The organism is Candidatus Paceibacter sp. (genome assembly GCA_013360865.1).
Taxonomy (GTDB): Bacteria; Patescibacteriota; Minisyncoccia; order UBA9983; family UBA9983; genus SURF-57.
The window spans coordinates 1-97,209 of record JABWAS010000002.1; the positions used below are offsets into that span (position 1 = coordinate 1).

A 97,209-nucleotide genomic window follows, 5' to 3' on the forward strand; every position below is an offset into this window, starting at 1 on the left:
GGCTAACAAAGCCCCCTCGGACAGCTTTTTTCTTAAAACACCGTCTTCCATCAATCTGGCCATGGCTTCCTCCAGTTCGATTTTGCCGCCGACAGGAACAACCAATCCGCTTTTTTCGTTTTCTATAAATTCTCCGGCACAGCCGACATCGGTCATTATAATCGGCAAACCGAAACTGGCCGCTTCCACTACCGCCATCCCCCAGCCCTCGTAATTGGAGGTGAGCAAAAAAGCGTCGGCCTGATTATAAAACTCTTCCGGATTTTTTTGCCAGCCAAACAATTTTATATTATTTTCCAATTTACCATTCGCTATTTGCCATTCGCAACTTGCTCTTTCGGGTCCGTCGCCGACAATCCACAATTCCGCGTTCGGATATTTTTTCACCACTTCCGCCATCGCGCCGATTTGCAAACCGATATTCTTTACTGGCACTAATCTGCCCACCGTCAGAAATATAAATTTGTCATTTTCCGTTTTGATTTCAACAGATTTTATATTTGAGACCTGCCTGCCGGTAGGCAAGGTTTGAGATCTGAGATTTACATTTATCGGCGCCACCGTTATTTTTTCCTCCCCTACTCCAAACTCGCTTATCAGTTGTCTTTTTAGCCTTTGACTCACGCACCTGACGGCGTCGGCTCTCGGTATTACAAATCCGGCAATCATTTTTCTCAAGCCGGAGTATTTTTCAAACCCGTGTATTTGCAACTCCAACCCCGTTTTGAACTTCCGCGCCAGAAATAATCCAAGCAAAGCCAGATAATACTGATCCTGGACGGTAATCACGTCAATTTTTTCTTCCTTCAGCAATTTTCTTGCCGCGCGACAGACGTTTGCCAATTTAAAAACCCGGCTTCGCTCTCCGGCGCCATAAACAAAAACTTTTTCCGAAATCTTTGCCTCTTTTTTGTCTTTACCTGGCGCGACGACAAAATAACCGTCAACCAAATTGCCGTATTCGGCGATTCTTTTCGCCGTTTTTGATTCCGGGTCCAAAACGGAATTATCCAGGCTTAAATTTAATATTTTCATTTTGAAATCATCGCGTTTAAAACGCGCTCCGTTTCTTCCAGCATTCTTTCCCTGGTAAATTCTTTTATTTTCATTTTGGCGTTTTGCGCCAGCTGCCACCGGGCAGCGCTGTCGCCGCAAAGCCTTATCATGTTTTCCTTTAGCGCTTCATTGTCCCCGACCGCAATAAGCGCTCCGTTTTCCCCGTTCTCAACCAGTTCGACGTTCCCGCCGGCGTCAGTGGTAAGAACAGGTATCTCCATAGCCATCGCCTCCATCAGCAGATGAGAAAATCCCTCGTAGCCCGTGTTTAAAACAAACAAATCCCCTGCTTCAAGGTAATCCAGCAGCAATTTCCGTTCTACCCTGCCGGTCAAAACAACCCGATTTTCCAATCCGAGTTTTTTTATCTGCTCCTCGATTTTTTGTTTCTCCGGACCATCTCCGATTATTACAAGCCGGATGTCGGGAATTTTTTTGGCAACCTCCGGCACGACGCCGACAAGCTCTTTGAAACCCTTCCACGGCACCAGCCGCCCGGCGGAGACGACGACTATTCCGGACATATCCATTTTTTTCCTCAGCTTGCCTTTGCTTGCCTGACGTTCCGGAAACTCAAATGAGTTGTAGACCACTGTTATCTTTTTTTCTTTCACCCCCCACTTCATCACTATACCTTTTAAATACTTGCTCGGAACTATCACCTCCTTCGCTCTTTTGGCCGCCATGGACTGAATTTTTTTCAGCAGACTCACGCGGAAGGAATATTTTTTTACCACGAATTCATCCAGCGGATCATTGACTCCGAATCTTTGGCAGGATTGCTCCCAGGCGTAATCGCCCACGACCTTCAAAATATATTTTTTACCCCGCAACAGGCAGGCCAGCATCGTCGGCAAACCTTCGCTGACCGGCCCCTGCGCGTAGACGACATCTGCCCATTTGGCAAGCCTGTAAACAGCAAAAAAATATTTCAGATATCTAAATACGAGATTCTGCTCTTTGCCGACAATATGAACACCTTCATTCTTTTCCGATTTTTTATTTTTTAGTTTTGAGTCCCCGTAAGTGACAATCTTTACTTCCCATCCAGACTTAGGCAATTCTTCCAGCAGCAGCTTGGCGTACGTGGCCGGGCCGCCGATCTCGGGCGGAAATATCCCACTACAAATCAATATTTTCTTTTTTACTTCCATAATTTCAAAAATATATCCTTCATTCTCGCGGCGACGCTTTCCCAAGGATACTTTTCCACGACCAGCCGCCTGCCGTTCTCCGCTATTTTAGCGGCCAGTTCCTTGTTTTCCAAAAGCGTTTTTATTTTATCGGCCAAATCGTCCGGGTTGTCAATCGCCGCCAATAACCCTGTTTCTCCATCCTTTAAAAAATCAACGATGCCACCTGCCGGCGTACCAATAACAGGCAACCCGGCCCCCATCGCCTCCAAAAAAGAGCTGCCCAAGCCTTCCGTCCTGGAAGCTCGTACGAACATATCGGCTTGGTTTAAATATTCCGGAATTTTTTCCGGATCCACATGACCTAAAAATTTTACAATATCTTCAACCCCTAATTCCTTCGCCAAATCTTTCAACTTTTTTTCCTCCGGCCCCGCGCCAAGGATTTGAATTACGAATGAAGAATCAGGAATTAAGGCTTTTAACCTTGCCGCCGCTTTAATGAGAATGTCCACTCCGTTTTTATGCACTAGCCTGGAGGTAGTAATTATAATTTTTTTACTCTCTACATCAAGGACCGACCTTGATGCCGGCATCAAGGTCGGTCCTTGATGTTTCTCCAAGCTTACTCCATTCGGCACCACTTCAATTTTATCCGTTTTTATCCCAATCTCCTTCGCCCAGTCGGCCAAAAAATTGCTTATCGCCTGGACATGATCGGCGCGCTTGAAAATACCCCTGAAAAACGGATTAAGGATAAATTTTAAAATCCCCATTCTTTTTTCCGGATAATCCAAATTATCCCCCTCCTGCAATGTCAGCAAAAATTTAACTTTGGGATTAAAAAATTTAAAAAAGAGAGCGGCAAATCCGGCGCGGTTGGCCATAATAGACCAAACGACGTCGTGTTTGTTTTTCCTGTTCAGTCTTAACCCTTTACAGAAAGCCAGAAACGGAAACAATAATTTTCCGCCGCCGATTCTGTAAACATTCACATTGCCTATTTTTTCAAATTTTGGTCGGTTTTTATCAAAACGGAGCGTGACTAAGTCCCAGCCAAAATCTTCTATTCTGTCCGTAATTTCTTTAACCGCCAATTCCGCCCCGCCCACAAACGGAACATAAGCCATAGAAAAAATCAGTGCCCGTTTTTTGCCCAATTTAGGGCTGTCTTTATAAAAATCCATAAATATGCTATATTGTCAATGATACACCAAAATAACCCAAAAATCAATGAAAAAAGTCCTGTTTATTATCACCAAATCCGTATGGGGCGGCGCGCAAAAATACGTGCATGACATAGCCGTAAATCTGCCCAAAGATAAATTTCAAGCGGCGGTGGCTGGCGGCGGAAGCGGCCCGATGGCCGATAAAATAAAGGCGGAAGGTTTGCCATATTTTGAAATTAAAAACTTCCAGCGTAATGTAAATATTTTGAAGGAATTTCTAGCCTTTTTTGAAATTATTAAAATCCTATTCAGAGAGAAACCGGACATTGTCCACGTTTCCAGCTCCAAAGCCGGCGGCGTGGCGGGGCTGGCGGTCGTTGTTTACTCCGCTTTGAGGCGGGCAAGTTCATTTTTCCATCAAGGACATAACGGGAATGATTCCAAAACGAACTTGCCCGCCTCTTCGCCTTCAAAACCATTGGCTGTTTTTACCGTTCACGGCTGGGCTTTTTTGGAAGACCGACCAGATTGGCAAATACGACTCATCAAATTTGCCAGTAAAATTACTTGCCTGTTCTACGACAAAATAATCTGCGTTTCCCGAAACGATTACAACGAAGCGCTAAAAAATAAAATCGCGCCGGGAAAAAAACTTTTTGTCATTCACAACGGAGTTAAACCGGAAGACTATAATTTTGAAGAAAGAACGGAAAAAGAATTCGTCGTCGGCACCATCGGCGAAGCGGCTAAAAACAAAGGCCACGCCTATCTGACGGAGGCGGCTAAAATTGTTCCCGGAATTAAATTAAATATAATCAGCAACATTCCAAACGCCGCGCGTTATCTCAAAAACTTCGACATCTTTGTTCTGCCGTCCATAAAAGAAGGTTTGCCTTATGTGATTTTGGAAGCGGGCTTGGCCGGTTTGCCGGTCGTAGCCTCAAACATCGGCGGTATTCTGGAAATAATAGAGGACGACAAAAACGGCCTACTCGTCCCGCCGGCTGATCCGGAAGCGCTGGCCCGCGCCATAAAAAAATTGGTTGAAGACAAAACCCTGCGCGAAAATCTGGCCAAAAATCTTCACGAAAAGATAACCAAAGAATTTTCGTTGGAGAAAATGCTAAGCGCCACCGTCGCGGCGTACAAGAAACAGTCCTCCTCCGCCGAAAATCCCCAGTCCAAGGCTTAAATAAAGCCATTTCTTCCAGCCGGAACCCGGATTTCCTCTTTCTCCGGCGGCGTAAATAATGTTAGCGGCTTGATTTTCTGGCGGCGATGTTGATGCTCCAAAGCCGACAACCGTTGCCGGCTTTTGGTTTTTGTTGACAAAATTTACTGATGAAATATTTTTCGCCGGAGAAATTGAACTTATATTGACGTTCGATGTCGATATAGGCACGCCCTGCGGAATAGCATGAAGATTAGATTGAGATTGCGAGGGTGTTTCGCGAAGCGAGAAAGAAAATGCGATCGAACCGCTAGGGTATAACAGCTCCGCCGTTTGTCCGGCGCCAATTTTTATTTTTGAAACGTCGGAAGATAAAGTCAGGGTTGCTCCGGCGCCAATAAAAGAATTGGCCGGAAATGTAAAAATATTTTGCCCTGATTTTACAAACCAGCCGGAAACGTCCACTTCCGCGTCAGAACCGTTTTTAAATTTTATAAATTCACCGCCGGCTTCAATTATCTCAAGTTTACTCGGAACGATTTTTACGTTTACCCTGTCGGAAGCGGAATACTGGCCGGAAGCGACGTCCAGCACGGCTATGTATTCCCCGGGATATTTGTAAAAATGTCTTACGTTTTTTCCTTCGGCGAAAGAGCCGTCGCCGAAGTTCCATAAATACCTGGCGTTTTCCAAAGGTTCTTCCTTAAACCCCAGCGCCGCGCCTTCAAACAACACTCCGGCGCCGGCGACTCCGCTTTTATTCCCGCCGGCGTTGGCGTAAATTCGCGGTTCAACCGGCCAGGCTACAGCGACTGAACCGGATTGGCTTGTCTGGCCGGAAAAAAAACTTGAGGCTTGAGCCACTCCTGAGGCCGCCGAAGAAGCTTGAACCGAGGACTGGCCGCCGGAAGCGTTGGCAGCTTTTGGAGTGGCGGCGGCCGTAATCCAGCCGCCGTCCGCTTTCTGCATAGTTAATTTGGCGGCGTTGTCGCCCGCCGGCCACTTGCTTCCGGCGTCAACGCGGTCAACTTCCGTCCCTTCTTTGTCTTTTAAAATCAAAACTTCACCATCGTTGGAAAGGGCGCCGGTGTAGATGGCATCCGCCTTTACTTCCGGAACCGACGAGTCGTCTGTTCTTTCCAGCAAATAAAATCCACTAGCGGGAATAGTCTTAACAGCCGCGCTGGAAAAATCAATTTCCGGCGAGCCGTCGGCCGCTTTCAGTGTCCAACCGTTTAAATCAACTTCGGAGTTGCCGTTGTTGTACAACTCCAGCCACTCGTTGTTCGCGGAAACGGCCGTCCCCATCCAGGCAACCTCGTTTATCACAACCGCCGCTTTCGCGAAACAAGGCGCCGCTAACAAAACCGCCATTAGAATAAGCGTTACAAAAGAGAAAGATGACTTTTTCATTGGACTAGCCGAATTTAATTTTATCGCCGGGCTTTAAAATTTTTTCCCCGTTTTTTCCTTTATTTTCCGACTCGTTGTTTCCTTTTGTCCCGATATTGACCGCCGCCTCGTTTTTCTTTCCATGTTCTTCGTCCGCGCGTTCCTCTGACGGTCCGGCAACCTCTTCGTTGTCTTCCTCGTAATATCCTTCTTCGTAATCGTCCTGGTGGCTGCTACCGCCGCCTCCCAAACCAGCGAGAGAAATTCCGGGGTCTTTTTCTTCCGGCTCGTCTTCTTTTTTATCGCCTATGGCCTCGTCAATTATTTTTTTCAACTCGTCCAGTTTCGGCTCGGCTTTTTTCCTCTTTTCCAGATCGTTTAGCGACATAGCCGCTTCAACATCCTGTCTTTTTTTAAATCCGGAGCCGAGCGTCCTTATTTCGCCTCCGCCGCCGAAAGCCGGAAACCTTTCTTTTGCCCGCGGAGCCTGCTGCGACTGCGGCGCGGGTCGGTGGGTTTTGCAATAAATCGCCCGCTTGCCATCCGGTTGGAAAGGGACATACGTTTTTTTGCCGCAAACGGAGCAGTGCGCTTCGTAAACCTGAGGTTTGGCTTCCCGTCCGGCGGACGGATGAGGTATGGAACGCCGCACCTGCGGGGCAGTTTTTTCCGCCTTCAACTCTTCGGCCAGCTGGGCGTGCCACTCGGCTATCTTTTCCTCCACTTCCTGGCGCGAGGAGGCGTATTTGGCCCTGGAGGATTCAATTATTTCTTCTTCGCGCGGTTCGACTTTGACCTGGATGGGCGGCAAAGTCGCGGCGGAAAACGGCCTTGAGGCCATTCCGTCTATCATCAGCTTCAGATAAATGCTGCCAAAGCCGAGGCTGACTATGTCCTGCACGTCAAACTCCGGCGCGAATTCTTTTTCCAGCACTTCGGCGTCGTAAGCGCCGACGCGGAAAGTTATCAGAGTTCCCACGTTGCCGACGACGGCGTCTCTGACGCTGTCGTCCATCTGCGCTATGTATTGATGGGCCAAAATGAGGTTAAGGCGGTATTTCCTGGCTTCCGACAAAATATCTTTGAAGGATTCGTTGGCGAAGTTCTGGAACTCGTCCACGAAGAGATTGAAGTCCTGCCTGTCTTTCTCCGGCACGTCCACGCGGCTCATCGCCGCCAGATAAATTTTGGTAATCAGCATGGCGCCGATAAGCCTGGAGTTTTCTTCGCCGATACGGCCCTTGGACAAATTCATCAGAAGTATTTTCTTCTGGTCCATTATTTCCCTCAAGTCAAACGAAGATTTGGGCTGGCCGACGATGTTTCTGATTATCGGGTTGGAGATGAACTGACCGACTTTGTTCTGAATGGCGGCGCCCGCTTCCGTCATAAACCTCTCCGAATATTTTGAAAACTCGTCAATCCAAAAAGCTTTGACGACCGGGTCGGTTATTTTGGAAATGACTTCGTCTCTGTATTTTTTATCCGAGAGCATCCGGTTAATGCCTAGGAGCGTGGAGTCCGGATATTCCAGCAAGGCCAGGATACAGTTGTTTAAAATATATTCCATTCTGGGCGACCAGACGTCCGGCCAGATTTTTTTAAACACGCCGAGCAAACCGTTGGCCACCAGGTGCCGCTGTGTCGGGTCAACGTTTTCCATCACGTTAAAAGCGATGGGCCAGTCCAGGTCGTGCGGGGCGAAATACAAAACGTCTTCCACGCGCTCCTTCGGGATGAATTTGAGCATTTTTTCGGCGAAATCTCCGTGCGGGTCAACAATACCCACGCCTTCTCCCGCCACGATGTCCTGGATGGCCATGTTTTCCAGCAAGGTCGTTTTCCCCACGCCGGTCTTGCCGATGATGTACATATGGCGCGATCTGTCCCTGCGCTTAATGCCGAATTTCTTGCGCTCGTTGCGGAAGTTCGTCTCGCCGAAATAGGTTATGTTGTTGTTAACGGTTTCAGCCATAAATTGGCTTAATTATAACCGAAAAATATTATTTATCCAACGCGCCAGTGGTGTATTTATTAGACGGGCTCCATAGGACCCAGGAATCCAGGCCTGAGTCATAGACGGCCTGCTTTTGTTTGCGAATCATAGCCGCGTCGTAGGTCGCCCCCAGGTTAAAGTCCTGCAGCCACGGCCTTAATTTGCTTGGCGTGGAAGAAGCGGCAACCAATCTTTCGGCGGCTCTGCTCATTCCCAGTTTTATAATCTCGTAAGGATGGGCGGCCGGGTTCTGGTAGCCGTTGTACCCCTTCGGGTAATGGGACGGGTAAACCATCGGCATAATGTAGTCAAAATACGGTTCGGCTTTTTCCAAAACCTGTCCAATGTTGAGGTCGTCGGTGTTGACGGTGACCATCCCGAACAAATCCGCTGACTTCGGAATATTAACATCGGCCAGTTCCTCATCCAAATAAATGAAAAATTCTTCCAGCAAATCAGATTTAGCGATACTGGGGTTGCAAAGATTGTATTTGATGTCCTTCATATTGCCGTCGGAAGGAAATCTTATGTAATCAAAATTAAGTTCGTCAAATCCGGCGGCTTCCGCTTCCCGGCCGATGGCGGCCACGTACTTCCACGCTTCGCGCGAGCACGGGTCAAGCCAGACGGCGCCTTTGTAGTCTTTCCAGACGGTTTTACCGTCGTTTTTTTTGACGGCTAAATCGGGCCGCAAACCGACCATATACGGGTCCTGGAAGGCGGCGATCCTGGCGACGGCGTAAATATTTTTGCCGTGAAGGCGGTCTATCAGCTCTTTGACATCTGTTATTCTTTTTTCCGCCGCTCCTATTTTTTGCAGATACGGATCGGATACCTCAAAGGCTATTTTGCCGGTGTAATCTTTGACGTCTATGACCACTGTGTTCAGCTCCGTTTCCTCAATCAGTTTAATCAGTCCTTCTCTTAAATCTTTTCTGGAGGCGATCCAGCTGGTCATATAAATTCCTTTTACGGCCTCCGGCGTTTTTACATGAAGCGGCTTTTTAACCTCCTTTTCCAGATCCTGGGTGACGGACTCTCCGGAATAAGCCAGGTATTCATAATGGCCGGGACCTTCCGGCCAGAAAAATTTATGGCCGGAAAAAGAAAAAACGCCGACGGCGGCCGCAAGAATAAAAAAAATCTTAAATTCCCTCAAAACCATTCTTCCGGCGTTTCCAAAAGGCATTTTTATTTTTTATGTTTAATTTAATTTTGGATTATCTCCGTTCCCGAAGTTTTGTTTTCCGCGTAAATATTTTCTGAAATTTTTTTGCTAATTTTTCTCCGCGCTATTTCCCTCAGCGAAACAAAACAGATTGTGAGTCCCATCACGACAATCGTCCAGGTCTTTATTTCCGCCGTCGGGCCGATAAGGCTCGTGAAGATTATGGCGGCGGACAAAATTGATATTACCCAATGCTTCATCATTGCAGTATTCTACATCACAATTATTTCTTCTTCCAGTTCATAACCGAATTTTTCTTTCACTTTTCCTTTGCATAGCCTTATCAGTTCCTTCACGTCACCGGATGTGGCGCCACCCATGTTGACGATGTAGTTGCCGTGCTGTACCGGAATTTCCGCCCCGCCGACTCTGGTGCCCTTGATACCGCACTGGTCCACCAGCTTGCCGATGGAGGCCACCAAATCGCCGTTCTCTTTCTTGATGTTCTTGAACACGCAACCGGCCGAGGGGCGCGGCGGCACCTTGCCCGTTCTGGCCATAAGGATATTTTTTATTTCCTGCCTGGTCTTTTCCTTGTCCGATTTATCAAACTTCAAAACGACTTTCGTGATTATTTCCCTGTTGCCTATATGTTTGAATTTGCTCCGGCGATATTTGAAGCGGCACTCTTCTTTGGAATAATTTTTCACATTCCATTCGCCGGGTTTTTCCTCGGACAACACCTCCACGCTTTCCACCGCTTCCGAAACGGAACGGCCGTAAGCTCCGGCGTTTCCGTTGACGGCCCCGCCGATGGTGCCGGGAATTCCCACCGACCACTCCAGCCCGCTCAAGCCGTTGTCGGCGGAAAAGTTCATAACTTGGCTAAGCAGAACGCCGGCTCCGGCAACGACCCTTTCCCCATCAAGACTTATTCCGCCGATGTTTACTTTGATAATCACGCCGCCAAAGCCTTTGTCGTTGAAAAGTATATTGCTGCCGCCGCCCAGAATAAAAAAAGGCAGCTTCTTGTCCTCGGCCAATTTTACCGCTTCTAGAATTTCTTCACTGCTTTTGGCGACGGCAAAATATCCGGCCGGTCCGCCGATTCTGAAGGTGCAGTGCTTGGACAACGATTCGTTTTGTTTTATTTCCAACATAAATTTTGCGGATACGGGGAATCGAACCCCGATCTGTTGCTTGGGAAGCAACCATTCTGCCACTAAACTATATCCGCGTTATTTTGTCTGCTTGGGAAATTCACCCCGTACAATTCTTATTGTATGGGGCAAGCGTTCCCCGCCCGCAACGCCAGCAAGACAACTTGCTTGGCTTGCGTGGCGGGCGGGTGCCACTAAACTAATTCCGCTGTTCGTCAAAACCAGCTTTTTACGCTCCGCCATATTTTCCCAAAAAAACCCACATCTTCTCCGCCGGATATTTTAACATTTTCCTCTTTTTTATCCAGGATTACCACCAGTTTTTCGTCCCGTTTTCCGATGTTGAATTTTTTCCGCAATTCTTCTTCCGCGCCGTCCGCGTTTTGCAGCCGCGCGATTTCACGCTCCAGTTCTTCTTTTTCTTGTTCCAAAGAGGAAAGATTGCCCCGGACCCGCGCCGCGTTTTCTCCCACCGCCCTGCCCTTCAGGTAAATTTTTACCGTGGAGTAGACAAGAAAAACAAACAGCGCCGCCAGCAGCGCGAAAGCCCAGTTGGAGTAAATCCGTTTTTTGATTTTTTTCTTTTCTTGATATTCGCGCATCGTTGAATTAAGATAATGTTATGTTCAACAAAACTCACAGCCAAAAAAGAAGGCATCGAATAATCTGGATGATTATCAGCATTATCGCGGCCTTGGGCATGGTAGTTTCTCTTATTCTGCCGATGTTCGCGTAGTCTTATTTCCCCTGCATCATCTTTATAAACACATCCTGCGGGATGTCCACGCTGCCTCGGCCCAGCTTCTTCAGCTTTTCCTTGCCTCGTTTCTGTTTCTGCCACAATTTCATTTTTCTCGTCCTGTCGCCGCCGTACAGATAGCCGGTGACGTCTTTCTTCAACGGGGCGATGGAGCGCGCCGCCAGTATTCTGCCCAGCGCCTTGGCCTGTATTTTTATCGTAAACAACGCGCGCGGAATCAGCTCTCTTAATTTTTCCACCGCGTCTTCGGCGTCCTTCTGCACTTTGTTACGGCTGACGATTCGGGAAAAGGCCGGCACGATTTCCTCGGCTATCCAGATGTCCAGCTTCACGATACTCCCTTTGGGTACCTCCCGCAACCCGGTTATTTTATAACTTAACGAACCGTAGCCGGCGGTGGCGCTTTTAAGCTCGTCAAAAAAATTTCTCATCAGTTCTCTAAGCGACATCTTCACCCCTACCACCGTTCTTCTTTGGCCGAACTGTTCCATCTCTCCCACTTCCGCCTCGTGTTCATGGAGAATTTGCATCAGCGGGCCGATTTTGTCGGGCGGCACCATTATCTGCATCTCCACCCACGGCTCGTAAAGCTTAACGATAAGATGTTCCTCCGGAAAAAACACTGGCGAGTAAATGTCTTTTTCTTTGCCGTCGGTAAACAATATCCGGTAAGTGGTGGTCGGGACGGCCACTATCAATTTAAGATTAAATTCCCGTTTCAGCCTTTCCGCTATTATTTCCATGTGCAGCATACCCAGAAATCCGCAGCGAAAGCCCCGCCCCAGCGCCCCGCTGGATTCTTCTTCAAAAGAGATGGAGCTGTCGGTCAGCTTCAGCCTCTCCAGCGCCTGCCTTAAATTATCCAGCTCGTCCTGCGATTCGGGGTAAACGCTGGCCCACACCACCGGCTTCGGCTGCATGTATCCGGCCAAAGGCGGCAGAGGATTGGCGGCGGAAACGATGGAATCTCCCACCGCGCCGACGCTGGCTTTTTTGATGTTGGTGATGATATAGCCTATCTCTCCGGCGGACAGCTCTTTGGCCGCTTTTCTCTGCGGCGAAAAAGTGCCCACTTCGGAGGCGACGAACCTTTCCCCGGCCTGGGAAAACAAAAGTTCGTCGCCCTTTTTTATCGTCCCGTCCGTCACCCGCACGTACACTATTATCCCCTGGTGCTCCGAGTACTCAAAATCAAAAACCAGCGCCCGCGGACTGTCTTTAAATTCGTATTTCGGCGGAGGCACCCGTTTGACTATTTCCTCCAACAAAGCGTCAACGCCCAGTCCGGTTTTGCCGGAGATTTGCAGTATTTCGCTTTCCTCACAGCCCAAAAATTCAACGATTTCTTTTTTTGATTCCTCAATTCTGGCCGTGGGCAAATCTATTTTGTTCAAAACGGGAATAATTTTAAGGCCAAGCGATTTGGCCATCTCCACGTTGGTGATGGTCTGCGCCTGCACGCCCTGCGTGGCGTCCACGAGCAAAACGGCGCCTTCCACCGCCTTCAGCGCCCGCGAAACTTCGTAATTGAAGTCAATATGGCCGGGAGTATCTATCAGATTCAAAATAAATTTTGAATCTGAAGAATTATGAATCATGAATTTAGAATCAAGGTTTTTTGATTCGTTATTCTTAATTCGTAATTCGTAATTCATCCGGACCGGTTGCATTTTTATAGTTATTCCCCTTTCCCGTTCCAGCTCCATGCTGTCCAGAACTTGCTCCTGCATTTTCCTTTTTTCTATGGTATTGGTCACCTCCAAAAGCCGGTCAGCCAGCGTGGACTTGCCGTGGTCAATGTGGGCGATAATGGAAAAGTTTCTGATTCGTCCGACATTTGCCCCGTTAGATGTCTGTGGTGATTCTTGCATGGTAATTATTTGCTCCCAATAGAAACGCTTCTTACTTGGATTAAACAAGCAAGAAACATCTAATGGGGTCAGCTCCAGCTTAGCAAAAATCCGCGCAAATTCCAGCTATTATAGTAATTCAAGAAATTCTTCCTTTGACATCTTCGCGTCTTCAATGATTGCTTTTAACAAAGGCTTTTTGATTGTTTTACCAAAATGAACGGGCACAACCGTTCTTACCTTTCTTTCGGGGTGAACCAAGATTAAATGACTGCCTTTTTGGCGGTCTTCAACAAACCCCGCTTTCTTTAAAGCCTTAACGACTTTTTTGGAATTAAGAGCGGGGAGATATTTCATATTTTAAAGGCTCCTTGCCAGAACTTTAACTTCGCCCGAAAAGGTTTTTTCTTCTATGGGGAAATTTTCTCCGTGTTCGGCCAAACTTTCCAGATACAATTCAATCGCTTCCTTGATGTTCATTTCGGCTTCTTCCAAAGTGTCTCCTTGCGAGTGGCAGCCAGGCAGAAATGGCGCGAAAGCCACATAGCCGCCCTCCGGGTCGGTTTGGTAAAAAACCGTGTAAGACAATGTTTTTTTATTCGCGTTTTTCATAACCAAACTAATCTTAGCAATATTTGGCAAGAGAGGCAAGAATCTAAATCAAAACGCAAATATCAAAAATAAAAATGACAATTTAAAATGGAAAAAACTTTCTTAAATTATTTTTTAAATTTTTCTTTGTCGTTTTGCATTTTGCATTTTAAAATTATTGGATGACTGACTCCGAACCCGCCTCCACTGAACTGGATTCGGAGCTTGCCGCCGATGACGCTTCCGGTAATGAGGATGACGAGATAGCCGCTTCCGACGATAATGACTCCGCCGCCGATGAGGAGCTTAATGACTCGGAACTGGACGAGGAACCGGCGGAACTCTCGGATGAACTCTGGTTATAATTTGAACTTTGGCTTGATGAAGACGATACCGCGGAACTTGAGCTTGATGATGACGCCGAAGAAGCGACATCCGATGTCGCTTCTGGCGAATTGAAGACTTTTTTGAACTGTTCCTCCGTCACGCACACGCCGCCGACGCACAACTTTTCCGTCCTTATTTCTTTGGTTATGAGCAGACCGTTTTCGTCTATGCTCCAATTGGCAGAGCCGATGATGGCGCGGACATTCTCAATGTTTTTGCCGCCCATATCAAGAATGTAGTTTGATTTTATCCCGCCCGTTTGGCCGTCTATCGTCCAGCCGTCAAACAAACCCGCCTCCCCTTTCGCCAGCTTCTGAATTTGAGGGTCAAGTTTAGCCTGGCCGAATTTTACGAAAGCCATTATCTTGCCGGTGGTGGAAGCGTTTCCGTCAAACGGCTCCAGGGCCACGGCCACCGAAACGTCTCCGTCGTTTGCCTTCATGCCCACGCCCGCCGCAGAAGAAACGGTAACCCTGTCGCCCGGCTCTATGGCGCCGTTTTCCGCGTTTACCTTCAGCGGAACCCTTCCGGAAAGCGCCACCGGCTTGAAGGCGGATTCCAAATTAAGGCCGGTGATGTCGCCCAGAAGAACGCCCGGCTTGGTGGAAATAATGCCTATAGCCGCGGCGGCATTGCCTTTGGCAGCCTTGACCACCGAACCGGCGAGCATGCCTTTCATCGCCTCCGCTTCGTCTTTGTACATTCCTTCCAGTTTGTTTTTGTCAGCGTCTTTTCTTTCTTTATTCGCGCCGGAAATAGACGACGCCACGGCGACGATGTCGCCCGCCTCAATGGAAGAGTCGGCGACCGGATAATTTTCCGCCACGTCGGAAGCGGTAAAGGTGGAAGAATCGCCGTAAACCGTGCCGGCGGTGAGCGCCGCCTGGCATTTGGCGGAGCCGTTGTTATCGGCGCAAATGGCGCCGTTGTAAACCTTGAGATCGCTTTGCGTCGCGCCGTTCCAAATGGTGGCGTTGCCGGAAACGGACAAGAAGCTCATCGGCGAAGTGGTGCCGATACCAACATTTCCATTTGCGTTGACTCTAAATAGTGAGCTGGTGGCATAAGCGGCAGAGGTGGAGGAGGCAATATCAAAAAGAGGAGTTTGAGATCCATAGGTGTTCAGGATGGATAGTTTTGCCCAAGGAGAGGTGGTGCCGATGACCACATTCACCGCGTCAGAGCCTGTGCCTCCCAAGACAATACTATTACTAGCGCCCACTCGGGCATTCTTGCCTATTGCCGTGATGTTCGTAAGGGCGGAAGTGCTTGCGACAGCTTCGCTTCTTGACGCTTGATAGCCGATAAAAGTGGCGTAGTTGTCAATGACGGAGCGTTGGTCTACTGTTGAACCATCTCCGTAGCCTGAATAATAGCCGAGACCAATATTGCCTGCGCCTGTGGTGTTAGAGAAAAAAGACCGATCTCCAACACCAACATTATAGTTCCCTGTGGTGTTGGAGTAGAGAGAATTCATACCATTGGCAGTGTTGGTTCTACCTGTAGTGTTGTTGTAGAGGGATTGATAACCATTAGCGGTGTTGTCATAACCTTCAGTGTTGGAGTAGAGGGAACGATAACCATTGGCGGTGTTGGAGTAGCCTGTGGTATTTAATTGCATAGTCTGATACCCAATAGCGACATTATTTTCCCCCGTTGAGTTTTGTTCTAAGGTTTGTTGACCTAAGGCTACATTATAGTTTCCTGTAGTATTATTTCTCATAGAATAAGAACCGAGGACAGTGTTGCTGACACCAGTGGTATTCCCTGTGAGAGCCAAATATCCTACGGCAGTATTTCTTCCCGTATTTGAAATCGTAGCGCTTCCTTTGAGAGCCTGGTAACCCAAAGCGGTGTTGTAAGAAGTGGAGGTGGCATTCCCCAGCGCCTGATAACCCACTCCCGTGTTGTAAAGACCTCCGCTCGCGTCAATGCTTGTCGGAGTTTGATACCCTATCGTCAAGTTGCCCGCTGATGTAGTTGATGAAGTGAGAAATCTTTGGTTGTTTTGATAGAAGAGAGTGTTAGAACCGAAGTTAAGCCCTGTTCCCGTGCCAGTAATAGACACCCCTCCCGCGAAAGTAGAAGTGGCGGTTGTGGAGGTGGCGTGGAAGTATTCGGCGACGACGGGACCCACTACCGACAATTTGGCGTAAGGAGAAGTGGTGCCGATGCCGACGAGGCCGCCGTTTACGGTAGAAATGTTTAAGTAAGGGATGGAAGAAGCGCTACCGGCTATGCTCCAGGCGTTGATGGCGCTGCCGGCAATAGTGGTGGTGGCTTTGTTGTTGAATACCAGCGCGCCGGCGTTGAAGGTTACCGTGTCGCCGATGGCGTCGCCCAGGGTGGCGGCGTTTTCAACGCTTAGGGTGGATATGGTGGTGTTGGACTGGTTGACGGTGCCGGTGGCCGTGAGGTTTCTCACGAAAACATCTCCTTCGGCGTCAACCAAAAATTTGACATTGTTGTTAACAGCGATGCCAAAGAGGTTGGAGTCGGCAACGGCGGAAGCGGGATTGATGACAAGCGGAGCGTCAAGGAAGCTGGAGTTGGCAGTGCCGGTATCCCAGACGGAGAAGGTGTGAGGAAGAGTCGGGGCTTTCGTAGCGAGAAGGCGGCCGGAGAAAGTGGAAGTGGCGGTGGTGGAAGTGGCGTGGAAAAAGGAAGAAACAATCTCGCCGACAACAGAAAGCGCCGCGTACGGCGACGACGTCCCCATGCCCAGATTGCCCGTCAGATTTCCTCCCGCTAAAGGCAGATAATTGGAAGCGGTGACGCCGTCCGGAATGTCGGCGTCGGTCAGGCCGCTGACGCCGGAAACAGTGGCGTTGGATATAGTAATTCCGGAGAGGTTGTCTATTTTGTTTGAGAGAGATATGGTCTGATAAGCGCCGGTGAACTGTCGGGAGGTCTGGGCGGCGAGATTGGAAATCTGATTGCTCAACCTCGTTTCCAAATCCGATATTTTGGCGTTGGTGAGCAAGGCCAAACCTTCCACGGATTTTGCCTGGCCGTTGCCGTTTTGAATTTCCGAAAGTTGATTGTTGAGTTTTACTATCTCTCCGGCGAAAAAGGCGGAGTTGGCGTTGAGGCGGGCGATGTCTTGCCTGTATTGGCCTTCGTTATTCTCCGCCGAAGTTAAAGCAGGCTTTTGATTGTTCTTTATTGTTGTGGTTGCCGCTACCGCCACGGAATTTTTTGGCGATGATAACGAAGAAACCGGTTTTGAGGCTGGGCTTGCCTGTTGGGCCAAAGCGGGAGAAGCGGCGATTTTGTCTTTAGGCAAATTTTCCGGCGCGTCTTTTTGATTTCGCGCTTCATCATCTGATGATTTTTGTTTTTCTTTGAATTTAAAAATGGAAACAACGGAGTCGGTAAAACCTTGGAAGAAAAAGCTCGCCGCCGAAACCAAAACATTGCCGCCGAAAGAATTATCGCGGATATTGTTTTTCTTTCCGGCGCTTTGATCCGGAGTTTCTTTTTCTTTAATTTTAATTTCGGCGTAGCCGTTTTGGATTTTGGAAAATTGTTCTTTAACGGAAATGGCGGCGGCGGCGAAATATCCGGAAACTTGTTCTTTATTTGCATTTACCCCCCCCCCGCGAACATTTCACCGTAGGCCAAAACCTCTCCTCTGCCGATGATTAAAAAGAAAGAAAAAACAACCAAAATAATCCCAACAGCGATTGGGTTTCTTTTAAAAACAAAACCGCGGATTTTATGTTTAAAAAATTCCATTTTTGCTCGTGGCAAATTATATTATCCGCTGGTTATATTTTACCTTATCGGCAGGCAAAAAAAATAAAAAGGTGTGGATAGCAAATTATTATTTCTCCAAACTTTCCGGTTCCGGGGCCACCACTTTCGTCTTCCAGAATTTATTGGCAAAGGAAGCAATAACTTCCTCCAGCTCTTTATTGCCCGCCAGACGCAGACAATAAAACCAAACCGCCAGGCCGGAGGCGGCGGCGAGCGCCCCTTGCGCCGATATGCCGGCTAAAGTGTTGATATCAAAAACATCGTCCAGAACGCCCAGTGAAAAATAAGAGACGGCCGCCATTAAAGCGGAAGCGGCCAGAACCTGATAAAGAGTTTTTTTCGCCGCGCTCCAGACGCCACCGAAGTTTTTCTCAAACATCGCGAAAAGCATCACGGAGTTGGCAATCATGCCCACAGAAAATGCCAGCGGCAAAGCCAATACCCTCGTGCCCCCCACAGACGAAACCCTTAACGCTCCTTCAAAAGAGGAACGGGAATAATCAGAGCCGGAAAAAATCTTCAAAAAAATTGGTATAAGCCCGATTATTAGGAAAGCGGAAACAAGATTGGCCATTATCGGCTTCCAGGTTTTGCCCGAGGCGTAAAACGCCCGGATAAACAACACAGCCAGCGACTGCGAGGTGATGGAGACGGCAAAGAGCGCCAGAGCGGCGGCGGTAAGCCGCGTGTCCTGCCAGCCGAAACTGCCGGCGCCGTAAATAACCCTCACTATCTGCGCCCGCAAAACTATCACCAAAGCCGATATCGGTATGGACCAGAAAATAATCTGACGGACGGCGGCGGAAGAATATTTTAAAAATTCGTCTTTCCGGTTGCCCACAAAAAGTTTGGCCAATGTCGGAAAAGCGGCTACGCTGTAACTCATCCCGATTACCGCCAACGGAACGGACTGCAGGTTATAGGAAAGGTTGAACACGGCGATGCTCCCCGCTCCCAGAAGCGAAGCGGCGGCGGTTATGACAAGCAGAATTATCTGGTTAAGCCCTAGCCCCAGCGTCCGCGGCAAAGAAAGTTTCGCCAAGTTAAAAATTTCTTTTAAATTTACTCCGGCTAACTTTGGCATAAAACCAAGCTTTATAATCGTCGGCAACTGGACGGCTAAATGGGCAAAGGCGCCAAGAGCAACCCCGGCGGCCACCCCGTAAATATCCCAGCGCGGGGCGAGAAAAATTATCCCCAAAACTATCCCGATGTTGTAAAAAATCGGGCTTAAAGCGTAAATGAAAAATTTGTTGTACGATTGGACGACCCCCGACAGCAAGTTGGAAAGTCCGAGCAGTATCGGCGAGAGCAGGAGGATCCTGGTTATGATCGTCAGCCGCGCTGAAGCTTCGGGGGAAAATCCGGGCGCGACAAAACCGGAAAGATAAGGCGCTGCCAGATAAGCCGTTCCGGCCATTATCAGCACCGCCAAAGAAAAGAAAGTGAAGACGCCGTTTAAAAACTTTTTCGCCTCTTCGCCGGAAGCGGATTTTTTCTCCAGAAAAAGAGGAATAAGAGCGTTTACGGAAACAAGGGAAAGAGAGGCGATGTAAATGAAGTCCGGTATCTTGAAGGCGGCATAATAAACGTCCAGCGATTGGCCGGCGCCGAAAGTTGAGGCCAGCAGTCTGTCCCTCAGCAAGCCGAAGGCCGCCGACACGACCGAAGAAACCGCCAACACCAAGGCGGCCTTGTGCAGGCCGCCGAATTCGCGATTGAAGATTTTAAAAATTTTTCTTACCACTCCGGTTAGTACAAATTATGATTGCTTTCTTTTTTTGGTTAAGCAACTTGCTTGCCAAAAAACAACCAATCACTTTTTAATATTATTTTTAATTTTAAATACCCAGCAAAAAACATCATAATTTGTCCTACCGGGCATTGTTTTTTACTGGGATTCCTCACCCTCTTCCTCAACCGGCGGCTCCGCCCTTTTTTCCGGAGATTTGCCCGGCGGAGAAATTTCGTTTAAAGCGCTTCTGTCTGATTTAAGATTTCCAATAATTTTCTTAACTTCCTCGTTGTCTGGATTGGTCTGGGCGACGCTCTCAAACTGCGCCAGAGCCTGCTCCTTCATACCCTGTTTATCGTAAATAATTCCGAGGAAATATCTGGCGTTGGCGTAATTTCCGTCAAGCAACACTGCCCTTTCAAAAGCTAGCCGCGCTAGATTGATTTCTTTAGCTTGATAATAAAGCAGACCAAGCTGGAAAAATATGGATGGGTCGTTTTGCGAAGACGAAGCCGCCTGTTCCGTAGCCGCTATCGCTTCATTGAGATTGCCGGACTGCGCCTCAATCTGGGCGAGCATAAACAGGGCGGAGACGAAATTCGGTTTCAAAGACAGCGACGACTGCAGATACTTTTTTGCCTCTTCCAGCTTGTCTCTATTGATAGCGACTCTGGCCGCCGCCAGAAACGGCGACGGGTCGGAAGGCGATTGGCTGATGGCCGCCGCGTAAGCGTTGATCGCCGAAGCTTCGGCTTCTTGCGATTTCTGCGGATCAATCAAAGGCATCACCGCTTCGTAAATTTTGCCCAGCTGCATCCAGTTGGCTGGCTCGGCCGGATTAAGCTTCAACGCTGCCTCTGAAGCGTATTTTATGGCCGAGGCGAGACTGGCCTCGGCGACGGAGGCCTTTGACGCGTCCTTGCCAGAGCCGGAAACGGCCTGCCCGAGCCGGACGAGATTGATTTCGGAAAGAAGCCGGTAATATTCGTCCTGTTTGTCCATTTTGGCCGCTTTCTCAAGAAGGGCGGACGCTTTTTCCGCGTCCCCCGTCCGACTGAAGACGGAGACGGCTTTGTTGTAAGCGTAAACGGCGGAAATTTTCTGGAAATAAAAATATCCCAGAGAAACGGCGCCGAGCAGGAGAATTATTGAGACGGCGGAGTGGGCGAAGCCTGACTTGGTTTTCCGCTCGAAAGTTTTTTCCGCGGATCGCGTTATTTTTTCTTTTATCATCAGCGCTACGACAAATCCGGTAAAAATAAAGGCCAAAAAAAGCACGGCCAGCCCGCCGGAATAAAACACCTCAAAAGACCACAGATACGCCGCGCCCAAAAAAGATGATTTTAAAAGATTGTCTGCCGAAGGGGCGGACCCGCCGGAACGGTTTTCGCTTTTTCTGGAAAATATTTTTGCGCCGCAGACGAGAAACGCCGCCAGAAAGATAGCCGCCGCCAGTCCTCCTACTATTCCGGCGGTGGCGACAACCGACGGGAAGTAGCCGACGCCGGAGGAAAATCTGGCGTTCCAGAACATGGTCGCGTTCACCGCCAACGGCTTGAATTTTATCCAGTCGTAGGAAAAAGTGTTCGGCCCGCTGCCCAGGACGGAATCGGTTTTAAACACCTCGCCGATAACGTGTTTGGTGGCCGACCAGTCCGGACGCACTTCCACGAAAGAAGTTCCGGCCAGACCGCTAAGCTTGGACGCGAACAGGCTGTTGTTCAGAGAGCCATCGCCGACGAAAAAGGCGGAGATAAGGAAAATAAAAAACGGGAAAGATAAAACCGTTTTGTAAGAAAATCCTTTCCTCTCCAATTTTCTTTCGGCGATATTTTCCAGAAAAAAATAAAGAAAAACTACGAAAGAAACGGCGCAAAAAATCGTCCAGACCAGAAAACTGGCCGAGAAAGCGAGTGTGGCAATAAAAAGCGCCGCCAAAATATATAAAATTTTTTTCTTTTTTCCCGCGTTTTCTCCCCGTGACGCCGCGCCGGAAAAAGTCGCCAAAATCGCCGCGAAACCCAGAAATATTGAGAAATCGGTCCACCCTCCCACTAGATTTGAGTTTTTAAGCGGAAACATTCCGGGAATTATCGCACCCGCGCCAAAAAACAGATGGGCGATCTGGAACAGCGCCGCCGCCAGCGCCGAAGCGAATATTATTTTGTAGGCGTTGGGGACTCTGTTTTCTTTCTGGAAATAAACGGAGGCCAGAAACATCATAAACAACGCCAGAGCCAGGAAGGCGAAGGTGTCCGTTTCGTAGATTTTGCCCGTCAAAGACAAGGCCGGATTGTCGGCGAAAAATGACGCGGCCAACCACGCCAGCGCCATCAGCCAGGACGCGTAAAGGAGAAAACTTTTCGGGAAAGAAATTTTTCTTTTCTGGAATCCGGCCATAAGCCAGAGAAAAAGCAAGGACACTCCCGCGCCGTAGAACAAAACGCTCTTGCCCGCCGAAACCGGCGAAGCCGAAAGCGGCAAAACAAACAATGGCATCAGCAGGATAAGCGCGTAAAAAATTTTCACCAGTATTTTTTCCCAGATAGTTTTCTTTTCTTTAACAGTCTGAACATCGGGCGCGGCCGGTTGTTCCGCCCGCGCGACTTCCGCCATGCTTTCATCTTCAAATTTTTCAGCCGCTTCTGTTTCCGCGGGCGCGGAAACGTCTATGAAGTCTGTTTTATTGCTTATGTCTATTTTTATTTCGTTGTCCGACTTTTTCCTTTTTTTTATGACGTCCATATGAAGTTTTTTATAAGTAACTAAATAATTAAAAAGGTTTCTTTTTTACATTATAAAATCAATAAGCAAATATACAAACTTTGCTGTGGAAATAAAAGAAAAGCGACCCGCCGTAACGGATCGCTTTTCATTATCATGGTTCAGCGCCTGTAAGCCGAATTCTGTCCCAGCTCCGCTTTAGCGAGGCTGGGCGCAGCCATTTATCTTGTTCCGCGATTGCTCGCGGAATCACATCAATCGCCTCGCGGCGAAAGAATATAGCGGCACTTCGCGCGCTCCGCGCGCAAGCCACAAAAAGTTTATAAAGCTGAAAGTTTATAAAGTTATAAAGAAAATTAAAAACAATGATTCTTTAAAACTTTATTAACTTTATGAACTTTTTACTTAATTGTGAACTGCGTGCGAAGCACGCAACACGGCCTTGCACCCGGGTAAGGATTTAGCCGTTGCACTTCCGGCGTTACCGCCGGAACTCGCCCCACGTCGCTAAAGCTACACGGGGCATCCCGAAACTTTCGCATCGGGACGTCTCTGTTCGCACCTCTATCCCGCTGTAAGCGGGACGACGGGCGTTACCCGCTACCCTGATTCCCCTGTTAAAAACAGGGTGAGTGTTCGGACTTTCCTCATTCCGCTATCCGCCAACTGGCGGAGCGGAACGCGGCTGCGCGTCGCCAAACCAACACAATTATACCACGATATTTAAAACACCACAAGCCGCCGCTCATGGTGTTTTAAATATTTTCTTCTCTATTCGTGATTCTTAATTCTTGATTCTTAGACTTAGTATTCCATTCCCCCACCCATTCCGCCCATGCCGGCTCCGCCGCCAGCCGGTTTTTCCTTCGGAATCTCGGCCACCGCCGCTTCGGTGGTCAGCAATATCGCCGCCGCGGAAGCCGCGTTCTGCAAAGCCGTGCGAGTGACCTTGACTGGATCAATTATTCCCGCTTTGAGCATATCCGGAATGATGAGGCTGGCGGCCGCGTTGTAGCCGATGTTGGAAGACGGCTCTTTGGCTATTTCTTTTTTAAGATCGGAAGCGATGACCGCGCCTTCGTGCCTGCCGCCGTTGTTGACTATCTGTCTTAACGGCTCCTCAACCGCCCTTAGCAAAATTTCCACCCCGACGTTGAATTCCTTCTCCCATTCTTTGGAAGGAGCTCTGAGTTTGCCGGCCGAAAAATCTTTGGAAACAAGCGCGTTGGCTTTAAGCAAAGCCACGCCGCCGCCGGGCACGATTCCTTCCGCCACGGCCGCTTTGGTGGCTTCAACCGCGTCTTCTATCTTCATTTTCTTGTACTTCATTTCCGTTTCGGTGGCGGCGCCGACTTTGATTATCGCCACACCTCCCGCCAGTTTGGCCAGCCGCTCCCGCAGTTTTTCTTTGTCGTAGTCGGAGTCGGATTTGGCGATCTCTTTCCTGATGCCTTCCACCCGCGCGTCAATGTCATTCTTCTTGCCCTTGCCGCCGACAACGGTGGTGTTGTCTTTGGTGGCGATGACTTTCCTCGCCCGTCCGAGCATATTCAGTTCCACGTTGGCCAGCTTGATGCCCACTTCTTCGGAAACAACCTTGCCACCCGTCACAACAGCGATATCCTGAAGCATTTCTTTTCTCCTGTCGCCGAATCCCGGCGCCTTTATAGCCAAAGTGTTAAACGTTCCCCGCAATTTGTTAACCACCAAAGTGGTCAGAGCGTCTCCGTCCAGATCTTCGGCGATTATCACCAAATCTTTTTTGCCGGAAGATGCCACTTTTTCCAACAGCGGCAATATTTCGTTTATGGACGAAATTTTCTTGTCAACAATGAGAATAAACGGGTCCTCGTAGGCGGCTTCCATTCTGTCCGCGTTGGTTATCATATACGGAGAGACATAGCCTTTATCAAACTGCATGCCTTCCACGAACTCGCTTTCCACCCCCAGCGACTGCGACTCTTCCACCGTCACCACGCCGTCCTTGCCCACTTTGTCTATGGCGTAGGCGATCATCTTGCCGAACTCCGCCGATTCCGCCGACACGGTGGCGACTTGCTCCGTTTCTTCCTTGCTCTTTATGGGTTTGGCCATTTTCTTCAAAGCGTTCACGACCGCTTCGGCGGCCGACTCTATGCCATGCCGTATTCCGAGCGGATTAACGCCGAGCGTGGTTACCCTCATTCCTTCGCCGACGATGGCCTGCGTCAAAACGACGGCCGTAGTCGTGCCGTCTCCGGCGGAATCGTTGGTCTTGCTCGCCACTTCTTTGATTATCTCCGCGCCCATGTTCTCCAGCCTGTCTTCCAGCTCAATTTCTTTGGCGATACTGACGCCGTCGTTGGTAATAGTGGGAGCGCCGTAGCCTTTTTCCAGCACCACGTTGCTGCCTTTGGGGCCGAGGGTGATCTTGACTGCGTCGGCCACCGCGTCAACTCCGTTCTTCAAACCCTCTTTGGCCTTTTCCCTGAAAATAATTTTTTTTGCCATAAATTTTAAAATTCCAAATTCCAAAACCCAAATTCCAAACAAATCCTAAATTCAAATTATCAAAATTCTAAAAATTTAGTTATTTTGATTTTGGTCATTAGAAATTGTTTTTGATTTGGTACTTGTAATTTGGTGCTTCTTGCCGTTATTCTATAACGGCAAGAATATTGTCTTCGCTTATAATAAAGTACTTTTTGTCGCCGACCTTTATTTCGTGCGGGCTGTAAGTGGCAAACATCACCTTCTGTCCTTTTTTCACGGACATGGGAATAATTTTGCCGTCCTTGTCTCTGGAGCCCGGGCCGACCTCAACCACCTTGCCCTGATCCGGTTTTTCCTTATCCACCGTCTCCGGAATGAATATTCCCGACTTTGTTTTTGAGCCTTTTTCCTCATCGGACAACGGCTCAACCAAAACATTGTTATGCAATGGCTTTATGTTTTTCATAGGTTTTTACATTAACTGATAATGTTTTTTGTACGGCTATTATATGTAAAAACAGGCTTTAATGTCAACGGGTTAGTTCAACCCTGTCACCGGTGTGGCAGGGCTTCGCTTCGGTTCACGGGTAAAAAGTCCCCCTCTTCAACCCACTTCCACTATTTGCCCACTCGCCAAAATGCTCAGTGGGCTTGAAATTAAAAAAATAACGAGTCATACTATAATTGCAATAAACAATTATATGGATTGTATTTTTTGTAAAATTGTAAAAGGCGAAGCTCATGCCCATAAAATTTGGGAGGACAAAAGACATCTTGCCTTTCTTTCTATTTTCCCAAACACAGAAGGTTTCTCCGTTGTTATCACGAAGGAGCACTATCCGTCGTACCCCTTTGATTTGCCCGAAGAATTTTTGATGGGTCTCGTCAATGCAGCAAAACAAACTGCCAAACTACTTGATGCTAAACTTGAAGACGTTGGTAGAACCGGAATGATTTTTGAAGGTTTTGGCGTTGATCACGTTCATGCAAAACTTTTCCCGATGCATGGGACTAAAATGGCCGAATGGAAACCGATCAAGTCAAACGTGGATAAATATTTTGAGAAATATGAGGGTTACATTTCTTCGCACGACTACAAACGGGCGAACGATGAAAAATTAGCTGAACTCGCAAATAAAATAACAGGACAATAAAACCCTCCGATAAAAAAGAAGCCCTGGCTGTACGATGACAGTCAGGGCTTTGTGATTTCCGACTCTCTCCTTACTTTACACTCTTTGAGACTATCTCAAGGAATACACCACCTTAGCACTTATTGATGCTTTTGTAAACCCAATGCCGCAGGGGATTGCCCCGTTAGAAGTTTATCAGCATGCGTTAATCAACCACGAACCACGAACAAAGCCGAAGGTGAATTCACTGAATAACTTTAAAATTAAGCGGGAGTATCGCTAAACTTCTAGTGGGGTTGATTTTTTTGCCATTATCAAATATAATAATGCCGATGAACATAAGCTCCGCTATTTCCATATTCCAGATATTCGTCAGCGCAATACTCGTCGTTTCCGTGCTTTTCCAGCAAAGAGGCAGCTCTTTGGGCTCGTCTTTCGGCAACGCCGGGTCTTCCTATCACACGAAAAGAGGATTTGAGAAAATATTATTTTCTTCAACAATCATTTTCGGCGTCCTGTTCGTAATGTCAACGCTCGCTTCCCTTATAATAAAATAAGCGACTTCCCCTTGATTATTTCCGGCTTTCTCCGGAGAACTAAAAGACTGTGGATTATCTAAAACAACTTCCCAAAAAACGTTCCAAAATTCCAACTCTGGCGGAGGCGGTTTACGTTTTGAGAAAAATGGCTGTCTGGCAGAAAATCGCCTTTCTCCTGTTTTCGGCGGCGTTCGTATTTTCCGCGCTGGTGATTATCTCCAAGACCAGCGACTATTTTATGATTGATGTCCCCGCCTACGGAGGCTCGCTGACCGAGGGTATTATCGGCACTCCGCGATTCATCAATCCGGTGCTGGCCATCTCCGACGCCGACAGGGACGTCACCGCCCTCGTCTACTCCGGCCTGATGAGAAGAGACGACGACGGCAAGCTGATAAAAGACCTGGCCGAGAGCGTAACCATTTCCAACGAAGGGCTCGTTTACACTTTCACCCTTAAGCCTGATCTCCGGTGGCACGACGGCCAGCCGGTAACCGCCGACGACATCGTCTTTACAATAGACAGACTTACCAATTCCGCCACCAAGAGTCCCAAACGTGCGGCATGGGAAGGAATAGACGTGCAGAAAACAGATGAAAGAACCGTCAAATTCACCCTGAAGAAACCGTTCGCTCCGTTTTTGGAAAACGCTACCATCGGCATACTGCCCGCCCACATCTGGTCGCCTGTCTCTCCGGAACAGATGACCTTCAGCGAACTCAACATTAAGCCGATCGGCTCCGGCCCGTACAAAATAAAAGAAATAAAGAGAAATTCATCGGAGGTCGTTTCTTCCTACGAGTTCGCGGCCAACAAAAATTTTTCCCTGGGCAAACCGCGCCTTAAAAAAATAATCCTGAAATTTTACTCTTCGGAAAAAGACATCATCGCCGCTTATCAGAAAGGAGAAATAGAAAGCGCCAACGCTTTGACCCCGCAAGCTCTGACCAAAGTCCAAAGCGGCAGAAACGCCATCATCCCGCTTTACCTCTCCCGAATATTCGGAGCGTTCCTCAACCAAAACAACGTCAAAGCCTTCACCAAAAAAGAAGTCCGCCAGGCTCTGGACATCTCCGTTGACCGGAAGAAAATAATTGAGCAGGTGCTGAAAGGCTACGGCACGGAACTTTACGGCCCCCTCCCTTCGGGAACGTTCGGGGCGATAGAAAACAGCGCCGCGGCCACATCCTCCTCAATTGAAAAAGCGAAGGAAATTTTAAGCCGCAACGGCTGGAAGCTGAATGAAGAGACGGGTATCTTGGAAAAGAAATCAGGAAAAGAAGCGCTAGCCTTGTCATTTGTCATTTCCACCGCCGACGCTCCGGAACTGAAGGAAACGGCGGAAATGCTAAGGACAGCCTGGAAACAGCTGGGCGCCAAAGTGGAAGTGAAAGTTTTTGAAGTCGGCGACCTCAACCAGAACGTCATAAGGCCGAGGAAATACGACGTCCTCCTTTTCGGCGAGATAGTCGGCCGCGACCCGGACCCGTTCGCATTCTGGCATTCCTCGCAAAGAAACGACCCGGGCCTGAACGTGGCGCTCTACGCCAACATCAAAGCGGACGGGCTCCTGGAAGAAGCCCGCGCCACGTTCAACGAAACCGTCCGCAAAGAAAAGTACGAGGAGTTCCAGAAAGAAATATTCAACGACACGCCGGCCGTCTTCGTTTATTCGCCGAAACTCATCTACGTCGCGCCGAAGGATTTGAAAGGGGTTGAGAATATGGCGAGCGTCGCCGTGCCGTCGGAAAGATTTTTATCCGTTTACAAATGGCACAGAGGCACGGACAGGGCGTGGAAAATTTTCGCGGATAAACCCCCACACCTGTTTTGATATGGCAAAATGTGAGCTGACGGTTTTGCAATTTCAGCCGTAGAATATTAAACACGGCGAAAGTCTAATTGCATAGACAAAAATTTTGCAAAAGCGAACAATGTCAAAACAGGTGTGGGGGTAAATAAAAACGTGCGTTAAAAAGCTGAAGTGGTGGAACCCCAAACCATCCGCCCAAGGCGGAGGTTCGGGGCAAGTTGGCAGAAAATTTAAAATAAAAGCCGCGGTGGCGGAATTGGCACCCGCCCGCCATCGCAAGCATGAGCTTGCTCAGGCGTTGCGGGCGGGGACGCGCACATTAAATAATTAATGCCCTCATGGCGGAATTGGTAGACGCGCTAGCTTCAGGAGCTAGTGGCCGCAAGGCCATAGAGGTTCAAATCCTCTTGGGGGCACACGGGTTTAAACACCTAATTATCAGTTTAATTATTATTAACATAATCAGAACTTGGGCATCCGGTGTCCATTGGACATCGGATGCCCAAGTTCAACTGGTTTAAACAAAAATGGAAAAAAAAGAAAAGAAACATCCGATAAGGATAATACCCATCGGCGGCGTGGAAGAAATCGGCCGCAACATGACGGTCATAGAGTGCGGCAACGATATCGTGGTCATTGACGCCGGCATCCAATTCCCCGAAGAAGAAACTCCAGGGATAGACTTTATCATTCCCAACACGGAATACCTGGAGAAAAACCGCGATAAAATAAGGGGACTCATCATCAGCCACGGGCATACCGACCACGTCGGCGCTATTCCTTACGTCATTGAGAAACTTGGCTTTCCGACTATTTACACCACCAGGTTCGCCAAAGCCATGGCTCTTAAAAGACAGGAAGAATTTCCTCATATGTCCAACATTAAGATTGAAGAGGTCACTTCGCAAAGCTATGTCCGCATGGGCCAACTGCGCGCCAGGTTTTTTGAGATAACTCACACTATCCCCGACGCCATCGGCGTAATCATAGAAACGCCGTACGGCAACATCATTTACCCGGGCGACTTCAGGATAGAACTGGACATCAAAGGCAAACCGGTCCACACGGAACAGTATCAGCAGCTGGGCAAAGAAAACAATCTGCTTTTGCTTATGGAGAGCACCAACGCGGAAACGCCGGGCTTTTCCATTCCGGAAAAGGTGGTCTATCAGACTTTGGAAAAATACATCAAGGAGGCCAAAGGAAGGATAATCACCGGCCTATTCTCTTCCCACATAGAACGGGTAATAGAGATTGTAAAAATCGCCGAGAAATACGACAAGAAAGTGATCATAGACGGCCACAGCCTCAAGGTCAGCTTTGAGATAGTCAAGAATCTCGGCTACTTCAAGCCCAAAAAAGACGTCATTGTTCCGGTGGAAAGAATAGACGACTTCCCGCCCTCCCGAGTCATCGCTATCTGCACCGGCTCTCAAGGGGAAGAAAACGCCTCGCTGATGAGAATCGCCAACCGCAAGCACCGGCACATCAGGATCCAGAAAGAGGACACCATTATTCTGTCTTCCTCCATCATTCCGGGCAACGAAAGGAGTATTCAGAACCTCAAAGACAACCTCGCCAGGCAGGGCGCCAGAATAATCCACTACAAGATAGCGGAGGTGCACGCCAGCGGCCACGCCTGCCAGGAAGACCTGAAACTGATGTTAAAAATGCTCAAACCGAAATATCTTGTTCCGGTGCACGGCACTTATTTCATGCTTAAAACCAACGCCGACGTGGCCGAGTCAATCGGCATGCCCAAAGAAAATATCGCCGTGCCGTTAAACAACGGCATAGTAATAGAAGCCGACGACGAGAAAATAAGAATGCTCAAGGAAAGCGTTCCTGCCAACTACGTGATGGTGGACGGCCTGGGCGTAGGCGACGTCAAAGAAGTGGTCATTCGCGACCGGCAGATGCTTTCCCAGGACGGCATCTTCGTGATAATAACCGTGGTGGATTCCCAGACCGGCAAAGTCCGCAATTCGCCCGACATCATCTCCCGAGGCTTCATCTACCTGCGCGAATCGCAGGAACTGCTCAAGCAGACAAGGTACCTCATCAGGAAAACCGTGGAAGAAACCGCCGGCAAAACTCATCCCGTCAATTTTGATTTCGTCAAAGAAAACTTGAGGGAGCGTGTCGGCAAATTCCTGTTCCAAAAAACGAAGAGAAGACCGATGGTATTACCCGTCATCATCGAGGTTTAATAGTTGGAGGGTTAATTTTGCAATATGGATATATTGAAACCGAGTCTTACCCCGTACTTCCGCCAAAGGCGGATAGTGCTGGGGTGGTGTTGCCGGTCATAGTATAGGCGTAATTTCAAAGCAATGCTTTGTGAGACTTTGCCTAGCGTGAGTTTATGGTTGATTTACCGTAAGTTACAAAATTCCACTCGGACGGGAAATATTTAGCAACATAATTAATGGCATCTATTTGACTCATGGTCGGAGGATTACTTTTTTTACTTAAAAGGATATAGGCCATCTTAAAATCTTTCTGTGATGTTTGATACGAAGGGATTCTTGTTCCATATCTTGAAACAATATCACTGATCGAAATTGTTTTAGGCTCACCTCGGACATGGACATTAAAAGGAGATTGATCCTGAGGATTTTCCGGAACCACAATTCGTAAATCAGGTACTTCTGTTTGAGAAGCCAGCCCCATAAGATATAGAGATAATTTTGAGAATCCTTGTTTATTTGTAATAATCTCACTCACTGTTCCATCACCATTGTCTTTCCATGGAGACCCTCCCATTACATCACTCCACTGCTGGCCATCCCTAATAAAACCGGTGTCAGTCCAGTTTGTGTAATGAGTGGCAGTTGAAAAACCTTCTTCTTTCCCGATGTACGCAAGCCACTGATGACCGGTTTCGTGGACTAGATAATGAAGATTGTTCTTAACATCATCTTCTGTTTTTATGCGAGGGGAAGTAAAGCCGAAACCTAAAAAATTAACCCCAATTAGTTTATTTGAGTCAGATAAATAAGAAGAAGTAATTTGTGGTCCGCCGATACCTTTAACATCGTTTTTGACAATGCTATGAAACGCACCTTGAAAACCAGGCTCAAAACTCGGAAACACACTTAAAAAGTCGTAGTAAGTCTTTTGAGGATGTAGCGTGTAAAATTTTTCGACTATTTTTTTATCAATAAGTTTATTGTCCGAATCGATAAGAGTTCCGTCATCATCCATTAAAAAGACATCCTCCATAAGTTCAGCAGAAAATATTGAGGACGAACTGCTGCTCCTACTTGAAGGTGCTTTAGAGCTTGCGGCGCTAGATAAACTATTAGAAAGTTTAGAATTATTTGTTTTTGAAGAAACCAAAGATGACTTACTTGAACTTTTTTGCGAAACCGAAGAGGAAATAATTTTAGAACTATGAGATCCGCTTTGTTGCTGCGAATTTACGACATTTTCTTTTTTTGCAAAATTAGCCGTTATTGTTACGTTTTTATTCATCTCAATTTTGCACTTTTCGTTAGGGGTGTAATCGCAACCGGACCAGCTTTTGAAAATATAATTATCGTTTGGTTTGGCAGTTAATTCTACCAATGATTTTTCGGGGAATATTTTTCGGCATTCATTGCCACAATTTATTTTCCCCTCATTAACATTAATTATCACCGTTCCGGAGCCGACACTGGAAACACCAAGGCGATAATATTTGGGAAGAACAATTTCTTCTTTTTTAACGTTTGCTTCATTCTTCCCAAAGAATCGGAAAAACCAGTCAAAAAAACCGGCTTCGGCCGAATGAAAGACAAAAAACAAAGAGAAAATGATTAAAAAGCCCGAGAAGAAATTTTGAATTTTTTTCATTTTTCTACTTATTGCGCTGTTTTTTTAGCTCACCATTCCATTAACAATATTTTACACCACAACAAGAATTAATTAACACATTTTAGCGACGGCTTCCAGCGCAGAAATTCTTTGCTCCAGTTCTAAAATTTTTCTATGGTCGTTATCGCTACCGCCGGTTTTCTTTAATCTCTTGAGTTCGTCCTTTATCTCTTCTATATCTTTGCTGTGCGTCGCCAAGATGCTTTTTATTTCTCTGATGCCTTTGCCGTGTTCCGTCAAAATATCCTCAGTGGAAAAAATTCTTCTTTCAATGGATTCAACTCTGTTTTCCAAACGGTCAAATCTTTCGTCCATGTGGTCTAATCTGTTATCAATACTGTTTAACCTTCCATCCATTCCATTTAACCTGTCATGAACTTCGTTAAAACCCTTAGCCACCATCAAAGCCAGTTTATCAATCGTCACTTGTCCGGTTTTTCGATTTTAGTTTTCTTGTTCGCCTTTTTCACAATTTTATTATATTCTTCAAAATTCGGTTGTCTAATGTTAATATTAACTCATGGCAAATAAAGTTATCTTTAGCGGGGTGGCGCCTTCCGGCAATATTCATATCGGAAATTATCTGGGAGCCATCAAACAATGGGTCATGTCCCAGGATGAACCCGCCAATAAAAACATTTTCTGCGTGGTTGACCAGCATGCCATCACCGTGCCGCAGGAACCGGAAAAATTAAGAAACAAAACACTGGAAGTGGCCACACTTTATCTGGCCGCCGGAATAGACCCGGAAAAATCAATCATTTTCATTCAGTCCCATATTCTCCAACACTCGGAGCTCAATTGGATACTTTCCACCATTACTCCCGTGGGCGAGCTGGAAAGAATGACCCAGTTCAAAGATAAATCGCGCAAACAAAAAAGCGTTTTGGCCGGACTGCTCAACTACCCGGTGCTTATGGCCGCCGACATTCTTCTTTATCAAACTAATCTGGTGCCGGTCGGAGAAGACCAGGTCCAGCACATAGAACTGGCTCGAACTATCGCCAGAAAATTCAACAACACTTACGGCGAAACTTTCACCATACCCGAGCCGATAATCAACAAAGAGGGAAAAAGAATTATGGGTCTGGACGACCCTTCCAAAAAAATGTCCAAATCGGCCGAAAACCCCCATAGCTACATCGCTCTTTTAGACTCTCCGGAAACAATAAGAGAAAAAATAAAAGTCGCTGTCACTGATTCCGGCAGCGAGATAAAATACGACGAGGAAAATAAACCGGCGATTTCAAACCTGTTGACGATTTACAGCTTGTTTTCTAAAAAACCTATTGCCGAGCTGGAAAAAGAATACGCCGGAAAAAATTATTCCGTTTTTAAAAAAGATTTGGCCGATGTTGTGATAACCGGTCTGTCTCCTCTTCAGGAAAAATACAAAAAACTGGAAAACGACCCGGAACAAGTGAAAAACATCTTAAAATCTGGCGCGCAGAAAGCCCGCGAAATCGCGGGCCGAACAATGAAAGAAGTGAGAGAGAAAGTCGGTTTTTTGGAGGTTTAAGCGGCTGATATTCTCAGATGCCGTTCAATTTCAAGCTTTTTCAGAAAATCAATGTCGGCTTTTTTGTTCAGAGACGTCTTTAGTACCTCCAAAGTAGTTCTTATAAATTTAACTTCATCTTCAACGTTAGTCAGGCGGAAATTCATTTCCTCTAATTCTACCCTTATTCTGCCCACCTCCTCAAAAGTCGCGTCGCCCTTTTTCCGCACGAAATCAAGCGATTCTCCGAATGCTTTAAAATCAGACCTCATTTCTTCCAAAACGGCGGCAAGATAATCTTTTTCTTTCTCCGGTATTTTCTTAAGAGAAGCGGAAGAAATTCTTGTTTTTTTAACATTATTTTTTGACATAAACTTAATTCCACTCTTTCTCATTAAAAGCCAGATCCGGCACTTGGGCGAATTTTTCGGCCATTTCCTTTTGCTCGCTTTCGGAAAGCGCCTCGTCGGCCATAGGATATAAAATATTGTCCTCTTTGAAGATGTGCTCCCGCAGAAGTTCGCCATAACCCCGGGCGTTTTCGCATAGAGATTTTTTGTCATTTTTCCCCAGAGCTTCTTCCATCCCCTTCACGAAGCCGCGGCCGATCTCATGTTCGTGAAGCATCTGCTTGGTCGGGTCGCAGTGCATCCGCGAATGCCCGCTGATTTTTACGAACAGCACGTCTTCTTCTTTGGCGTGGTGGAACTTATCGGCGTACTTCCTGATAAATTCAATCGCCCGACGGAAAAAGTCATCGTTTATTTCCTCGCCGCCTTCCAGGCCGTCGCACTTCCTTAAAAGAGAATCAATGACGGTAAGAATATTTTTGTGTTCATCCGATAATATTTGGGTTGGTTTTTTCATATTTTGTTATTTTATTACTTCGCAAGTAAAAGCGCAAACTTGAGTACATGTCTGGGCATTAAGGTCGCAAGTGTTGCCGCACATATTGAATCTTCCTTTCCTCAAGCGGCAATCGTTTTCAAACCTGGCAGTCGCCTGATTGGTATTGGTAGTATAGACGACTTTCAGGTAGCTTAATTTACCCCGGTATTTGGCCATTACTGGAACCCTGTCCGGTTCCTTAAAAAAAACAAACGGATTTTCGCTTTCGCCGAAAACGAACCACACGTAAACGATAGCGAAGATTATGGCTATAAAAACAAACAAAACTTGTTTCGGTCCCATCCCGGTTAGTACAAATTATGATTGCCTATGTTTTTGGTTAAATGATAACCCAACAATTAAACAACCAGCTTACTTTTTAATATTAATGACTTTTATATACCCGGCAAAAACCATCATAATTTGTCCTACCGGGCATGATTAAATTATAATCTTTCTCCTCTCTAAAACAAGAACAGTTCCGCTTTAGCGGAACTGTTCTTGTTTTAATCTACAAACATTATTACCAGTTGACGGCGTTGTAAGCGTTGACCATTACGCCCAGGTCGGAGGCGGTATCTTCCAGTTTCTGGTAAACTTCCGCCGGATCCCAGGCGCCGTTGCCGTTGAAGTCGTAAAAACCGACCGGAGAATTAAGCAACAAAGCCGCCGCGCCGGCCACGTGAGGAGCGGCCATTGAAGTGCCGGACATCGTAGCGTACCAGGAGCCTTTGTAAGTGGAGAAAATACTCACCCCCGGAGCTACTAAATCAACTTCCGGCCCGCGGCTGGAAAAAGAAGCGATGTTGTTGCCATAATCGGTGGCGCCCACGGCCAGAACTTCCGGATAAGCTCCCGGATAATCCACCGCCGCGCCGTCGTTGCCCGCCGCAGCCGTTATCACTATTCCGGAGTTGTAAGCGGCTATGACCGCGTCGCGCAAAGAAGCGATATCGTAGTTGGAACCGAGGCTCATGTTTATAACGTCCATGTCGTTGGCAATAGCCCATTGTATACCCTCTATGACGTCAGAAACGTAACCGGAACCTCTTCTATTGAGAACTTTGACCGCGTAGAGGTCGGCGGCCGGAGCGGCGCCGATAACTCCAATGGAGTTGTCCACCGCGGCAACAATACCCGCCACGTGAGAACCGTGCCCGTTGTCGTCATTATAGCTCCTGCTCGGATCAATGGCGTTGTATCCGCCCTTGATGTTGCCGAACAAGTCCTGATGAGAAGTGGAAATACCGGTATCTATAACGGCGACTTTTATCGGATCGGCGGTATTGCCGGTCGGCCAGATCAAATCGGCCTGTATTCTGCCAACTCCCCAAGGCAACCCTTCGGAAGGCTGACTTCCGCCCCTTACCTTTAAATTTTCAGTAACAGCCAGTGTCTGGACAACGACGTCGTCTTCAACTCTTTTGACTCCTTCTTCTTTACTTAAAGCGGACGCCGATTCCTCATCGTCAACCGCAACGGCCAAGCCGTTAACCAGGTCTAATTTTTTGGTCCTGGCGTTTTTGTGCTTAATTTTGATGGTCTGCTCCGTTTTCTCCAAATCAACGCCCGGCTCCAAAACGACTATTTTGCGGACTTCTTTTTTTTGCGCGTCATTGTCGCCATCGTTATCTTTGGCGTAAGCGGCTGGAAACGCTCCGTTTGCCAAAAAAAGGCTTAAAACAACACTTAAAGCTATGATATTTTTGTTTTTCATAGTTGGATTTATAAAAAATAAACCGTTATTCCGACTAAACTTAATTATACCACCGTAAAAAGAAAAACACCAGTCAATCAAGACTGGTGTTTTTATAGGACTTTTTAGAGCTTGTAGTCAACCGGTTCGGAAGCGTCGTCTCTTATCTTGAACTTTACCACCACGGTGTTACCGTTCTTGTCTTTGGCCGGCTGGTCGTCGGCGGTGTTATAAACCCCGTCGCCGTTGTCCCAATGGAGCATGGCGTACATATTTTCCCCGGCAACGCTTCTTCGGCTTAAAGTAACAGACGTGTCCCGGCTGGTTCCAACGTTAAGCAAGCTGCTGTTGCCAATGGTGGATCCCGGACCTCCTGCTTGCTCCTCATGTATGGCTATAAATCCCTTCTTGCTCAACTTCGCCTCCCTAACGTTGACGAACCGTCCCGGCTTCTGATCCATCATTGTTAGGGAATCTTCCATCATCTGTTCTTCTCCTCCGTTTTCAACCTCCGGAGCGGGCGCTCGCCTACCCGCAAAAAGCCAAACTATAACACCGATAACCGCCAGCGCGATGATAATTCCTATTATCATCGGCGCGCTTGATTTTTTCTCGTCCATAAATTTAAAAAAATAATTAAGCTAATAATAAGATAATTCAATTATACTTCCCGCTCTCCCAAAGGCAAGGGCGGGGAAAATCAAGTTTTGCACAGGCTATTTTCAATAATTGGAGCCGAAGCGCACGTTTTTGTTGATATAATCAAGAATTTCCATCACGTCTTCTTCGCGGGATTCGCTTTTCAGCAGCGTAATGCCTATGTTCCTGCCTCCGCCGAACGATACCGGCATATAAAAGGCCGCGGCGATTGTTTCTCTGGCTTGGCTGGTGTGGCCGGTTTTGCCGCCCAGATAATTTCTCATGTCGGCGATTAAATTTTTATTAAGCCAAGCGTTAGAGTCGGAAGAATATCCCTCCTGACGGGTGATGTCCAAAATTTCTTTTTTGTATTTATAAATGTAGGAGAGAAATTCAAACACTTCCTGGGCGCTGGACACGTTGGCCGGGGAAACGCCGCTCGGGTCGGCAAACGAAGTTTTGCGCAAGCCAAGTTCAGCCGCCTTTTTGTTCATCATTTTGATGAATTTTCCCCGCCCGTAGTCGCTGGCAATAGTCTCCGCCGCCGCGTTGCTGGATTCCAGAAGCAGCGGATAAATCAGGTCCCCTGTTTTTATCAGCTGGCCGGCTTTGAGGCCGCCCACCTTGTAATAAGGAATGCTGGAAATGGCCATCGGCACCGCCGCCACCCCTGTTTGATCCATTTCTTCCAAAGAAACAAGGGCGGTCATAAGCTTGTTTTTCTCCAAGATGATCGCGCCGGAATCCAGGTCGGCCACCAGATAAGCTTTGGCGGAAAGTTGCGGTTTGGGCATATTCTTGTCTATGGCGTAATAATTGTCTGGGCCGGAATCGCCGGAAATCCCTTTCCCGCCGTCGTTTAAGGCATAAAAAATTTTGGGCGCGCCCGCGGCGGCGGAAACCTTCAGGGGGAAATTTTGGGCCTCGTAAACCAGCGGCTCAAACATTCGCGAAAATGATTCGTAAGCGTAACGGACGCCCTTTGTGGCGGAGTAAAACAAAAACACGCCGGAAAAAACGGCCACCCCCGTCCAAAAAAGATAAGAAATGATTCCGTGTCTTTTGCCGTAATGCGCCATTTTTATTTTTCTTTAAAAATTTTACCCCCACACCTGCTTAGGTGTTGCGAAGCATATTTTTGTACTTTATCCCCGTGTAATTTTACTTTAAATGTTAATTATCTCAGGACATCCAGGAGCAAAAAACATCTAAACAGGGTGGGGGTTTACTTGCTTTCGTAATCGCTTTCCGCCACCGAAGCCCGCCGCAAAATAGTCCCGTCTTTATCCGTGCGGTAAACGTATTTTTTGCCCCCGACGGTCATAATAACCTCAAATCCCGGAGTAATAACCTGGGCGCAAAACTCATCCACCGCCGCCACACCCAAACAGGAATCGGGCCAATCCTGGTCTTTTACCTCAAGAATCAGGATGTCTTTTTCGTCAACGGATAAAAAGTCCGCCAGATTTTTGCGCGCGACTTTGGCTGCCGGCTCAATCGGCAGGTCATGAACCAGACTGCCGGAAGAAACGCTGTCTCCGGAAGTGGCCGGGGTTTGCGTCTGTTCCTCTTTTCGCGGCTCTTCTTTTTTGTTTTGTTTAAACAAGATGGCTCCGCCGGTTATCGCGGCAAGCGCCACTAACGCTATAATTATTTTAAGCATAAGATAATTATACCACCACACCGCTGTTAGTAAAACAACTCCACAAACTTCACCGGGTCCACGGATACGCCGTTTATTTTAACGCTTAAATGCAGGTGCGGAAACTCGGCATAGCCGGTCCGGCCGCTTAGCCCGAGCAGTTGCCCTCTTTGGACCAGTTCGCCCTCATTAACCTTGATTTCAGAAAGGTGCATGTAAAGAGTCATCAGGCCGAGCCCGTGGTCAACCACCACGGTTTTGCCGTAATTGCGGTATTCCCGGGCGGCGCGGACGACGCCGCGGTTCATGGCCATAACCGGCGTGCCTTCTTGGGCGCGAAAGTCCGTCCCCTTGTGAGCGATGGTATAGGCGCCGGTTTTGCGGGAATAGCCGTAATCGTCGGTGATAATGTTTTCTTGCAACGGGAAACGAAACGACCCCGTCCAGAAAGATTTTTTACCGGTGCGCATTTCGGCCAGATTTTTATTTTCCAGCGCCAGCGTCGCCGCCAGTTTGTTCTGGCTTTGGACAGTGTTGCCTCCCAGCTTTTGCGGGATTCCCAAAGGCGCTTCAACTTTTTTCCGTTCGGCAATCGCGACTTTTTTTCTTAAAACAAACCCATCGGAAAACTCGGCAGCAATCTCGTACTCGCCGGGCTTTTTGTTCAAATCCAGGCCGACCAAAGCGGCCGGTTTGCTTTTGTAATAAAAAACGGGAAAAGCCTCCCCGCCAAAACTTATTTTTTTGACGGAATTATTTTCCAGCCGCCCTTTTACCGTTATCATCAACGGCTCGCCCTGTTTGACCGCTTCCGGCAGGAAAACAAGCTCCGGTTCGGCCAAGCTGCTCGCCGGAAAAACAAGAAACGCCGGCACGGAAAAAGAAACGGCCAATATTGATAAAATTAACCTCATTTACCAATATTATAACTTTTTTTACCTTATGCCGGTGTCAATGGAAAAATCAAATTCTTTCGTTTCTCCTTCAGCGAGCGTGAAAGCGTAAGGCAGGTCTTTGCTGGCGTAGCCGATGCCCTTGCGCGCCGTGTCCAAAATATAAGAGCCCGGTTTAAGATTAAACAAATATGTCCCGTCCGTGTTTATAGCGGAGCGCTTCACCTCCGTTTTGCCGTCGGATTTATAGACGACAATTTCCCGCGAAGTGTAAGCTTCCGGCGGCACGGAACACGGCTCGCCTTCCTTTTCCACCGGGCAAATCGGCCCGATGGAAACTTTGCCTTTAATGGCGGCAGTCTCGCCGCCGCCATTTTCAACGGTTGAATTTTGTTTGGAAACATAAGCAAAAATCCCGTAAACAGCGGCCGCTATGGCGATAATTGAAATTAAAATTTTTGTTTTCATGGTTTTATTATACCACCAACTCTTTTATTTTTGCAAAGTAGGGTTTAAAATAAAAACAGTGCAGTAAACCCGCTACGGGGTTCGTAGAAACAAGAAAGTTCTTTTTACAAAGGAGAAAGAATGGAAAGCGCTCGGGTGATTCACATAAACCGCGGAAGAGGTTATGGTTTTGCCAAAGTTGTAGTATTTAAAAGCCGTGAAATAACAATTGATAAGTATGAGGAAATAATCTTCCACTTTGGCGGTGGATACAAGATGAGGCCTGGAAGAAGAAAACCGAGATTTAATTATAAAATTAGAATCAAAAAATTTCCTGTGCCTGGAGAATACATAGTCTTTGTCAGGAAAAAGATAGAAAATGGAAATCTTAGGGATAAGGCCGCCGTATGGGGGCTTAGAAAGCAATACAAGGAGGTATGGAAGTTTTTAGACAGAAGAAATAAGCAGGAAAAGAAACTGCTGAAAATAGACCAGTTATTCCGAAAAATAGAAACAGAAAGAAGCTCAGAAACAAGAAAAGCGCTTTAATTCACTTTCATAAATTTTTTAAGGAGAATGTTATGGCTAGAAATGTTCCGCCGCCTCGCTTCACAAGGCGGGTTACATTAAAAAACATCCTTAGAAACAAAATATCATCAGCCAGGAAGAAGTAATTTTCCTGGCGCAATGCCCTCCTCCCTGCAATCCCTCTTGCTTGGAGGAGGCTTTTTTCTCATCGAAGCTCATCGAAGTCCGGTGTCGATGAGCCTCGATGAGATGAGCTTCTAAAAAGTCTCTTCAACAAAAGTCACCAGGAGTTCTCTTTCCCGCGGGCCGTCCAGCTCCACTAAAACAAGTTTTTGCCACTGGCCGAGCAGGAATTTGCCGCCGCTGACCGGCAAGCTGACGGACTGGCCGACGACGGAAGCCATGATGTGGTCTTTTACATGAGACGGGTCGTGCAAATGCCGGTATTGCAGCTTCGGCACCATTTGTTCAAAAGCGTCCAGCATGTCCGAATCAGTGCCCGGATCAAGGTCGGCCACGGCCAAAGCCGCCGTGGTGTGCTTCACGAAAATATTGCACAAGCCGATGTCCACCGGCAAAATAATTTCCACTTCCTTGGTAATATCCACGATTTCTTTCTTCCTTTTGGTTTTTATTTTAAGAGTTTGCATGAGTGTATTACCCGCTCAAAATAATCTTTCCAATTTTTTTGCGAATTATTGCCATAGTTATCTTACCTCATCATCCTTGATGTAGCGGACTTCGTTTGAGCTTACTCTCCCCTCTCTAAAATCATCTCCCAGTTTTGGAGGTAATATCTTTACATTATCTTCGGGACTTACCCAATAAATTCCGGAAAGCTCATGGGCATGAGAACGGACTATTTTGTCGCTATCGATATAATCTTTTCCGTTTAACACCTCAAAGAAAAATTCTAATGGTTGAATATTTTCCGAACTGACAAAAGTGTTTACATATAATAATCTTCCGATAACGGGCTTAACGCCAAGTTCCTCTGTTATTTCCCTGCTAAGGCAACTCTTAACATCTTCTCCCCATTCCAAATGGCCGCCAGGCAAGGCGACATAACCTGAATCAGATGAATGTCGCACTAAAAGCAATTTCCCATCATGGAAGATTATTGCTCTGCACCGTATTACAAATTTTTTAGTATTGTCCGCGTTCATTTTTCTATCTAACTTGGACATCGGATGTCCAAGTGGTTTATTCAGTTTTGTTGACCAACCAAGTTTTTCCAAAGGTTAATCATATTCCTATCCTTTGCCCAATACTCCAGAATATTATCCCGAAGCTCTTTGTGTTGCGGATAGCCGCCATCAACGATTCCCTCAGGCATCAGGTCCTTGCACTCAATATTAAGCAAAACTGTAATAGCCTCTTTTAGATCATTATACTTCTGTTTACCAATCTTTTCTTCCCAATCGGCCCCGAAAGCATGCCAAGTATAGAAATGCCACAATTCATGCATGGATGTTTTTCTGGCGGAAAGCGACTGCGCGGAAACGTAAAAGAAATTATTTTCAATACTGTACGGACAGCGGCTATTTATAGTAAGGTAGGCCACAATATCGCCAGGAAGAGAAACTCCGAAAATAGTTTCTGCTCTTTTTTGGTATTCACCTGAAATACTATCCCAATCTTTTTGAAATTTTTCCACGCATTCGCCAATATTAATTTTATTATCCTTAAGATATTTTCCTATAAAATCGTCCGTCATTTCAGGATTAGGATACTCTCCGTGCATGGCTACAAGTTGCTCATATTGTTTTGTCGGGATTTGAGAATTGCTTGAACTTTTCCCTCTGCTCAACAAGCACCAGATGTCCTTTTCTTTATTGTATGTAAAACTGACTTTCATTCTATATATACTAATGACAAATCATGATCTTGGCGAAGGATGACTGCCGGACTTGGATTCGAACCAAGATTAGCGGATTCAGAGTCCGCGGGCCTACCATTAGCCGATCCGGCAATGTTTACTTTCCTCAAATAATCTAGCAATAAAAACGCCAAAAATCCAGCTCGCCAAAAATTAAAGGGGAGTTAATTAACTCCCCTTTTTGTTTAGACGCTAGCAAAATATTATTATGTGCTCCGGGCAAGGCGCGAGTTGATAAGTTTATTGTAAAAACTTCTGATTCTTTTTTCTATCAACTCTTTTTTACTCTTGTCGGCAATTACGGTTTTTATATATTTGTTAAGTTTATAAAAACCGAATATCTCCGCTTTGCCGCCCTCCATAAAACAATAAATTGACATTGGGTTTATGTCTTCGTGATGCTCGACGCTTATGTGACAGTTTATATCTGCATCACAGCTTATAACTGAAACGATTATTTTAACTCCGCCGTTGATATTATCGGATGGAATATCCGCGATATAACTGTCTCTAATCTTCTTATTATCATCAGAACGCCACTTAAATTGACCATTTTCCAGAAAACCAATCAGGTCAAGAAAGAAATTAAACCAATCATCTTTTTCCGCTTTCTCGTCAAAAATTGCAAAAAAATCCATAACTATTCCCTCCGGTATTTGTTTTGGTTCAAAAATAAAAATACTGTCAGCTTAACCCAAAACTAACAGATTAAAACCCAGAAGCAAAGGCATGGCCTTTACTATAAGCCATACGCCGTTTGCCATTTGCTATCTATATCTTCAAATACCTCCTGATGGCGATGAGGCTGGAGAGGGCGCAGGTGAGGATGCCGATGCCCAGAAGCAGAATAAATATCTGGCCGAAGTTGGCGATGTAATATTCGCGCAGGCTGACGCCGGAGAAAAAGTTGACGATTTTCGGGTCAAGCCAAAGCGCGAACGGATAAAACAAAATCATGGCGATGATAGCCGAGAAAAATCCGTACATCATCCCCTCCACCACAAACGGCCCGCTGGCGAAGCGGTTGCTGGCGCCGACCAACTTCATAACCTCCACTTCTTCGCGCGATGAATAAATGGCCAGCCGGATGGTGTTGAAAGTTATGAGCATGGAGATAAAAACCAGAATAAGGCTGACGGCCAGGCCGATGTTTTTGGCCGAGTCCATTATCGTAATCAGCCGGTCTATGACTTTCTTGTTTTGGTAGTAGTTCACTTTGTCTATGGAAGAATCGCCCAACGGCCCGCTTTTGCCCTCCAGAAACTTCGCCACCGAGCCGTATTGGGAAACTTCTTTGGTTTTGATGTTGAGCGCCGCTCCGAGCGGATTGCCGTCCAACTCATCCAGCGACTGCATTATGGTGGCGTTGTCTTTATGCCTTGTTTTGAATTCCTCCAGCGCCTGCGCGGCGGAAATGTATTCCACGCTTTTCACCTCGTCCAGTTTGGAAACGGCGTCTTTGACGGCCGTTATTTCCGCTTCGTCAGCGTCCGTTTTGAAGTAAACAGTTATGTCAACCTTATCCTGAACGTGGGCCAGCATTGAGCCCATTATTGCCCGGGAAAAAACGATGGAGCCGATAGTAAAAAGAGTTATCACAACGATAAGTATGGCGGCCAAAGAAACCCAGCCGTTGCGCCAGAAGTTTATAAACCCGCCCTTTATCACCCTTTTTGCTTTAGTAATGATCATTTTCCCCAAGATTTTAGATTTTATTTTTTAGATTTTAGATTACACATGGTATTTCCCCTTCTTATCATCCCTTATCACCTTTCCCTTTTCAAGCGTTATGACCCTTTTCCCCAGCGAATCTATAATGGACTTGTTGTGCGTCGCCAGCAACACGGTAGTGCCAAGTTTGTTTATCTTCTCCAGAATACTTACAACCTCCGCGGCGTTGCGCGGGTCAAGGTTGCCCGTCGGCTCGTCGGCAATTATAACATCGGGGCGATTGACGATGGCCCGGGCGATGGCCACGCGCTGACACTCCCCGCCGGAAAGCTCGTTGGGAAACCGCGAGGCTTTGTCCACCAGATCCACCAACTCCAGCACGTATGGCACGCTGTCTTCTATTTCCGCCGGAGTCTTGCCGGCCGCCTCCATGGCGAAAGCCGCGTTTTCGTAAACGGTTTTATTGGAAAGCAGGCGGAAGTCCTGGAAAACCGTGCCGATTTTTCTCCGCAGCAAAGGCATCTTTTTCCGAGACAGAGAATGAACATTGACCGACTCAAAATACACCGTTCCGGAAGACGGGCATTCCTCGGCCAGAAGCAGTTTCAATAAAGTGGTCTTGCCAGCGCCGGACTGGCCGACCAAAGAAGCAAACTCACCCTGCTCCACCGATAAACTCACCTCGTCTAAAGCGACGGAGTTGGGTGAATAAATTTTGGAAACTTTATCAAAAAAAATCATCCCGGTTAGTACAAATTATGATTGCTTATAAATTTGGTTACATTACGCACACCCTTTATCTAACCCGCAGTGAGCAAATTATGATTAAGCTTTATTTTCGCGAAAAATTTAATCATAATTTGTCCTACCGGGTCATATACCCTTCTCCGCTTCTATAAATTCATCCAGCTCCCCTTCCAGCACCGCGTCCACGTTACCCGTCTCGACATTCGTCCGGTGGTCCTTCACCATCTTATACGGATGCACAACATAAGACCGTATCTGATGCCCCCACTCGGCTTCCACCGTCTTGTTTATCCGTAAAGCGTTTTTCTCTTTCTCCTGTTCTTTTATCATTATACTATACAACTTGGCTTTGAGAATCTGCATTGCCCGTTCTTTGTTTTGCGCCTGCGACCTTTCAGCGTCCGCGTGGATGGCGACGTTGGTGGGCAAGTGGACTATTCTCACGGCCGTTTCTCTTTTGTTCACGTTTTGGCCGCCCGCTCCGCCTGATCTCATTAAATCAACCCTGATATCCTTCTCGTCTATCCTTACTTCTTCCGGCGCCACGAATTTGGGCACCACCTCCAGCAAGGCAAAGGAAGTGTGGCGCAACTTTTTGGCGGAAAAGGGCGAAACGCGGACAAGCCGGTGCACGCCCGCTTCTTTTTTAAGCGTTCCGTAGGCTGATTTGCCGTCAATTTCAAAAGTGATGTTTTTATACCCTCCGTGCTCGCTTTTGTGCTCATGCAAGACAAAAACTTCCCAGCTTTTTTTCCGGGCGAACTTCAGATACATTTCAAAAAGCATTCTCACCCAGTCTTCCGCGTCGTCGCCGCCCGCTCCGGCAAACAAGGTCAAAACCGCGTCGCCCTTGTCGTACTTGCCGACACCGGCCGCTTTTTCTTTAAGTTCGTTAAGTTCTTTCACCGCTTCCTGCGCTTTTATCTTATCCTGCCAAAAATCGGGTTTTTGCATTTCCGCTTCCAGCACGGCTATTTTATTCTTAATTTCTTCTTTTTCCATCCGTTAAATTATATCTTTTTAAGATAATTGGGCAACGCTTAAACTTGGAAGCCAAACTTCCAATTGGAAGTTTGGCTTCCAAGTTTTGACATCGGATGTCGGTTTTGATTTTTGTCCATCGGTTGTTGTTGTGCTAGCATAAAAACAATGGAAACACCGGAGAAAAATAGAGGAAATTTATCCTTGGAAAAAGGCATTTTCGCCTTTTTGCTGATTCTGGCCATGGCGGCGCCGGCTCTTTACTCGGTGAAAAATTTCGGGCAAAAACTCTCGGCGGCTTCGCTTTTAGCCAAAACAAACAAACAGGAAACATCAAATTCATGGCTGCCAGTTAAAAAAGAAAACGCCGGCGCGCCGGAATTGTCCTCTTTGTCTTATCTTTCCGCTTTCATAGGCAACGTCGGAGAAGTAAAAATATTGGCGGAAAAAAACGCCTACGACCAACTGCCCATAGCCAGCGTCACCAAGCTGATGACGGCCATGGTCGCCGCGGATTCTCTTGATATGGAGCAAATAATAACCATGGACAGCAGAAATATTTTGAAAGAAGAGGGCTCCAAAAGATTTAACGCCGGAACGAAATTCAAAGCCAAAGAACTGCTTCACGCCATGCTGGTAGAATCCAACAACGACGCGGCGGCGGCTTTCATGGAAGAAGTCGGCAAAACCAAATTTATTGAACAGATGAACCTGAAAGCTAAACAATTAAACTTATTATCAACGTATTTTAACAACCCCGTTGGACTTGATCCAAAAGACATCCGCGACGAGCTTAACTACTCCACCGCGGCCGACCTCTTGGCGATAGCAAAAGAGGTAAAAGAAAATTACCCGCAAATTTTGGAGATTACTTCCCTGCCGGAATACAATGTCCACAACAGCGACGGCTGGTTCAATCACGTAGCCGTAAGCACCGACAAACTGCTTGCTTCCAACGAGCTGGCTTGCGACGGCGCGCCGCTGAAAATTTTGGGCGGCAAAACCGGCTCCACTGATTTAGCAAAAAAGAATCTGGTTTTAATTACGGGATCGCCAAATCCCGAAGGTTATCTCATAAACATCGTCTTAAGTTCGGACGATAATTTTGAAGACACCAAGAAACTGGCGCGGTGGATGTGCGAATCTTATCAATGGCGGTAATTTTATTCCACCGTCACTGATTTAGCCAAATTTCTAGGTTTGTCCACATCAATTCCTTTGTAATCGGCGATATAATAAGCCAGCAACTGAAGAGGTATTGTATTAATTATCGGAGAAATGTTATCGCTTGATTTCGGCACCTTGATTATAAAATCAGAAAGTTTGCTTATTTTATCGTCTTCTTCGTTGGTTATGGCGATAATTATCCCTTTTCTGGCTTTTATTTCTTCCATATTGCTTAAAATCTTTTCGTAGGTTTTGTCTTTTGGAGAAATGAAGACCACTGGCATATTTTCATCAATCAAGGCGATCGGACCATGCTTCATCTCGGCGGCAGGATAGCCTTCCGCGTGTATATAGGAAATTTCTTTGAGTTTTAACGCGCCTTCCAAAGCCACCGGAAAATTAACACCTCGCCCGAGGTAAATAAAATTCTTGCTGTCTTTTAATTTTCGAGCTATTTTCTTTATTTCATCTGCCTGGCTTAAAACTTCTTTTATTTTCTCCGGAATAATTTCCAGCTCTTCCAGTATTTTTTTATCAAGACTCATTTTCTTTTCCTGCTTTATATACAAAGCCAAAATAAACAAAGCAACAATCTGACAACTGAAGGCCTTAGTGCTGGCTACTCCGATCTCCGAACCGGCGTGAAGATATATCCCCAAACCGGATTCTCGGGCTATAGTTGAGCCGACAACATTTACAATACCCAGGGTTTCAGCGCCCTTGCTTTTTGCTTCCGCCAAAGCGGCCAATGTGTCGGCGGTTTCTCCCGATTGAGAAATGGTTATGAATAAATCTCCTTTTTTTATTATCGGATCCCTGTATCTGAACTCAGAAGCGTAATCAACCTCCACCGGGATTCCGGTCTCGCGTTCTAAAACAAATTTTCCAATGAGCGCCGAATGCCAACTTGTCCCGCAGGATGTTATTATTATTCTTTTTATTTTTTCCGGTTTGATATTAAGCGTCAACCTTATTTTGTTTTTCCTTATCCTGCCTCTCAAGGTATTGTTTACGGCTTCCGGCTGTTGAAATATTTCTTTTAGCATAAAATGTTTGAATCCTCCTTTTTCTATTTCCTCCAAATCCCAGTTTATGCTATGGATTTTTTTATCCATACTTTTGCCGTTTATATTTTTTATTGTCCAGTTTTTGTCTGTTATAACAGCCAACTCGTTTTCGCCCAGATAAATTATCTTGCGAGTCCTGTTAAGCATGGCGGATATATCCGAACTCACAAAGTTTTCTCCCTTACCCGCTCCGATAACAAGCGGAGAGCCTTTCCTGGCGGCTATTATTTTATTTTCGTTTTTATGCACAATCGCCAAGCCGTACGCTCCTTCCAACAAGGGCAATGTTTTTGCCACCGCCTTTTCCAAATCCCCATCGTAAAACTTTTCCACCAAATGAGCGACCACTTCCGAATCGGTTCGGGAAACAAATTTGTGCCCCTCCTTTTGGAGCAGCACTTTCAAAGTTTGATAATTTTCTATAATGCCGTTATGAACAACCGCGATTTCTCCCTTGCAATCCAGATGAGGGTGAGAATTTGTTTCATTTGGCTCACCGTGCGTCGCCCACCTTGTGTGAGCTATGCCGAAATTCATTTTTGTTTTGCCGGAAAACGCGCTTGCCAGATTAAACCGCGCGGCTTTTTCCAGTTCTTCTATTTTTCCCTTCCGCTTTAACACGGTCAATTTTTTTCCGTCAGACACGCAAATGCCGGCACTATCGTAACCCCTGTATTCCAACTTTTTTAAACCGTCAACGAGTAAAGGAATGATATTTTTATTACCGATATATCCAAAAATTCCACACATTGCTTTATTTTAGATTTGTTATTTACTTTCTCCAACCAAAGAAATACAGTTATCAAGAATACCGCTCAACTCGTTTCTCGCGGAATCATCTACGGTTGTTCCCGCCGGATGTTTTTGCCTCCATTCTTCCACCTTTTCATTGCAAGAGCGAATGTTATTAACGGCTTGGTCAATTAAAGAAGTAACCGGCTTTCTCGCTTCTCTTAAAACAAACACGAGCAACGCCACAATAACGATCAAAAGTCCTATTATAATGTAAAAATGTCTATCTTTATTCATTTTTGATTTTGTTTAATTTTTAAATCTATTGGGTGACCTTTTTATATTCTTATTAGGTTATTGCAAGAATGATTAAAATTTCATTAACGGAGGAGGTGGGATTCGAACCCACGGTACCATTTCTGATACACAGACTTTCCAGGTCTGCCGATTAAACCGCTCTCGCACTCCTCCAATTCTTTCCAATTGTGGCACAAAAAGCCAAAAAAATAAAGCCGCAAAATTTAAAAGCCATTAGCTTGCTATATACATAAATGCAAGCTAATGGCTTTAGACTACCACGGAGCATGAAACCCCCTTTCTTTTGCTTTTTTAAGAAAAAGTTCCAGGTATTCCTCCTCTGTCAAAACTTCTTGAGAATAGCTTGGGTCTGCGGGTATTGGGAACCTCGCAAAGTGGTCTTGCCAACACTTGAACCAGCTCAGAAAAAAATTTTCTGGCACCTCATATTTATTAAATGCCGCGATTATTTTTTCCTTAACCATATTAAGTCTCCTTGTTTTAAAGAAGTTTAATCAGAGTAAACAAGATATTAAGATACTTAAAATAAAGTACGTGTTGTTTTGATTAAACCACAAATATTTTACACGTCCAGTCAACGCAAATTCACATGTGGATAAGCCTTTTCTGCGGCTAAAAATCAGCCAATATCCAAATCACGGAGAGCCGCTACCCTTTCTTCAACGGGTGGGTGGGTCATAAACAATTTGGCAAACCAGTGGGTGCCGCCGTTTTTGCCCTTAAGCGGCGATATTATAAACAAATGAGCAGTGGCGTTGTTGGCCCGTCTTAACGCCACGGGATAATTGGAAATTTTTTCCAGAGCCGAAGCCAATCCTTCCGGGTAACGGGTCAAAAGAGCGCCGGAAGCGTCGGCCAGAAATTCCCGCTTGCGGGAAATGGCCAGCTGGATAAGCTTGGCGGCAATCGGGGTAAGAATGGCCAAAATTATTCCAGCCAGCAACATAAGCATCTGTGCCTGGCCGCCGCCTTCCCTATCATCTCTTCTGCCCCGAAAAAATTGCGCCCTCAAAAAGAAGTCGGAAAGAAGCGCCACAAACCCGACCAGAATCACGACAATGGTGGAAACAAGGATGTCTTTGTTGCCGATATGCGAAAGCTCGTGGGCGATGACCCCTTCCAGTTCGTTTTTATTAAGCATTTGGCGCAGGCCGGAAGTGACGGCCACGGCCGCGTGCTCCTGATTGCGGCCGGTGGCGAAAGCGTTGGGCGACGGGTCGTTTATCATATAAATTTTTGGCATCTCCAGCCCCGCCGCGATGCAAAGATTTTCCACGATTCTATAAAGCTCCAAATCCTCTTCCCTGCTTATTGGACGCGCTCCGGACATCGCCAGCACAATTTTGTCGGAAAACCAGTAGCTGAAAAAGTTCATAAACAAACTAAAGACAACGGCGACAACCACAAAAGATGAATCTCCGTAAACCCGCGAAAACACCCAGCCGATTCCGACCACAATAATTAAAAACAGGCTCATCAAAAGCCATGTTTTGCGGATGTTTTTTGATTGGTGGGTGTAAAGTCATGTTTTAATTGTTGTAATTGTTCTAATGTTCTAATTGTTTTAATAATTTAACCTCTTTTTGTCAGGAATTTATCCAAGGCAATAAGCTTAAAATACTCCTCTTGAATTAACTTATCTAATTTATCATAAATTTCTTTACTTATATATTTTTGCTCCAATGATATATCAATACAGGCCATAGTTTCCATGAGTGACCCTAAGGCAATTCTCACGAATGAAGCAAAATCTTTACTGGTCCTTTTGGCGCTTCCTTCAGCAATATTAAGAGGAACTGAAATTGCGGCTCTCCTAATTTGAGAAACCAGGCAAAATTTTTCATCATTTGGAAAATTTTTAGTTATTGAGTATATTTCTTTGACAATACTCATTCCCAATTTCCAAACATCCAATTTATAGAATCCATATTCAACTTTTTTCTGCATATAATGCTCAACTAGAACATTTACAACAAGCGTAGCGATAGAACAACTAGAACTATTTCTTCAAAATTTCCTCCACCATTTTTATTTCTTCCAAAATGCCGTCTATGAGGTCGTATTTTTCCGCCTCTTTGGCGGTCACCCATTTAAAATCCACGCTGTCTTCGTCCAGCTTCACTTCACCGGAAACTAACGGACAGTAATAACTCAACACCAAAACCGGAATGCCGTCCGGCCGGATGAAAGTCAAGTCCAGAAGATATTGCGGTTTGCCGATTTCCAGATTAACCTCTTCTTTTATTTCTCTCCTTAGCGCGTTTTCCACCGCGTTGTACCACTGGTCGCCCTTGTGAGTGGGCGGGGTGTTCGTGTAATCATCGGTTTCCAATCCGCCGCCCGGCACCGTCCATTTACCCGGAAAAGCTTTTTTGCTCAAACTCCGACGGGTGATCAGATATTTGCCATCTTTGTTATAAATAATCGCCGTAGTGGTTATCCGATGCAGTTCTTTATCTTTGATTTGCATAAAAATTGTTTAACATTTGTAATTTCACCTCTGCATAGTCGAAACTAAATCTATGTAATTCAAGTAATCTTCACATGTTACATTGTTATCATTAGGAATTTCTATTTTTTGACAAATATTTGGATCTTTATTGTTTCTAGAAATTTCATAATAACAAGCATTCATTAATTTTACTGAATCATTCCTTACTTTTTTACATTCATTGGGATCATTATTTGCAATCAAGGAATAACAATTTATTATCTTAAAACCATCCGTAGCGCTAAAAAAAGTTTCTTTTTCTTCACAAATTTTACTTCCATTAATTATTTTGCATTCAATTACCTTTGGAGTACCAGAGACATTTTTGATGTTCTTGCATAAATTTATATCTCCGGAATTGATTGCTACATCCCTAAAACAAGAATTTTTGTCATCCTGACTTTTTAAAGCCAAACATATTTTTTCATCATCTAAACCTACAGCATATCGCATTAAGCAACTTTCTACAGAATAGGCAGGATTTCCACTAGAATAATCGTAGAGATCCATTTCAGGAATTTTACGGCAAAGATTTGGGTCTTTTTTGCTTTTAGCAATCGTTAAAATACAAGTAGTGTCCTTGCATAGTTTTTCATCATTAGTAACTACGGCTACAACGCTAAAACAAGAATCTCTTCTTTCTTCTGTAACTCTATCGCAGAATGTAATATCTTTATGGAATCTAGCAACATTTATATAACAAGAACTCTTATTGTCTTCATCTTTAAACTCCTCGCATTTTTTTGGATCAGTAATTTCTGGTGCAACTTCACTTAAGCATTCCTCTTTAAACTTTTCGATAGGAATTTTATAACAAATTCCCGGATTTTGGTCTTTTGCCGCCTTATTAATGTATTCGTAATAATCCTTTTCAGTGAAATTAGTGAGATTGTTGATAAAATTTGTTTTGGCTAATAAGAAATACCCCGAAATAATTACAACAATTATAATTAAGAAAAATTTTATAAATCCTTTTTTATTATTCATAGAATTTTGCATACCGGTTTAAAACTTTACCTTGACCGGTTCTTTGGCCGCCTCCTCCTCCAATTCAAAAAATTCCTGTTTTTGGAAATTAAACATTTTGGCGACGATATTACTGGGGAAAACGTCTATTTTGGTATTAAGGTCGCGGACGTTGGTGTTGTAAAAACGCCTGGCCGCCTGGATTTTGTTTTCCGTGTCGGAAAGTTCGTCCTGCAGCTTGGTAAAACTTTCCACCGCCCGCAGTTGCGGATAAGCCTCGGCGATGGCAAAAATGGATTTTAAAGCCGAGCTGACCATGTTGTCCGCGTCTTCTTTTTCTTTCACCGTTTGCGCGCCCAGCGCCCTGGCGCGAGCCTGCGTCACTTTCTCAAACGCTTCCCTTTCGTGAACGGCGTAACCCTTCACTGTTTCCACCAGATTAGGGATAAGGTCGTAGCGCCTCTTTAATTGCACGTCAATATCCGCCCACGCCTCCTTAACGCGGTTAACGAGCCGGACAAACCCGTTGTAAGAAGCGATAAACCAGATTACGACGACTCCCAAAACGCCCAACAAAATATAAAAAATAAGATTTAATTTTTTATAAACCTCCTTAAGTTTTCTAAAGATTCTTTCTCTTCCAGATTCAAAAGATAAATCTCCGTCAAATCTTTAAATAAATCTATTCTTTCCTTCAAATCCATTTGAGGAACTTTTTCCAAAAGCAAAACCTCCTGATTTTTATCTATGTTTAGGGATTTGATAAGGCTTTGCAGGCTATTGTTTTTTAAGATGTCGTTTGCCATGGCTTTATTTTAAATTAAGGCGTTTTTGGCTGGCCCGGCTGAGTCTGCGCCCCCGCAGCCTGTTTATTGTAGGGCGGTTTCCCCTTGCCTCTTGTCTTCCAGCCCGGCTGCTGTTGAGGCTTCGGTTTTTCCGGCGGATTAAGCAACGTGGCTACCAATCCGACCATCCAGTTTATAAAACCCTTTCTCTTGTTGACGCTGTTTTTATAGCCAGTGTTCAGGTTGTTCATTATCCCAAGGCTCCAGGCGTCGCCTTTGGCGCTATTTTCGTAAGCCTCGTCAAGGAAATTGGTTTCTAAACCGAATCCTTCCATAAATTCTTTAATGCTTTCCAGTGTTTCGTCGTCAAGCTCATCACCCAGATTTTTAATACCTTTTCTTTCGGAAATATTTTTCAGGAAATCTTCCGCTTCGGTTTTGCCGCCCAAAAATTCTTCAATTTTGCCGATTTTTTCCTTATTTCCTTGCTCTGTTTTGACGCTCTTGAGCAAAATTTCATTGACTCTTTCCGCTTTCAACCGGCGAAGATAGCCAGTGATTCCGCCTTCGGCGTTTTTTATCGTGTCAGATATTTTAGAAATTGTTTTATAAGTTTCAAGATTTATTTCTTTACCTCTTTCCGATTGCCACTCTTCGCCTAATTCTTTTATGGCTCTTTCTCTTAAATTTTTATAAAAATCCGCGTATTGATTTCCAAGAAAACCGGCAATATCTTTTTTGGAAAAAACTTCCTTGCCGGTGTTTATTTTGCCGCCCAAAATTCCCGCCAATGAGAATTTCTTAAAATCATATCCGTTTTTCAGCAAGATCAAAACATCATCCTCTTTCACTTTCAACTTTTTTCCTCCAATAGAATCAATAGAACCAAGTTGCTCTCTCATCTTCTCCTGGAAAAATTTGTCGGAGTCGCCACCGTATTTCTTAACCTTGTCTTCTTCGGTAATTTTATCCCATTCTCCGCCCCATATTTCTTTTTTAAGAAAATCACGATGGCTTAATTTTTTCTCCTGATAATTTAAATTAAGCTGAGTGTACTTTTCTTTAGAGATAATTTTCTTATCAACCTGTTTTGCAGATTCTTCGCCCAAATTTCTTCCTGAAGTCTTAATTGCTAATTCTTCTTGTGTTTTTGTAAGATTATTGAATTCTTGCTCTTTAATGCCTCTCTCCGCTCCCTTCAAAACAAAGTTGCCGCTAGAGTCTTTTTTGTTTAAGGTATTAAAAAGTTCTTGTCTTCTGTCTTCAAGAAAATGGAGCATAACAACAGGACTTTCCAGCCGCATTTCACCCTTTTCCATTTCCGCCCTGATATTATAAAGCTCTTCTTTTTTCAAAAATTTCTCGTAGTCTTCCTCTTCGCACCAGGAGCAAGTTTTATTTTTTATTTCATCGCCCAAACCTTCTTTTATAAAATAAGCCAGCTTGCGGGAGTCGGACATATTCACGTCCACGCCCTGTTGCGTAAGTTGGTCTTTGTTGGACTCAAAATATTTCTTGGCGAAGTTGAGATTAATTTCTTCGGATTGCTGTTTGGCGAACAGATTAACGTAATCTTTGGACGAGTCGGAAAACTTCATCTCCTCCCTCGTCCTGTCCATAAACTCTTTGGCTTCCTTGCGCTCCAAAGCTTCGCCCGGAGTTTCAAAATCGTTTTTTAACTCTTTTTCAGGATTGTATAGTTTATCTATTTTTTCCGCTCCCCCTTTCATATCATCTATTATATTACCGCTTCCCATAAAGTCCATCAATCCACCGGACGGCTTAAACTTGCCGTCGGTCATTTTGTCCAATATCTCCGTCAATAATTCGTCGGGTAAATTTTCACCCGCGGCCAGTTCACTTATCCACATTTTCCCGCGAACGGGTATCCCTTGGGAGAACTCATCAGTTATTTCCTTGGTTGAATATATGCCGAACATATTCTTTTCCGGAATCCACCTTATGTAAGTGTCATAGCCGCAAGCCGCCGCCGCTTCAAAACCGAAGCCGACCTTGCCGCCGATGTCTACGATAATTTTCCCATATCGGCCGGAATCTAAAGCAAAGCCGTTTTTATCCAGCCAATCCAGCCTTTTAACGGAAAACTCCGCGTTTTTCTTTTGCTGTTTGCTTATTTCAGAAATTGTTTTGCCGCTGTATTTATCATTGCCCAGCTCTTTTAATTCCTCCTCGGATAACGCCCGCCAAGGGTCTTTAAAATAAGTGACAGCCTTGCCCGCTTTATTTTTTCCGGTCTTTGGTTTAAAAAATTCACGCAAATTGTCAAATGTTATATGTCTCCTCAAGCCGGCCAATGTGTTGGGAAATTCGTTTTCAAAAAAATTTTTATTCAAAGATCCGACATAACCGGCGTTGTCTGTATTGGTGACGAATTTTACCATCTCGTCCAAATATTTCTCTTTCTTGAGCAAGCCAAGCCCGGTAAGGATTTTGTAAGTGAGCTCCGACGCGGAAGTGCCGCTCTTGGCGTCCGGCCCGTGGTGGTCTATGAGCATTGTTCTGCCGCCGTCTTTGACTACCAAACCCCACTCGTTGCCGGTGTCTATAACCACTCTCCCTTCCGCGGATCCTCCCTGATGAACATAATCAACTTTTGACGCGTCTACTCCGGCAAGTTTAATAAGTCCGACACTGGCGTCCCCATCCAAATCGCTAAAGTTGCTAATTGTCGGCTGTTTGTCTTTGCCGTTCATTATCAGCCCGTGAGTAACAAGCTCTTTCCAAAATTCTCTTGTTTTTTCTTTAAATTTTTCATCCCCTTCTTTCTCCGTGGCAGCGTTAAGGTCTTCGTAATTTTCTATCCGACTGAAGGTAAAATTGGAGGCTAGCCTTATCAACTCCGCCTCGTGCCTTTTTTTCTCTTCTCCCGTTAACTTGTCGTCGGGCGCCCAACGGCCTTCATATTCCATCCCTTCGTTTCTCTTTGTGTTGCTGCTGCTGTTTTTTGACATGAGTTTATTTTATCATTTCCCCGCCAATTGTCCGCAGGCGGCCAAGATGTCTTCGCCCAAACTGGCGCGGAACGTAACAGAAACGCCCAGCTTTTTCAACCGGTCAAAAAATTGATTTCTTTTTGTTTCAGAAGATGGGCTATACTGCAACCTGCCCGCCTCGCTAGTCTCGATGTTTGTCGGGACGTTGCGGGCGTGGTCGTGGTATTTTATGAGGTTTAAATGATAGAGCGACCCCTTCATCAGTTTGGCCAGCTTTTCTGCGTCTTTATCCGTATCGTTTATGCCCTCAATCATCAGATACTCAAACATAACTTTGCGGTTTGTTTTTTCTATGTATTCATCTACCGCTTCCATTACTTCCTTTAAGGGATAAATTTTGTTTATTGGCATCAAAACTGACCTCATGTCGTTGTCCGGAGAGTGCAGAGAAACAGCCAGATTGACCTGGAAATTTTCATCGGCGAATCTTTTTATTCCCGGAGTAACGCCGCAGGTGGAAACGGAAATATGCCTGGCGCCGATGTTTAATCCATCTTTGTCGTTTAAAATTTTTAGCGCCTCCATAACGCTCTCGTAATTCAAAAACGGCTCGCCCATGCCCATAAAAACGATGTTGTTGACCACGCCTTCTGAATGGCAAGGTTCAACCTTGCCATTCGATGTCAAGGTTGAACCTTGCCATTTACGTTTCAAATATCGCGCGAAATACAAAACCTGATCCACTATCTCCGCGCTATCCAAATTTCTTTTAAATCCGCCTTTGCCGGTGGCGCAGAAGCCGCAACCCATGGCGCAGCCGGCTTGCGAAGAAACGCAGACCGTATTTCTGTCCTTTAGGTGCCTCATCAAAACAGTTTCAATGGTAAAATTTCCGTTTATTTTGAAAACTGTTTTGATGGTCCGGCCGTCTTTTGATTTTGCGGTTTTAACCGGCTTCAGGTTCAACAACGGAAAATTTTTCTCCATTTCCTCCCGCAATTCCTTAGATAAGGTCGTCGCCTCCTCCCAGCTTTCTATCAAATCGCAAAAAACCGCTTTCTTGATCTGCTTTAAGCGGTAAGGTTTGTGACCGTTTCTATTCAAAAATTTTTCTAACTTAACTATGTCCATTTATTTTTTCTAAAATTATTAAAAACTTTTTTATTTTTACGTCTTTTCCATCATTATCTCTTACGGCATCAAAAATAACTATTTCATTAGTTTTTTTAGTTTTTGATTTGAGGTTTTGAACTTTTCGCTTTGACATTTGAGTTTGTTTTACTTCGGTCCCAGAAATTCCGTTTCCGCTTCCTCGGGATGAGTGTGACGGGAGTATCTTCTCATGCCCATCAGCATTCCCAGGGCGGCGTAAATGGTAAGCATGTGCGAACCGCCATAACTCATAAACGGCAAGGTGGTGCCGGTTACGGGCAGCAGGCCGATGTTCATCCCAACGTTGACGAAAAAGTGGGCGCACAGGAGCACAGCCACGCCAATGCCAAAAAGAGTTTCAAAATTGGTGGCTCCGATGGCCGCGTTTTTAAGCACCCTCCAGACAACTATTCCATAAAACAAAAATATCAGCAATGTTCCGGCAAACCCCCACTCCTCGGCGAAAGCGGCAAAGATAAAATCTGTCTGATGCTCGGGCAAAAACTCCAGCCGGCTCTGACTGCCGAAACCTATTCCTTTGCCGAACACCCGCCCCGAGCCGACGGCGATCATGGATTGGATGGCGTTGTAGCCGGCGCCCCGGGCGTCTCTGGCCGGATCAATAAAAGTTATGATGCGATTTTTCTGGTGCGGCTTCAGGACAAAAAACCAGGAAACGCTTAAGAAAACCGCGGCAAGCATGAATATCGCCAGCAAGTGTTTTTTGCTTACACCGGAAACCGTTATCATGCCCAACCATATCAAAAATATTATGGCCGCCGAACCGAAGTCGGGCTGAAGAAAAACCAGTCCCGCCGGAATGGCCGCGTAAATTCCCGACAGGATTATGTGCCTGATGTTGGCTATCTCCGTGTGACGGCGGGAAAAATATTTGGCCAGAATAAGAATGATTATTATTTTGAGCGGGTCGGAGGGCTCCAGCGAAAAAAAACCCAGATCAAACCAGCTGGCCGCTCCTTTTGTCACCTTTCCCCAAAGAAGAAGTGCCGCCAGAAGAAAGTTTATCGCCAGAAAGAACGACATTATCACTCCTGTCTTCCGGAAAAATCTCCAGTCCACGGAACTGAAGACGAAGAAAACGACCCAGCTTATGCCGATCCATAAAATTTGCCGGTCAAAGAAGTAGTCGCTTCCCGCGCCCAAAGACCTCATGCTTATCAGTCCGGCCGCCAGCAACGGTACCGCCGCCAGAAAAAGCGTCCAGTCAATGCCAATATAACGGGTGAGAGCCTTCATAATATTACTAGAAATCGGAGGCGCTTTCGGCTCTGACGAAAATCTCTTCCGAATCGCGCTCGCCCTCCAAAATTTCCGGCCAGGTGAAAAAGACTTCTTCGGAAGCTCCGCCTTTTAGCCGTTCCAAAACCGTGGCGCTGCCGGCGACGGCGTTGCCGTCAAAATCATAAATTACGGCGACCGCCCGGACGTTAAGGGCGTCCTGGAGAGATTTGTTGGCGATTATGGCCGAGACGGCCGGACCGCGCGAATCGTCGTAATTTTTGCCGGTCACGACCAGGCTGGGCGGCTCGCTTTTGGCAAGCTCCCACTTTATATTTTTGCCGAACTCCAGATACGCCCGCGCCGGAACGCGCGCGCCCGTGGAAACAGCCTCTTCAAACAAGGCGAATTTTTGCCCGGGGTTTGCGAAAGTGCTTCCTTCTCTGGAGGCTATCAATATGTTTCTCTCGTCATAAAGTTTAAAAACGTAACCGACCTTGCCGGAGCGCAGTTTCAAATTTCTGTTTTCCGCCAAAGCCACGACGTCGTATTTGCCGTCGGCGATTTTAACCGGCCGGCTCCATAAGACAACCAGGTCTTTTATTTCCCCCAGGCACTCTTTGGCGCACGGTCCGCCGCAATCCACGCCTTGTTCTTTCTGGTTTTGCCGGCCGTCAAAGCATGTGGGAGCGGTGACTCTTAAAAAGACAAAAATGCCGGCGCTTATCGCGGCAATCATGAAAAACAATAAAAAGGTTATTTGTTTTTTAGCGGTCCAAGGAAGCGGCACGGCTTAATTATATCAGCTCCGCGCCAAATAAAAAAGATTGATTTCTTTGTCCTGGCGACTACCTACTTTCCCTCTACGAAGTATCATCGGCACTACGACGTTTTACTTCTGTGTCCCCGCACTAAAAATTAAATCCTCTGAACCGGCGGCTAGCTACTTTCCCCCAAAAGAGTATCATCGCCGCTACCACGTTTCACTTCCGTGTTCGGAATGGGAACGGGTGGTTCCGTGGCGCCAAGCCACCGAATCAGAAGATTCAAAATTTAATAATAGCCCTATTTTAGTGCGGGGCAAGTCGGAATGCCTGTCCCGTAATCAGCTTCGCTGTATTTGGGAAGAACAGGTAGTTCCATCGCGTTAAGTCACCAGGACGCAAAAATCAATCCATACGATAAGATTAAGCGGCATTATAATTTACCCCGTGAAATAAATTTTGTTTTTGGAAACAAAATTTGATTTTTAAATTCCGATTTAAAAATCATTTCACAGGGTGAACTTTACAGGTTTCCTAATAGGAAAAGACAATTAGTACTTCTCGGCTGAACACATTGCTGTGTTTACACCTAAAGCCTATCAAGGTCGTAATCTTCAACCTGTCTATGATTCCTAATCTTGGGGTGGGTTTCTCGCTTAGATGCTTTCAGCGATTATCCCTTCCCGACATAGCTACCCAGCGGTGCTCCTGGCGGAACAGCTGGCACACCAGAGGTCGGTCCACTCTGATCCTCTCGTACAGAGAGCGGATCCCCTCAAGAATCTAACGCCTGCAGCAGATAGGAGACCAACCTGTCTCACGACGGTTTGAACCCAGCTCACGTAACCTTTTAATTGGCGAACAGCCAAACCCTTGGGACCTTCTCCAGCCCCAGGATAGGTTGAGCCGACATCGAGGTGCCGAACAGTGCCGTCGATATGAACTCTTGGGCACTACCAGCCTGTTATCCCCGGAGTAGCTTTTATCCGTTAATCTTTGGCCGCGTCTAATGCGGACCAGCGGTTCACTATGCTCTGCTTTCGCATCTGCTCGACCTGTCCGTCTCGCAGTTAAGCCGGCTTTTGCCATTACGCTACCAGCGCGGTTTCCATCCGCGCCTAGCCGACCTTAGTAGACCCCTCCGTTACCTTTTAGGAGGGATTCGCCCCAAACAAACTGCCCACCAGGAACTGTCTCCTCGCGTTTTTGCCGCGAAGGTTAGATTTTAAGTTTTTAAAGAGTGGTATTTCACTGGCGGCTCCATGCCGCCCAAAAGCGGCACTTCAAAGCCTCCCACCTATGCTACGCATCAAAAACCTAAAGCCAATACCAAGTTGCAGTAAAGCTTCCGGGGTCTTTTCGTCTAGCTGCAGGTAACCGGCATCTTCACCGGTATTGTATTTTCACCGAGCAATTTCCCGAGACAGTTCTCCGGTCGTTACGCTATTCGTGCGCGTCAGAACTTCATGTTTTACCCCCTATTTTCATAAGGGCATAGACTATATCTTCATCTGAATAGATTTTAATATCGCTTCTCTCTATTCAGCGTCGGCGTATTATAGCGTTGCTTTTTCACAATTTCATTATACTTCGCATAGCTATCTTTGTCACCACTATCCAGCAGTGACTCCAGTCGTTACGGGACCACTCCGCTCCGCTAGTTGGCGGATGGCGGAATGCCTCCAATCTTTTGGATTGGGTTCCCACGGTATTATCCTGCCTTCATCGTTCTAACCTTGATATTAGAACTCCAACGAGGACTTCACCGTTATTAGCCGATTTTTTTCCGATATCGCTATCGGAACAGGCAATTCAATTACCTGACAAGGAATTTCGCTACCTTAGGACCGTTATAGTTACGGCCGACATTCACGAGGGCTTAATGCACGGCAGCCGCACCATTGCTGATGCGACCAGCGCATTTTGACCTTCTCGCATTGGTCAAGCGTCGCCCCCTATACATCCTCTTGCGAGTTCGCAGGGAGCTGTGTTTTAGGTAAACAGTCGCCAGAGAAACTTTCGCTGCGCCCGATACTACAGCTCTACAAACGATAGATACATGAAAGACAAACTTTTTTTCAAAATTTGGCTATTTCAAAATAAATATCGCGCGTAAAGTTGTAGTATCGGGAAGCCTTATCCCGAAGTTACGGCTGCTTTTTTGCCTAGTTCCTTGGGAAACTCTCACTCGTTCGCCTTAGTCTACTCGACTCACCCACCTGTGTCGGTTTTCGGTACGGTTCCCACGCGTTTAAGTTTAGAGATTTTTCTTGGAAGCCTGCTCCGTTTTATCCCCACGGGCGAACCCGTAAGTCTTCGCTTCGCTTGGAGATTACCTTGCGGCCCGCTTCCGGATTTTCCTGGAAGCCCCCCTCACGACCCGAACGCAAATCCAATAATGCGCAAAACATACTAGACTCCGTCCTCCCATCACAACGCGCGGAAGTCACGGAATATTAACCGTGTGTCCATCGCCTGCGGCTTTCGCCATCGGCTTAGGCCCGACTAACCCTTGATCGATTAACGTTGTCAAGGAAACCTTAGGTTTGCGGCGTTCCGGTATTTCACCGGAATTGTGGTTACTTGTGCCAACATTCTTACTTCGCAACGCTCCATACCGCCTCGCGGCGTGTACTTCACTGCGGATGCGAATACTCTCCTACCGAGCAAGCAAAGCTTGCTCCCTCACCTTCGGTATTTCGCTTAGCCCCGATTATTTGCGGCGCGGAACCTCTTGACGAGTGAGCTGTTACGCACTCTTTAAAGGATGGCTGCTTCTAAGCCAACCTCCTCGCTGTCAGAGAAATTCCACTTCCTTAAGCGCACTTAGCGAAAATTTAGGGACCTTAGATTGAGATTCGGGCTGTTCCCCTTTTGACCAGTGAAGCTTAGCCCCCACGGTCTGACTGCCCGTCAATGACTTCCGGTATTCGGAGTTTGATTGATTTGCCGAGATTTCTCCCTGTGCGAATCATCCAGTGCTCTACCCCCGGAAGGTAAAACGGACGCTAGCCCTAAAGCTATTTCGGAGAGAACCAGCTATTACCAAGTTCGATGAGCTTTTCACTCCATACCACAGATCATCCCATAGTTTTGCACGGCTAATGGGTTCGGGCCTCCTCCCGGCTTTCGCCGGAATTCACCCTGTCCGTGGTAAGATCACCTGGCTTCGGGTCTAATTTGTACTACGAACGCCCTTTTAAGACTCGCTTTCGCTGCGCCTTCGCCGCTTATAACGGCTTAAGCAAGCAGCACAAATTAACTCGTTGGCTCATTCTTCAATAGGCACACCGTCGCGCGCGCAGCGCGCGAAATTTAAACATTTAAATATTTAAATATCCGCGTGCTGCGCACGCTCCGATTCCTTGTAGACATATGGTTTCAGGTTCTATTTCATCGCCCTCACCGGGCTGCTTTTCACCTTTCCCTCGCGGTACTTGTTCACTATCGATCTCAAAGAGTATTTAGCCTTGCCGGTTAGTTCCGGCGGATTCCTCCGGGCCATTCGTGTCCCGAAGTACTCAAGAACAGCATTGAAAGCATAGTTTTATTTTCGTTTACAAGGCTATTACCTTCTTTGGCTCCGCGTTCCAGCGGATTCAACTAACAAAACTATTTTTAGGCTTTCTTTAATTGCCGTCTTACAACCCCAACACGCTCCGCGCGCAAGTCAAAAGTCAAAAGTTTTTAAAGTTTATAAAGTAAATTCAATTCACCTTATAAACTTTCAACTTTATGGACTTTATGAACTGCGTGCGAAGCACGTCAGTTTGGGCTCTTCCCTTTTCGCTCGCCGCTACTTAGGGAATAACATCCCGACGCAAGGTCGGGACGCCGACTATAACGTCGGCGTTGTTCTCTTTTCCACCTGGTACTGAGATGTTTCACTTCCCAGGGTTCGCTTCCCTCGATTGCTCTCGGGATATTCCGCTTTTAGCGGAACGGGTTTGTCCCCATTCGGACATCTCCGGTTCAAAGGCCGCTTAGCGCCTCCCCGAAGCTTATCGCAGCTTAGCCGCGTCCTTCATCGCCTCTTTGAGTCAAGGCATCCACCATACGCCCTTGGTTCCTATTAGGAAACCTATAAAGTTCAATCCTGTTAAATTCCACAAAACGGGAGCGACTCGCCCCCATTTAACAGGACTTATTTTTTTACCTGCTATACCCTAAAACCAAGACCCCTCGGTTTTAGGGCTGTCCCGTCGATTCTTAATAACGGGACAAATCTTATCGTATTCTGTTTTCAATTTGCATTCCTTTCTGAAAAAATATCCCGCTGAAAGCGGGACAGCAACATGATATATCAGAACGACTAGGTCCGCTTTCTTTTTGATGAGATATTTTTATTGCATATCATCTACGCGCGTTAGTATATACCCTCCGTTTAAAAGAGTCAACACACCATTACAAGTTCAATTTAACGCGTTGGTTGTTCTAGTTTTTCTGCGAAATCGCCTTCGGCTTTGTTTGAGGAAAACTTACGACAAAAAAGAAACTTGTAACGGGGCAAGCCCCCAATAAAAAATGCCCCACGAAATTCATAAAATTCCACAGGGCATTTCACGGGGTGAACCCCAACAAAACAAGACAGCTTAGTGTTCTCCGTTTACGTCCTTTTTCAACTTCTCAATGTATTTGGCCGCGGCGTCTCTGCCTCCCAAACCGAAAGCCAAACCTCCGGCTATGGCGACCATCGCCACAAAGCCGGTAAAGAGAGTCTGGGCGAAAGCCCCGGCAATTCCAAGCTGATAAAGAGCGGCCAGTATGGCGAATGCCCAGATGGACCATTTGGTTATCCCCCCGAGCAAGTGGGTGGAAGGAGAACCGGCCGCTTTAGCCGAACCGACGACAAGTCTGTGCATGGCTTGGGCGATAAAAGCCGCCGCCACCAGAATCAAGGCCGCCACGATGACATTGGGCAAGTAGTCCAAAACGACGTTCTTGAGGAAATCGTTTACGTCGCTGAGCCCGATGATATCCAAAGAAGCGATAAGGAAAACAACTATCAGAAACCATTTGACCAAACCTCCGATGAAATGTCCCGAGTCCAAAGTAAAACCTCCCTTGTGCAGAAGGTCGTCAACCCCGACGGATTGAAGCGCTTTGTCCACCCTTAAGGTGCTGATGGCGCGGGCAACGAATTTGCCGACCACGGAAGCCACGATAAGACCGACGATGAAAACTATTATAGCCATCAGAAGCTGGGGCGCGAACAACACCACGCCGTCCCAAAGTTCCTGGAAAGATTGCACTAAAACATCACTCCACATAATATTTTAAATTAAATAAACTTATGCTTATAAATGATGGCGCCTAAGCGACTGACACCATCGTTAAATCACTATGGCAATATTATACAACAAAAACCGGTTTTGGTTTTTGCAAGCTGTGAATAAGTTTACCCCCACACCTGTTTTAGCGCTGTGAAGCGTTTTTTCAAAGAAACTTCGGCTTTGCAAAAATAACACGAAAACAGGTGTGGGGGTTTACTCCGTTACAAGTTTGCAGTTTTTTGACAATTAACCACCGACGAAGCCGAAGGCGGCTTCGCGTAAAACTTTAAAATAACCAAAGATGAATAGTTGAACTTGTAATGGGATTTACCGCGTGTTTTTAGAGGTATTTTTTAAGCGTTTCCAGGTGTTTAACCAGCATGGCGGCGTAGCCGTATTCATTGTCGTACCAGGAAAGAACTTTGACCAGATTGCCGCTTGCCACGCGGGTAAAAGCCGCGTCCACGATGGAGCCGTAAGGCTCTCCGACAATATCGGAAGAAACAATTTGCTCGTTGGAAACTTTGATTATTCCGTTCCAGCGCGGCAGCAATGATTTCTCCGCCAGTATTTTGTTGACTTCTTCGGCCGAAGTTTCCCGTCCGCTTATAAAAGTAATGTCCGCCAGAGAGCCGGAAGGAACGGGCACCCTCACCGCCACCCCGTCAAACCTGCCTTCCATTTCCGGCAAGGCTTTGGCGGCGGCGACGGCGGCTCCGGTGCTGGATGGAGAAATATTGAGAGCTCCCGCCCTGCCCCGCCTCCAGTCTCTAGCATCCGGTCTGTCCACTATCCCCTGTGTGGCAGTGTAGGCGTGGACGGTGTTGAGCAGCGCGCTTTTGATGCCCAGCTCTTCGTCCAGAATCGCCAAAACAGGAGTGACGGCGTTGGTGGTGCAGGAAGCGTTGGAAGTTATTTTAAACTTGGCTATGTCTTTAGAGCAAACCTCCGGAGTAAAGGTAAGGGTTTTATCGTCTTTGACCGGCGCGGTGATGACAACCCTTTTCGCTCCGACGTTAAGGTGCGGCTCCGACTTCTCGTAAGAATCAAAAAATCCGGTGGACTCCACGACAACGTCAACGTCCAACTTGCCCCACGGCAGCTTAGAAGTATCTTTTTCCTGAAAAAATTTTATCCGGCTGAAATATTCCGGCAATTCAAATTTTCCGTAAACCGAGTCATGCTCAAGCAAATAAGTTAAATTTTCCCTGTCCGCCAAGTCGTTTACGGCCACGATGTCAAAATTTTTATTCGCCGAAGCCTGCCGATAAAGAATCCTGCCTATTCGCCCAAACCCGTTGATGGCTATCTTCATAAATTAAATTATACCAATTAAAAATTAACTTAAAACATAATATCCTCCTCCGCTCTTTTATAATCGTGAATTTCTTTTTTAGAAAACCAGAGGGCAATCTCGTTGGCCGCTTCCTCCGGCGTCTCCGAAGCGTGGATGATGTTGCGCAACGAACGTTTGTTGAGATTGGCCTGAACCGGCGAATCCACGGAAAAATCTCCCCTTATAGTCCCCATGTCCGCGACATTAGGCAAACTGTTGCCGCAAATTTTTCTCACCATATCCACGGCGTGCACTCCCTCCACGACCCCCTTAACCATCGGTCCGCTGGTCATAAAGTCCAGCACCCACTCCCGTATCATTTTGCCGATTTTTTCCGGCTCGTCGGTGCCCAGTTTTTCTTTCGGGTCAACGCCATATTGTTTGTAGTTGGCCAACGATTTTTCTCCCAGCCTTTTTATCCACGCTTCGTCTTTGGGGTAATGTTTGTCCACTTCTTCCCTTGCCGCCCATATCATATTAAGGGCGATTATCTTAAGGCCTCGTTTTTCAAAACGGGAGATGATTTCCCCGACCAGCCCTCTTTTGACTCCGTCCGGCTTGATGATAAAAACTGTCTTCTCCTGTTTTGGGTTACGCATAGCAAATATTTTAATCCCTTTTTCTTCAGTCGGCAATAGAAATTCTCTCTCCGTCGCTAAAAATTTTTATCGTTCCCTCTTCGTCCGTCCGCAAAACCGGCGTCTCAAACTTTTCCAGCCTTTCCATAATCTCCTTATGCGGATGACCGTATTTATTTTCCGCGCCGGCGGAAATAACGGCGAAATCCGGGCTGACGCTTCCCAAAAACATTTCCGAAGTGGAGGTGCGCGAACCATGATGACCAACTTTCAGAACGTTGCTTTTTAAATTTCGCGCGCCCGGCGCCAGCAGATAATTTTCCAGGTTGTCTTCCATATCGCCCGTCAGTAAAAAAGAATTATTTTTGTAAACCAATTTTGAAACGACCATTGCGTCATGGGGAGGAATATTTTTATCGTTTATTACGGGCAGGAGAATGTCCAGATAAGCGCCGCCGCCGAGATTTATTTTCATCCCTCTTTTCGCCTGGGCATAAAAAGACTTCTCCGCTTCAACCGCTTTTTGGTAATCGGCGAACCCGGACGATTCATCATTTTCCGAACCGGAATCCAGAATCAATCCGACTTTATATTTTCTCAAAACGTTTATAAGGCCACCGTAATGGTCCAGGTGCGGATGGGTAAGAATAACGGCGTCAATCGTACGGTCGTAAAACGGCATTATTCTGGAAAGCTGTCTTAAAACCGTTTTATTAGGTGGCCCGCCGTCCACCATAATTTGTTTTCCATCAAGTGTTTGAATAAAAACAGCGTCGCCCTGCCCCACGTCAAGAAAAGCGACCAATAAATCTTTTCTAGTCTCCTTAAAAACGGCGTACCAGACAAAAACAGCCGCCAAAAACAGCAGACCGAGAAAATAATATCGGAGGTTTTTATTAATTTTGGACATCTCTTGTCAATATTGAGAGGACATTAGCCCTGCCTTATAATTCCGTCATGGATATTATATCAATTATTCTGGTCATCGGCGGCCTGTGTTTGTTTGAAACGATAACCAGCATAGACAACGCCATTATCAACGCGGAAGTTCTCCATACAATGAAGGAGAAAGCCCGCCGATGGTTTCTGCTTTGGGGACTTATTATCGCCGTGTTTCTCATCAGGGGTATTCTGCCCTGGCTGATAGTCTGGATAAGCACCCCGCAGCTCGGTCCGATAGGCGCCCTGACCGCCGCCTTCAGCAACGACCCGAGCGTGCCGCGAGCCATAGAAAAATCCGCTCCGATAATTCTTATAGGCGGAGGGGTGTTTATGATTCTGCTTTTTTTGCACTGGCTGTTTCTGGAGCCGAAGAAATACGGCCTGCGGGGAGAAAAATTTTTCCACGAAAAAGGAGTCTGGTTTTTCGCCATCGCTTCCGTCGTCCTGTCCGCCATAGTTTGGTTTGCCCTCAAGCAAAACCCGTTTATGGCCTTTGGCGCGGTGCTCGGCTCCACCGCTTTCTTCATCACCCACGGCTTTAAACAAAACGCCGAGCAGAAAGAAAAAGAAATGTTGCGCGACGGCTATTCCGACCTGGCCAAAATATTTTATTTGGAAGTGATAGACGCCACTTTCTCCATAGACGGGGTGCTGGGCGCCTTCGCCTTCACTCTTTCCGTGCCTTTAATTTTAATCGGCAACGGTATTGGCGCGTTTGTGGTACGACAGCTCACTATCGGCAATATTGATAGGATTAAAAAATACATTTATCTCAAAAACGGGGCGATGTACTCGGTCTTGCTTCTGGGGTTGATAATGGTTTTGGACAGCTTCGGCTTCCACATCCCCAACTGGGTTTCGCCCGTAGCCACATCCTTTGCCGTGGGCTACTTCTTCTGGAAATCAAACAACCATAATAAAAAGGCTATCGCTGTGTAACTTAAAATCACAAGCGCCTCTGAAAAGCCTTGGATGTTTACCGCTGAAAACGGCAGTTTGGCGAAAATATCCACGACAAACAATTCATATTGAAGCAAAGCGTAGCTGATCCAGCCGAGCGGCGCGGCCAATATGCCACTGAATATTCCTAAAATTCCGGTGGCAAAGCCGAAGAACATCGTCATCGGGATAAACGGCAAGATTAAAAAATTAACAGGCAAGCTTACAATGGAAAACAGTCCTGTTTTATAAACCAATAGAGGCAGGACGAAAATTTGCGCCGAAATGGTGGCGGCAAAAATTTCCCGCAGATTGAATTTGTCGGTGATAAAAAACAGTTTCTCCTTTACAAAAGGCGAAAGATAAATGAGTCCAAGCGTGGCCAGAAATGAAAGATGGAAAGAAGTATCAAATCTCAAAATTTTGGGATTTTGCAAAACCATGAAGAAACCGGCCAGAAACAGCGCCCAGGAGGCGGCGTAAATCCTGCCCGTGGACCGGGCGGCCAACGCCAGCAACGCCATAACGGAAGCGCGCAAAACGGTGGCCGAAGCGCCAGTCATTACCGCAAACAAAATCACTCCGGTTGCTCCCCCGCCAATCGCCAGATACCGCGGCAGAAAACTGAAAAACAGCATTACGGCTTCCGCCACGATGGTAATGTTGTAGCCGGACAAAGCGACGATATGCGCCACGCCGGTCGTTCTGAAATCTTCCTGCAAGTTTTTCGGCAGGCTTTCTCTGGCGCCGACGGTTATGCCGCCCAGGAAAGCGGCGTGCGGCTCCGGCACGGAATCCGATATAGCCGTCAAAAATTTCCGCTTCAAATCAAATAACTTTTCCTTAACCCAAAAACCGTTTCCAGAAGAAACAAATTCAACCTGCGGATAAAACATCTCGTAATAAATTCCGTCTTTGGCCAGATAAGCGGGCCAGGAGAAATTGTTTGCTCCATCAAGGGGTTTCCTTGATTTCCTAATCAAGGAAACCCCTTGATGGTAATCTTCCGGTTTTTTTAAGACACCGCTGATTTTTAACTTGTCGCCGTATTTGTATTCGGGATATTTTTGGGCATAGACCAGGATTTTTGAATTGTTTTCTTCCTCCTCAAAAACAAACCTCAAATAATTTTCTTTTTCCTCTGGCTCGTCAACTATAATTCCCGCCAAAACAGATATTTGCCCCATCTTTGATTCCATCAACGGATTTTCTCCGCCAAAATCGCTGATGCCGTACCTTAATTGCCCGAGTCCGCACGAAACAAAAATCAGTCCGGCGGCCAAAAAAATTTTCACCCGATTAAAACCGTAAAACAGGAAAAAACATCCGCCTAAAAAAATAAAAAGTGCCGCCAACACCCAGCCGAAATCAACAAAGGAAGAAACAAAAATCCCCGATATAAAACCGGAAATAATAGTAGTCAAATATTTACGCGGCATAAACTAAAACAATTTTGGGTTTTGGCGCTTGGAATTTGGAATTTCTCCCTCATCCATCGCCTCGTTGGCCAGTCTGTCCGCCTCCTTGTTTTGCTCGCGGGGAATTTCCGTAAATTTTATCGGCCCGAAGTCCATTCTAAGATTCCAGATTTTGATAAAAAGCGGAAAAAGTTTTTCCTCCTCAATGCGGTATTGTCCGTTTAACTGGCGGGCGATCAGCTGACTGTCCATTTTGAATTCAATTTCCATCTGTTTTACTTTTTCCTTGCCGAATAAGGCCTTAAGCTTTTGCAGGGCGAAGACAACCGCTTCGTATTCGGCCTCGTTGTTGGTTTTTACGCCTAAAAAATTGGAGTACCCCTTGATGAGATTTCCTTTTTCGTCGGTTATCGCCACACCTATTCCCGCCGGGCCGGGGTTGCCCCGCGAGCCGCCGTCGGTGTAAACGATTATTTTTTCTTTTTTCATTAATTTAAATTTTCAAACCATTTTTATATCCTCTATCCGCAGGCGCAATTCTCTCCTGCCACGGAAGTCGTTTCTTTCCAGCGAGGCCGCCAGATTTATTTTCTGCCCGCTTCGCAATCCGCTAAAATCGCCGCCCCTGAAAAATCCCACCGCCGAAATGTTCTCCCCGCCGCTTTTTTTGAAATTAATCTGGAGATGCGCGTCGCCGTTGCCGAATTTCCTCACCTCACTTATCGGCAAATCGTAAAAGGCGAAGACCGGCTTTTCGTTTTCCACCCCGAACGGACGCAATTTTTCCAAAAAAGAATAAAACTGCCAGTTCATATCGTCAATTTTCATCTCTCCGTCTATAAAAATAAAACCGTTTTCTACGTTATCGCGCGGATAAGACTCAAACCTGTCCAAAATCTGCTCGCCCAACTCATCTTCCCGTCCGTCGTTTAAGGTAAATCCTCCAGAAAAAGCGTGTCCGCCAAAGTCGCTGAAGAATTCTCTAGGCAACCCTCCCATAAAATCAACCAAGTTGATTGAGCCGTTGCTGCGGCAGGAACCTCTTATCTTATCGGCCCGGCCCCTTCCCCACAGGAACACCGGGCAACCGTACTTTTCCATAATTTTATTGGCCGCGATTCCCAAAACGCCCGGATACCAGTCCGCGCTGCCATCTACTATTATCTTTGGGCTTTCTTCCCGTCCGATTTTATTCATTACCGCTGATGATATTTTTTCCACCTGATTTTTCCTGTCCGCCGTCAAAAGCTCCAATCTGCCGCTTATCCAGTCGGCTTCCTTTTCTGAGTCGGTGGTCAAAAGATTGTAGCCCAAAGTGGCGTGGTCCATCCGGCCGGCCACGTTTATGCGCGGAGAAATTAGAAAGGCCAGATCCTCTTCGTTTATAATGGAAGGGTTGATGCCCAGTCTGTTATAAAAAGAGATTAGCCCCGATCTCTGCGTTTTCGGCATCACTTTTCTTAAACCGTAAAGAGTAAGCACCCTGTTTTCCCCGACAAGCGGCACCATATCCGCCACGGTCGCCACCGCCACCAGATCAAGAAGCCATCTTTCCCAGCCGGGCACTATATTGAAGCCGCCCCGGGCGACGAGAGCGCAAACAGTTTTAAACGCCAGTCCGGCTCCGCACAGAAATTTGAACGGGTAATTATCATCTTCTTTTTTCGGATCAATTATGGCGCAAGCCGGAGGAGTTTTACCATCCTGAACGAGATGGTGGTCTATTACCACCACGTCCATACCTGAAGCATTTGCCTTTTCTATCTCTTTGCCGTTGGTTACACCGCAATCAACGGTTATGAGCAAGGAAGTCCCGGCGCGGGCGAATTCGTCAACCGCTTTCTCGTTCAGACCGTAGCCCTCCAGAAACCTGTCCGGAATGTGGACGTGGAAGTTTTCGAATCCGGTTTTTTTGAAAAAGTCGTGGAATATGACGCAGGAGCAGATTCCGTCGGCGTCATAATCGCCGAAAACGGTTATCTTCTCGTTATTTTTCATCGCGCGGGAAATTCTCTCTACGGCCTTATCCATTCCGTCCAGCAAAAACGGATCGTGTAGCCCGCCGTCATAAGCGGGGTTTAAAAATTCTTCGGCCTCCTTTTTTGTTTTAACGCCTTTGTGAAAAAGTATTTTCCGAAACGGATCCGGCCACTCTGCCAGTTCTCTTGCCGCGTCTTCCGGAACTATGTCTTTGACCAACCATTGCTTCATAAATTTACCCTGTGAAATAAAATTTGATTAGTTGATAGTTAATAGTTAATTATTAGCAGGTGGTATGTTTTATAAACTTGTTAAATTTATTTAAAAAAATAATCAAATTTTGATTTTTTAATTGAAAATTAAAAAATCATTTCACGGGGTAAATTATATCACAAAGAAAGAAAGACATAATCTTAATAATTCACACTTTTTGTGTTATAAAATAGATATATGAATAATTGTGTTTTTTGCAAAATAATAAACGGCGAGATTCCAGCGGATAAAATTTACGAAGACGCCGATTTTTTGGCTTTCCTGGACATCAACCCCATCAATTCGGGACACGCGCTTTTGATACCGAAAACCCACTACGAAAATCTCTATAATATCCCGGATAAAGTTTTGTCGGCCATCGCTCCGCTTATTAAAAAACTGGCCGTTGCCGTAAAACAAGGAATAAACGCCGACGGCATAAACATAGGCATGAACAATGATTCTGCCGCCGGCCAAGTTGTTCCCCATGCCCATTTTCACATCATCCCCCGATTTTCTGACGACGGCTTGCGCCACTGGCCGGGCAAACCGTACGCCAACAAAGAAGAAGCCGCCGAAATGGTAAAAAAGATAAAAAGTGGAATTTAATATCGTTTGCGACCCGCCCGCCACGACTGCCGTCGGGCATGTCGGGCGCGGCGCCTTGCGCAGTCCACCAGAGGCGGAAGCAGAGCAAATTTCAGCCCCGACGAACGTCGGGACGAGCCGAGCAAATGATGTTAAATTCCGCTTTTAAATAGCGCTTCTATTCCCGGCAACGTGCCATGCGCCAAGAATTCCAGCATGGCGCCGCCGGCGGTGGAAACGAAAGAAAATTTGTCCATAATTTTAAGCTCGTTCAAGATTGCAACAGTGTCGCCCCCGCCCACTATCGTTCTGGCGCCGGAGTTAGCAATTGCCATGGCGATAATTTTCGTCCCTTCCTCAAAGCTCGGTTCTTCCATGCTGCCCAGCGGCCCGTTCCAGAGTATGAAGCGGGCTTCTTTTATCAAACCCTCCAGCCGTTCGGCCGACTTCGGCCCTACATCCAAAATCACGCCGTCTTTTTTTCTGACATCCTCGGGCAGAATTATTTTCGCGTTCCCCAGATATTTTTCCACGGAAACTTTTTCATTATAAGAAGAGCCGTCAATGTCTTCGCCTTTGGCTTTGAAGAAGTTATTGGCCAGCGCTCCGCCGATAAAAATTTTGTCGGCGATGTTTAAAAACTTGTCCACCACGCCGATTTTCGTTTCCGCCTTGATGCCTCCCAGAATGAGAAGGAACGGGTGGTCAGGGTGGAAAGCGGAATCAAACCCGCTCAATTCCCCTTCAAAAAGCAGGCCGACAAAAGACGGCAGATATTTGGGCAGACCGACCACCGAAGCGTGCCGGCGGTGCGCCACGCTGAAAGCGTCGTTGACGAAAATGTCTCCCAGCGAGGCGAGTTCTCTGGCGAAAACGTCGTCGTTTTTTTCCTCCCCTTCGTGCAAGCGTAAGTTTTCCAGCAACACAACTTGGCCGTCTTCCATATCGGCGATTTTTTGCTTTACCGAGGCAATGTCCGAATGTTCAATAAACTTTACCGGTTCGTTTTTAAAATATTTTTCGTTCAGATATTCGCAGACCGGTTTGATGGTTTTCCCCTTGCCCGGGCTCAGGTGGCTCAAGATTATCGTTTTGGCGCCGGCGTTTTTGAGCAGTTCTATCGTCGGCACGGTTTTCTTTATCCGGTACAAATCTTCAATGCGGCCATCCCCAAAAAGCACGTTGAAGTCCGCGCGCAAAAGCACTCTTTTACCTCTAAAATCAATATTTTTAATGCTCGGTAGCGTCATTGTTATTTTGCAGCTTCAGCATTGCTTGCAACCTCTAAAATCTTCCCAAACTCTTCCGGATCCAAACTTTTCTGCCCGACAAGCAATCCCTGAACCCGCCCTTTGCCGATAAATTCTCCGGCCGTGGAAGAGTCAACCGAGCCGCCGTAAAGAATGGGCACACCCCTGGCAAAAGAGTCGCCGAAAGACAGCAATTTTTTCCGGATAAAAAGCGACATTTTAAAAACCGACTCCGGGTCGTCGGGAGTAAGTTTGCCGCCGGAGCTTACGGACCAGACCGGCTCGTAGGCTATAACCAAACCTTCAAGCAATTTGCTTTTTACGCCCTTTAATCCGTTTTCAATCTGTTTTCTTACCTCGTCAAAATACAATCCATCGGCGTCTCTCGCCTTTTCTCCGACGCAAAAAATAATTTTCAGACCGGCTTCCAGCCCAGCTCTTGTTTTCTTGTTCATAATCTCGTCCGTCTCCCCCATTTTGCGCCGCTCCGAATGGCCGACAATGACGTACTTAACGCCGTCTTTCTTCAGCATCACCGGCGATATTTCTCCGGTATAAGCTCCTTTTTCCTCGTAAAAAACATCCTGCGCGCCGAGCTCCAACTTGGAAGCGAAGCTTCCAAGTTCCGATAAATAAACGAACGGCGGACAGACGACAACCTCAACGCCTTTGGCTTTCGCCGCGGCCTTCTTGATTCCGCCGAAAATTTTTTTGGCTTCTTCCGCCGAAGCCGGATTCATCTTCCAGTTGGCGACGATTATTTTTTTGGCCATATTCAGATTATACAATAAATTTAAAAACTTATTCTATTTCTTCCCATGTTTCTATGGAGTAGCCGCCGGACGGGCCGGAAGTGAACAGAAGATTAGCCAGTCCCGTTTCGTAGACGACGCTGGCGGAGTTGGCCAGCTGTATTTTGTAGGCCGAGGCTTCTTTGACGTTGATATTGTTGGACAGATAAATCATCCCGTGCGGGGCGTAAAGAAGCACTTTGCCGGAGGCGCTGTTAGACACGGTTATCGCCGCGTTCCCGCCGCCCGTTTCGGCGCTGTTGTTTTGGGAAACAAGCAGGACATAAGACTTGTCGCCGCCCGAGCCTGAAAACTGAACGGTGTTGCTCAAATACACCTGCCCGCTGGAGCTCCTGTTCGTTTCCTTGTCGGCTATCATAACCACCGTCCTGTCCCCCAAAGACGGATTGATTTTCACAATGGCGTTGTTGCTGACGTTAATGTTGCCGGAAACCCAGACGTTGCCGTTTAAAGTCAGGACGTCCGTTCCGTCTACGTAAAGGTCGCAGTTTATTTTCTTGGGTCCTAAAGAAACGGAACCGCTAAGAACGTACGGGCAGGGCGAGGTGTGAGTTCCGCCGGCCGCCGCCTCGACCTTGAACTCCTCTATTTGGGCGTCGGATATTGGCAAAGAAGACGTGGCCTGGTCGGGACTGCCCGGATAAGACACTCCGCCTATTGTGGTGCCGGAAATCACCTGATAATAAGCGTCTTTGTCTATCTGGGAATTTCTGATGGTGTGGGCGTAAACGGAGCTGGTGGAATGAATGCCGTCCACCAAGCCGTTCGGCCCGGCGGCTATGACGTCGCCCCGGGTAATATTACTATTGGAGCCGGTGACAGGCCCGTTGGAAAATACGTTGCCCACGACTTGGGAGCTGTTGGTCATCACCAGACCGCCGTCGCCCACCTGGATTCCGTAATGGAAAGACGTGCCCGAACCGGGCTGCATTTTGACTTTTACACGGCGCACGGCGCTGGAAGCGTCCGCCGAAGAAACCACCTCTTTATAACCGCCCGTGTCGGCAACCGAAGTAGTGGCGTAAAATCCGTCCAAAAACATCACCTCGTCGGAGTCATAATTTTTACCCGAAACCAGGCGATAAGACATGTCTTCCAGTCCCGCTTCCGCCGTGAAATAACTCTTTTTAGACGAAAGAAAATCTCTTGATATTTTTGACTCTTTGTAAGCAAGCGTGTAAGCCCCTCCTGTAATGACCAACGAAATCACGGTAAAAAATATCACCGTGGCCAAAACCGCCTGCCCGGAACTGGAATTACGAATTAAGAATTCAGAATTAAGATTTGGAATTTTCATATTAGTAGCTTCCTCTTAAGGTGATAGTATTATAAAAATTTTCCGACCTTTGCATATTAGCACCCCCGGCCCGGACGGTCATTTTTATCTTCACCGCCGTTCCAGCCGGGGAAGTTATTTTGTTAAACTCCAGATAAGTCAGCTCCGTGGAAGAAGCGGTGAGATATTCGGTCGCGCCGCTGTCTTCTTTTACAGCCAACGCTCCGTTGTCGCTGAAGAATTCAATTACAGCGGCTCCGCCCGCGCCGGCGGTGTTGAGCTTCAGCCGTCCCGGCGAAAACCCGAAGACGCTGGCGGCGTCCGTGCCGGTCGCTTTGCGCATTTCTCTGGCCATTCTTTCCATTGCCGCCGAGGCGGAAATGTTTATGGCCCGGGAAACTCTTACCGCTCCGTAAGACTTGACTATGGCCAAAAGAGAATTGACAACCGCCAAAACCAGAACAACGAATATGGCCGCGTAAATCACCGTCTCCAGCAATGTCACCCCTCTTCCAAGGACGGCCCTTGGAGATTTTTTAAGGACCGTCCTTGGAAGAATCCGGTATTTTTTATTGATTTTCATAATTTTAATTTGAAAAAATGTCGGTCAGATACGTTGATATATTTTTGGTGGTGGTGCCGTTTCTGCCCTGCCAGGAAACGGAAACTGTCGCTTTTCGGGAGCCGTCGTCCTCCGTCCCCGACTCGGTTATGTCGTCATCGGCGTCGCGGTAAACGTTTTCCAAAACGAATTTTCTTGTAAAAAAGCCGTCAATCATTTGGCCGGTGGCGGTTGCCTTCCAGCTTGTTCCATCAAATTCCAGATAATAATCCGCGCCGGCGTTAAGCGAAGCGATGTTGTCCTGCCAGCCTTTGTCTCTTAAAATTTTAAGCGCCTCAACTCCTTCCTCCGCTAAAAAAGAAGCCTGGACGCTTCTGACGCTTTCTCCCACTATCCGCTGGGAAAGCTGGGAAACGGCCATCACTCCGAGCAACGAAAGCGAGATGACCGCCACTCCCACAACCGCCTCCAGCAACCCAAAACCTCTCATCGAAGACTGACGTCGATGAGGTTTTGCGGCAATATTTTGGTGTTTACGCGTCATTTTTATGTTTAAAATTTACCGCGCGTCGGTCACTCCGGTCGGTTTGATGGTTATCGTTTTTATCTTGGAAACATCATCCTTTAGCCTTACCCCGACGCTGCCATAATTACCGGTTTTTCCCGTAAGCCTTTGGAAGACGACATCCGCTCCGCCGCCGTTTAAAGAAACGGGCGATATCTCCAGAACCGGATGCAAAATGGAAGTTTCGTTGTAGCTGTCGGCGCTGGAATAGCTGGCGCCTTTGAACAACACGGTCTTGTTCGCCTCAAAATGCACTCCGTATTGCGAAGCGTTTTCAGAATTTAAGGTTTTAAACCTGGCATCGCTTAGCATGGAAACAATCTGGTCCGCCGCGGCCTCCAGCAACCGCCCGTTTCGCAAAGACGACAAAGGGAAAATAATGGCCGCCGCCATCAATCCGATAATAGCCAGAACCACAATGATTTCCAGAAGACTGAAACCTCTTTTTTTCTCTTTAACTTTTTGGAATTTGGATTTTGGCATTTGGTTTTTTATCTTACCTCATAAACCTGATAAAGCGCGTCTTCACCTTCATCATAATAATCCGCCACCAGCGCCTCCTCAATGAGCTTAACGCCAATTTCTTCAAGATCTTGGCGATGTCTCTCAAGTAGCCTTTGCGAATCCTCCCTAAGATGCATGTCAAAAAGAACAGGCTTTCTTTCTTCTGCCGCCTTTGCCTTTAATTTCTCCACCAATTCTCTAAGAATTCTCCAGCCCAAGCCTTGCCTCTGCGCTTCGGGCAAAACAGCGATATCTTCCAGGTAAATTGATTTGTCGCTTTCATCCGTTTCATCCTCTATGGCAACCGCATAGGCAACAGCTTCTTTCTTGCCAGTCTTGGGATTAATGCCGTAGGCTATAGTCGAATAGTCTAGCCCGTTGCTGTCTTTTATGTCCTGAATCATCGCTTCGCCGTGAATTAAATCCGTGCCACGATAAATTTTTCTCTCCAACCTTTTTATTGTTTCAAAATCATTTTTGCTTAGAGCTCTTGTATCTAGGTCTTTAAATTCTATTTTAGTTTTAGTTTCTTCTGGCCTGCTTTTTTCTTTTTTAACCGTTTTCTTCTCAGCTTCCCATATTATTTTTACGCTCTTATCTTCAGCTTCCAATAAATAACCGCCTGCCCGGTTATATCCTCCTAATTTTTCGTATTTAACTGAATCATCCGCCATCTTGTTCAGTTCTGCCGAAGTAGGCAAATCATTGTTCGCTTTGCCTAACACCACTTTTTTGGCTCCTATTGCTTTGTCGTAATCTTTCAGATAATCAACCAGTTCTTTTTTTAGCTGTTCGGGATAATTACCGCTGTAAACAGTATTAGATTCAATGTTATCAACCACCAAAACCGGTCCTTCCCCCTCTTCGCCCTTACCAATCCAACACCAGGCCGCCGTTACTGGTTCGCTCTTGGCTTCATCCCAGATATTGACGATCTGAACACCAAGATCAGTGTTGTAGTCGGCGATAGTTGATTCCGCTCCCATATGCTCGCTGTTTATCTTAATGCAGCAATCGGAATAGTTGCCTTGATATAAATCAATATCGGGATTTCTCGCCCATACAAATATACTCATCGGCTGACTGTCCAGCTTGTCTTTTTCTTTGTCGCTCTTCTCGGAAAAAAGATTGGCAATAGCGGTCCGATCTGTTCTGTAATGGTCAAACTGTTCGGCAACAGCCTCATCTATTTCTTGCGTCAGCGAGCCTGCTCTTTCTTTGCCCAAAGCCGGAGAAATGATGTCCGGCATTTTCTCTTTAAATTCTTCCACTCTCTTTTCAAGCGCGTCAAATTTCAGCCTCAATTCTTCCTTACTCTTGGCTATCTTCTGTTTGGCTTCTTGGATTTCTTTGCCCGAAGGAGCTTTGCCGGAAGATTTTTCCGCAAATTCGTTTTCGGCCTTGATCAAGTTTTCTTGAGACTTGAAAACATCATTTTTTAATTGCGAAAAGTCGGCGATGTCGCCCAATAATTTATCCCAGGATGAAACTGTTTTGAGGCTAGCTAACTTTTGACTAAGCCCGTCTATGCCCTTCTGAATGCCTTGCGCTTTTTTGTCGTTCCCTTCGTTTCTCGCTTTTTCCATTTCCATTCTCATCTTGGCGATCTTGCCCTCAATTTCTTTCGGATCTTCAAGAGGTATCTGAAATTGCGCAAGTTCTTTCTGATAATTCTTGAGAACTTCTTTGATTTTATAAGTATAGCTGTCAATGGTTTCTTTAATTCTGTTTATCGGGGTGGCAATGGTTTCAGAAAAGGCCAACTTGCTTTTGCCCGACTCAAGAGAAAAGTAACGGGTTTCTTGATAATTAAGCCACCGGTCAATATTGATTCCGCTTCTTTCAATGTCAGAGAGTATTTCGGGATTGTTTTCGTAACTCTTTAGTTTCTCCTGCATCAATTGCCGAGATTCCAAAGACTCCGGATCAATGCCGGGATTTTCTTTCAAAATCTCCTTCTTGGCCTCAAAAAGAGTTTTAATGTTTTGCTTGGACAACTCATCAAACTGCGGAAACTTCACGAGTAATTTTGAACCGAATTTCGGATTCTCCATTACCGCATTGGCAAGAAAAGGGTTTTTTTGAATATCTCGCAGAAATTCATCAGGGTCTTTTGCAAACTCAAAAAGAAAAAGCAGAGTATCTAAAGATTTATGAGCTTGATCATAAAATTGAGGAGAGATGGGTTGAATTTGAGAAATCAGGTCTTTAATGTCGGGGATTTGATCAATTATTTCAGAAGGCTGAATGACTACAGAAAATCTTTCTTTAATTTCGGATGCAACATGGTGTCTGCCATTTTTAAGGCAGCTAATGTATCCTTCTTTAGCGGCTTGCTGAACTTCTGAAGTTAATAACCACTCCTTGGTTAAGGAAAATTTTTCTTTAATTTTATTAGCTTTATTAACCAAACCATCTTTAATGCAGCCAACAAATGCTTCTTTGATGGATCGCTGGACAAATTCTTCAGGCAAAGAAAAACTTTCTTTGATTTTATCGGCACCGTAAAATGAATTATTTTTAAGACGAAGAGTAAAACCCTCTTCGGCGGCCTGCCGAACACTTGCGGAGAAAGGTATGTCAAACACATTCCGAATTGTTAGTATGCCTTCTAAATCAGCACCATCGTTAGACAGTTTTTTAATTATTTTTTCCTCAGCATTCTTTTTTATAGAATTAATAGTTTCTAGAGCTATTGGAAATTTGTCTTTTGTCTCAGCTAAAAATTCATAATCTTCTTGTTCTAAAGATTTGAGTAAAATATTTTCAACATCTTTTTGTATCTTTTTGGAATATAAAAAATCATCAGATAAATTAATTTCTTTTTTAATGTTGGAAAAATTTGTAAACCATGATTTTATATAATTTACTGACCATTTTTCTTCAAAAAATTTCTGTTTAACTCTAATTGCATTTTTAAACTCGTCTCTGATTGCACTTTCAACTTTATTTTTGATTACCATCATAGGAACAATCTCATCAGGTACAAAAAATTTTTCTTTCAATTTACACGAATTTAGCATAGCATTAACTGTGTCAGAATAACCAGGAGTTGCACAATAGTTATCTTCGTATTTTTTGCTTATAAGTTCATGCATTCTTCCAGCAACAACGCTCTGAAGTTTTTTATCTAAAGCCGTCTCCTGCGTAATAGGGAACAGGTCAATAAAACTGAGTATTTTGTGTGTACTAATATTTATTATCCGGGGTGAATAAAGGCTGTTATCATCAGATTCATGCAGCTGAAACAAATTAATCAGTTTTTCTTTGATTACTCTCTGAAATTCATCACTTTTAATAATCTCATTGAGCGGAAAATTTTGTTTAACTAATTTTTTTCCAAAAGATTCAGCTTTTTTTATATCTATTTCGTCATATCTTCTCATGTTACCATTGGTAGCATACATATAAGGGGAAGCCGTAGTTGTATAATAAACAACCTTAATATTTTTTTGCGGATCTATGTCTTTCAGTAAATTTAACATCTTTTCAGTTATCTGCTCCGGGGTTAAGGCCATTTCTTCTTTTTCTTCCTTCTCTATCAATTTTATCGCCTGACTATAATTATTAACTTCGCCGAATTCTATTTTTTCCTGCATTTCTGTGGCCTTTTTATGCGCCTCATCAATAATTTCCTCCCTCTCTTTTTCAGGCAAATTATCAATTTTCTTTTGGTCTTCAATTTTTGAGAAATCAAATTTTTCCATTGTTTTGTTAGTCTAATGCCTAGATTTTAATGTCATATTCCATTCATCACCGAGTACATCGGCCTTATCATGGACAAGGCGAAAAACCCGACCGCTCCGCCGATGAGCAGCATCAGAAACGGCTCTATGATCGTGGTGATGTTTTTGGTCGCCTCGGCTACTTCGTCCTCGTAAAAAGAGGCCACCCTTTCCAGCATCTCGCCGACTTTTCCGGTTTCTTCGCCTACCGCCATCATTTCCCCAACCATCACCGGATAATATTTCGGCGCCTGTTTGAAAGCGTTAGAAATAGGCACGCCTTTCTGCACGTCTTCAATGGCGTTGTTCAGTATTTTTTTGTAATCGCTATTTTGCAGAACGTCTTTGGTAATTGTAAGCGCCTCCACGATGTTGATTCCGGAGCTCACCAACGAAGAAAGCGTCCGGCTCGTCCTGGCGGAATAAAGTTTTTTGGCCACCGGAGAAATTATCGGCGCGTTGAGCATCAAAAAACCGAGAGCCTTCCGGCCATTTTCCGAGCGCAAAAACCATACCGCGGCGGCCAGAATAAAAACAAGAACGGCCAGAAATAAAATAGTGTGCCCGGTCAGTGTTTCGCTTATAAAAATTATCACTTTGGTGCTCAAAGGCAGCTCCATATTCATATCTTTGAAAGTGGAAACGAGGGTTGGCACCACGTAGACGAACATAAAGGCGCCGATGCCGAGCATGGCCAGAAGAATCACGCACGGATAAATCATCGCTCCTCTTATTTTCTTAAACAGGATGTAATCTTTTTCCATCTGCTGGCCGGCCGTCTTTAAAGAGTCGCTCAATCTTCCGCTCTCTTCGCCCGTTCTTACCATGGCCGTAAAAAGTTTGGAAAACGTTCCCGGGCGCTTTTTCATCGCCTCGCTTAGGGCGACTCCTTTTTTGGCATCCTCCAAAAGCGCCGCTATGATTTTGGCGAAAACTTTGTTTTTGGTCTGGCGGCTTAAAATTTCCAGCGCCCGGGCAAGCGGCAACCCGGCCGAAATCATCACTCCCAAATTTTTGGAAAACATTATCTTCTCCGCCGCGGAAATAAATCCGATTCCGGCCAGAAGCGAGCGCAAGTCGCCTTTCTTTCCTTTTTCTATTATGGAAACCGGTATTTCTCCTCTCTCGCGGAGTTTATGGGCGGCCTCGAACTTGTCTCCCGCGTCTATTTCCCCGCCCGTGTCTTCGCCCGATATTTTTTTGGCTTTGTATTCAAAAATCATTTTGTTTTTATTCGCTGGTGACTCTTAACACTTCCTCCAGCGTGGTCACTCCCTGGGCCGACTTCATAATTCCGTCTTCCAGCATCGTCATCATTCCCTCTTTTTTGGCCTGTTTTTCTATGTCGCCGGAGGTGGCGTTGGACATTATCAGGTTTTTGATGGACTCGTTGACGCTTAAAATTTCATGGACGCCTATCCGGCTGGAGTAGCCGTCGGCGCACTCGCCGGACGGCTTCGGCCGGTAAAACGGCAGTTTGTCCAAAGTCGTTCCTTTCTCCGCCAGCTTTTCCTTAACCATAAAATCAGCCACCCTTTCCAAGTCGGCTTCCTTTTTCAAGGCTTCGTACTGCTCTTTGCTTAGAAAATATTTTTCCTTGCCGGGGCAAAGCACACGCACCAGCCTTTGGGCGATGACGACGTTAAGAGTTGAGGCAAGCAAAAACGGCTCCACGCCCATATCCAGAAGCCTTGGCACGGCTCCGGCGGCGGAGTTGGTGTGCAAAGTGGAAAGAACGAGATGCCCGGTCAGGGCGGCATTGACCGCCAGTGAGGCCGTCTCGCTGTCTCTTATCTCTCCCACCATTATTATATCCGGGTCCTGCCTGACCAGCGACCTCAAGCCGTTGGCGAAAGTAAATCCGATGTCCGGCCGGACCTGCGTCTGATTAACTCTGGGTATCTGGTATTCTATCGGGTCCTCAATGGTGGAGATATTGACGTCGGGCGTGTTCAAAATATCCATCGCCGTGTAGAGCGTGGTGGTCTTGCCGGAGCCGGTCGGTCCGGTGACTAAAATCATACCCGTCGGCTTGTTGATGGCGCGGTGAAATTCCTCTATCTGGCTGGGAGCAAAGCCGAGCGTCTCAAAGGTGAAGCCTTTGGAATTTTCCAGCAAAATTCTCATCACGATTTTCTCTCCGTGAAAAACCGGCAAAACGGAAACACGGAAAGAAACCTTGTCTTCCGCGGTTTCTATCTTGAAGCGTCCGTCCTGGGGCAACCTTTTTTCGTCTATCTTCAGGTTAGAGAGTATTTTTATTCTGGCGGTGATGCCGGAGGCGACGTGCCGCGGCAAAATCATTGCGTCGCGCAAAACCCCGTCCACGCGGTAACGCACCACTAAATCTTTTTCCTGCGGTTCTATGTGGATGTCGCTGGCCCGCTGCAGAATGGCGTGGCGCAAAAGCGTGTCCACGATTCTGACGATAGGAACATCCTCGGCCAGTTTTTTAAGGTCGTCTCCGGCAGCTTCCGCGCCGTCTTTATCGCTGACGATTTTAAGCGATCCGGCCTCTTTTTTGACGATGTTGTCAAACTCCGCCTGCAGACTTTCCTGGTATTGGGAAAGGGCGGACTTGATGGATTTGCGGCTGGTGAGCCTGGGCAGAATTTTGAGATTTGATTTTTTCTTGATGAAGTCAATCGTTTCCAAATCTTCCGGGTCAAGCATCGCCACCTCCAGCTCGTCTTCTTTTTTATTATAAGCCACGATGTTGTGGTTGCGGGCGAGCGGTTCAGGTATAAGGCTCAAAACTTTGAAATCTATTTTTTCTTTTTCCAGACTGACGAACGGGATGCCTAAAATGTAGGCTTCCATTCTTCTTAAATCGTCTTCGGAAATTTTTCCTTCGTTAAGCAAAACTTCCTTCAAATCAAGGTCTTCCCTCTTGGCTTTCTTCTCAGCCTCGGCGACGTCCTTGGCGGCAACCAATCCGCTGTCCAGCAAAAAAAGCTTCAATTTTTTGGACTCAACTTTCATTGGTTTGATTATACCAAAAATAAACTTGGCCGTAATGATTTGACAATTATAAATTGTGTGTATATCATTAAATCATCAATCCCGCCGAAAGCGGGATAATTTTATAAGAAAAACGCCCGAAATGGCGTAAAAGCAAAACATATGGATCTAAAAGCTTTACAAACGGCCCTGCACCAGTTGGAAACGGAAAGAGGCATACCGAAAGATAAAATCGTCCGAACAATAGAAGACGCGCTGGCGGCGGCCTATAAAAAAGACTACGGCAAAAAAGGCCAGATTATTCGGGCCGTGTTTAATCCGGAAAACGGAGAAATGTCTTTCTCCCAGATCAAATACATCGTGGATGAATCAATGCTCAAGACGGAAGAAGAGGGCGACGAACCGGCCCACGAAGAAGCGCCCGTGGCAATGGCGGAGGGCGAGATAAAGAAAGTGCGCTTCAACCCCGAGCACCACATTATGCTGGACGAGGCCAAAAAAATTAAGAAAACCGTCCAGCCGGGCGAGGAAATGGTTTTTCCCTTGGAAACGAAAGAAAACTACGGAATGATCGCTGCGCAGACCGCCAAACAGGTTATCATCCAGAGAATCCGCGAGGCGGAGAAAGAATCAATCTACGGCGAATACAAAAACCGCCAGGGAGAAATAATCAGCGGCATCGTCCAGAGAATGGAGGCCGGCAACGTCTTCGTTGACCTGGGCAGGGCCACAGCCATGCTCCCCCGCGATGAGCAGATCCGGGGCGAGAGATATAGGATAGGAGAAAGAACAAGGGCATTGCTTTTCCTGGTGGAAGAAACGCCAAGAGGCATAAACCTTTTCCTTTCCCGCTCGCACCCGAGGTTTATCGCCAAACTTTTTGAGATGGAAATACCGGAAATAACTTCCGGCGCGGTGGAGATAAAAAACATCGCCCGCGAACCGGGTTCCCGCTCCAAGATAGCGGTGGTTTCCAAACAGGACGGCATTGACCCCGTCGGCTCCTGCGTCGGCCAAAAAGGCGTAAGGATCAGCACCATCATCTCCGAACTGGGCGGCGAAAAAATAGACATCATAGAATGGTCCGAGAATCCGGAAGACGTCATTGCCAATTCCCTTTCTCCGGCCAAGATAATAGAAGTCAAGGCCGACCCGAAAACAAGGGTGGCCGAGGTGACGGTGGACGAGGACCAGCTTTCCTTGGCCATCGGCAAGATGGGCCAAAACGTGAGGCTGGCGGCCAAACTGACCGGCTGGAAAATAGACATCAAGTCCCGCGCGGGCGAAACAGTGGCGGAAGCGAACGAGGAAGGAGAAGTGACGGAGAAAACAAAAGAAACTGTGTAAGAATTATTAGTTAATTTTAAATCCGAAATTCGAATATCGAAATTCGAAACAATTTCTAAACTCAAAAAACAAAATTCAAAACTGTTTAGAATTTTAAATTTTTAACATTTGAATTTATTTCGGATTTCGTGCTTCGTGCTTCGGATTTACATTTTGAATATGTCGTTATTAAACATCAAAATCGGAGACAAGGCGCCGGAAATTATCAACGTCGTAATTGAGATTCCCAAAGACAGCCAGAATAAATACGAGATAGATAAACAAACGGGAATAATCTCGCTGGACCGGGTTCTCTACTCCCCCGTCCATTATCCCGCCGACTACGGATTCATACCAGAAACCAAAGCCGAGGACGGCGACCCGGCGGATGTGATGGTCTTGGGCAGCGATCCGCTATTTCCCGGCTGTGTGGCCAGGGTCCGACCGATAGGAATACTTAGGATGATTGATGCCGGCGAACAGGACAACAAAATTCTGGGCGTGCAGGCGGACAACCCACGCTTTGACGCCATCAAAGACATCTCCGACATAGAGAAACTGCACACTCATTCGCTTAAAGAAATCGCCCACTTCTTCCAGACCTACAAAGAATTGCAAGGCAAAAAAGTAGAAATATTAGGCTGGGAAAACTCCTCGGCGGCCAAGAAAGAAATAGAAAGAGCGATGGAGATGTATAAGTAAAATTCAAAATTAAAAAGTCAAAATTTAGCTTATATTTTATTTGCTTGTTTGGTGATTATATCATAACGATACGAACCCTTTATGTCTCCGCCCCAGGTTACGTCATATTCTATTTCTTCGTTATTAATCCATCCTCGAAATTCAGTTCCATAACAACCATATCCTCTTTCACACTCGATGCCTTGTAAATCCAAGTCAAGAGATTCCATAGTTTCTGAACTAGTAATGGTAAAACTGCAATCCCCCTCCCAACAACCGTCCGAAAAAACAAAATAATTGCCATTTGGAGAAAAACCAAGAAATTTATTGCCTAGATAATAATCCGTAAGAATGCGAATCTCTCCTGGAGCGCGAAAGGGATGTAAAACACCTGCGACAGAATCTGGTTTCAAATAAAAACTGACAGTAAAACCGATTTCTGTGCCTCTTGGCGAAAGACTAATGCTAACAAAATCAGAAAAATTCCTAAAAGCCGCTCTATCAATACAGCCATTATTCGGCACTAATTTTCGATTATAATCATCAGTGCATCTCTCTGTTTTTTGAAAAAAATTAAATATGCGGTCATCGGCAACATCTAAAATAACTCTTCCTCTTTCATCAAGAATGCTTTTTTTATCTGATGAAATTTTTATGGGCTGGAGTGGTTTTTGCGACTTAATCCTGATTTTGCTGACTACGTTAAAACCAAAAACACCTAAACCAAAAATTATAATTGCTAGAATGATAATCTTTAAAAAATTTAATCTCATTGAATTGGCTACGCCGTCGGTTTGGCGATGCGCTTTTTCCGATAGTTGATGTCGTCCAGGACTTCCATGGCGATGGTCGCCAGCGGCACGGCCAATAGCATCCCGACAAAACCTCCCACGTTGGCGCCGATAACCAAAGCCAGGATAACCACGACGGCCGGAACGCCCACTATTTTTCTAACCACCAAAGGATAGATAAGATGATTCTCAAACTGTTGGATAATGACGTAAAGAATAAGTACCTCCAAAGCCAGCCATGGATTTTCCAACAAAGCCACGATAATCGGCGGTATGGCGGAAAGTATCGGCCCGAAAATCGGGATGAGCTCAAAAATGGCCGCTAAGATGGCGAAAGTCAAAGCGTATTTGACCTGCAAAAGGGTAAGTCCGATGTAAACTAAGACGCCGACGATAAAGCCAAGCAATATCTGCCCCTGAAGCCAGTAACCGATTTTCTTCCTCCAGCGCATCCACAGGCTAATGGCGTAGTCCTCGTGGCGCGTCGGTATTATTATTCTTAAAAAGTTTTCCACCCCGTTTTCCTGAACGGACAAATAAAAAGAGAGCACTATCACAAGAATGAACGAAACCACCCCGCCCACGGCCATAGAGGCAAAGTCAAAAAAGCTGGCGGTAAATGTGTCTATGTATTCCCCAAGCATCGTTATTGAGTTGCCGAGTCCGTCTCTGACAAACACCGGCAGATTGCCGAAAATTTTGTCCACGGTGCCGGCCTCAAACGGCTTTTCCAGATAAAGCGGGATGTTGTCGGAAAAATTGGTCAGTTCGGAAAAAGTGGTCGGGATGATGATGTAGAACATCGCCCCGAGGAACAGAAACGCCGCCATATAAATGAAGACGACTGCCAGGGCTCTGGGTATTTTCCTCTTCTGCAGCCAGGCCGCCGCCGGTTCTATGCCGGAAGCAATAACCAAAGAAAGAATCACAGACATTAAAATGCCACGAATCATATAAAGAAAAACAGCAATCACAAGGATGGTCAAAATTTTTATTACTGTTCCGACGCTTATATTTATTGAAAATTTATTTTCTTCCATGTTTTTTCAATTTAATTTCGCTAAAATCGCCTCGTATCTTTTTTGTTCCGCCTTTCCGGCATCCTGTTTGCCCACCGCCGCCAGGCTTATCTTGCTTGGAGAAAAAATCTCCCTTGCGGCATTTATTATTTCTTCCTTTGTCACCTTTTCTATTTTTTTAAAGATATCCGTCGGCTGTTCAATTTTATTATAAAACAATTCCTGCCCGGCGACAAAGCCGGCTATCTCGTCGGAAGTTTCAAACTTCAGTGCCATTTGTCCCCGCAGGTAACTTTTGGCCAGGGAAACATCTTCCTCGGAAATTTTACCGTCTTTTATTTCCTTGCAGATGTCGGTTATTTTTTCCGCCACTTCGCCTAGTTTGTTATGGGGGATTCCGGCGGCCATGCCCAGGTAGCCGCAGTCCAGATATTGTTCCCCCCAGGAATAAACGTAGTAGGCCAGTCCCAGTTTTTCTCTTATTTCCGAAAACAGACGCGACGAGGTGTTGCCGCCCAAAATAACGGACAGTAAATTAAGGACGTATCTTTTTTCGTCATACATGTCATACGCCCGCGCCGCCATGGCCAGATGCGTCTGGTCGGAATCTTTGTTTATTATCTTTACGTTTGGTGATTTTTGCCCTATCTTCGCTTTGGCGCAGGGGTTATTCGTCCCTTTTTTTATTTTTCCGAAAATGGCGTTTAATTTTTTGAAAGTTTCCTCCGGTTCAAAATTTCCCGCGACCACCAATACCATATTGCCCGCTTTATAGTTTTCGCCTTCGTATTTAATCAGGTCGTTTCTCTTTATCGCCCCGACCGATTCCTTGCTTCCTATGATGTCCCACCCGATCGGCTGGTCGCCCAGAGCGATGTTTTCCAAAACGCTTTGGACTTTCACCCGCAAATTATCTTCGTACATATCCATTTCCTGAAGTATCACTCCCCTTTCTTTTTCTATCTCCTCCTCCTTAAACAAAGGCTCCAGCAGAATGTCGGAAACGACGTCCAAACCAACGTCAAAATCTTTGGCGGAAGTCTTGACCCAGAATCCGGTCATCTCCTTGGAAGTGAAGGCGTTGTGGTCGGCGCCTATTTTGTTGAGGTCTCTGTGAACTTGTCCTGGCTCCGGCCGGCTCTTGGTGCCTTTGAAGAACATATGTTCCAAGAAATGAGAGATGCCGCCGATTTTCTTAACCTCCCAGCGCGAACCGACTTTGACAAACGCCATCAGCGTCACCGCCTCGGTGCTCTTCAGCGGAGCAAGTATAACCCTCAACCCGTTGTCCAAAACTTTTTTCTCAAAGTTTATCATTTAAACCAACTTTTTTACGTAAATAATATATTCTTTAAAATCTACAAAATTAATTTTTAGTTTTTCTATAAAAGCTTGTTTGTTCAAAGTATCGTATCTGTGGACAATTCTATTTCTTAGACCGACAACCGGAGCTATTTTTGCGGCAAAATCTTTCGGCAACAAATTGTTATCCGCCAACGTTACAAACGTGCTTTGCAGGTCATCGGGCACGGTTAATTTATTCTCTTTTATTAAATGGATATTTATGTCCACAATGGTATCAACTATAAGCTGAAGCAACCTCTCCGCCGTGTGATATTTGAAATAATCTTTTCTTATTTCTTCGTCCGACATTTTTGTTACTATCGGATCAAGTTCTTCCAAATATTCAATTATTTGATTTATTTTTTTCTCAACCAGTTCCTTGTCAAACATGTTTTAATTCTTTTTGGTACTGTTTAATTTTAAAATCCAAAAATTCCGACCTTGCTTTTAAAAGTTTTTTTGTGTCAAAATATTTTTTAAACGCATTAATTACAAATTCGCTGAATAAGGTTTTTTTTGACTCAAAAACAACGACCGCGTTATCCGCGATTTCTTTTTGAAGCAGTGGCGAAGCGTTTCTTAAGGAAACCAGATCAACAAAATTAGTTTTAAAAATCTCCATAAGCGCTATGGAAAGCGAACTTTCCTCCATCAGTTCAAGCGGTTTTTCCGATAAATAAGCAATGTCAACGTCGCTCCCCCTGCGAGTTTTTCCGGTCGCCTGTGAACCAAAAAGCACCACCAAAGAAAGACCGTATTCCTCTGCCAATTCCTTGATTTTTGGCTTTGCATTCTCTATATCCATACTGAAACAACAATAGCACGGGCAAAAACTTTAGGCAAAGAAGCACAAAGAAAGGATATTTTCTAATCCTTTCTTTGTTTTATCTAGTGCAGTAGAAATTATTATTGATTATATGGAGCCTCATCCCCATATGGAATCCCTAAGCAATATACATTATCAGAATAATCAGCGAGGGCTCCTGCACCAATATAAATCTTAAAACCAAAACAATTATGATAAAATTTATCGCAGTCAGAATAAGGACAATTGCCTCCGGTAGTTCCAATAATTTTGGGGTAAAAAAAGACAAATACTCCTAGTATAATAAAAATTATACTAAAAATCTTAATCTTTTTATTCATGGTTTTTATTAGTTAAATAATCTGCGACCTTTATAATGCCTACCCTTTCCTGCTTGCCCGTATCCCTGTCGCGGACGGTGACGGTGTCGTCGTTTAAAGTGTCGAAATCTATCGTGATGCAAAACGGCGTGCCGATTTCATCCTGCCTTCGGTAGCGTTTGCCGATGTTGCCGTTGTCGTCAAAAATTATCGGCCGGATTTCTTTTTTAAGTTCGCGGTAAACTTCTTGGGCTTTTTTGACCAGTTCCGGCTTGTTCTTCAGCAACGGGAAAACAGCCGCTTTTATCGGAGCCATGTTTGGCTTGAATCTAAGCACCACTCTTTTTTCGCCGTTCATTTCGTCCTCGTCGTAAGCGTCAGAAAGAAGCATTAAAACTGTTCGGTCAACTCCGACCGATGTTTCAATCACATGGGGGATATAACGTTCTTTGGTTTTCTCGTCAAAATAGCTCATATCAACGCCTGAAAATTTCTGATGCTGGCTCAGATCATAATCTCCCCTGTAATGCACTCCTTCCAACTCGTTCCAACCAAACGGGTATTCATACTGAATATCCCACGCGTCTTTGGCGTAGAAAACAAGATTCTCGTGTTGTTTCCAGCGCAATTTTTCTTTTTTTGCCCCTAAACGGTCATAATAAGCCATACGCTCTTTTTTCCACTCTTCGTAAGCAGCCGGAGCGTCTTTTGGCGAAATAAAATATTGCATTTCCATTTGCTCAAACTCCCGCTTGCGAAACAAAAATTGCCTTGGGCTTATTTCATTTCGGAAAGCTTTGCCAATCTGAGCGATCCCGAACGGAATGGAATAAAATCCGGAACCTATCACGTTTTTATAGTTTATAAAAATACCTTGGGCTGTTTCTCCCCTCAGATAAACTTCTTCGTCTTCGCTGTCAAACTTGCCTAAGGTTGAGGTCGCCAGAAGACTCTTGGCGACAATTTTTCCAAAATCTTTTTTACCGCATGTTGGACAGTGCAATTTGTCCCTATTGTCATCAAATAATTTGTTTATTTGCTGTTCCGTCATCTTCTCGTCCGCCACAACTCCTATGACATCAAGCAGATGGTCGGCGCGGAATTTGGTATGGCAAGAATTGCATATAACCATAGGGTCGGAAAATCCGGAAACATGACCGCTGGCTTCCCAAACCTTCGCGGCGGTAAAAATACTTGAATCCAAAAAGGCCATATTGTCATGTATTTTCATGGCATTGGTCCACTCATCAACAACGTTTCTGCGAAGCTCTGTTCCAAGAGGACCCCAGTCATAAGTCCCCGCAAATCCTCCGTATATATCAGAACCTGGGAAGACAAACCCCTTTCTTTTGCAAAGCGATATTATTTTTTCCAATTTATTTTCCATGATGATTATTCTATTACTTTATCGTCGCCCGTTTTTGTTTGCGGGTCGCCCGACAACTTTATACTTAATGCCTGCACATCCCCGCTTATTTCCTCTCCCGTGTAGTCGTCCATCGCCTCAATTTTGGCGGCGTTAATTAATATTGGCGTTTCTCCGATCTGGGAAAGACTCGGCGCGAAAGAAATCTGGAACGATAGTTCTTTCGCCGGAGATATTATCCCCGTTCCGGCCGGAAGTTCGCCGAGGTTCCATGTCAGCTCGCCCGTTTTGTCGTCAAAAAACAAATCAGCCTCCGCCGGACTCTTCTGCCCGGTCAGCGTAACGTAAGGCGGCAAGGAAGACTTTATTTTGACTCCGGAAAGATTGTTGATGTTTCCGGCCAGCGACCAGGTGACGGTGTAGCTTGTTTCCGAACCGGCTTTGGGCGGCATCGGCCCCGAATTGGCGAACGGTCCGGAATAGTAAAGCGAGTGTCCGGCCCCCTGCAACCTGGAGCCTACTATTATATTCTTTTCAACCATATCGGAAATTTCCCTGTTTTCAAACTCGTTGGACGTGCCGCGACCGAATATTCTGGCGGTTATTTTCACGCTGAAATCCTTATCTTCCGGCCCGTGAACCGGCAGCGGGTTTTGAAGATAAAAGCTCAACTGAGATTTGCCCGACTTCCCTGAAGATATGGCGCCCAGACCCCCCAGCGTGGACGGATTCCAAACTATTTTATCGTCGGAGCTTCGGTAGAACCCCCGGCTGACGGACAAAGTTCTCGGATCGTAAGCCTCCCCCTCAATTTCCGTCTCTATTTGGGCGTCGCGGACTTCCGCTAGCAGATTATTAACCCACTCCAGGTCAACGCGAACGGAATCTCCCGGATAAACAATGTTCTTGTCCTGATCTTTGCCGTTTATCACAACCGACAGATTAAGCGGCGATTTTTTTATGGATATTTTTTCCGAGGCGCTGCCGTAAACCCGCAGTTCGCCCCCCTCCCCGGGCAAGCCGACGGAAGAAACAAAAATCCTTTCCTCCGCGTTCTCTCCCTCCACCGTTCCGTTTATTGTAATAACGTTTTTCTGATTCGGTCCCAGATCGCCGATCAGCCAGACATTGCTGCTCTGCCTCGGCTCCGGCTCGGCGTCTATAAATCTGAATCCGGGCGGATACTTCATTTCCATCCGCAGATTTCTGGCCACCGATTCGGAATTGGAAACAATCTCAACTTTAACCGCCACTTCCTGGCCGGACGCGGCCTCCTTGGGGACGGAAACGGTTATGCCGAGCGGCGCTTTAATTATCCTTACGGTGTACTCCGTCTCCTTGACGAAAATGGCGTTGGAGTCGGCGAGGCGATATTCCAAAGTCGCTTTTAATTTCTTCTCCTCGTTTTCCGTGCCGAAAAACACCGCATCAACTGACTCGTTCACTATTTCTCCCGGACCGACGTCGTCAAGCGGGATTCTCGTCCGCGTCATCTGGTCGCCCTCCGGAGAGAAGCTGTTGGACGGAAAATCAAAAATAAGGTCGGCCATTTCCAGAGGCGTTTCGTTCTGGTTTTTTATCGTGAAGCTGAACTTGGCCGGTTGGCCGCCGTCAACGCTGACCGGCCCGGAGGCGGTGATGGTGATGTTGGAAGAAGAAATGACGTTGGAACCGGAAAACAGCAGATAAAGGAAAAAGCCGCCGATAATCAAAAAAAGCGCGCCTGACAGATAAATGATAAGCCTGACCGGATCAAAAAAGCGGCTTTTTTTGCCGGCGGACGGCGCGTTTTCTTTCCAATAAGGCAGGATTTTTTCTTTTTCCGAACGCAAAGACTCCCTGTCCAGCCGAGACGGGAAACTTTCCTCCTTTTTATATAATCTCTTTTTAAGTTTTTCTAAATTATTGCTCTCGTCCATACAAAGCTATGAATAATATACCATATTTACAGCATACTTTCCTTAATGGCTCTGTTTATGGCGGAAACGGCGGCCAAACCGTTTCCCGGCATTGTTTCCATATATCCGAGACTGTGGAGAATGCCCGAAGCGGCTCGCGTTTCCAGGTCTTTCATGTTTTTAGAATCTGGCGTTTTTTCTTTTTTAAAAATCTCAAGGAAAAAGTCTTTAAGGTGTTTCCACGCCGTCTCGTTTTTTTCTTCGCCCTTTATCATTCTTACCAGCAAAGCGGCCAAACCGGAAAAACGTTCCAGCGCCTGGGAATTAAACGGAAGCGCCCGCGCGATGTCTCTGGCGTCCGTGATCTGCCAAAAATCGCCCAAAGAAATTACCGCGAATTCTCCGTAAGTGTACAAGTCCAGACCGTAACGCAATTTTGACTTCTCCAGCCGCGCGCCCTTGGCCGCCGCCATAATCATCCCGAATTTTTCCGTATAAATCCAAAACAGCCGGTCCGCCTCGCCGTAATCTTTTTTCTTGAGAATTATCCCTTCGGTTATGTAAATTTTATGAGCCATTTTTAAATGGACAAATTAACTTGAAATACTGTTTCATCTATTTTTACCTCCTCCCCTTTTTCGGTTTTGCCGAAATATAATTCTTTAACGCCGGTTTGAGCAATCAGTTCTTGCTCAAACTTTTGCAGAAATTTTTCACCGGCAGAGTCGGTTTCAATCTGCAAAGAAATTTTTTGGTCCGGCTTAAGATTTGCTTTCTTGCGCATATCCTGGACGGCGCGGACAAACTCCCTCAACCCCCCCTTTTCTTTCAGCTCTGGAGTTATATCCGTATCTAATTCCATGTCTTCGGAAATTTTATCATCAAACAAAACATCTTTAATATTCAACTCATCTTTAATTAGTTGTTTTAAATCTTCATTATTCATTATTCTTGATTCTTGATTCTTGATTTTGAGCGAAGCCAACGGCTGTCTCACTTTTATATTCGCTTTCGCCCTCGCCTCCAACCCTAACGACACAATACTCCTAACTTCTTCCATATCTTCAATTATATTTTGAATTTGGAATTTGGGATTTAGAATTTGGAGTGTCCAGTTTTCCATGTGCACGCTTTCCTTTTTTCCGCCAGCTCCTTTATAAATCGCCTCGGCCAAAAACGGCATCACTGGCGCGATAAGTTTGGCAATTTCCAACAAGACAAAACGTAAAGTCGCCAAGGCGTATTGCTTGTCTTTTTCATCGCCACCTTTAACCCTCTCGCGGGAGCGACGCACATACCAGGTGGAAAAATCGTTTGCAAAACCTTCAATAGGACGGACGGCTTTGACGGTATCATAAGCTTCCAGATTTTCCGTAACAAACTTAATAAGCTCGTTCAGCTTGGTTATTATCCATCGGTCCAAAACATTCTCGCTTTCCAACGCGTCGGTTTTGCCGTCGTAATCTTTTTTATACAAGTCAAAAAACTTGAACGTGTTCCATAAAATATTTATCACTTTGTTACGCGCCTCCTTCAGGTCGTTGTCCGAAAAGCGGACATCCTCGCCCTGCATCACCGGGCTGGCCATAAGATAGTAGCGTAAAGCATCGGCGCCGAATTTGTCCAAATTAACCAGAGGGTCGGTGTAGTTGCCTTTGGACTTGGACATCTTGCTGCCGTCCTCAGCCAAAATAGTGCCGGTGCTGACTACGTTTTTGAAACTGACATCGCCGAAAAGAATGGCCGCGATGGCATGCATATAGTAAAACCAAGTTCTGGTCTGGGCGATGTACTCGGCCACGAAATCTCCGGGGAATCTTTTTTCAAACTCCTTTTTATTCTCAAACGGATAATGATATTCGGCAAAAGGCATCGCCCCGGACTCAAACCAGCCGTCCAACACTTCCGGCGTCCGCTTCATTTGGCCGCCGCACTTATCGCAAACAAGCTCAACTTTGTCTATGTAGGGTTTGTGCAAATCAAGAGTAAAATTTTTGTCGTGAGGAAGCGGAACAAACGGCAACTCTTTTATTTCGCCGGTTTTTATCACCTCATTATTACCATTATTTTTTCTGGCCATATCTTTTAGGTTAATTGATTCTTTTTCGTTCAGTCCACCAGACACGGAAAACATCATCCATATTGGACCGGCATGGCTTACTATTAGAATATTTTTGTCTTTAAATTTTTTATCTATTTCATAGAGGAAATCGCCAACTCTACTTTTTAGATCATTTAGATTCTCTCCGTCAGGTGATGCCTTTGAAAATTCCTCAATCTTGTTGCTAAAATAATTTTCATAATCGCTTGAGTTTTTACCGTCAAAGAAAACCGCATCCAGCTCGCGCAATCTTTTATCAACAATCATATTTTCGTCTTTCAAACCAAATTTTTCAGCAACCAAAAATGCTGTTTCTTTCGTTCTTAGAAAATCAGAATAAAATATCAAGTCAATTCTGCCGATTTTTATTTTTTTAATGCTCTCTAAAACTTGTTTTTTGCCAGTTTCGGTCAGTGGGTACTTTTGGCTGCTTTTTAAGCTAAAATTAATTACGTTTCCAATATTATGCTCTCCTTCCCCATGTCTCATCACGAAATATCTGTTGCCGGATTTTTTGGTGTGTTTTTTAAGCTCTTCAAGCGAACCAACTAACACCTGATTTCCACAATAATTTTCTCCAGATTTTAGATTTGAGATTTTATATTTTATACTTCCTACACACTTCCATATTGGCAAAGGCGACGCCCAATAACGGTTGCGGGAGATGTTCCAGTCCGGCGCGCCTTCCACGATATTAAGAAAACGGCCGTGTTTTAAATGTTCCGGCACCCAGTTTATTTTCTCGTTCAACTCTTTCAACCTGTTTTTGACTTTCTGGATATTGATAAACCAGGATGAAAGCGCGTTATAAATCAACGGCGTTTCGCAGCGGTGGCAGTGCGGATAGGAGTGGGTGTGTTTTTCGCTGGCAAAAAGCAATCCGCGCGATTGCAATTCCTCCATAACCAGCTTGTTGCTTTTCTTCCAATACTGCCCGCGGATAAATTCCGGCGCGTCCTCGGTGAAGTGCCCGCTTGGATCAAGAAGCGGAATCATCGGCAGACCCAGTTTTAAGCCAAGGTTATAATCGTCCTCGCCGTACATCGGCGCGATGTGCACAATGCCCGTGCCGTCTTCAGTGGTAACAAAATCGGCAGCAGCTATATAATGCGTTTTCTTGCCGGAATTTTTTACGGCCGGAATTTCATAAAGCGGTTCGTATTCAAGGCCGACAAGATTTTTGCCTGATATTTTAACCCCTTCGCCTTTTGCCGAAATTAAATTTTCCTCGCCCTGTTTAAAAATTTTATACTCAATGTCCTCCCCCACCGCCAACGCCAAATTGCTCGGCAACGTCCACGGAGTCGTCGTCCAGGCCAAAATGTAAGCATTGTCGTCGGTCGTCCAATCGCCGATTTTTTGGCCGGGTTTTAGTTTGAACTTGACCTTCACCGCCTCGTCGGTATCCATTTTGTAACTGTTGTCCATCGCCACCTCGGCCTTGGAAAGCGGCGTTTCGCAACGGGTGCAATACATCAGCACCTTGCGACCCTCGTAAATTAACTCCTTGTCCCACATCTGCTTGAGCGCCCACCAGACGCTTTCCATATACGCTGTGTCCATCGTCTTGTAGGAATTGTCAAAATC

Annotated in this window: 87 protein-coding genes, 4 tRNA genes and 2 rRNA genes; 13 read left to right on the forward strand and 80 right to left on the reverse strand. The window is 45.9% G+C overall.

The features are described from left to right. From HUT38_00265 to HUT38_00275, 3 genes are all read right to left on the reverse strand, one after another. Window positions 1–1,035, reverse strand: a 1,035-nt coding sequence (locus HUT38_00265) for a glycosyltransferase (GenBank protein NUQ56923.1), incomplete at its 3' end; no start/stop codon positions are given. Continuing rightward, window positions 1,032–2,210, reverse strand: coding sequence for a glycosyltransferase family 4 protein (locus HUT38_00270; protein ID NUQ56924.1), 1,179 nt, complete (start codon window positions 2,208–2,210; stop codon window positions 1,032–1,034). The genes HUT38_00265 and HUT38_00270, both read right to left, overlap by 4 nt. Continuing rightward, window positions 2,201–3,376: a glycosyltransferase family 4 protein gene (locus HUT38_00275; GenBank protein NUQ56925.1), complete on the reverse strand. Its 1,176-nt coding sequence runs from the start codon at window positions 3,374–3,376 to the stop codon at window positions 2,201–2,203. The genes HUT38_00270 and HUT38_00275 overlap by 10 nt, the downstream gene beginning before the upstream one ends. Window positions 3,377–3,422: 46 nt before the next feature. Between HUT38_00275 and HUT38_00280 the strand changes: the two genes are divergently transcribed. Continuing rightward, entirely contained in the window at window positions 3,423–4,550 is a 1,128-nt protein-coding gene (locus HUT38_00280; GenBank protein NUQ56926.1) for a glycosyltransferase family 4 protein, read from the forward strand. On the opposite strand, the gene HUT38_00285 is transcribed toward HUT38_00280, so the two are convergent. The 15 genes from HUT38_00285 to HUT38_00355 form a co-directional block, all read right to left on the reverse strand. Further along, window positions 4,482–5,942, reverse strand: coding sequence for a lamin tail domain-containing protein (locus HUT38_00285; GenBank protein ID NUQ56927.1), 1,461 nt, complete (start codon window positions 5,940–5,942; stop codon window positions 4,482–4,484). The two genes, HUT38_00280 and HUT38_00285, sit on opposite strands and share 69 nt — an antisense overlap. A gap of 4 nt (window positions 5,943–5,946) precedes the next feature. Beyond that, window positions 5,947–7,896: a type IV secretion system DNA-binding domain-containing protein gene (locus tag HUT38_00290; GenBank protein ID NUQ56928.1), complete on the reverse strand. Its 1,950-nt coding sequence runs from the start codon at window positions 7,894–7,896 to the stop codon at window positions 5,947–5,949. Window positions 7,897–7,924: 28 nt separating this feature from the next. Further along, window positions 7,925–9,106: a hypothetical protein gene (locus tag HUT38_00295; GenBank protein ID NUQ56929.1), complete on the reverse strand. Its 1,182-nt coding sequence runs from the start codon at window positions 9,104–9,106 to the stop codon at window positions 7,925–7,927. A 20-nt stretch (window positions 9,107–9,126) separates the two neighbouring features. Next, the gene (locus tag HUT38_00300; protein NUQ56930.1) at window positions 9,127–9,348 is read right to left on the reverse strand and encodes a hypothetical protein; all 222 of its coding nucleotides are present in this window, start codon (window positions 9,346–9,348) and stop codon (window positions 9,127–9,129) included. A 9-nt stretch (window positions 9,349–9,357) separates the two neighbouring features. Further along, window positions 9,358–10,245 (reverse strand): UDP-N-acetylmuramate dehydrogenase, encoded by an 888-nt coding sequence (gene murB / locus HUT38_00305; protein NUQ56931.1) that lies wholly within the window; start codon window positions 10,243–10,245, stop codon window positions 9,358–9,360. 6 nt (window positions 10,246–10,251) lie between these two features. Beyond that, window positions 10,252–10,322, reverse strand: a tRNA-Gly gene (locus HUT38_00310). Window positions 10,323–10,460: 138 nt separating this feature from the next. Beyond that, window positions 10,461–10,847, reverse strand: coding sequence for a hypothetical protein (locus HUT38_00315; GenBank protein ID NUQ56932.1), 387 nt, complete (start codon window positions 10,845–10,847; stop codon window positions 10,461–10,463). A 136-nt stretch (window positions 10,848–10,983) separates the two neighbouring features. Then, window positions 10,984–12,876 carry an elongation factor 4 gene (gene lepA / locus HUT38_00320; GenBank protein ID NUQ56933.1) on the reverse strand — a complete coding sequence of 631 codons (1,893 nt, stop codon included), beginning with the start codon at window positions 12,874–12,876 and terminating at the stop codon, window positions 10,984–10,986. Window positions 12,877–12,984: 108 nt separating this feature from the next. Then, entirely contained in the window at window positions 12,985–13,212 is a 228-nt protein-coding gene (locus tag HUT38_00325) for a type II toxin-antitoxin system HicA family toxin (GenBank protein NUQ56934.1), read from the reverse strand. 3 nt (window positions 13,213–13,215) lie between these two features. After that, entirely contained in the window at window positions 13,216–13,467 is a 252-nt protein-coding gene (locus tag HUT38_00330; protein NUQ56935.1) for a type II toxin-antitoxin system HicB family antitoxin, read from the reverse strand. A 154-nt stretch (window positions 13,468–13,621) separates the two neighbouring features. After that, window positions 13,622–17,245, reverse strand: coding sequence for a hypothetical protein (locus HUT38_00335; protein NUQ56936.1), 3,624 nt, complete (start codon window positions 17,243–17,245; stop codon window positions 13,622–13,624). Window positions 17,246–17,659: 414 nt separating this feature from the next. Next, window positions 17,660–19,339 carry a hypothetical protein gene (locus HUT38_00340; protein NUQ56937.1) on the reverse strand — a complete coding sequence of 560 codons (1,680 nt, stop codon included), beginning with the start codon at window positions 19,337–19,339 and terminating at the stop codon, window positions 17,660–17,662. Window positions 19,340–19,483: 144 nt separating this feature from the next. Beyond that, window positions 19,484–22,072 carry a tetratricopeptide repeat protein gene (locus HUT38_00345; protein ID NUQ56938.1) on the reverse strand — a complete coding sequence of 863 codons (2,589 nt, stop codon included), beginning with the start codon at window positions 22,070–22,072 and terminating at the stop codon, window positions 19,484–19,486. Between the two features lie 783 nt (window positions 22,073–22,855). Next, entirely contained in the window at window positions 22,856–24,541 is a 1,686-nt protein-coding gene (gene groL, locus HUT38_00350; GenBank protein NUQ56939.1) for a chaperonin GroEL, read from the reverse strand. Window positions 24,542–24,686: 145 nt separating this feature from the next. Beyond that, entirely contained in the window at window positions 24,687–24,989 is a 303-nt protein-coding gene (locus HUT38_00355) for a co-chaperone GroES (GenBank protein ID NUQ56940.1), read from the reverse strand. Between the two features lie 235 nt (window positions 24,990–25,224). Here HUT38_00355 and HUT38_00360 point away from each other — a divergent pair, with 235 nt between their 5' ends. The 5 genes from HUT38_00360 (at window position 25,225) to HUT38_00380 (ending at window position 30,218) form a co-directional block, all read left to right on the forward strand. Continuing rightward, window positions 25,225–25,677: an HIT family protein gene (locus HUT38_00360; protein NUQ56941.1), complete on the forward strand. Its 453-nt coding sequence runs from the start codon at window positions 25,225–25,227 to the stop codon at window positions 25,675–25,677. A 284-nt stretch (window positions 25,678–25,961) separates the two neighbouring features. Next, the gene (gene secG / locus HUT38_00365) at window positions 25,962–26,213 is read left to right on the forward strand and encodes a preprotein translocase subunit SecG (protein ID NUQ56942.1); all 252 of its coding nucleotides are present in this window, start codon (window positions 25,962–25,964) and stop codon (window positions 26,211–26,213) included. Window positions 26,214–26,262: 49 nt separating this feature from the next. Then, window positions 26,263–28,029 carry a peptide ABC transporter substrate-binding protein gene (locus tag HUT38_00370; protein NUQ56943.1) on the forward strand — a complete coding sequence of 589 codons (1,767 nt, stop codon included), beginning with the start codon at window positions 26,263–26,265 and terminating at the stop codon, window positions 28,027–28,029. Between the two features lie 311 nt (window positions 28,030–28,340). Next, a tRNA-Leu gene (locus HUT38_00375) sits at window positions 28,341–28,424 on the forward strand. A 111-nt stretch (window positions 28,425–28,535) separates the two neighbouring features. Beyond that, window positions 28,536–30,218, forward strand: coding sequence for a ribonuclease J (locus tag HUT38_00380; protein NUQ56944.1), 1,683 nt, complete (start codon window positions 28,536–28,538; stop codon window positions 30,216–30,218). A 142-nt stretch (window positions 30,219–30,360) separates the two neighbouring features. Here the strand turns inward: HUT38_00380 and HUT38_00385 are convergent, their stop codons facing one another. Both HUT38_00385 and HUT38_00390 read right to left on the reverse strand, forming a co-directional pair. Then, the gene (locus HUT38_00385) at window positions 30,361–31,845 is read right to left on the reverse strand and encodes a hypothetical protein (GenBank protein ID NUQ56945.1); all 1,485 of its coding nucleotides are present in this window, start codon (window positions 31,843–31,845) and stop codon (window positions 30,361–30,363) included. A gap of 72 nt (window positions 31,846–31,917) precedes the next feature. Continuing rightward, window positions 31,918–32,292 carry a hypothetical protein gene (locus HUT38_00390; protein ID NUQ56946.1) on the reverse strand — a complete coding sequence of 125 codons (375 nt, stop codon included), beginning with the start codon at window positions 32,290–32,292 and terminating at the stop codon, window positions 31,918–31,920. A 94-nt stretch (window positions 32,293–32,386) separates the two neighbouring features. On the opposite strand from HUT38_00390, the gene trpS reads away from it, so the two are divergent. Continuing rightward, window positions 32,387–33,385, forward strand: a complete 999-nt coding sequence (gene trpS, locus HUT38_00395) for a tryptophan--tRNA ligase (protein NUQ56947.1) — start codon at window positions 32,387–32,389, stop codon at window positions 33,383–33,385. On the opposite strand, the gene HUT38_00400 is transcribed toward trpS, so the two are convergent. From HUT38_00400 to HUT38_00440, 9 genes are all read right to left on the reverse strand, one after another. Further along, a complete protein-coding gene (locus HUT38_00400; protein NUQ56948.1) occupies window positions 33,382–33,735 on the reverse strand; it encodes a hypothetical protein in 354 nt (117 codons plus the stop codon). The genes trpS and HUT38_00400 overlap by 4 nt on opposite strands. Before the next feature lie 4 nt (window positions 33,736–33,739). Next, on the reverse strand, window positions 33,740–34,231 hold the full coding sequence (locus HUT38_00405; GenBank protein NUQ56949.1) for a hemerythrin domain-containing protein: 492 nt from the start codon (window positions 34,229–34,231) through the stop codon (window positions 33,740–33,742). Between the two features lie 6 nt (window positions 34,232–34,237). Then, window positions 34,238–34,555 (reverse strand): hypothetical protein, encoded by a 318-nt coding sequence (locus HUT38_00410; GenBank protein ID NUQ56950.1) that lies wholly within the window; start codon window positions 34,553–34,555, stop codon window positions 34,238–34,240. Window positions 34,556–34,775: 220 nt separating this feature from the next. Further along, window positions 34,776–35,969 (reverse strand): S8 family peptidase, encoded by a 1,194-nt coding sequence (locus HUT38_00415; GenBank protein ID NUQ56951.1) that lies wholly within the window; start codon window positions 35,967–35,969, stop codon window positions 34,776–34,778. 104 nt (window positions 35,970–36,073) lie between these two features. After that, window positions 36,074–36,568, reverse strand: a complete 495-nt coding sequence (locus HUT38_00420; GenBank protein ID NUQ56952.1) for a hypothetical protein — start codon at window positions 36,566–36,568, stop codon at window positions 36,074–36,076. Between the two features lie 102 nt (window positions 36,569–36,670). Next, window positions 36,671–37,666 carry a D-alanyl-D-alanine carboxypeptidase gene (locus tag HUT38_00425; GenBank protein ID NUQ56953.1) on the reverse strand — a complete coding sequence of 332 codons (996 nt, stop codon included), beginning with the start codon at window positions 37,664–37,666 and terminating at the stop codon, window positions 36,671–36,673. A gap of 146 nt (window positions 37,667–37,812) precedes the next feature. After that, window positions 37,813–38,250, reverse strand: a complete 438-nt coding sequence (locus tag HUT38_00430) for a hypothetical protein (GenBank protein ID NUQ56954.1) — start codon at window positions 38,248–38,250, stop codon at window positions 37,813–37,815. A 26-nt stretch (window positions 38,251–38,276) separates the two neighbouring features. After that, complete coding sequence (locus HUT38_00435) at window positions 38,277–39,143, reverse strand: M23 family metallopeptidase (protein ID NUQ56955.1); 867 nt, start codon at window positions 39,141–39,143, stop codon at window positions 38,277–38,279. A gap of 21 nt (window positions 39,144–39,164) precedes the next feature. Further along, entirely contained in the window at window positions 39,165–39,590 is a 426-nt protein-coding gene (locus tag HUT38_00440; GenBank protein NUQ56956.1) for a hypothetical protein, read from the reverse strand. A 135-nt stretch (window positions 39,591–39,725) separates the two neighbouring features. Between HUT38_00440 and HUT38_00445 the strand changes: the two genes are divergently transcribed. After that, window positions 39,726–40,118: a hypothetical protein gene (locus HUT38_00445; protein NUQ56957.1), complete on the forward strand. Its 393-nt coding sequence runs from the start codon at window positions 39,726–39,728 to the stop codon at window positions 40,116–40,118. A gap of 236 nt (window positions 40,119–40,354) precedes the next feature. On the opposite strand, the gene HUT38_00450 is transcribed toward HUT38_00445, so the two are convergent. The 8 genes from HUT38_00450 to HUT38_00485 form a co-directional block, all read right to left on the reverse strand. After that, window positions 40,355–40,747, reverse strand: coding sequence for a YjbQ family protein (locus HUT38_00450; protein NUQ56958.1), 393 nt, complete (start codon window positions 40,745–40,747; stop codon window positions 40,355–40,357). A gap of 57 nt (window positions 40,748–40,804) precedes the next feature. Next, window positions 40,805–41,284 carry an NUDIX domain-containing protein gene (locus tag HUT38_00455; GenBank protein ID NUQ56959.1) on the reverse strand — a complete coding sequence of 160 codons (480 nt, stop codon included), beginning with the start codon at window positions 41,282–41,284 and terminating at the stop codon, window positions 40,805–40,807. 20 nt (window positions 41,285–41,304) lie between these two features. After that, window positions 41,305–41,955 carry a hypothetical protein gene (locus HUT38_00460; protein NUQ56960.1) on the reverse strand — a complete coding sequence of 217 codons (651 nt, stop codon included), beginning with the start codon at window positions 41,953–41,955 and terminating at the stop codon, window positions 41,305–41,307. Window positions 41,956–41,998: 43 nt separating this feature from the next. After that, window positions 41,999–42,069, reverse strand: a tRNA-Gln gene (locus tag HUT38_00465). Window positions 42,070–42,182: 113 nt separating this feature from the next. Continuing rightward, window positions 42,183–42,614: a hypothetical protein gene (locus HUT38_00470; GenBank protein NUQ56961.1), complete on the reverse strand. Its 432-nt coding sequence runs from the start codon at window positions 42,612–42,614 to the stop codon at window positions 42,183–42,185. 133 nt (window positions 42,615–42,747) lie between these two features. Further along, window positions 42,748–43,668, reverse strand: a complete 921-nt coding sequence (locus HUT38_00475) for an ABC transporter permease (protein ID NUQ56962.1) — start codon at window positions 43,666–43,668, stop codon at window positions 42,748–42,750. A gap of 39 nt (window positions 43,669–43,707) precedes the next feature. After that, window positions 43,708–44,388 carry a cell division ATP-binding protein FtsE gene (ftsE, locus tag HUT38_00480; GenBank protein ID NUQ56963.1) on the reverse strand — a complete coding sequence of 227 codons (681 nt, stop codon included), beginning with the start codon at window positions 44,386–44,388 and terminating at the stop codon, window positions 43,708–43,710. Window positions 44,389–44,520: 132 nt separating this feature from the next. After that, window positions 44,521–45,396: a PCRF domain-containing protein gene (locus tag HUT38_00485; GenBank protein NUQ56964.1), complete on the reverse strand. Its 876-nt coding sequence runs from the start codon at window positions 45,394–45,396 to the stop codon at window positions 44,521–44,523. 147 nt (window positions 45,397–45,543) lie between these two features. Here HUT38_00485 and HUT38_00490 point away from each other — a divergent pair, with 147 nt between their 5' ends. After that, complete coding sequence (locus HUT38_00490) at window positions 45,544–46,536, forward strand: D-alanyl-D-alanine carboxypeptidase (GenBank protein ID NUQ56965.1); 993 nt, start codon at window positions 45,544–45,546, stop codon at window positions 46,534–46,536. Window positions 46,537–46,538: 2 nt separating this feature from the next. Here HUT38_00490 and glmS read toward each other — a convergent pair whose 3' ends face one another. From glmS to HUT38_00595, 21 genes are all read right to left on the reverse strand, one after another. Then, window positions 46,539–48,359 (reverse strand): glutamine--fructose-6-phosphate transaminase (isomerizing), encoded by a 1,821-nt coding sequence (gene glmS, locus HUT38_00495; protein NUQ56966.1) that lies wholly within the window; start codon window positions 48,357–48,359, stop codon window positions 46,539–46,541. Between the two features lie 18 nt (window positions 48,360–48,377). Further along, on the reverse strand, window positions 48,378–48,638 hold the full coding sequence (locus tag HUT38_00500) for a hypothetical protein (protein NUQ56967.1): 261 nt from the start codon (window positions 48,636–48,638) through the stop codon (window positions 48,378–48,380). 87 nt (window positions 48,639–48,725) lie between these two features. Further along, window positions 48,726–48,812 (reverse strand) — tRNA-Ser (locus HUT38_00505). Between the two features lie 101 nt (window positions 48,813–48,913). Beyond that, the gene (locus HUT38_00510; GenBank protein ID NUQ56968.1) at window positions 48,914–49,123 is read right to left on the reverse strand and encodes a hypothetical protein; all 210 of its coding nucleotides are present in this window, start codon (window positions 49,121–49,123) and stop codon (window positions 48,914–48,916) included. Window positions 49,124–49,278: 155 nt separating this feature from the next. Further along, complete coding sequence (locus HUT38_00515) at window positions 49,279–50,136, reverse strand: M48 family metallopeptidase (GenBank protein ID NUQ56969.1); 858 nt, start codon at window positions 50,134–50,136, stop codon at window positions 49,279–49,281. Between the two features lie 95 nt (window positions 50,137–50,231). Then, entirely contained in the window at window positions 50,232–50,606 is a 375-nt protein-coding gene (locus HUT38_00520) for a four helix bundle protein (GenBank protein ID NUQ56970.1), read from the reverse strand. A gap of 52 nt (window positions 50,607–50,658) precedes the next feature. Next, on the reverse strand, window positions 50,659–51,129 hold the full coding sequence (locus HUT38_00525) for an NUDIX domain-containing protein (protein NUQ56971.1): 471 nt from the start codon (window positions 51,127–51,129) through the stop codon (window positions 50,659–50,661). Window positions 51,130–51,153: 24 nt separating this feature from the next. Next, window positions 51,154–52,137, reverse strand: coding sequence for a hypothetical protein (locus HUT38_00530; GenBank protein ID NUQ56972.1), 984 nt, complete (start codon window positions 52,135–52,137; stop codon window positions 51,154–51,156). 18 nt (window positions 52,138–52,155) lie between these two features. Continuing rightward, the gene (locus tag HUT38_00535) at window positions 52,156–52,704 is read right to left on the reverse strand and encodes a LemA family protein (GenBank protein NUQ56973.1); all 549 of its coding nucleotides are present in this window, start codon (window positions 52,702–52,704) and stop codon (window positions 52,156–52,158) included. Between the two features lie 5 nt (window positions 52,705–52,709). After that, window positions 52,710–52,922 carry a hypothetical protein gene (locus tag HUT38_00540; GenBank protein ID NUQ56974.1) on the reverse strand — a complete coding sequence of 71 codons (213 nt, stop codon included), beginning with the start codon at window positions 52,920–52,922 and terminating at the stop codon, window positions 52,710–52,712. A gap of 14 nt (window positions 52,923–52,936) precedes the next feature. Continuing rightward, window positions 52,937–55,873, reverse strand: coding sequence for a hypothetical protein (locus HUT38_00545; GenBank protein NUQ56975.1), 2,937 nt, complete (start codon window positions 55,871–55,873; stop codon window positions 52,937–52,939). A 12-nt stretch (window positions 55,874–55,885) separates the two neighbouring features. Then, window positions 55,886–56,986 carry a 23S rRNA (adenine(2503)-C(2))-methyltransferase RlmN gene (gene rlmN / locus HUT38_00550; GenBank protein NUQ56976.1) on the reverse strand — a complete coding sequence of 367 codons (1,101 nt, stop codon included), beginning with the start codon at window positions 56,984–56,986 and terminating at the stop codon, window positions 55,886–55,888. Beyond that, window positions 56,973–57,122 (reverse strand): hypothetical protein, encoded by a 150-nt coding sequence (locus tag HUT38_00555; protein ID NUQ56977.1) that lies wholly within the window; start codon window positions 57,120–57,122, stop codon window positions 56,973–56,975. The genes rlmN and HUT38_00555 overlap by 14 nt, the downstream gene beginning before the upstream one ends. Before the next feature lie 11 nt (window positions 57,123–57,133). After that, window positions 57,134–58,264 (reverse strand): rod shape-determining protein RodA, encoded by a 1,131-nt coding sequence (rodA, locus tag HUT38_00560; protein NUQ56978.1) that lies wholly within the window; start codon window positions 58,262–58,264, stop codon window positions 57,134–57,136. A 7-nt stretch (window positions 58,265–58,271) separates the two neighbouring features. Then, window positions 58,272–58,985: a hypothetical protein gene (locus tag HUT38_00565; protein ID NUQ56979.1), complete on the reverse strand. Its 714-nt coding sequence runs from the start codon at window positions 58,983–58,985 to the stop codon at window positions 58,272–58,274. A 191-nt stretch (window positions 58,986–59,176) separates the two neighbouring features. Continuing rightward, window positions 59,177–59,283, reverse strand: a 5S ribosomal RNA gene (rrf, locus tag HUT38_00570). 273 nt (window positions 59,284–59,556) lie between these two features. Continuing rightward, window positions 59,557–63,081: ribosomal RNA gene (locus HUT38_00575) — 23S ribosomal RNA — on the reverse strand. Between the two features lie 521 nt (window positions 63,082–63,602). Beyond that, on the reverse strand, window positions 63,603–64,280 hold the full coding sequence (locus HUT38_00580; protein ID NUQ56980.1) for a hypothetical protein: 678 nt from the start codon (window positions 64,278–64,280) through the stop codon (window positions 63,603–63,605). 343 nt (window positions 64,281–64,623) lie between these two features. Continuing rightward, window positions 64,624–65,598, reverse strand: a complete 975-nt coding sequence (locus HUT38_00585; protein NUQ56981.1) for a type I glyceraldehyde-3-phosphate dehydrogenase — start codon at window positions 65,596–65,598, stop codon at window positions 64,624–64,626. Between the two features lie 29 nt (window positions 65,599–65,627). Further along, the gene (locus HUT38_00590; protein ID NUQ56982.1) at window positions 65,628–66,218 is read right to left on the reverse strand and encodes a nucleoside-diphosphate kinase; all 591 of its coding nucleotides are present in this window, start codon (window positions 66,216–66,218) and stop codon (window positions 65,628–65,630) included. Window positions 66,219–66,243: 25 nt separating this feature from the next. Further along, complete coding sequence (locus HUT38_00595; GenBank protein NUQ56983.1) at window positions 66,244–67,107, reverse strand: MBL fold metallo-hydrolase; 864 nt, start codon at window positions 67,105–67,107, stop codon at window positions 66,244–66,246. Between the two features lie 47 nt (window positions 67,108–67,154). On the opposite strand from HUT38_00595, the gene HUT38_00600 reads away from it, so the two are divergent. Further along, entirely contained in the window at window positions 67,155–68,078 is a 924-nt protein-coding gene (locus tag HUT38_00600) for a DUF475 domain-containing protein (protein ID NUQ56984.1), read from the forward strand. Here the strand turns inward: HUT38_00600 and HUT38_00605 are convergent. From HUT38_00605 to recJ, 3 genes are read right to left on the reverse strand one after another with little or no spacing between them, the layout of a single operon-like run. Next, a complete protein-coding gene (locus tag HUT38_00605; protein ID NUQ56985.1) occupies window positions 68,027–69,517 on the reverse strand; it encodes a ComEC family competence protein in 1,491 nt (496 codons plus the stop codon). The two genes, HUT38_00600 and HUT38_00605, sit on opposite strands and share 52 nt — an antisense overlap. A gap of 3 nt (window positions 69,518–69,520) precedes the next feature. After that, on the reverse strand, window positions 69,521–69,985 hold the full coding sequence (locus tag HUT38_00610; protein ID NUQ56986.1) for a ribonuclease HI family protein: 465 nt from the start codon (window positions 69,983–69,985) through the stop codon (window positions 69,521–69,523). A gap of 12 nt (window positions 69,986–69,997) precedes the next feature. After that, a complete protein-coding gene (gene recJ, locus HUT38_00615) occupies window positions 69,998–71,707 on the reverse strand; it encodes a single-stranded-DNA-specific exonuclease RecJ (protein ID NUQ56987.1) in 1,710 nt (569 codons plus the stop codon). A 219-nt stretch (window positions 71,708–71,926) separates the two neighbouring features. Between recJ and HUT38_00620 the strand changes: the two genes are divergently transcribed. Beyond that, entirely contained in the window at window positions 71,927–72,337 is a 411-nt protein-coding gene (locus HUT38_00620; GenBank protein ID NUQ56988.1) for an HIT family protein, read from the forward strand. Between the two features lie 131 nt (window positions 72,338–72,468). Here the strand turns inward: HUT38_00620 and HUT38_00625 are convergent, their stop codons facing one another. The 9 genes from HUT38_00625 to HUT38_00665 are packed head-to-tail and all read right to left on the reverse strand — an operon-like array spanning window position 72,469 to window position 83,992. Continuing rightward, window positions 72,469–73,566 carry a phosphoglycerate kinase gene (locus tag HUT38_00625; GenBank protein ID NUQ56989.1) on the reverse strand — a complete coding sequence of 366 codons (1,098 nt, stop codon included), beginning with the start codon at window positions 73,564–73,566 and terminating at the stop codon, window positions 72,469–72,471. Between the two features lie 2 nt (window positions 73,567–73,568). After that, entirely contained in the window at window positions 73,569–74,339 is a 771-nt protein-coding gene (locus tag HUT38_00630; GenBank protein ID NUQ56990.1) for a triose-phosphate isomerase, read from the reverse strand. Between the two features lie 28 nt (window positions 74,340–74,367). Further along, window positions 74,368–75,675 carry a hypothetical protein gene (locus tag HUT38_00635; GenBank protein NUQ56991.1) on the reverse strand — a complete coding sequence of 436 codons (1,308 nt, stop codon included), beginning with the start codon at window positions 75,673–75,675 and terminating at the stop codon, window positions 74,368–74,370. A 1-nt stretch (window position 75,676) separates the two neighbouring features. Next, window positions 75,677–76,237 (reverse strand): hypothetical protein, encoded by a 561-nt coding sequence (locus HUT38_00640; protein ID NUQ56992.1) that lies wholly within the window; start codon window positions 76,235–76,237, stop codon window positions 75,677–75,679. Window positions 76,238–76,241: 4 nt separating this feature from the next. Next, on the reverse strand, window positions 76,242–76,760 hold the full coding sequence (locus HUT38_00645; GenBank protein NUQ56993.1) for a hypothetical protein: 519 nt from the start codon (window positions 76,758–76,760) through the stop codon (window positions 76,242–76,244). A 15-nt stretch (window positions 76,761–76,775) separates the two neighbouring features. Further along, window positions 76,776–77,264, reverse strand: a complete 489-nt coding sequence (locus HUT38_00650; protein ID NUQ56994.1) for a type II secretion system protein — start codon at window positions 77,262–77,264, stop codon at window positions 76,776–76,778. Between the two features lie 8 nt (window positions 77,265–77,272). Further along, window positions 77,273–80,992 (reverse strand): GNAT family N-acetyltransferase, encoded by a 3,720-nt coding sequence (locus HUT38_00655; GenBank protein NUQ56995.1) that lies wholly within the window; start codon window positions 80,990–80,992, stop codon window positions 77,273–77,275. A gap of 32 nt (window positions 80,993–81,024) precedes the next feature. Beyond that, entirely contained in the window at window positions 81,025–82,233 is a 1,209-nt protein-coding gene (locus HUT38_00660; GenBank protein NUQ56996.1) for a type II secretion system F family protein, read from the reverse strand. A gap of 7 nt (window positions 82,234–82,240) precedes the next feature. Continuing rightward, window positions 82,241–83,992: a type II/IV secretion system protein gene (locus HUT38_00665; GenBank protein ID NUQ56997.1), complete on the reverse strand. Its 1,752-nt coding sequence runs from the start codon at window positions 83,990–83,992 to the stop codon at window positions 82,241–82,243. Window positions 83,993–84,133: 141 nt separating this feature from the next. On the opposite strand from HUT38_00665, the gene nusA reads away from it, so the two are divergent. Further along, window positions 84,134–85,318 (forward strand): transcription termination/antitermination protein NusA, encoded by a 1,185-nt coding sequence (gene nusA, locus HUT38_00670; GenBank protein ID NUQ56998.1) that lies wholly within the window; start codon window positions 84,134–84,136, stop codon window positions 85,316–85,318. A gap of 159 nt (window positions 85,319–85,477) precedes the next feature. Further along, entirely contained in the window at window positions 85,478–85,999 is a 522-nt protein-coding gene (locus tag HUT38_00675) for an inorganic diphosphatase (protein NUQ56999.1), read from the forward strand. A gap of 29 nt (window positions 86,000–86,028) precedes the next feature. Here the strand turns inward: HUT38_00675 and HUT38_00680 are convergent, their stop codons facing one another. The 10 genes from HUT38_00680 to HUT38_00725 all read right to left on the reverse strand — a co-directional run. Further along, a complete protein-coding gene (locus tag HUT38_00680; protein ID NUQ57000.1) occupies window positions 86,029–86,751 on the reverse strand; it encodes a hypothetical protein in 723 nt (240 codons plus the stop codon). Between the two features lie 8 nt (window positions 86,752–86,759). Continuing rightward, window positions 86,760–87,809 (reverse strand): AI-2E family transporter, encoded by a 1,050-nt coding sequence (locus HUT38_00685; protein ID NUQ57001.1) that lies wholly within the window; start codon window positions 87,807–87,809, stop codon window positions 86,760–86,762. A 6-nt stretch (window positions 87,810–87,815) separates the two neighbouring features. Beyond that, entirely contained in the window at window positions 87,816–89,105 is a 1,290-nt protein-coding gene (locus HUT38_00690; protein ID NUQ57002.1) for an insulinase family protein, read from the reverse strand. Next, window positions 89,106–89,522: a DUF86 domain-containing protein gene (locus tag HUT38_00695; GenBank protein NUQ57003.1), complete on the reverse strand. Its 417-nt coding sequence runs from the start codon at window positions 89,520–89,522 to the stop codon at window positions 89,106–89,108. After that, a complete protein-coding gene (locus tag HUT38_00700; GenBank protein NUQ57004.1) occupies window positions 89,515–89,937 on the reverse strand; it encodes a nucleotidyltransferase domain-containing protein in 423 nt (140 codons plus the stop codon). Before HUT38_00700 ends, HUT38_00695 begins: the two co-directional genes overlap by 8 nt. A 101-nt stretch (window positions 89,938–90,038) precedes the next feature. Beyond that, entirely contained in the window at window positions 90,039–90,278 is a 240-nt protein-coding gene (locus HUT38_00705) for a hypothetical protein (protein NUQ57005.1), read from the reverse strand. Continuing rightward, a complete protein-coding gene (locus tag HUT38_00710; protein ID NUQ57006.1) occupies window positions 90,271–91,644 on the reverse strand; it encodes a glycine--tRNA ligase in 1,374 nt (457 codons plus the stop codon). The genes HUT38_00705 and HUT38_00710 overlap by 8 nt, the downstream gene beginning before the upstream one ends. Window positions 91,645–91,649: 5 nt before the next feature. Beyond that, window positions 91,650–93,542, reverse strand: coding sequence for a hypothetical protein (locus HUT38_00715; GenBank protein NUQ57007.1), 1,893 nt, complete (start codon window positions 93,540–93,542; stop codon window positions 91,650–91,652). A 26-nt stretch (window positions 93,543–93,568) separates the two neighbouring features. Beyond that, complete coding sequence (gene recO, locus HUT38_00720) at window positions 93,569–94,099, reverse strand: DNA repair protein RecO (protein ID NUQ57008.1); 531 nt, start codon at window positions 94,097–94,099, stop codon at window positions 93,569–93,571. 2 nt (window positions 94,100–94,101) lie between these two features. Next, the coding region (locus HUT38_00725; GenBank protein NUQ57009.1) for a class I tRNA ligase family protein at window positions 94,102–97,209 on the reverse strand (3,108 nt) is incomplete at its 5' end.

Coding starts and splice junctions, on each gene's coding strand:
- HUT38_00695 (NUQ57003.1), bottom strand. CDS start 89,522: ATGTTTGACAAGGAACTGGTTGAGAAAAAAATAAATCAAATAATTGAA.
- HUT38_00400 (NUQ56948.1), bottom strand. CDS start 33,735: ATGTCAAAAAATAATGTTAAAAAAACAAGAATTTCTTCCGCTTCTCTT.
- HUT38_00705 (NUQ57005.1), bottom strand. CDS start 90,278: ATGAATAAAAAGATTAAGATTTTTAGTATAATTTTTATTATACTAGGA.
- HUT38_00455 (NUQ56959.1), bottom strand. CDS start 41,284: ATGTCCAAGTTAGATAGAAAAATGAACGCGGACAATACTAAAAAATTT.
- HUT38_00425 (NUQ56953.1), bottom strand. CDS start 37,666: ATGGCGCATTACGGCAAAAGACACGGAATCATTTCTTATCTTTTTTGG.
- HUT38_00430 (NUQ56954.1), bottom strand. CDS start 38,250: ATGCTTAAAATAATTATAGCGTTAGTGGCGCTTGCCGCGATAACCGGC.
- HUT38_00435 (NUQ56955.1), bottom strand. CDS start 39,143: ATGAGGTTAATTTTATCAATATTGGCCGTTTCTTTTTCCGTGCCGGCG.
- HUT38_00620 (NUQ56988.1), top strand. CDS start 71,927: ATGAATAATTGTGTTTTTTGCAAAATAATAAACGGCGAGATTCCAGCG.
- HUT38_00605 (NUQ56985.1), bottom strand. CDS start 69,517: ATGCCGCGTAAATATTTGACTACTATTATTTCCGGTTTTATATCGGGG.
- HUT38_00660 (NUQ56996.1), bottom strand. CDS start 82,233: ATGATTTTTGAATACAAAGCCAAAAAAATATCGGGCGAAGACACGGGC.
- lepA (NUQ56933.1), bottom strand. CDS start 12,876: ATGCAAGAATCACCACAGACATCTAACGGGGCAAATGTCGGACGAATC.
- HUT38_00460 (NUQ56960.1), bottom strand. CDS start 41,955: ATGAAAGTCAGTTTTACATACAATAAAGAAAAGGACATCTGGTGCTTG.
- HUT38_00490 (NUQ56965.1), top strand. CDS start 45,544: ATGGAAACACCGGAGAAAAATAGAGGAAATTTATCCTTGGAAAAAGGC.
- HUT38_00585 (NUQ56981.1), bottom strand. CDS start 65,598: ATGAAGATAGCCATCAACGGGTTTGGGCGAATAGGCAGGATTCTTTAT.
- HUT38_00565 (NUQ56979.1), bottom strand. CDS start 58,985: ATGATTGCCGCGATAAGCGCCGGCATTTTTGTCTTTTTAAGAGTCACC.
- HUT38_00500 (NUQ56967.1), bottom strand. CDS start 48,638: ATGAATAAAGATAGACATTTTTACATTATAATAGGACTTTTGATCGTT.
- ftsE (NUQ56963.1), bottom strand. CDS start 44,388: ATGATTTTTTTTGATAAAGTTTCCAAAATTTATTCACCCAACTCCGTC.
- groL (NUQ56939.1), bottom strand. CDS start 24,541: ATGGCAAAAAAAATTATTTTCAGGGAAAAGGCCAAAGAGGGTTTGAAG.
- HUT38_00640 (NUQ56992.1), bottom strand. CDS start 76,237: ATGAAAATCAATAAAAAATACCGGATTCTTCCAAGGACGGTCCTTAAA.
- HUT38_00555 (NUQ56977.1), bottom strand. CDS start 57,122: ATGTCAAAGCGAAAAGTTCAAAACCTCAAATCAAAAACTAAAAAAACT.
- HUT38_00280 (NUQ56926.1), top strand. CDS start 3,423: ATGAAAAAAGTCCTGTTTATTATCACCAAATCCGTATGGGGCGGCGCG.
- HUT38_00415 (NUQ56951.1), bottom strand. CDS start 35,969: ATGAAAAACAAAAATATCATAGCTTTAAGTGTTGTTTTAAGCCTTTTT.
- HUT38_00700 (NUQ57004.1), bottom strand. CDS start 89,937: ATGGATATAGAGAATGCAAAGCCAAAAATCAAGGAATTGGCAGAGGAA.
- HUT38_00595 (NUQ56983.1), bottom strand. CDS start 67,107: ATGTCCAAAATTAATAAAAACCTCCGATATTATTTTCTCGGTCTGCTG.
- HUT38_00645 (NUQ56993.1), bottom strand. CDS start 76,760: ATGACGCGTAAACACCAAAATATTGCCGCAAAACCTCATCGACGTCAG.
- HUT38_00675 (NUQ56999.1), top strand. CDS start 85,478: ATGTCGTTATTAAACATCAAAATCGGAGACAAGGCGCCGGAAATTATC.
- glmS (NUQ56966.1), bottom strand. CDS start 48,359: ATGTGTGGAATTTTTGGATATATCGGTAATAAAAATATCATTCCTTTA.
- HUT38_00300 (NUQ56930.1), bottom strand. CDS start 9,348: ATGATGAAGCATTGGGTAATATCAATTTTGTCCGCCGCCATAATCTTC.
- HUT38_00330 (NUQ56935.1), bottom strand. CDS start 13,467: ATGAAAAACGCGAATAAAAAAACATTGTCTTACACGGTTTTTTACCAA.
- HUT38_00385 (NUQ56945.1), bottom strand. CDS start 31,845: ATGAAAAAAATTCAAAATTTCTTCTCGGGCTTTTTAATCATTTTCTCT.
- HUT38_00405 (NUQ56949.1), bottom strand. CDS start 34,231: ATGAAAAAACCAACCCAAATATTATCGGATGAACACAAAAATATTCTT.
- rlmN (NUQ56976.1), bottom strand. CDS start 56,986: ATGGACATAGTTAAGTTAGAAAAATTTTTGAATAGAAACGGTCACAAA.
- HUT38_00410 (NUQ56950.1), bottom strand. CDS start 34,555: ATGGGACCGAAACAAGTTTTGTTTGTTTTTATAGCCATAATCTTCGCT.
- HUT38_00355 (NUQ56940.1), bottom strand. CDS start 24,989: ATGAAAAACATAAAGCCATTGCATAACAATGTTTTGGTTGAGCCGTTG.
- HUT38_00680 (NUQ57000.1), bottom strand. CDS start 86,751: ATGAGATTAAATTTTTTAAAGATTATCATTCTAGCAATTATAATTTTT.
- HUT38_00315 (NUQ56932.1), bottom strand. CDS start 10,847: ATGCGCGAATATCAAGAAAAGAAAAAAATCAAAAAACGGATTTACTCC.
- HUT38_00270 (NUQ56924.1), bottom strand. CDS start 2,210: ATGGAAGTAAAAAAGAAAATATTGATTTGTAGTGGGATATTTCCGCCC.
- HUT38_00710 (NUQ57006.1), bottom strand. CDS start 91,644: ATGGAAAATAAATTGGAAAAAATAATATCGCTTTGCAAAAGAAAGGGG.
- HUT38_00275 (NUQ56925.1), bottom strand. CDS start 3,376: ATGGATTTTTATAAAGACAGCCCTAAATTGGGCAAAAAACGGGCACTG.
- HUT38_00635 (NUQ56991.1), bottom strand. CDS start 75,675: ATGAAAATTCCAAATCTTAATTCTGAATTCTTAATTCGTAATTCCAGT.
- HUT38_00530 (NUQ56972.1), bottom strand. CDS start 52,137: ATGAATAATAAAAAAGGATTTATAAAATTTTTCTTAATTATAATTGTT.
- HUT38_00360 (NUQ56941.1), top strand. CDS start 25,225: ATGGATTGTATTTTTTGTAAAATTGTAAAAGGCGAAGCTCATGCCCAT.
- recJ (NUQ56987.1), bottom strand. CDS start 71,707: ATGAAGCAATGGTTGGTCAAAGACATAGTTCCGGAAGACGCGGCAAGA.
- HUT38_00685 (NUQ57001.1), bottom strand. CDS start 87,809: ATGGAAGAAAATAAATTTTCAATAAATATAAGCGTCGGAACAGTAATA.
- nusA (NUQ56998.1), top strand. CDS start 84,134: ATGGATCTAAAAGCTTTACAAACGGCCCTGCACCAGTTGGAAACGGAA.
- HUT38_00625 (NUQ56989.1), bottom strand. CDS start 73,566: ATGACGCTACCGAGCATTAAAAATATTGATTTTAGAGGTAAAAGAGTG.
- HUT38_00475 (NUQ56962.1), bottom strand. CDS start 43,668: ATGATCATTACTAAAGCAAAAAGGGTGATAAAGGGCGGGTTTATAAAC.
- recO (NUQ57008.1), bottom strand. CDS start 94,099: ATGGCTCATAAAATTTACATAACCGAAGGGATAATTCTCAAGAAAAAA.
- HUT38_00485 (NUQ56964.1), bottom strand. CDS start 45,396: ATGGAAAAAGAAGAAATTAAGAATAAAATAGCCGTGCTGGAAGCGGAA.
- HUT38_00520 (NUQ56970.1), bottom strand. CDS start 50,606: ATGCAGAAAAAAGTTGAATATGGATTCTATAAATTGGATGTTTGGAAA.
- trpS (NUQ56947.1), top strand. CDS start 32,387: ATGGCAAATAAAGTTATCTTTAGCGGGGTGGCGCCTTCCGGCAATATT.
- HUT38_00290 (NUQ56928.1), bottom strand. CDS start 7,896: ATGGCTGAAACCGTTAACAACAACATAACCTATTTCGGCGAGACGAAC.
- HUT38_00285 (NUQ56927.1), bottom strand. CDS start 5,942: ATGAAAAAGTCATCTTTCTCTTTTGTAACGCTTATTCTAATGGCGGTT.
- HUT38_00295 (NUQ56929.1), bottom strand. CDS start 9,106: ATGCCTTTTGGAAACGCCGGAAGAATGGTTTTGAGGGAATTTAAGATT.
- HUT38_00380 (NUQ56944.1), top strand. CDS start 28,536: ATGGAAAAAAAAGAAAAGAAACATCCGATAAGGATAATACCCATCGGC.
- HUT38_00510 (NUQ56968.1), bottom strand. CDS start 49,123: ATGGTTAAGGAAAAAATAATCGCGGCATTTAATAAATATGAGGTGCCA.
- HUT38_00470 (NUQ56961.1), bottom strand. CDS start 42,614: ATGGATTTTTTTGCAATTTTTGACGAGAAAGCGGAAAAAGATGATTGG.
- HUT38_00515 (NUQ56969.1), bottom strand. CDS start 50,136: ATGAGCCTGTTTTTAATTATTGTGGTCGGAATCGGCTGGGTGTTTTCG.
- HUT38_00655 (NUQ56995.1), bottom strand. CDS start 80,992: ATGGAAAAATTTGATTTCTCAAAAATTGAAGACCAAAAGAAAATTGAT.
- HUT38_00450 (NUQ56958.1), bottom strand. CDS start 40,747: ATGCAAACTCTTAAAATAAAAACCAAAAGGAAGAAAGAAATCGTGGAT.
- HUT38_00580 (NUQ56980.1), bottom strand. CDS start 64,280: ATGTGGAGTGATGTTTTAGTGCAATCTTTCCAGGAACTTTGGGACGGC.
- HUT38_00630 (NUQ56990.1), bottom strand. CDS start 74,339: ATGGCCAAAAAAATAATCGTCGCCAACTGGAAGATGAATCCGGCTTCG.
- HUT38_00715 (NUQ57007.1), bottom strand. CDS start 93,542: ATGGACGAGAGCAATAATTTAGAAAAACTTAAAAAGAGATTATATAAA.
- HUT38_00610 (NUQ56986.1), bottom strand. CDS start 69,985: ATGAAAAAAGAAAAAATAATCGTTTACACCGACGGCGGCTCGCGGGGC.
- HUT38_00525 (NUQ56971.1), bottom strand. CDS start 51,129: ATGCAAATCAAAGATAAAGAACTGCATCGGATAACCACTACGGCGATT.
- HUT38_00665 (NUQ56997.1), bottom strand. CDS start 83,992: ATGAAAGTTGAGTCCAAAAAATTGAAGCTTTTTTTGCTGGACAGCGGA.
- HUT38_00345 (NUQ56938.1), bottom strand. CDS start 22,072: ATGGACGTCATAAAAAAAAGGAAAAAGTCGGACAACGAAATAAAAATA.
- HUT38_00420 (NUQ56952.1), bottom strand. CDS start 36,568: ATGGACGAGAAAAAATCAAGCGCGCCGATGATAATAGGAATTATCATC.
- HUT38_00650 (NUQ56994.1), bottom strand. CDS start 77,264: ATGCCAAAATCCAAATTCCAAAAAGTTAAAGAGAAAAAAAGAGGTTTC.
- HUT38_00590 (NUQ56982.1), bottom strand. CDS start 66,218: ATGCGTAACCCAAAACAGGAGAAGACAGTTTTTATCATCAAGCCGGAC.
- HUT38_00600 (NUQ56984.1), top strand. CDS start 67,155: ATGGATATTATATCAATTATTCTGGTCATCGGCGGCCTGTGTTTGTTT.
- HUT38_00690 (NUQ57002.1), bottom strand. CDS start 89,105: ATGATAAACTTTGAGAAAAAAGTTTTGGACAACGGGTTGAGGGTTATA.
- HUT38_00325 (NUQ56934.1), bottom strand. CDS start 13,212: ATGAAATATCTCCCCGCTCTTAATTCCAAAAAAGTCGTTAAGGCTTTA.
- HUT38_00545 (NUQ56975.1), bottom strand. CDS start 55,873: ATGTCAAAAAACAGCAGCAGCAACACAAAGAGAAACGAAGGGATGGAA.
- HUT38_00440 (NUQ56956.1), bottom strand. CDS start 39,590: ATGAAAACAAAAATTTTAATTTCAATTATCGCCATAGCGGCCGCTGTT.
- murB (NUQ56931.1), bottom strand. CDS start 10,245: ATGTTGGAAATAAAACAAAACGAATCGTTGTCCAAGCACTGCACCTTC.
- HUT38_00540 (NUQ56974.1), bottom strand. CDS start 52,922: ATGGCAAACGACATCTTAAAAAACAATAGCCTGCAAAGCCTTATCAAA.
- rodA (NUQ56978.1), bottom strand. CDS start 58,264: ATGAAGGCTCTCACCCGTTATATTGGCATTGACTGGACGCTTTTTCTG.